The 112,095-nt window shown below is 61.3% G+C and carries 116 protein-coding genes, 2 tRNA genes and 1 pseudogene (2 of these 119 cut by a window edge); 53 read left to right on the plus strand and 66 right to left on the minus strand.

Annotation, left to right across the window (positions count from 1 at the left end; genetic code table 11):
• Positions 1–416, plus strand: partial view of a DNA translocase FtsK gene (locus CUJ84_RS23150; RefSeq protein ID WP_105007863.1) — the 3' portion only. 1,930 nt of this gene lie to the left of the window's left edge; only the last 416 of its 2,346 coding nucleotides appear in the window; its start codon lies beyond the left edge, outside the window; it ends in the stop codon at positions 414–416.
• 35 nt (positions 417–451) lie between these two features.
• On the opposite strand, the pseudogene CUJ84_RS23155 reads toward CUJ84_RS23150, so the two are convergent.
• The 15 genes and pseudogenes from CUJ84_RS23155 to phnG all read right to left on the minus strand — a co-directional run bounded on the left by CUJ84_RS23155 (position 452) and on the right by phnG (position 13,184).
• Positions 452–956 (minus strand): annotated as a pseudogene (locus CUJ84_RS23155) (GrpB family protein).
• A gap of 23 nt (positions 957–979) precedes the next feature.
• Positions 980–1,576: a phosphonate metabolism protein/1,5-bisphosphokinase (PRPP-forming) PhnN gene (gene phnN, locus CUJ84_RS23160; protein WP_105007864.1), complete on the minus strand. Its 597-nt coding sequence runs from the start codon at positions 1,574–1,576 to the stop codon at positions 980–982.
• A complete protein-coding gene (locus CUJ84_RS23165) occupies positions 1,573–2,712 on the minus strand; it encodes an alpha-D-ribose 1-methylphosphonate 5-triphosphate diphosphatase (RefSeq protein ID WP_105007865.1) in 1,140 nt (379 codons plus the stop codon). Before CUJ84_RS23165 ends, phnN begins: the two co-directional genes overlap by 4 nt.
• A 13-nt stretch (positions 2,713–2,725) precedes the next feature.
• Positions 2,726–3,421: a DUF1045 domain-containing protein gene (locus CUJ84_RS23170; RefSeq protein WP_105007866.1), complete on the minus strand. Its 696-nt coding sequence runs from the start codon at positions 3,419–3,421 to the stop codon at positions 2,726–2,728.
• Between the two features lie 140 nt (positions 3,422–3,561).
• Positions 3,562–4,905, minus strand: a complete 1,344-nt coding sequence (gene phnE, locus CUJ84_RS23175; protein WP_105007867.1) for a phosphonate ABC transporter, permease protein PhnE — start codon at positions 4,903–4,905, stop codon at positions 3,562–3,564.
• Positions 4,906–4,912: 7 nt separating this feature from the next.
• Positions 4,913–5,872 carry a phosphonate ABC transporter, permease protein PhnE gene (gene phnE / locus CUJ84_RS23180; protein ID WP_105007868.1) on the minus strand — a complete coding sequence of 320 codons (960 nt, stop codon included), beginning with the start codon at positions 5,870–5,872 and terminating at the stop codon, positions 4,913–4,915.
• Between the two features lie 171 nt (positions 5,873–6,043).
• The gene (gene phnD / locus CUJ84_RS23185; protein ID WP_105007869.1) at positions 6,044–6,949 is read right to left on the minus strand and encodes a phosphonate ABC transporter substrate-binding protein; all 906 of its coding nucleotides are present in this window, start codon (positions 6,947–6,949) and stop codon (positions 6,044–6,046) included.
• Positions 6,950–7,033: 84 nt separating this feature from the next.
• On the minus strand, positions 7,034–7,879 hold the full coding sequence (phnC, locus tag CUJ84_RS23190) for a phosphonate ABC transporter ATP-binding protein (protein ID WP_105007870.1): 846 nt from the start codon (positions 7,877–7,879) through the stop codon (positions 7,034–7,036).
• A 117-nt stretch (positions 7,880–7,996) separates the two neighbouring features.
• The gene (locus tag CUJ84_RS23195; protein WP_105007871.1) at positions 7,997–8,614 is read right to left on the minus strand and encodes a DapH/DapD/GlmU-related protein; all 618 of its coding nucleotides are present in this window, start codon (positions 8,612–8,614) and stop codon (positions 7,997–7,999) included.
• Entirely contained in the window at positions 8,611–9,318 is a 708-nt protein-coding gene (phnL, locus tag CUJ84_RS23200) for a phosphonate C-P lyase system protein PhnL (RefSeq protein WP_105007872.1), read from the minus strand. The genes CUJ84_RS23195 and phnL overlap by 4 nt, the downstream gene beginning before the upstream one ends.
• A 25-nt stretch (positions 9,319–9,343) precedes the next feature.
• The gene (phnK, locus tag CUJ84_RS23205; protein WP_003544413.1) at positions 9,344–10,120 is read right to left on the minus strand and encodes a phosphonate C-P lyase system protein PhnK; all 777 of its coding nucleotides are present in this window, start codon (positions 10,118–10,120) and stop codon (positions 9,344–9,346) included.
• Positions 10,117–10,992 (minus strand): alpha-D-ribose 1-methylphosphonate 5-phosphate C-P-lyase PhnJ, encoded by an 876-nt coding sequence (locus CUJ84_RS23210; RefSeq protein WP_003555834.1) that lies wholly within the window; start codon positions 10,990–10,992, stop codon positions 10,117–10,119. The genes phnK and CUJ84_RS23210 overlap by 4 nt, the downstream gene beginning before the upstream one ends.
• Positions 10,989–12,095: a carbon-phosphorus lyase complex subunit PhnI gene (locus CUJ84_RS23215; protein ID WP_105007873.1), complete on the minus strand. Its 1,107-nt coding sequence runs from the start codon at positions 12,093–12,095 to the stop codon at positions 10,989–10,991. The genes CUJ84_RS23210 and CUJ84_RS23215 overlap by 4 nt, the downstream gene beginning before the upstream one ends.
• 4 nt (positions 12,096–12,099) lie before the next feature.
• Positions 12,100–12,708 (minus strand): phosphonate C-P lyase system protein PhnH, encoded by a 609-nt coding sequence (gene phnH, locus CUJ84_RS23220; RefSeq protein WP_105007874.1) that lies wholly within the window; start codon positions 12,706–12,708, stop codon positions 12,100–12,102.
• Positions 12,708–13,184 (minus strand): phosphonate C-P lyase system protein PhnG, encoded by a 477-nt coding sequence (phnG, locus tag CUJ84_RS23225; RefSeq protein WP_105007875.1) that lies wholly within the window; start codon positions 13,182–13,184, stop codon positions 12,708–12,710. The genes phnH and phnG overlap by 1 nt, the downstream gene beginning before the upstream one ends.
• A gap of 164 nt (positions 13,185–13,348) precedes the next feature.
• Between phnG and phnF the strand changes: the two genes are divergently transcribed.
• Positions 13,349–14,086, plus strand: coding sequence for a phosphonate metabolism transcriptional regulator PhnF (phnF, locus tag CUJ84_RS23230; RefSeq protein ID WP_105007876.1), 738 nt, complete (start codon positions 13,349–13,351; stop codon positions 14,084–14,086).
• A 39-nt stretch (positions 14,087–14,125) separates the two neighbouring features.
• Here phnF and CUJ84_RS23235 read toward each other — a convergent pair whose 3' ends face one another.
• The 7 genes from CUJ84_RS23235 to CUJ84_RS23265 form a co-directional block, all read right to left on the minus strand.
• Entirely contained in the window at positions 14,126–14,761 is a 636-nt protein-coding gene (locus CUJ84_RS23235) for a 2,3-bisphosphoglycerate-dependent phosphoglycerate mutase (RefSeq protein ID WP_062943103.1), read from the minus strand.
• 21 nt (positions 14,762–14,782) lie between these two features.
• Complete coding sequence (gene dapB, locus CUJ84_RS23240; protein ID WP_105007877.1) at positions 14,783–15,607, minus strand: 4-hydroxy-tetrahydrodipicolinate reductase; 825 nt, start codon at positions 15,605–15,607, stop codon at positions 14,783–14,785.
• Between the two features lie 15 nt (positions 15,608–15,622).
• Positions 15,623–17,410, minus strand: a complete 1,788-nt coding sequence (locus CUJ84_RS23245; protein ID WP_105007878.1) for an ABC transporter ATP-binding protein — start codon at positions 17,408–17,410, stop codon at positions 15,623–15,625.
• 146 nt (positions 17,411–17,556) lie between these two features.
• Positions 17,557–18,582 (minus strand): glucokinase, encoded by a 1,026-nt coding sequence (locus CUJ84_RS23250; RefSeq protein ID WP_018482160.1) that lies wholly within the window; start codon positions 18,580–18,582, stop codon positions 17,557–17,559.
• A gap of 17 nt (positions 18,583–18,599) precedes the next feature.
• The gene (locus tag CUJ84_RS23255) at positions 18,600–18,980 is read right to left on the minus strand and encodes a methylglyoxal synthase (RefSeq protein ID WP_105007879.1); all 381 of its coding nucleotides are present in this window, start codon (positions 18,978–18,980) and stop codon (positions 18,600–18,602) included.
• Between the two features lie 88 nt (positions 18,981–19,068).
• A complete protein-coding gene (gene mepA / locus CUJ84_RS23260; protein WP_105007880.1) occupies positions 19,069–20,145 on the minus strand; it encodes a penicillin-insensitive murein endopeptidase in 1,077 nt (358 codons plus the stop codon).
• Positions 20,146–20,268: 123 nt separating this feature from the next.
• The gene (locus tag CUJ84_RS23265; RefSeq protein ID WP_105007881.1) at positions 20,269–20,841 is read right to left on the minus strand and encodes a hydrolase; all 573 of its coding nucleotides are present in this window, start codon (positions 20,839–20,841) and stop codon (positions 20,269–20,271) included.
• A gap of 35 nt (positions 20,842–20,876) precedes the next feature.
• On the opposite strand from CUJ84_RS23265, the gene CUJ84_RS23270 reads away from it, so the two are divergent.
• The 8 genes from CUJ84_RS23270 to pncB all read left to right on the plus strand — a co-directional run bounded on the left by CUJ84_RS23270 (position 20,877) and on the right by pncB (position 30,369).
• The gene (locus CUJ84_RS23270) at positions 20,877–21,506 is read left to right on the plus strand and encodes a TetR/AcrR family transcriptional regulator (RefSeq protein ID WP_105007882.1); all 630 of its coding nucleotides are present in this window, start codon (positions 20,877–20,879) and stop codon (positions 21,504–21,506) included.
• A 113-nt stretch (positions 21,507–21,619) separates the two neighbouring features.
• Positions 21,620–23,452, plus strand: coding sequence for an extracellular solute-binding protein (locus tag CUJ84_RS23275; RefSeq protein WP_105007883.1), 1,833 nt, complete (start codon positions 21,620–21,622; stop codon positions 23,450–23,452).
• Between the two features lie 150 nt (positions 23,453–23,602).
• Positions 23,603–24,691: a microcin C ABC transporter permease YejB gene (locus CUJ84_RS23280; protein WP_105007884.1), complete on the plus strand. Its 1,089-nt coding sequence runs from the start codon at positions 23,603–23,605 to the stop codon at positions 24,689–24,691.
• A complete protein-coding gene (locus CUJ84_RS23285; protein ID WP_105007885.1) occupies positions 24,691–25,839 on the plus strand; it encodes an ABC transporter permease in 1,149 nt (382 codons plus the stop codon). Before CUJ84_RS23280 ends, CUJ84_RS23285 begins: the two co-directional genes overlap by 1 nt.
• Positions 25,836–27,473, plus strand: a complete 1,638-nt coding sequence (locus tag CUJ84_RS23290) for an ABC transporter ATP-binding protein (protein WP_105007886.1) — start codon at positions 25,836–25,838, stop codon at positions 27,471–27,473. Before CUJ84_RS23285 ends, CUJ84_RS23290 begins: the two co-directional genes overlap by 4 nt.
• Before the next feature lie 8 nt (positions 27,474–27,481).
• Entirely contained in the window at positions 27,482–28,441 is a 960-nt protein-coding gene (locus CUJ84_RS23295) for a 2-hydroxyacid dehydrogenase (RefSeq protein WP_105007887.1), read from the plus strand.
• Between the two features lie 89 nt (positions 28,442–28,530).
• Positions 28,531–28,878 carry a hypothetical protein gene (locus CUJ84_RS23300; protein WP_197727777.1) on the plus strand — a complete coding sequence of 116 codons (348 nt, stop codon included), beginning with the start codon at positions 28,531–28,533 and terminating at the stop codon, positions 28,876–28,878.
• Between the two features lie 186 nt (positions 28,879–29,064).
• On the plus strand, positions 29,065–30,369 hold the full coding sequence (pncB, locus tag CUJ84_RS23305; RefSeq protein ID WP_105007889.1) for a nicotinate phosphoribosyltransferase: 1,305 nt from the start codon (positions 29,065–29,067) through the stop codon (positions 30,367–30,369).
• On the opposite strand, the gene CUJ84_RS23310 is transcribed toward pncB, so the two are convergent.
• Both CUJ84_RS23310 and CUJ84_RS23315 read right to left on the minus strand, forming a co-directional pair.
• Complete coding sequence (locus CUJ84_RS23310; protein ID WP_105008289.1) at positions 30,351–30,590, minus strand: CrpP-related protein; 240 nt, start codon at positions 30,588–30,590, stop codon at positions 30,351–30,353. The two genes, pncB and CUJ84_RS23310, sit on opposite strands and share 19 nt — an antisense overlap.
• Positions 30,591–31,004: 414 nt before the next feature.
• Entirely contained in the window at positions 31,005–31,214 is a 210-nt protein-coding gene (locus CUJ84_RS23315; RefSeq protein ID WP_105007890.1) for a KTSC domain-containing protein, read from the minus strand.
• A gap of 68 nt (positions 31,215–31,282) precedes the next feature.
• Between CUJ84_RS23315 and CUJ84_RS23320 the strand changes: the two genes are divergently transcribed.
• Positions 31,283–32,239, plus strand: a complete 957-nt coding sequence (locus CUJ84_RS23320) for a hypothetical protein (RefSeq protein WP_245457504.1) — start codon at positions 31,283–31,285, stop codon at positions 32,237–32,239.
• Between the two features lie 247 nt (positions 32,240–32,486).
• Here CUJ84_RS23320 and CUJ84_RS23325 read toward each other — a convergent pair.
• Positions 32,487–32,576 (minus strand) — tRNA-Ser (locus tag CUJ84_RS23325).
• Between the two features lie 228 nt (positions 32,577–32,804).
• Between CUJ84_RS23325 and CUJ84_RS23330 the strand changes: the two genes are divergently transcribed.
• The 9 genes from CUJ84_RS23330 to deoA all read left to right on the plus strand — a co-directional run bounded on the left by CUJ84_RS23330 (position 32,805) and on the right by deoA (position 41,491).
• Positions 32,805–33,122, plus strand: a complete 318-nt coding sequence (locus tag CUJ84_RS23330; protein ID WP_018070333.1) for a hypothetical protein — start codon at positions 32,805–32,807, stop codon at positions 33,120–33,122.
• Between the two features lie 295 nt (positions 33,123–33,417).
• Complete coding sequence (locus tag CUJ84_RS23335; RefSeq protein WP_105007892.1) at positions 33,418–34,410, plus strand: BMP family lipoprotein; 993 nt, start codon at positions 33,418–33,420, stop codon at positions 34,408–34,410.
• 88 nt (positions 34,411–34,498) lie between these two features.
• On the plus strand, positions 34,499–36,010 hold the full coding sequence (locus CUJ84_RS23340) for an ABC transporter ATP-binding protein (protein ID WP_105007893.1): 1,512 nt from the start codon (positions 34,499–34,501) through the stop codon (positions 36,008–36,010).
• A gap of 7 nt (positions 36,011–36,017) precedes the next feature.
• Positions 36,018–37,121, plus strand: a complete 1,104-nt coding sequence (locus CUJ84_RS23345) for an ABC transporter permease (protein WP_105007894.1) — start codon at positions 36,018–36,020, stop codon at positions 37,119–37,121.
• Positions 37,122–37,131: 10 nt separating this feature from the next.
• Complete coding sequence (locus CUJ84_RS23350) at positions 37,132–38,103, plus strand: ABC transporter permease (RefSeq protein ID WP_105007895.1); 972 nt, start codon at positions 37,132–37,134, stop codon at positions 38,101–38,103.
• 1 nt (position 38,104) lies between these two features.
• Positions 38,105–38,494 carry a cytidine deaminase gene (locus tag CUJ84_RS23355; protein WP_003555864.1) on the plus strand — a complete coding sequence of 130 codons (390 nt, stop codon included), beginning with the start codon at positions 38,105–38,107 and terminating at the stop codon, positions 38,492–38,494.
• Positions 38,491–39,291 carry a purine-nucleoside phosphorylase gene (locus CUJ84_RS23360; RefSeq protein ID WP_105007896.1) on the plus strand — a complete coding sequence of 267 codons (801 nt, stop codon included), beginning with the start codon at positions 38,491–38,493 and terminating at the stop codon, positions 39,289–39,291. Before CUJ84_RS23355 ends, CUJ84_RS23360 begins: the two co-directional genes overlap by 4 nt.
• Positions 39,292–39,405: 114 nt before the next feature.
• Positions 39,406–40,182, plus strand: coding sequence for a deoxyribose-phosphate aldolase (gene deoC / locus CUJ84_RS23365; protein ID WP_105007897.1), 777 nt, complete (start codon positions 39,406–39,408; stop codon positions 40,180–40,182).
• A 1-nt stretch (position 40,183) separates the two neighbouring features.
• Positions 40,184–41,491: a thymidine phosphorylase gene (deoA, locus tag CUJ84_RS23370; RefSeq protein WP_105007898.1), complete on the plus strand. Its 1,308-nt coding sequence runs from the start codon at positions 40,184–40,186 to the stop codon at positions 41,489–41,491.
• A gap of 6 nt (positions 41,492–41,497) precedes the next feature.
• On the opposite strand, the gene CUJ84_RS23375 is transcribed toward deoA, so the two are convergent.
• From CUJ84_RS23375 to CUJ84_RS23405, 7 genes are all read right to left on the minus strand, one after another.
• Positions 41,498–42,067 (minus strand): TIGR02281 family clan AA aspartic protease, encoded by a 570-nt coding sequence (locus CUJ84_RS23375; protein ID WP_105007899.1) that lies wholly within the window; start codon positions 42,065–42,067, stop codon positions 41,498–41,500.
• 125 nt (positions 42,068–42,192) lie between these two features.
• The gene (gene upp / locus CUJ84_RS23380; protein WP_012759721.1) at positions 42,193–42,822 is read right to left on the minus strand and encodes a uracil phosphoribosyltransferase; all 630 of its coding nucleotides are present in this window, start codon (positions 42,820–42,822) and stop codon (positions 42,193–42,195) included.
• A 106-nt stretch (positions 42,823–42,928) separates the two neighbouring features.
• Complete coding sequence (locus tag CUJ84_RS23385; RefSeq protein WP_105007900.1) at positions 42,929–43,897, minus strand: adenosine deaminase; 969 nt, start codon at positions 43,895–43,897, stop codon at positions 42,929–42,931.
• The gene (locus CUJ84_RS23390; RefSeq protein WP_105007901.1) at positions 43,894–45,114 is read right to left on the minus strand and encodes a phosphopentomutase; all 1,221 of its coding nucleotides are present in this window, start codon (positions 45,112–45,114) and stop codon (positions 43,894–43,896) included. The genes CUJ84_RS23385 and CUJ84_RS23390 overlap by 4 nt, the downstream gene beginning before the upstream one ends.
• Positions 45,115–45,321: 207 nt before the next feature.
• The gene (locus CUJ84_RS23395; protein WP_105007902.1) at positions 45,322–45,903 is read right to left on the minus strand and encodes a TadE/TadG family type IV pilus assembly protein; all 582 of its coding nucleotides are present in this window, start codon (positions 45,901–45,903) and stop codon (positions 45,322–45,324) included.
• Entirely contained in the window at positions 45,903–46,538 is a 636-nt protein-coding gene (locus CUJ84_RS23400; protein ID WP_105007903.1) for a TadE/TadG family type IV pilus assembly protein, read from the minus strand. The genes CUJ84_RS23395 and CUJ84_RS23400 overlap by 1 nt, the downstream gene beginning before the upstream one ends.
• Positions 46,539–46,653: 115 nt before the next feature.
• Complete coding sequence (locus CUJ84_RS23405; RefSeq protein WP_105007904.1) at positions 46,654–47,064, minus strand: pilus assembly protein N-terminal domain-containing protein; 411 nt, start codon at positions 47,062–47,064, stop codon at positions 46,654–46,656.
• A 380-nt stretch (positions 47,065–47,444) separates the two neighbouring features.
• Here CUJ84_RS23405 and CUJ84_RS23410 point away from each other — a divergent pair, with 380 nt between their 5' ends.
• The 10 genes from CUJ84_RS23410 to CUJ84_RS23455 all read left to right on the plus strand — a co-directional run bounded on the left by CUJ84_RS23410 (position 47,445) and on the right by CUJ84_RS23455 (position 57,210).
• Positions 47,445–47,633, plus strand: a complete 189-nt coding sequence (locus CUJ84_RS23410) for a Flp family type IVb pilin (protein ID WP_027682167.1) — start codon at positions 47,445–47,447, stop codon at positions 47,631–47,633.
• Positions 47,634–47,758: 125 nt separating this feature from the next.
• Positions 47,759–48,271 (plus strand): A24 family peptidase, encoded by a 513-nt coding sequence (locus tag CUJ84_RS23415; RefSeq protein ID WP_105007905.1) that lies wholly within the window; start codon positions 47,759–47,761, stop codon positions 48,269–48,271.
• A 110-nt stretch (positions 48,272–48,381) separates the two neighbouring features.
• Positions 48,382–49,197 (plus strand): Flp pilus assembly protein CpaB, encoded by an 816-nt coding sequence (gene cpaB, locus CUJ84_RS23420; protein WP_105007906.1) that lies wholly within the window; start codon positions 48,382–48,384, stop codon positions 49,195–49,197.
• 12 nt (positions 49,198–49,209) lie between these two features.
• Positions 49,210–50,709, plus strand: a complete 1,500-nt coding sequence (locus CUJ84_RS23425) for a type II and III secretion system protein family protein (RefSeq protein WP_105007907.1) — start codon at positions 49,210–49,212, stop codon at positions 50,707–50,709.
• Positions 50,706–51,464: a CpaD family pilus assembly protein gene (locus tag CUJ84_RS23430; RefSeq protein WP_105007908.1), complete on the plus strand. Its 759-nt coding sequence runs from the start codon at positions 50,706–50,708 to the stop codon at positions 51,462–51,464. Before CUJ84_RS23425 ends, CUJ84_RS23430 begins: the two co-directional genes overlap by 4 nt.
• Positions 51,465–51,478: 14 nt before the next feature.
• Positions 51,479–52,756 carry an AAA family ATPase gene (locus CUJ84_RS23435; protein ID WP_105007909.1) on the plus strand — a complete coding sequence of 426 codons (1,278 nt, stop codon included), beginning with the start codon at positions 51,479–51,481 and terminating at the stop codon, positions 52,754–52,756.
• 132 nt (positions 52,757–52,888) lie between these two features.
• Positions 52,889–54,364 carry a CpaF family protein gene (locus CUJ84_RS23440; protein ID WP_105007910.1) on the plus strand — a complete coding sequence of 492 codons (1,476 nt, stop codon included), beginning with the start codon at positions 52,889–52,891 and terminating at the stop codon, positions 54,362–54,364.
• 5 nt (positions 54,365–54,369) lie between these two features.
• Complete coding sequence (locus CUJ84_RS23445; protein ID WP_105007911.1) at positions 54,370–55,377, plus strand: type II secretion system F family protein; 1,008 nt, start codon at positions 54,370–54,372, stop codon at positions 55,375–55,377.
• Between the two features lie 15 nt (positions 55,378–55,392).
• Positions 55,393–56,379 carry a type II secretion system F family protein gene (locus CUJ84_RS23450; RefSeq protein WP_105007912.1) on the plus strand — a complete coding sequence of 329 codons (987 nt, stop codon included), beginning with the start codon at positions 55,393–55,395 and terminating at the stop codon, positions 56,377–56,379.
• Positions 56,380–56,577: 198 nt separating this feature from the next.
• Positions 56,578–57,210 carry a LysE family translocator gene (locus CUJ84_RS23455; RefSeq protein ID WP_105007913.1) on the plus strand — a complete coding sequence of 211 codons (633 nt, stop codon included), beginning with the start codon at positions 56,578–56,580 and terminating at the stop codon, positions 57,208–57,210.
• 49 nt (positions 57,211–57,259) lie between these two features.
• Here CUJ84_RS23455 and CUJ84_RS23460 read toward each other — a convergent pair whose 3' ends face one another.
• Positions 57,260–58,096, minus strand: coding sequence for a tetratricopeptide repeat protein (locus CUJ84_RS23460; protein ID WP_105007914.1), 837 nt, complete (start codon positions 58,094–58,096; stop codon positions 57,260–57,262).
• Between the two features lie 144 nt (positions 58,097–58,240).
• On the opposite strand from CUJ84_RS23460, the gene CUJ84_RS23465 reads away from it, so the two are divergent.
• The 3 genes from CUJ84_RS23465 to CUJ84_RS23475 all read left to right on the plus strand — a co-directional run bounded on the left by CUJ84_RS23465 (position 58,241) and on the right by CUJ84_RS23475 (position 61,133).
• The gene (locus CUJ84_RS23465) at positions 58,241–59,632 is read left to right on the plus strand and encodes a leucyl aminopeptidase family protein (protein ID WP_105007915.1); all 1,392 of its coding nucleotides are present in this window, start codon (positions 58,241–58,243) and stop codon (positions 59,630–59,632) included.
• 281 nt (positions 59,633–59,913) lie between these two features.
• Positions 59,914–60,264 carry a MarR family transcriptional regulator gene (locus CUJ84_RS23470; protein WP_003544522.1) on the plus strand — a complete coding sequence of 117 codons (351 nt, stop codon included), beginning with the start codon at positions 59,914–59,916 and terminating at the stop codon, positions 60,262–60,264.
• Positions 60,265–60,275: 11 nt separating this feature from the next.
• Positions 60,276–61,133, plus strand: coding sequence for an NlpC/P60 family protein (locus CUJ84_RS23475; protein ID WP_105007916.1), 858 nt, complete (start codon positions 60,276–60,278; stop codon positions 61,131–61,133).
• On the opposite strand, the gene CUJ84_RS23480 is transcribed toward CUJ84_RS23475, so the two are convergent.
• From CUJ84_RS23480 to CUJ84_RS23540, 12 genes are all read right to left on the minus strand, one after another.
• Entirely contained in the window at positions 61,134–62,525 is a 1,392-nt protein-coding gene (locus CUJ84_RS23480) for an amidase (RefSeq protein WP_105007917.1), read from the minus strand. It lies immediately after the preceding gene.
• A gap of 36 nt (positions 62,526–62,561) precedes the next feature.
• Positions 62,562–63,425 (minus strand): ABC transporter permease, encoded by an 864-nt coding sequence (locus CUJ84_RS23485; RefSeq protein ID WP_105007918.1) that lies wholly within the window; start codon positions 63,423–63,425, stop codon positions 62,562–62,564.
• 3 nt (positions 63,426–63,428) lie between these two features.
• On the minus strand, positions 63,429–64,376 hold the full coding sequence (locus CUJ84_RS23490; RefSeq protein WP_105007919.1) for an ABC transporter permease: 948 nt from the start codon (positions 64,374–64,376) through the stop codon (positions 63,429–63,431).
• Positions 64,377–64,722: 346 nt separating this feature from the next.
• Positions 64,723–66,252, minus strand: coding sequence for an ABC transporter substrate-binding protein (locus CUJ84_RS23500; RefSeq protein ID WP_199788750.1), 1,530 nt, complete (start codon positions 66,250–66,252; stop codon positions 64,723–64,725).
• Positions 66,253–66,402: 150 nt separating this feature from the next.
• Positions 66,403–67,323: a LysR substrate-binding domain-containing protein gene (locus CUJ84_RS23505; protein WP_105007922.1), complete on the minus strand. Its 921-nt coding sequence runs from the start codon at positions 67,321–67,323 to the stop codon at positions 66,403–66,405.
• Between the two features lie 115 nt (positions 67,324–67,438).
• On the minus strand, positions 67,439–68,434 hold the full coding sequence (locus CUJ84_RS23510; protein ID WP_105007923.1) for a P1 family peptidase: 996 nt from the start codon (positions 68,432–68,434) through the stop codon (positions 67,439–67,441).
• Positions 68,435–68,665: 231 nt separating this feature from the next.
• Complete coding sequence (locus CUJ84_RS23515; protein WP_003544544.1) at positions 68,666–68,860, minus strand: hypothetical protein; 195 nt, start codon at positions 68,858–68,860, stop codon at positions 68,666–68,668.
• A 522-nt stretch (positions 68,861–69,382) separates the two neighbouring features.
• A complete protein-coding gene (locus CUJ84_RS23520) occupies positions 69,383–72,310 on the minus strand; it encodes an aminotransferase (protein ID WP_105007924.1) in 2,928 nt (975 codons plus the stop codon).
• A gap of 121 nt (positions 72,311–72,431) precedes the next feature.
• Positions 72,432–73,316: a formyltetrahydrofolate deformylase gene (purU, locus tag CUJ84_RS23525; protein ID WP_018244360.1), complete on the minus strand. Its 885-nt coding sequence runs from the start codon at positions 73,314–73,316 to the stop codon at positions 72,432–72,434.
• 216 nt (positions 73,317–73,532) lie between these two features.
• Positions 73,533–74,549 (minus strand): acyltransferase family protein, encoded by a 1,017-nt coding sequence (locus CUJ84_RS23530; RefSeq protein ID WP_105007925.1) that lies wholly within the window; start codon positions 74,547–74,549, stop codon positions 73,533–73,535.
• A 158-nt stretch (positions 74,550–74,707) separates the two neighbouring features.
• The gene (locus tag CUJ84_RS23535) at positions 74,708–75,988 is read right to left on the minus strand and encodes a hypothetical protein (RefSeq protein ID WP_105007926.1); all 1,281 of its coding nucleotides are present in this window, start codon (positions 75,986–75,988) and stop codon (positions 74,708–74,710) included.
• A 2-nt stretch (positions 75,989–75,990) separates the two neighbouring features.
• Positions 75,991–77,040, minus strand: a complete 1,050-nt coding sequence (locus CUJ84_RS23540; RefSeq protein WP_105008290.1) for a glycoside hydrolase family 5 protein — start codon at positions 77,038–77,040, stop codon at positions 75,991–75,993.
• A gap of 134 nt (positions 77,041–77,174) precedes the next feature.
• On the opposite strand from CUJ84_RS23540, the gene CUJ84_RS23545 reads away from it, so the two are divergent.
• Positions 77,175–78,788: a GumC family protein gene (locus tag CUJ84_RS23545; RefSeq protein WP_105007927.1), complete on the plus strand. Its 1,614-nt coding sequence runs from the start codon at positions 77,175–77,177 to the stop codon at positions 78,786–78,788.
• Positions 78,789–78,847: 59 nt separating this feature from the next.
• Positions 78,848–79,180 carry a hypothetical protein gene (locus tag CUJ84_RS23550; RefSeq protein ID WP_105007928.1) on the plus strand — a complete coding sequence of 111 codons (333 nt, stop codon included), beginning with the start codon at positions 78,848–78,850 and terminating at the stop codon, positions 79,178–79,180.
• 5 nt (positions 79,181–79,185) lie between these two features.
• On the opposite strand, the gene CUJ84_RS23555 is transcribed toward CUJ84_RS23550, so the two are convergent.
• The 3 genes from CUJ84_RS23555 to CUJ84_RS23565 are packed head-to-tail and all read right to left on the minus strand — an operon-like array spanning position 79,186 to position 81,821.
• Positions 79,186–79,857, minus strand: a complete 672-nt coding sequence (locus tag CUJ84_RS23555) for an N-acetyltransferase (RefSeq protein ID WP_105007929.1) — start codon at positions 79,855–79,857, stop codon at positions 79,186–79,188.
• Between the two features lie 24 nt (positions 79,858–79,881).
• On the minus strand, positions 79,882–80,640 hold the full coding sequence (locus CUJ84_RS23560) for a cephalosporin hydroxylase family protein (RefSeq protein WP_105007930.1): 759 nt from the start codon (positions 80,638–80,640) through the stop codon (positions 79,882–79,884).
• 32 nt (positions 80,641–80,672) lie between these two features.
• Positions 80,673–81,821, minus strand: coding sequence for a DegT/DnrJ/EryC1/StrS family aminotransferase (locus tag CUJ84_RS23565; RefSeq protein WP_105007931.1), 1,149 nt, complete (start codon positions 81,819–81,821; stop codon positions 80,673–80,675).
• A gap of 300 nt (positions 81,822–82,121) precedes the next feature.
• Here CUJ84_RS23565 and CUJ84_RS23570 point away from each other — a divergent pair, with 300 nt between their 5' ends.
• Both CUJ84_RS23570 and CUJ84_RS23575 read left to right on the plus strand, forming a co-directional pair.
• Positions 82,122–82,874 (plus strand): cephalosporin hydroxylase family protein, encoded by a 753-nt coding sequence (locus CUJ84_RS23570; protein WP_105007932.1) that lies wholly within the window; start codon positions 82,122–82,124, stop codon positions 82,872–82,874.
• An 82-nt stretch (positions 82,875–82,956) separates the two neighbouring features.
• Positions 82,957–83,535 (plus strand): acyltransferase, encoded by a 579-nt coding sequence (locus CUJ84_RS23575; RefSeq protein ID WP_011650050.1) that lies wholly within the window; start codon positions 82,957–82,959, stop codon positions 83,533–83,535.
• Positions 83,536–83,543: 8 nt separating this feature from the next.
• Here the strand turns inward: CUJ84_RS23575 and rfbC are convergent, their stop codons facing one another.
• From rfbC to CUJ84_RS23620, 8 genes are all read right to left on the minus strand, one after another.
• The gene (rfbC, locus tag CUJ84_RS23580) at positions 83,544–84,089 is read right to left on the minus strand and encodes a dTDP-4-dehydrorhamnose 3,5-epimerase (protein ID WP_105007933.1); all 546 of its coding nucleotides are present in this window, start codon (positions 84,087–84,089) and stop codon (positions 83,544–83,546) included.
• Positions 84,086–85,321: a class I SAM-dependent methyltransferase gene (locus CUJ84_RS23585; protein WP_105007934.1), complete on the minus strand. Its 1,236-nt coding sequence runs from the start codon at positions 85,319–85,321 to the stop codon at positions 84,086–84,088. The genes rfbC and CUJ84_RS23585 overlap by 4 nt, the downstream gene beginning before the upstream one ends.
• A complete protein-coding gene (rfbG, locus tag CUJ84_RS23590) occupies positions 85,318–86,382 on the minus strand; it encodes a CDP-glucose 4,6-dehydratase (protein ID WP_105007935.1) in 1,065 nt (354 codons plus the stop codon). The genes CUJ84_RS23585 and rfbG overlap by 4 nt, the downstream gene beginning before the upstream one ends.
• Complete coding sequence (gene rfbF / locus CUJ84_RS23595; RefSeq protein ID WP_105008291.1) at positions 86,373–87,146, minus strand: glucose-1-phosphate cytidylyltransferase; 774 nt, start codon at positions 87,144–87,146, stop codon at positions 86,373–86,375. Before rfbF ends, rfbG begins: the two co-directional genes overlap by 10 nt.
• 522 nt (positions 87,147–87,668) lie before the next feature.
• Positions 87,669–87,953: a poly(hydroxyalkanoate) granule-associated protein gene (locus CUJ84_RS23600; RefSeq protein ID WP_105007936.1), complete on the minus strand. Its 285-nt coding sequence runs from the start codon at positions 87,951–87,953 to the stop codon at positions 87,669–87,671.
• A 302-nt stretch (positions 87,954–88,255) separates the two neighbouring features.
• Positions 88,256–89,395 (minus strand): acyltransferase family protein, encoded by a 1,140-nt coding sequence (locus CUJ84_RS23605; protein WP_105007937.1) that lies wholly within the window; start codon positions 89,393–89,395, stop codon positions 88,256–88,258.
• A gap of 798 nt (positions 89,396–90,193) precedes the next feature.
• Positions 90,194–92,122 (minus strand): TIR domain-containing protein, encoded by a 1,929-nt coding sequence (locus tag CUJ84_RS23615; protein WP_105007939.1) that lies wholly within the window; start codon positions 92,120–92,122, stop codon positions 90,194–90,196.
• A gap of 264 nt (positions 92,123–92,386) precedes the next feature.
• Positions 92,387–92,905: a hypothetical protein gene (locus CUJ84_RS23620; protein ID WP_158686955.1), complete on the minus strand. Its 519-nt coding sequence runs from the start codon at positions 92,903–92,905 to the stop codon at positions 92,387–92,389.
• A 53-nt stretch (positions 92,906–92,958) separates the two neighbouring features.
• Here CUJ84_RS23620 and CUJ84_RS23625 point away from each other — a divergent pair, with 53 nt between their 5' ends.
• Positions 92,959–93,330, plus strand: a complete 372-nt coding sequence (locus CUJ84_RS23625) for a recombinase family protein (protein WP_245457505.1) — start codon at positions 92,959–92,961, stop codon at positions 93,328–93,330.
• Positions 93,331–93,704: 374 nt separating this feature from the next.
• Here CUJ84_RS23625 and CUJ84_RS23630 read toward each other — a convergent pair.
• Positions 93,705–93,791, minus strand: a tRNA-Leu gene (locus CUJ84_RS23630).
• A 169-nt stretch (positions 93,792–93,960) separates the two neighbouring features.
• On the opposite strand from CUJ84_RS23630, the gene CUJ84_RS23635 reads away from it, so the two are divergent.
• Positions 93,961–94,380: a BA14K family protein gene (locus tag CUJ84_RS23635; RefSeq protein ID WP_105007941.1), complete on the plus strand. Its 420-nt coding sequence runs from the start codon at positions 93,961–93,963 to the stop codon at positions 94,378–94,380.
• Between the two features lie 9 nt (positions 94,381–94,389).
• On the opposite strand, the gene CUJ84_RS23640 is transcribed toward CUJ84_RS23635, so the two are convergent.
• Positions 94,390–94,683, minus strand: coding sequence for a SelT/SelW/SelH family protein (locus tag CUJ84_RS23640; RefSeq protein ID WP_003544579.1), 294 nt, complete (start codon positions 94,681–94,683; stop codon positions 94,390–94,392).
• A 204-nt stretch (positions 94,684–94,887) separates the two neighbouring features.
• Here CUJ84_RS23640 and CUJ84_RS23645 point away from each other — a divergent pair, with 204 nt between their 5' ends.
• From CUJ84_RS23645 to CUJ84_RS23655, 3 genes are all read left to right on the plus strand, one after another.
• Complete coding sequence (locus tag CUJ84_RS23645) at positions 94,888–95,664, plus strand: type 1 glutamine amidotransferase (protein WP_199788751.1); 777 nt, start codon at positions 94,888–94,890, stop codon at positions 95,662–95,664.
• A gap of 11 nt (positions 95,665–95,675) precedes the next feature.
• Complete coding sequence (locus CUJ84_RS23650) at positions 95,676–96,224, plus strand: sugar O-acetyltransferase (protein ID WP_105007943.1); 549 nt, start codon at positions 95,676–95,678, stop codon at positions 96,222–96,224.
• Positions 96,225–96,415: 191 nt separating this feature from the next.
• A complete protein-coding gene (locus tag CUJ84_RS23655; RefSeq protein WP_105007944.1) occupies positions 96,416–96,868 on the plus strand; it encodes a GFA family protein in 453 nt (150 codons plus the stop codon).
• Positions 96,869–96,872: 4 nt separating this feature from the next.
• Here CUJ84_RS23655 and CUJ84_RS23660 read toward each other — a convergent pair whose 3' ends face one another.
• From CUJ84_RS23660 to tenA, 4 genes are all read right to left on the minus strand, one after another.
• Complete coding sequence (locus CUJ84_RS23660) at positions 96,873–97,172, minus strand: CcdB family protein (protein WP_105007945.1); 300 nt, start codon at positions 97,170–97,172, stop codon at positions 96,873–96,875.
• A 12-nt stretch (positions 97,173–97,184) separates the two neighbouring features.
• A complete protein-coding gene (locus CUJ84_RS23665; protein WP_105007946.1) occupies positions 97,185–97,415 on the minus strand; it encodes a type II toxin-antitoxin system CcdA family antitoxin in 231 nt (76 codons plus the stop codon).
• 58 nt (positions 97,416–97,473) lie between these two features.
• Complete coding sequence (lepA, locus tag CUJ84_RS23670; RefSeq protein WP_012759770.1) at positions 97,474–99,306, minus strand: translation elongation factor 4; 1,833 nt, start codon at positions 99,304–99,306, stop codon at positions 97,474–97,476.
• 76 nt (positions 99,307–99,382) lie between these two features.
• Positions 99,383–100,081 carry a thiaminase II gene (gene tenA / locus CUJ84_RS23675; protein WP_105007947.1) on the minus strand — a complete coding sequence of 233 codons (699 nt, stop codon included), beginning with the start codon at positions 100,079–100,081 and terminating at the stop codon, positions 99,383–99,385.
• Between the two features lie 138 nt (positions 100,082–100,219).
• Here tenA and CUJ84_RS23680 point away from each other — a divergent pair, with 138 nt between their 5' ends.
• Entirely contained in the window at positions 100,220–100,786 is a 567-nt protein-coding gene (locus CUJ84_RS23680; RefSeq protein ID WP_105007948.1) for a helix-turn-helix domain-containing protein, read from the plus strand.
• A gap of 24 nt (positions 100,787–100,810) precedes the next feature.
• Positions 100,811–101,329 (plus strand): GNAT family N-acetyltransferase, encoded by a 519-nt coding sequence (locus CUJ84_RS23685; RefSeq protein WP_105007949.1) that lies wholly within the window; start codon positions 100,811–100,813, stop codon positions 101,327–101,329.
• A gap of 15 nt (positions 101,330–101,344) precedes the next feature.
• On the opposite strand, the gene CUJ84_RS23690 is transcribed toward CUJ84_RS23685, so the two are convergent.
• Positions 101,345–101,956, minus strand: coding sequence for an HAD-IA family hydrolase (locus tag CUJ84_RS23690; protein WP_105007950.1), 612 nt, complete (start codon positions 101,954–101,956; stop codon positions 101,345–101,347).
• Between the two features lie 133 nt (positions 101,957–102,089).
• Here CUJ84_RS23690 and CUJ84_RS23695 point away from each other — a divergent pair, with 133 nt between their 5' ends.
• The 3 genes from CUJ84_RS23695 (at position 102,090) to CUJ84_RS23705 (ending at position 104,883) form a co-directional block, all read left to right on the plus strand.
• Positions 102,090–103,115, plus strand: a complete 1,026-nt coding sequence (locus CUJ84_RS23695) for a histone deacetylase family protein (RefSeq protein ID WP_105007951.1) — start codon at positions 102,090–102,092, stop codon at positions 103,113–103,115.
• A gap of 9 nt (positions 103,116–103,124) precedes the next feature.
• Positions 103,125–103,676 carry a recombination regulator RecX gene (gene recX / locus CUJ84_RS23700; protein WP_105007952.1) on the plus strand — a complete coding sequence of 184 codons (552 nt, stop codon included), beginning with the start codon at positions 103,125–103,127 and terminating at the stop codon, positions 103,674–103,676.
• A 295-nt stretch (positions 103,677–103,971) separates the two neighbouring features.
• On the plus strand, positions 103,972–104,883 hold the full coding sequence (locus CUJ84_RS23705) for an EamA family transporter (RefSeq protein WP_105007953.1): 912 nt from the start codon (positions 103,972–103,974) through the stop codon (positions 104,881–104,883).
• Between the two features lie 158 nt (positions 104,884–105,041).
• Here the strand turns inward: CUJ84_RS23705 and CUJ84_RS23710 are convergent, their stop codons facing one another.
• Complete coding sequence (locus CUJ84_RS23710; protein ID WP_105007954.1) at positions 105,042–105,509, minus strand: group III truncated hemoglobin; 468 nt, start codon at positions 105,507–105,509, stop codon at positions 105,042–105,044.
• 183 nt (positions 105,510–105,692) lie between these two features.
• On the opposite strand from CUJ84_RS23710, the gene mbfA reads away from it, so the two are divergent.
• On the plus strand, positions 105,693–106,676 hold the full coding sequence (gene mbfA / locus CUJ84_RS23715) for an iron exporter MbfA (protein WP_105007955.1): 984 nt from the start codon (positions 105,693–105,695) through the stop codon (positions 106,674–106,676).
• A gap of 395 nt (positions 106,677–107,071) precedes the next feature.
• Here the strand turns inward: mbfA and CUJ84_RS23725 are convergent, their stop codons facing one another.
• Together CUJ84_RS23725 and CUJ84_RS23730 are read right to left on the minus strand one after the other, a co-directional pair.
• Positions 107,072–107,671, minus strand: a complete 600-nt coding sequence (locus CUJ84_RS23725) for a transglutaminase-like cysteine peptidase (protein ID WP_105007957.1) — start codon at positions 107,669–107,671, stop codon at positions 107,072–107,074.
• 165 nt (positions 107,672–107,836) lie between these two features.
• Positions 107,837–108,661, minus strand: coding sequence for an alpha/beta hydrolase (locus tag CUJ84_RS23730; protein WP_105007958.1), 825 nt, complete (start codon positions 108,659–108,661; stop codon positions 107,837–107,839).
• Positions 108,662–108,839: 178 nt separating this feature from the next.
• Between CUJ84_RS23730 and infC the strand changes: the two genes are divergently transcribed.
• The 5 genes from infC to pheT all read left to right on the plus strand — a co-directional run.
• Positions 108,840–109,376: a translation initiation factor IF-3 gene (gene infC, locus CUJ84_RS23735; protein WP_075225634.1), complete on the plus strand. Its 537-nt coding sequence runs from the start codon at positions 108,840–108,842 to the stop codon at positions 109,374–109,376.
• Between the two features lie 326 nt (positions 109,377–109,702).
• Positions 109,703–109,906 (plus strand): 50S ribosomal protein L35, encoded by a 204-nt coding sequence (gene rpmI / locus CUJ84_RS23740; protein WP_003570998.1) that lies wholly within the window; start codon positions 109,703–109,705, stop codon positions 109,904–109,906.
• A gap of 38 nt (positions 109,907–109,944) precedes the next feature.
• Positions 109,945–110,349 (plus strand): 50S ribosomal protein L20, encoded by a 405-nt coding sequence (gene rplT, locus CUJ84_RS23745; RefSeq protein WP_105007959.1) that lies wholly within the window; start codon positions 109,945–109,947, stop codon positions 110,347–110,349.
• Positions 110,350–110,499: 150 nt separating this feature from the next.
• Positions 110,500–111,582 (plus strand): phenylalanine--tRNA ligase subunit alpha, encoded by a 1,083-nt coding sequence (gene pheS, locus CUJ84_RS23750; RefSeq protein WP_018244384.1) that lies wholly within the window; start codon positions 110,500–110,502, stop codon positions 111,580–111,582.
• Positions 111,583–111,598: 16 nt separating this feature from the next.
• A protein-coding gene (gene pheT, locus CUJ84_RS23755) for a phenylalanine--tRNA ligase subunit beta (protein ID WP_105007960.1) crosses the window boundary here: on the plus strand, positions 111,599–112,095 show its start. It continues 1,927 nt past the right edge of the window; only the first 497 of its 2,424 coding nucleotides appear in the window; its start codon is at positions 111,599–111,601; its stop codon lies off the right edge, out of view.

A 112,095-nucleotide genomic window follows, 5' to 3' on the forward strand; every position in this document is an offset into this window, starting at 1 on the left:
GTCAGGGGGATATGCTGCACATGCAGGGCGGCGGGCGGATTTCCCGCGTCCACGGTCCTTTCGTTTCGGATGTCGAAGTGGAAAAGGTTGTCGCCCATCTGAAAACCCAGGGCCGCCCGGAATATCTCGACACCGTCACCGCCGACGAGGAGGAAGAGACGGAAGAGGAAGAAGCCGGCGCCGTCTTCGACAAGAGCGCCATGGCCTCGGAGGATGGCAACGAGCTTTACGAGCAGGCGGTCAAGGTCGTCATGCGCGACAAGAAGTGCTCGACATCCTACATCCAGCGCCGCCTCGGCATCGGCTACAACCGTGCCGCCTCATTGGTGGAACGCATGGAAAAGGAAGGTCTTGTCGGCCCGGCCAACCATGTCGGCAAGCGCGAGATCGTCTCGGGGCGGGGCGATAGCGATTAATCGGTAGTGGCATGGAGTGCGCTGCGCACTCCATTTCATGTCCTCAAGGCAGCCAGCCGAAACCGTCTCGCTGACAAAAGCGGTCTTTCCGCCGGTGTAAAAATCCCAATCGCCGCCTGCCTCCGCAGCCAGCCGGCGTTTCAGCTCGGCATAGGCCTTGGCTCTCTCGGGGTGAACCCTGAGATGATCGCGAAACAGAATGCGGTCTCGATGCGCGCGATTATTGGGTCCGCAAAGATAGAGCTTGAAGCCATAAGCGTGATGATCGCGGGTGAAAGCCCATCGTTGCTCTCCAGTATCGCCGTGGAAGACGAAATCGGCAGCGCGCACCACCTCGATCGCCGTCGGTAGGAACTCGTCGGATATCGTCACGGCATCAAGGTCGATCTTCGGCTTGGCCGCCAGGCCAGGCACTGATGTGCTGCCGATATGATCGATGGAAAGCAGGCGGTCACCGAGCAGGATCGAGATCTCGGCGCTGATTTCGGCAAACAGCCGGGGCCAGCAAGGATCGTAGTCGACCACTTTGATGGCCCGCATGGCCTTCCTTCCTGCCGATCTTGTCAATGCGCCTTGGTCAGCAATCCGTCGAGGATCTCGATCATCTTCTGCTCGGCCTCTTCGAGCGAGCCGCTATTGTCGAGCTCCACCACGTCATATTCGCCACGCACGGTCAGCGGTCCGCGGGCGAGCCGGGCCATGATATCCTCATGCGTCTCGCGTCCGCGCGCCTCCAGCCGGCCGGCGAGCACCTCGGGGCGGGCGGTGACGTTGATGACTTTCAGCCGCGGGAAGGCGGCCTGGAAGCGATGAAGTGCCGAGCGCGAGCCGTTGGCGACGACGACATGGCCTCTCGACAGCGCCACCGAGACCTCGGCCGGAATACCGTATCTCAGGCCGTGCGCCTCCCACCAGACGGCGAAGGAGCCTGATTGCTCCATGGCGGCAAACCCTTCGAGGGAGACGGAAAGATGATCTTCGCCGCCGGCGTCGCGGTGGCGGGTGATGACGCGGCGGACGAAATGCACGTTCTCTCGGCCGACAAAACGCCGGGCGGCGAGATTCATCAACGTATCCTTGCCAGCACCGCTCGGGCCGACGACAACCACCATGATGCCGCGCTCGGCTCCGGCTCCTGCGTGGGGTTCGTGCGGCATCATGCGACACGGCGTCCCTGGCGCCAGACGGAGCGTGTCACCGGCACGCCGTGCGAACGATGGACGCGGACAAGATCGGCGCGCAGCCCGGTTGCGATCCGGCCGCGATCGTCGAGGCTGACGGTGCGGGCGGGCGTCGACGTCACCATGGCGATCGCCTTCGGCAGGCTGATGCTCTCTACCTCATCGGCGAGGATGAAGGGCGCATGCAGCAGGCTGAGCGGCACGTAGTCGGAGGAAAGCACGTCGAGCACGCCCATTTCGGCAAGGTCGCGGGCGGCGATATTGCCTGAGTGGGATTTGCCGCGCACGATGTTCGGCGCGCCCATCAGCACGCTCATGCCATGTCCGTGCGACGCCCGGGCGGCGTCGAAGCTGGTTGGAAATTCGGCCAGGCGCACCCCGTTGTCGATCGCCTCGTCGACATGGGAGAGCGTCGCGTCGTCATGGCTTGCCACGGTGATGCCGCGCTCGGCGCAGACCTTGGCGATGGCGTTGCGATGCGGCGTCGAATTGCGCGCCGATTCTGCCTGTCGCTTGGCGACGAAACGGGCGAAGGCCTCGTCGCTCAGGCCCCGCTTCTTCTGGTAGTAGAAGATATATTGGTCCATCGTCTGGAACTGACGCTGGCCAGGCGCATGGTCCATCAGCGAGACGAGCCGCACATGCCGGTCGTTTTCGAAATCAGCGAAATGTTCGAGCACGTTGTCGGCCGAGACCTCGCAGCGTAGGTGGAGCAAGTGCTCGGCGCGCAGCCTGCCTTCCTTCTCCGCCGACTGGATGGCGTCCGCCATCTCGCGCATCTCGCCATGTTCGAAGCCGCCATCCTCGTCCGCACCCATGCGCAGGCAGTCGAACACCGTGGTGATGCCTGACGTGACGATCTGGGCGTCATGCGCCTGGACTGCGGCGGTCTTGTTCCAGCGAATGCCGGGACGCGGCTGATAATGCCCTTCGAGATGATCGGTGTGCAGCTCGACAAGGCCCGGGATGACGTAGTCGCCTTCGAAATCTTCGCCGGCTACCGAGTTACCCTCGGAGATGTCGGCAATCTTCCCGTCGCGGATGAGGATCGAGCCTGAGAGGATGTCATCCTCGAGAACGATGCGGGCGTTGGAAAACACGGTCTCTTTGCTCATGTCGTCAGGTCTTTCAGCTTTTGGCGCCGGCAAGCGGCAGCCAGGAATGAATTTTGAACGGGGCACCGCGCGTCTCCTCGATGAAGACGGCAAGGCCGGAAATCGAAAGCGGCCTGCCGGTGAAATCGGCAAAACGCTCGGTCAGGATCGCTTTCATCGCCTGAGCACGTGTCTCGGGCACTTGGCCGCTCAGCGTCATGTGAAAGCCGAAATCCTCCATGACGTAAGGATAACCCCAGCGCTGCAGATGGGCGCGCTGGCTGTCGCTGAGCTTCTCCGGATTGCGCCGCGCCATATCGGCCTCGGAAAGCGCTGCGCGGAACGGTTCGAAGGACCTTACCACCTTCGCGGCGAAATCCTGAAGAGGTTGATGAAGCGAACCGGGAACGAGGGCAAAAAAACGGCCGAGCTGGCCGAGCACGAGCTCAGGAATCTCGAAGGCTTGCGTGCGCTGGGCAAAATCCTCGGCAACGGTCATGAGATCCCTCTCGGTGACCGAGGAGGCGAGGGAAAAGGGCGCCTTGATCGTGGCGTGAAAGCCGTAGCGGCGCGGGTCGGCGGTCAGCTCGAACTGTTCTGCCGCACCAAGTTGCCCATATTCCGGCGCAGGGTAGGTCTCGCCGGTGAAAGCATTGCGGCCGAGCCAGAGCGAGGCCGCGCCGGTCAGGGGATCATCCTTCGGCGGCGAGAAATAGAGAGCGTAGCGCAAGGCTTTTATCCTGGAGATCGTCCAAACGGGGAGGGCACTGTGCAGTGATTTGGCGGCGAACCGCAAGCAGGATCCCGGCTAAAAGATTTCCGTGACAGAATGATGATGGCGGCAACGCCGCCACTGCGTTGACGGATGGATCAGTGGGCTTTCGTGCCCATCAGCCGGTGGCGCAGCGCGTTCGAGGCGGTGTCGAAAATGAAGACGACGATCAGGATCAGAATGACCATGTAGGCGACGTTTTCCCAGTTGGCATTGGTGCGCATGGCCTCCCACAGTTTGAGGCCGATGCCGCCGGCGCCGACGGCGCCGATAATGGTCGCGCCGCGCACGTTCGATTCCCATTGGTAGAGCGTCTGGCTGACGAAGACGGGAACGATCTGCGGCATAATGCCGTAACGATGAACGAGCACGGTCTGAGCGCCTGTTGATTTGATGCCTTCCCGCGGCTTGTTGTCGATATTCTCGAGACCTTCGGAATAGAGTTTGCCGAGCGTGCCGGTCTCGGTGAGGAAGATCGCGCCGCTGCCGGCAAGCGGGCCGGGTCCGAAGGCGCGCGTCAGGAACAGCGCCCAGATCAGCATATCGACGGAGCGCAGAAAATCGAAGAAGCGCTTCAGGACCTGGTTCAGCAGGCGGTTCGGCGTGATGTTGCGCGCTGCCAGGAAGGCGAGCGGAAAGGCGGTAAGCGCGCCGAGCAGCGTTCCGAGGAACGCCATGACGATCGTCTGGAAAAGCTTGGTCCAGACGTCGCCGTGCTGCCATTCGCTGTTGTTCCAGATATCGTCGAAGGCGAGCGACAGGTTGGATTGGTCGGGCTTGATGCGCGGACCGGAGACGATGAGGCTGACGACCTCGCCGACCGGCTTGTCGAAGAAGGATGATTGCGTGTCGAAGATGAAATTCGCCCAGCCGATGAAACGTTTGCGGATCTTCACCCGGTCGACGGATATGCTGACATTGCCGGCAAAGCCCAGATCCGCCAGCACGTTGTCGTCATAGACCGTCATCCAGCCGGGTACCGGTCCGACGACTTTCGGCGCACCGCTCGAAACTTCCACCGGGACGCTGACGTCATGCGCGGTCACGATCGTCTCGCTCTTCGAGACGGTGACGCTGCGGCTGGTGCCGCTGACCGAAACGGTGATGCTGCCGTCGGGATTGTTGACCAGCCAGTCCGGATGTGGATTGTCGCCGAGCGGCGAGAAGCGCGGATAGCGGATATCGATCGAGCCGTCATCCTCGATACGGAATTCCGGCTGAACGTCGTAGCTCACCCATTGGCTGAGATAGATGCCGACGCGCTCCCAATGGGCTTCGGCAAAAAGCTTGGGCAGGTCGAAGAACCAGACGGCATAGAGGCTGTAGAGCAGCGTCGCGACGAGGATCATCAACCCGCCGAAACGCTGGCGGAACGACCGGTGGAAATATTCCGGATAGCGCGTTTCTATCTCATGCATGCGGTTTGCGTCGATCACCGTCATGGCGGCCTCAATGTTGCAGGAGGAAGGCGTGCTCGCCGACCAGGCGGCGGCGCAGCCATGCGGAGAACTGGTCGACGGCGACGATCGTCACGAACAGCAGCAGAACGAGCGCTACCGTCTTGGCGCCGAAGCCGCGCGAAATCGAAAGCTTCAGCTCCTCGCCGATGCCGCCGCCGCCGACGGCGCCGATGATCGTCGAGGCGCGCACGTTGATCTCAAGGCGCAGCAGCGCATAGGAGGTGAAATTCGGCAGCACTTGCGGCAGGGCGGCAAAGCGCACGCGCTCCCACCAGTTGGCGCCGACGGCTTTCATGCCCTCGTGAGGCTTCATGTCGATATTTTCGGCCACCTCGTAGAAGAGTTTGCCGAGCGCGCCGATCGTGTGCAGGGTGATGGCGATGATGGCGGCGACCGGCCCGATCGACAGGATCGCCGAAAACAGCCCGGCAATGACGATTTCAGGGAAGGCGCGCAGGAACTCCATCAGCCGCTTGGTGAAGATGCGCAACGGCCATGAATTCGTCAGGTTGCGCGCGGCAAAGAAGCTCAAGGGGACGGCAAAGAGGAAGGCGATGATGGTCGAGATCAGCGCCACGTTGATCGTGACGATCATCAGCTCGAAATATTCGGGAATGTAGAAGGCACCCCAGACATAGACGCGGCCTTTGTCGAAATTGAATTCCTCGCCGCCCTTGTCGTTGACGCTCGCTATATCAAACAACGCGCGCCACACGTCGTGCCAATCCTTGGGGATGAGCCAGCTCAGAAAGTCGAAGAGATGCGGCAGCCGCTCGAAGAAATGGCCGGCATTGCTCTCGTCGGCGAAGCGGACGGAGCTGACGAAAGCCGCAATCAGGATAACCAGGCCGAGGATGGTATAGAAGCGGCGCTTGGCGACCATCCGCTCCCAGGCGGTGCCGATCTCCTTGGCGCTCTGCATGTGCGGCTGTGTATCGGCAATAGTCATCAACGCCTCGCCTACTTCATAATTCTATCCTCAAATCGGAATCGATTTGAGGATAGAATTATGCAGCAATTCAAAGTGCTGCAGCGTCCTTTGCGCGTCTAGGACGCGCGGCGCTGTAGTCAAAAGATAGAGGGCGGCCGTTGCCGGCCGCCCCCATTCGAAACGGCTCGATCAGCCGCCGATGGCAGCTTTACGGACGTCGACGACGGCATTGTAGAAGTCGTGCTTCACGGGGGCGTAACCCTTGTAGTCGCCGCCTTCGATAGCTGCGAAGCACTTGTGATCCTTTTCCGGCAGAGCCGTGAAGAAGGCTGCAAGCTTCGTCTGCCACTCTTCGCCGAGAGCGTTGCGAACGACGAGCGGGCCGTTCGGGATCAGCGGCGAACGCCATACTTCGACCAGCTTGTTCGGATCGACGGCGCCCTTGTCGACTTCCTTGCGGAAGGTGCCGGAGGTGTAACCGTCCTTGAAGTCGCCGATGCCCGAGCTGTCATCGACGGCAATATCGACCTTGCCGTCATAAGCAGCGAGAAGGTTGTTCTCGTGGCCGCCGTTGAACTGGGTCGAGGCGAAGAACTTGTCGTTCGGTGCGCCGGTGTCCTTCGGGATCTGCGTCAGCGGAACGAGGTAGCCCGAGGTGGAATCCGGATCGGCGTAGCCGAGCTTCTTGCCCTTGGCGTCCTTGATGGACTTGATGCCGGAGGACTTCAGAGCGAGGCCGATCGAGTAATAACCCGTCGAGCCGTCCTTCTGCTGCGTCGTCAGGATCGGCGTGACAGCCTTCGAATCCTTGATGTAGACGGCGGCATAGCCGGAGGCGCCGAGTTCGGCGAAGTCGAGCGTGCCACCGAGCAGGCCCTGGATCACGCCGTCATAGTCGGCGGCCGGGAAGAGCGAAACCTTCTCGAAGCCGAATTCCTGCTTCAGGTGGTCGGCAAGGCAGGCATAGTTGCGCAGGCGGTCGGTTTCGTTTTCGCCGCCGAGGATGCCGATGCGGAATTCCTTGAGATCTGTAGCATTGGCAGCGCCGGCGAGCGCGAAGAGCGCCGTTGCCGCAAAGAGTGCTTTCTTCAACATGTTCTCTCCTATTGACCGGTGTCCCCGGCCTTCCCGTTACGAAGAAGTGTGCCCTTGACGCGGGCGCTCGATCGCAGCCGCCTCTCAGAGGCCGGCCAGCGCCAGCGGCTGTGTGCCGGCGGATTGATTGTCTGCCCGTTCGGGGGCGATATTGATCGATGTCGAGGTCACCGTTTCGTCGATGCCGGCGCCGTCCTTGTCCGTCCCGTAGATTTCCTTCACCGCTTCGGTGGTCAGCTCCGAGGGCTTGCCGTCGAAGACGACGCGGCCGCCGGCCATGCCGACGATGCGCTCACAATAGTTGCGGGCGGTGTCGAGCGTGTGAAGGTTGGTGACGACGGTGATGCCCTCACGCTCGTTAATATCGCGCAGCGCATCCATGACGATCTTGGCGTTCAGCGGATCGAGCGAGGCGATCGGTTCGTCGGCGAGAACCATCTTCGGGTTCTGCATCAGCGCGCGGGCGATCGCCACGCGCTGCTGCTGGCCGCCGGAAAGCGTGCCGGCTGCCTGCAACGCCGTCTGCTCGATGCCGAGGCGTTCGAGTGCCGCGATGGCATGCACGCGTTCCTCGCGGGTGAAGATGTTGAGCAGGCTCATAAGCGTCGAGCGATGGTTGAGGCGGCCGAGCATGACATTGGTGAGAACGTCGAGGCGCGGCACCAGGTTGAACTGCTGGAAGATCATCGCGCAGTCGCGCTGCCAGTTGCGCAACGCCTTGCCGCGAAGCCCGGAAACCTCGACGCCGGCAAAATGGATGGAGCCGGAGCTCGGCTCCTGAAGGCGGTTGATCATGCGCAGCAACGTCGACTTGCCGGCGCCGGAGCGGCCGATGATGCCGACCATCTGGCCCTGAGGAATGGCGAGCGTGACGGAATCGACGGCGAGCTTTTTTCCGAAACGACGTGTGACATTCTTCAGCTCGAACATCATGCTCTTCCCTTGCGATCCAGGCCTTGGTCAGCATCGCATTAGTCCCGCTTGATGAACCCCGCATGTCATATTTGTGTAAGTCCTGTCACAATTCTCCGCCCCTATATCGGGGGTTTAACCGTCGTAACGGGACAGGAAATCTTCCGCGCTCAGGTTGCGGAAATCCTGGAGCGCCTGGCGCAGCCGGTCGTGCTCCCAGTCCCACCAGGAAAGCCTGTCCATCCGTTCGCCGACCTCTCTTGGAAAGCGCTCGCGGATGAGCTTGGCCGGCACGCCGCCGACGATCGTATAGGGCGCAACGTCCTTCGAGACGACGGCGCCAGCCCCGATCACCGCGCCGTTGCCGACGTTGACGCCGGGCAGGATCGTTGCCCCGTGGCCGATCCAGACATCGTTGCCGATCGTCACGCGGTTTGCGCGCCGCCAGGCGAAGAACTCCGTCTCCATGTCGCCGTCCGGCCAGTAGTCGGCGGCGCGATAGGTGAAATGATGCAGCGTCGCGCGCCAGGTCGGATGGTTGGTGGCGTTGATGCGCACGGCGGCGGCGATATTGACGAACTTGCCGATCGTCGCACACCAGACGGAGCCGTCCTGCATGATGTAGGAATAGTCGCCGAACGTGGCCTCGCTGATGCGGCAGCGTTCCGAGACCTCCGTATAGCGTCCGAAGGTGGAATCGCTGACGGATGTCGTCTCATGAAAATAGGGCTCGATACCCAGCTTGCGGCTCATGCAGCGATCTTTCTGGGTGAGAATTGCTGGACGTCGAGGATGCGGTCGGCGACGGCTTCGCGCACCTCTTCGTCGTGGAAGATGCCGAGAAGGGCCACCCCTGCCTTCTTCTTTTCCGCGATCATGCCGACGACGACGGCACGGTTCCTGGCATCGAGCGAGGCTGTGGGTTCGTCGAGAAGCAGGATCGTGTGCTCGGTGATGAAGCCGCGCGCGATGTTGACGCGTTGCTGCTCGCCGCCGGAGAAGGTGGCGGGCGGAAGCTGCCAGAGCGTTTCCGGCAGATTGAGCCTGGCAAGCAGGGCGCCCGCCTTTTCCCGTGCCGTGGCGGCGCCCTCGCCGCGTGCCACCAGCGGTTCGGCAACCACGTCGATCGCCGCGACGCGTGGCACGGTGCGCAGGAACTGGCTGACATAGCCAAGCGTATTGCGCCGCACGTTGAGCACCGTGCGCGGATCGGTGGAGGCGAGATCGACGATGCGTCCGTCGTGGCGGATGAGGATCTGGCCGGTGTCGACGGCATAGTTGCCGTAGATCATCTTGAGCAGCGAGCTCTTGCCGATGCCCGATGGGCCACCGAGCACGACGCATTCGCCCGATGCGACCGAGAAGGCGACATCGGAGACGACGGGTAGCTTGATGCCGTCGCGCAGATGCATGGTGAAGCTCTTCGAGACTTCGGAAACGACGAGAGGCGTTGCCATGATTTCTTCTTCCTTGTTTCGGACCTCAGACCTGCAGGATCGAGGAGACGAGCAGCTGCGTATAGGGTTCGCGCGGGTCGTCGAGCACGCGGTCGGTGAGCCCGTGTTCGATAACGTAGCCGTCCTTCATCACCATCATCCGGTGCGAGAGCAGGCGGGCGACGGCGAGATCGTGGGTGACGATGATGGCCGAGAGGCCGAGATCATTGACGAGACCGCGTACGAGATCGAGCAGGCGCGCCTGCACCGAGACGTCGAGGCCGCCGGTCGGCTCGTCCATGAAGACGAGGCGCGGTCCGGTGACGAGGTTGCGGGCGATCTGCAGTCGCTGGCGCATGCCGCCGGAAAAGGCGCGGGGCTGGTCGTCGATGCGGTCGGCGTCGATCTCGACACGTTCGAGCCAGTCGATCGCCGAAGCGCGGATCTTGCCGTAGTGCCGGTCGCCGATCGCCATCAGCCGTTCGCCGACATTGGCGCCAGCCGACACCGTCATGCGCAGGCCGTCGGCCGGGTTCTGGTGCACGAAGCCCCAGTCGGTGCGCATCAGGAAGCGCCGCTCGGCCTCGTTCATACGATAGAGGTCGCGGTAGCTGCCGTCTCGCATGTGATATTCGACGCTGCCGGTGCTCGGCAGCAGCCGGGTGGAGAGGCAGTTGAGCAGCGTCGTCTTGCCGGAGCCGGACTCGCCGACGATGGCGAGCACTTCGCCGGGCCAGAGCTCGAAGGAGACGTCGCGGCAGCCGATGCGGTTGCCGTAGAATTTCGAAACGTCATGGACTTTGAGAAGCGGGGTATCGCTCATTCTGCAGCCTCCCGGGCCAGCATCTCGCCGGCATGTCCGTGCGCGCGGCGGTCTTCGCAATGATCGGTGTCGGAGCAGACGAACATCCGCCCGCCCTTGTCGTCGAGAACCACCTCGTCGAGATAGACATCCTCGGCGCCGCAAAGGGCGCAGGGTTTATCGAAGCGCTGGATATCGAAGGGGTAATCCTCGAAATCCAGGCTGACGACGTCGGTATAGGGCGGAACCGCATAGATGCGCTTCTCGCGTCCGGCGCCGAAGAGCTGCAGCGCGTCCGACATATGCATCTTCGGATTGTCGAATTTCGGCGTCGGCGACGGGTCCATGACATAGCGGCCATGGACCTTCACCGGATAGGCGTAAGTCCGCGAGATGCGGCCGTTATGGGCGATGTCCTCGTAGAGCTTCACATGCATGAGGCCGTATTCTTCGAGCGCATGCATCTTGCGGGTCTCGGTCTCGCGCGGCTCGAGGAAGCGCAGCGGCTCGGGGATCGGCACCTGGTAGACGAGCACCTGCCCGACCCCGAGCTTTTCTTCGGGAATGCGGTGGCGCGTCTGGATGATCGTCGCATCCTGGGTATGCGTCGTCACTGCGACATTGGCGACCTTCTGGAAGAAGGCGCGGATGGAAACGGCGTTGGTCGTGTCGTCGGCACCCTGGTCGATGACCTTCAGCACGTCGTCCGGTCCGATGATCGAGGCCGTCACCTGCACACCGCCGGTGCCCCAGCCGTAGGGCATCGGCATTTCGCGCGAGGCGAAGGGCACCTGGTAACCCGGAATGGCGATTGCCTTCAGGATCGCGCGGCGGATCATCCGTTTGGTCTGTTCGTCGAGATAGGCGAAGTTGTAGCTGGCCAGATCGGTCATTCGGCGGCTTCCTTCATGTCTTCGCCACCGTTGCGGGCGGCTTCGAATTCGCGGCGCATGCGGCGGACGAGATCGAGTTCGGCCTGGAAGTCCACATAATGCGGAAGCTTCAGATGCTCGACGAAGCCCGTCGCCTGGACGTTGTCGGAGTGCGAGATGACGAATTCCTCGTCCTGTGCCGGCGCGGTGATATCCTCGCCGAGCTCTTCGGCGCGAAGCGCCCGGTCGACCAGCGACATCGCCATCGCCTTGCGCTCGCTCTGGCCGAAGACCAGGCCGTAGCCGCGGGTGAATTGCGGCGGCGCCTTGGCCGAACCCTTGAACTGGTTGACCATCTGGCATTCGGTGATCTGGATCGTGCCGAGCGAGACGGCGAAACCGAGTTCCGGCACGTCGAATTCCACCTCGACGTCGCCGATGCGGATTTCACCGGTGAAGGGGTGGTTGCGGCCATAGCCGCGCTGGGTGGAATAACCGAGCGCCAGCAGGAAGCCCTCGTCGCCACGGGCAAGCGCCTGCAGGCGGAGATCCCGGGTCATCGGGAATTCCATCGGCTCGCGGGTCAGGTCGCCGATTTCGTGATCTTCCGGCATGTCGCCGTCGGCCTCGATCAGGCCTTCCTCGCCGAGGATTTCGGAGACGCGCATGACGCGGCCGGTCTCGGCGGCGCGCTGGGCGGGCGTCTCGACCGCCTCGTCCGAAAGCAGCGAGGGGTCGAGCAGCCGGTGGGTATAGTCGAAGGTCGGGCCGAGAAGCTGGCCGCCCGGCAGATCCTTGTAGGTCGCCGAGATGCGGCGTTCGATCGTCATATCAGCCGTGTCGAGAGGCCTGGAATAGCCGAAACGCGGCAGCGTCGTGCGGTAGGCGCGCAGCAGGAAGATCGCCTCGATCATATCGCCGCGTGATTGGCGGATGGCGAGCGCTGCGAGCGTGCGGTCGAAAAGCGAGGCCTCGGCCATGACGCGGTCGACGGCGAGCGCCAGCTGCGCCACGATCTGTTCGATGCCGATCGCCGGCAGCGAACGGTCGCCGCGGCGGCGGTCGGCGAGCAGGCGGTGGGCATTGGCGATGGCGGCCTCGCCACCCTTGACGGCAACATACATGAGCTCAGATCTCCGTTGCTGTGATCTTGGTGGTGCGCGGCAGGCAGAGGAAACGCCTGCCCGCCGTCAGCACGATGTCGACGCCGCGCGGAAAGAGCGCACGGTTCTCGGTCCAGAGCCGCAGGAAGGTCTCCGGCAGGCCGATAGGCGCGATCTCCGTCACGCTCTGGATGCCCGGACCCATCAGCGCCAGCCTGCGGCCGCCCTCGAGTTCTGCGAGTTCGATGACAACAGTCGTCGAGCGGTCGGGATATTCCTGCGTGCCTGATGCAAAGAGGCCGAAGGAGGAAAGTGCGGTGCCGGCCTCGGCGAAGGCAAAACGCGCCTCGGCCTTCTCGCTGGTCAACGGCGCGCCGGTGTGGAAGCCGAGCCACTCCGGCACGGCCGATTTCACCAGTCCCTGGGAAAGCCAGACGGGCGTGTCGTGGTCGCAAAGCGTCAGCGCGATCGTGCCGGCGGCGATGCCGAGCGGTGCCGGCGGAGCGACATTGGGCTGAACGGTCTGGATCGTGCCGGGGCGGGCCATGCCGTCCATCAGCATCTTGAAGACGCTCTGGGCATGGAAGACCGGCTCGGCAAAGCCACCGGTCAGAGCTTCTGTGTTCAGGCCCATCAGTTGTCTCCCCGCACCATGGTGAAGAAATCGACACGGGTTGCCGCCGTCTCATCCGCCTTGCGGCGTCCGGCATCGGCGATCCGTTCGGCGATCGGTAAAAGCAGTGCCTGTTCGACGAAATCCTTGGTCGCGTCCTCTTGCCAGAGCGCGTCGAAGATCGCCGCAAGCCTGGCCTTCTCGCGGTCGGTGCCGAGCGCCTGTGCATGGCCGACCGAGCCGGTGTCGAGCCGGACCGTGGCCCGCGTCACGGTCACTTCGCCCAGATTGAACGGAGCGCCGCCGCCGCCGATGCGTCCGCGCACCATCACCAGCCCGGTCTCCGGTCCGCGCACCTGATGGGCCACAGGCTTTTGCGGCAGCGCATCGAAGACCGCTGAGAGTTCGCTGCGTTCCGCACGCGCCAGCAGATCGGCGGCGCGTTTGCGCCCGGATGCCGTCTGTGACGCAGCGTCTTTCCTGTCCGCTGATATCATCGCCGCTTCCCTTAAAATGTCTATTGATATAGACAACCATACAAGATACACTTAGCTCTAAATCGATGTCGTGACAAGCGTGTGACATCCTGCAGCGCCGCGCGCCTTTTAAGACGCGCAAAGGACGCTGTAGCAGAAGGCGTGAAATGGCGGGCAGGGGTGGAATGGCAGGATTGAAGCAGGTGCAAAGGCAAACCGGCGTGGCGCTCTGGCGCCAGATCGCCGATCGGATTCGCGAGGCGATCAGCACGGGAGCCTATGACGAAACGGGAATGGTGCCGCCGGAAACCATGTTGGCGCTGCAATTCGGCGTCAACCGGCATACGGTGCGCAGTGCGCTGGCGGCGCTGGCGCAGGAGGGTATCGTCCGTGCGGTACAAGGTCGCGGCACGCTGATCGAGCGCAAGGAGCGGCTGAATTTCCCGATCACCAGGCGCACGCGCTTCACCGCCGGCATCGGCGATCAGGCGCGTGAAATGCGCGGTCTGCTGCTCGATGAGGCGCAGGAGGAAGCGAGTGCCGAGATCGCCCGCTGGCTGGGCCTGAAGCCGGGAGAACAGGTGATCCGCCTGGAAACATTGCGCCAGGCAGACAAGCGGCCGGTTTCAAGGGCGACGAGCTGGTTTCCCGCCGAGCGCTTTGCCGGTATCGGTGCGGCTTACCGGACGGGGGAATCGATCACCAAGGCTTTCGCCGACCTCGGCCTGCCGGATTATGTCCGGGCGACGACCGAGGTAACGGCCGCCCATGCGAGTGCCGCCGATATGGCCGACCTCGAACTCACTCCTGGCGCGATCCTGCTGATCGCCAAGGCGATGAATACCGATCTTGAGGGTGTGCCAGTGCAATATTCGATCAGCCGCTTCGCGGCCGACCGGGTACAGTTCACCATCGAGAACTGAGTGCCTTTCCCCGCCGAAGCGGGGAAAGATCAACTGAGATCAATGTGCGCCCGACATGTCGCCGAGCACTTCCTTGGAAGCGACGGTGGAATCCGCTTTCAGCTTGTAGACCATCGGCACGCCGGTCGCGAGATTGAGGGCGAGCACGCCTTCGCGGCTCAGCTTGTCGAGCACCATCACCAGCGAGCGCAGCGAATTGCCGTGCGCGGCAACCAGCACCTTCTCGCCTCTGAGCACGCGCGGCAGGATTTCGGTGAGGTAGTAGGGCCAGACGCGGGCACCGGTGTCGCGCAGGCTTTCACCGCCGGGAGGCGGCACGTCATAGGAGCGGCGCCAGATATGCACCTGTTCCTCGCCCCATTTGGCGCGCGCATCATCCTTGTTGAGGCCGGAGAGATCGCCGTAGTCGCGCTCGTTCAGCGCCTGGTCGCGGATGGTCAGGAGATCAGGCTGGCCGACCTTGTCGAGGATCAGCTTCAGCGTGTGCTGCGCACGCACCAGCACCGAGGTATAGGCGACGTCGAATTTGATTCCGTATTCGGCGAGCGCCGCTCCGCCTGCATTGGCTTCCTGGACGCCGAGCTCGGTCAGATCGGGATCCTTCCAGCCGGTGAAGAGATTCTTCAGGTTCCAGTCACTCTGGCCGTGGCGAACGAGGACGAGGGTACCGCTCATGAATATGCCTCCGTAGTATCGTTATGAGGAAGAGAGCCCGAGCACGTCGAGCATGGAATAGAGACCCGGCTTCTTGTCGCGCGCCCAAAGGGCCGCCTTGATGGCGCCGCGCGCAAAGATCGAGCGGTCGGCCGCACTGTGCGATAGGGTGACGATTTCACCTTCTCCGGCAAAAAGCACCGAATGTTCGCCGATGACTGAGCCGCCGCGCAGGGTCGCAAAGCCGATGGTGCCCGCTTCGCGGGCGCCGGTATGGCCGTCGCGCACCCGGACCGACTTCGAAGCCAGATCGATGCTGCGCCCCTTTGCCGCGGCCTCGCCGAAGAGAAGGGCGGTGCCGGAAGGTGCATCTACCTTGTGCTTGTGGTGCATTTCCAGGATCTCGATATCCCAGTCATCAGGATCAAGCGCACGCGCTGCCTGCTCTGCGAGCACGCTGAGCAGATTGACCCCAAGGCTCATATTGCCCGACTTGACGATGCGGGCATGGCGGGCCGCCGCGGCGATCTTGGCATTGTCATCGGGCAAACAGCCCGTCGTGCCGATGACATGGACGATGCGGGCCTGCGCGGCGAGGCCTGAGAATTCCACTGTTGCAGCGGGCGAGGTGAAGTCGAGCACGCCTTCGGCATCGAGAAAGGCGTTGAGCGGATCGTCGCTGATGATGACGCCGGTCGGGCCGAGACCGGCGATCTCGCCGGCATCCTTGCCGACGAAGGGCGAGCCGGCACGCTCGACCGCGGCATGTAGCGTGACACCTTCGATGGAATGGATGAGCCGGATCAGCGTCTGCCCCATGCGTCCGGCTGCGCCAACCACCACCAGTTTCATCGCAGCATCGCTCATGTCAGTCTCACCAGATCAGTTTGAATCGGAGGCCGAAGGCCTCTGCAGGTTGTTGAGGCGAGCGTAAAGACCGTCGCTGACCTTCGCAAGCGTCTCGTGATTGCCTTCCTCGACGACGCGGCCCTGCTGCATGACGACGATCTTGTCGGCGCGCACCACGGTCGAAAGCCGGTGGGCGATGACGACGACGGTGCGTCCGCTCATCGCTCCGTCGAGCGCCTTCTGCACGGCGGCCTCGGATTCGGTGTCGAGGGCCGAGGTCGCCTCATCGAGAAGCAGGATCGGCGCATTGCGCACCAAAGCGCGGGCGATCGACAGCCGCTGGCGCTGGCCGCCCGAAAGCGTCACGCCGTTTTCGCCGACCGGCGTCTCGTAACCTTGCGGCTGTGCTGAGATGAAATCATGCGCATAGGCAAGCCGCGCCGCCTCTTCCACCTCGGCATCGGTCGCTTCCGGCCGTCCATAGCGGATATTGTCGCGGATCGTACCCTCGAACAGATAGGGCTGCTGCGAGACATAGGCGAGCTGCTGGCGCAGCGACTTCTTGGTGATGTGGGCGATGTCCTGCCCGTCGATCAGGATTTCGCCTTCGCGCGGATCATAGAAGCGCGGAATGAGGCTGATGACGGTGGATTTGCCGGCGCCGGAGGGCCCGACCAGCGCCGTGGTCGCGCCGCCCTCGGCGGTGAAACTGACGCCGCTGAGTACGCTCTCATTGCCGTAGGCGAAGGAAACATTGCGGAATTCGATCCTTGCCTGCGTCACCGTCAGCGGCCGGGCATCCGGCAGGTCGCGCTGGCGCGGTTCCATGTCGAGCAACTCGTAGATCATCCGCGCATTGACGACGGCGCGCTCCATCTGCACCTGCAGACGGGCAAGCCGGCGGGCCGGGTCATAGGCAAGCAGCAGCGCCGTGACGAAGGAGAAGAAGGCGCCGGGTGGCACATTGAAGTAGATCGAGCGGTAGGCGGCATAGGCAAGCACGCTGGCGACGGCAAAGCCCGCGAAACTCTCCGTCAAAGGAGATGTGCGTTCGGAAAGCCGGGCAATCCGGTTGGCCCGGCTTTCGGCCCCCTTGATGAGTTTGTTGACCTTGCCTTCCAGTTCTTCTTCCATCGTGAAGGCTTTCACGATGGCGATGCCCTGGATCGTCTCCTGCATGGCGCCGAGAACATGGCTGTTCAGATGCACGGCCTCGCGGGTCGCCGAGCGCAGCCGCTTCGAAACATAGCGCAGTGCATAAAGCAACGGCGGCGCCATGATGAACACGGCAAGGCTGAGCAGCGGATCCTGGATGATCATCACGGCGAGCAGCGAAACGAAAGTCAAAAGGTCGCGCACCGTCGAGGTGATCGTCAGGTTGAGCACGTCGCGGATGCCGCTGACGTTCTGGCTCACCTGCGCGGCGATATGGGCAGAGCGCGCCTCGCTGAAGAAGCCGACCGAAAGCGTCATCAGATGCGCATAGAGCCGGCGCTGGTAGCGGGCGACGATATCGTTGCCGACCCTGGAAAGCGCCACCGCCTGACCATAGCTCGCAAAACCGCGCAGCACGAAGGCGATGAAGATCGAAAGACAGATGATCCAGACGACGTCGGCGCGCCGATTGGCGAAGGCCTCGTCGATGATCGCCCGCATGATCCAGGCGGTGAACGCCGTCGAAAGCGCCACCACGATGAGGCAGGCGATCGCAAAGACATAGCCCCACAGATGATCGCGGCCGTTTTCAGCGATGATTCGCTTCAGGATGCCGGTTACGGTATCGCTGCTGACGCCCTGCGTTCTGCTTTCCGCCGCTTCCAAATAGGATTTCCTGTCTCGGACCAAGCGCCCCGCGATGACGACGCGCACTTTTGCCGGGGTCTATAAAGAGTTGGGACTGGTTTGGCTAGAGCGCCGCGCGTCCGCCAGGACGCGCCAAGAACGCTGTATTTCTTTGCGCGCCAGGCTTAACGCCGCCAGCGGCGGCCTTCCGTCGAGACGCCGAAATTCGCCGGCATGCGCGCATAGGAGGAAAGCCCGGCAAGCGCTGCCAGCGGATGTGTCACCACATAGGTCGGGATGGTCCGAAGCAGCGCCGTATGCGGCGCCTTGTCCTCGAAGGCGATGCGGAATTCCGGCTTCTTCAGCGCCGGGATGATCTTCTGCGAGATGCCGCCGGAGAGATACACGCCGCCGCGCGCCATGAACACCATCGCCATGTCGCCCGCCACGCGGCCGAGATAGGTGGCAAACAGCGAGACGGTCTCTATGGCTGCCTTGTCGCTGCCGGCAAGCGCGTGCGAAGTGATGTCGGCGGGATCCTTCATCGTCGGCTGGATGCCGTCGACAATGCAGATGGCATGGTAGAGATTGACGAGGCCGCGCCCGCAGAGGATCTGCTCGGCCGAAACGCGGCCTTCGATCGTCTCGATATGCGGGAAGATTTGATAGTCGCGCTTGCTGCGCGGTCCGAGATCGACATGGCCGCCTTCGCCGGGAACCGGGATCCAGCTGTGCTGGGCATGCACGAGCCCGCCGACGCCGAGGCCGGTGCCCGGTCCGAGCACGACGCGGGAGGCAATCATGTCGCCGGTGGCGTCGCCGATGCGTTCGCGGTTTTCATCCGAAAGGGCGGCGATTGCCAGCGCCTGTGCCTCGAAATCGTTGACGACGAGCACGTCCTCCATGCCGAGGCCCTCGATCATCGTCTTTGGCCGCACCACCCAGTCGCAATTGGTCAGCGGGATCTCGTCGTCATTGATCGGGCCGGCGACGGCGAGGATCGCCGAGCGCGGCTGTACGGCGGTCTTGTCGAGCACGCCATGCTGGATCGCTTCGTCGATCGTGGCGAAATCCGCCGTGCGCACGTTCGGGAACTGTTTCGGCTCGGCATAGGCATCGGTGAGGATGGAGAAACGGGCATTCGTGCCGCCGATATCGCCGATCAGGATCGGGAAAGGCAGCGGAGCGGTGCTGTTGTTCAGTTTTGGCATGGCCGGTTCCGTGCTGATCAGGCTTCGAGTGTGGGAAGAAGTTTTATAGCGGTCGCGTGGTTGAGCGCCATCGGAATATCATAGACGATCGCCAGCCGCATCAATGCCTTCACGTCGACATCGTGCGGCATCGGCGTCAAGGGGTCGACGAAGAAGATCAGGGCGTCGACCTCGCCGGTCGAAATCAGCGCGCCGATCTGCTGGTCGCCGCCGAGTGGCCCGCTTTTCAGCCTCGTGACGTCGAGATCGGGGGCGGCGTCGAGCACGCGCCCACCGGTCGTGCCGGTGGCGACGATCTTCCATCGGGAGAGAATATCCCGGTTGGCGCGGGCGAAATCCGCCATGTCGTCCTTCTTCTGGTCATGCGCAATCAATGCAAGGCATCTGCCGCCGGCCATCAACCCCTCCGCCCGAGCAATTCAATCGATTTGATGGCTTCTATACCAAGAGTTTGCGATTTGAAAGACAACGCACCCCGGGCCTTGCTCATTGTATCGCCGGCTTGTCGTTCGGAACCGGGCCGACATCGGGCAAAGCGCCGTCGGCGTCGGCGGCAGGCGCTGCTGCCGGCGCGGCGGTGAGCGCGCTTGCAGCGGAAGGTCCGCCATAGGTGGCGGCCTGCATCGAGGCGACGGAAGCAGCATCGAGCACGGCGGCACAGGCCTTGGGCAAGTCGGAAACCATCATCTCGCGCGGCGGCTTCGGCGGCTTGGCGCCGGGCTTCGGCGGCTTCGGCGGTGCCCAGGGCGCCGGTGTGAACCACCAGGCGAGCGACTTGTCGCAGCCGTCGCCGGCGACGACGGGGGCCTGCGGCGTGCATCCCGCAGCACCTGGCGGGCATTTGATGCGGATGTGGAAATGCGAGTCATGGCCGTATTCCGGCCGGAGCTTGCCGAGATTGGTGCGGTCGCCCGTCCAGGTGTCGCACATCTTCTTCTTGATTGCCGGATTGACGAAGATGCGCTCCACCTCGGGATAGCTTGCCGCCAGCATCAGCAGCCGCGCGCGCGATTGCGTCCAAACCTTCGGGTCGACGGTCAGGAACTTGTCCTTCTGCAACATGGTGGTGAAGGGCAGGTTCTCGCGCTCCTCGGCGGTCATGCGGCGTGCGGGCATCGGCGTGAACCAGACGTCGGCATCGAGACCGATCTGATGCGAGGCATGGCCGTTCAGCATCGGCCCGCCGCGCGGCTGCGCAATGTCGCCGACGAGAATGCCCGGCCAGCCGGCATATTTGACCCCGTCCTCAGAAAGACGTTCGAGCAGCGAGATCATCGCCGGATTGCCCCAGCGGCGATTGCGCGAAAGCCGCATCGCCTCCCAGGTCGGCCCGTCGGTCGGCAGCGCCACCGCACCCGTCATGCAGCCCTTCGCGTAAAAGCCGATCGGCTGCGCCGGTCCCTGCGTCGGCAGGCTGACGGCGCCGAACTGCCCCTTGGCGCTGCCCGGGCTCGGCGTCTTCTGTTCCGCGCCGACGTCGCCGGCGGCAAGGCTTGCGCCGATTGCGCCGGCAAGCGTCAGTTTACCGAATGTCCTGAAAGCCTGAGCGAAGCCGAAAGCCATACTGTTCCCTTGAACCGCTGCCGAAGTGATTTGCGATCGAATCTATCGTGAAAAGCGATTTTGGTGAATCGATGTTTTGGCTGGCGGTGGGAGAGGAAGGCGGTGACGGATCGCCGCAGCGGCTCAGGCATTGGCGACGATCTCCGCGGTTTTCCGGATCCGCGCCAGCCGCGGCAGGATGTACCGGCAGGAAAAATCATGCATTTCAGGCGAAAAGCTGGTCATCGCATCCTCGGCGGCGATGACGGCGTAGTTATGCGCGAAGGCATCGCGTATGGTCGATTCGACGCCGAAATTGGTGGCGATGCCGGCAAGGATCACCGTCCTGACGCCGCGGCGGCGCAACTGCAGATCCATCTCGGTGCCAAAAAAGGCGCTCCAGTGATGCTTGACGATATGGACGTCGGCGGCAAGGGCCGCAATCTCCGGCGGCACCGCAAGGGCTGCGGCCGGCAGCCCGCCTTCCGGAAAGTGCAGCGCCTCGTCGGCCGGCTGGTTGACAGCATCGGCATAGTCCGGGGAGAATCCGACGGTGACGAGGATGACCGTTCCGCCGGCTGCCTTCAGGCTGGTGGCGATGGCGGCGGTGTTTTCGATGACCTGCTGGCCGGAATGGGGCGCCAGCGCCCGGCCAAGGACGAGGCCTTGCAGATCGATGGAAATGAGCGCGGTGGTTTTGGGATCGTAAAGCGGCATGAAAGGGCTCCATAAAATATGAGGATATCCTCACAATGAAAAATATGAGGGAGGCCTCACAAAAATCAAGCCCCGAGCCGCAGACCCGTATCCCGAAACGCCAGCGCGGCCATGAGCGCGTCGCCACACTGCTCGAAGCTGCCGCCGCGGTCTTTCTTGAAAAAGGCTACGAAGCCGCAACGATGACCGAAATCGCCGCCGCCGCCAGCTCCTCGATCGGCTCGCTTTATCAATTCTTTCCGACGAAGCTGCTTCTCGCCGAGGCGCTGCATGTCGATCGGCTGCAACATTTCAACGCGGCACTGGCGGTGCTCGAAGACGAATCCGCGGGAATGACTGCCGCCGAGATCGGCGATGCGGTCTTTACGAGGCTCGCGCGTTTCATCGAAGAGTTCCCGGAATTTCCTGTTCTGGCGGCCAGGCGCGACATTCCCAAGGAGCGCAAGACACGCTCACGCGCCGAAATGCGGGCCAGCATTGTCGCCCTGCTGAGGAGGGCCGATCCTCCGGTGGAGCCCGATGTGGATCTCCTTGCGGCCCTCATATTGGAGCTTCTGCGCATCGTCGTTGCCGCCGCCTACGATCCCGATAGCGCCGGCGACCCGCGCCTCGTAGCAGAGTTGCGCCGCATGTTGCGAAGGCGGCTCGAAGAGGGGACGCCCTGACACAGGCCCGATGGCTCAAAATTTCGCGAGCCCGGCAAAAACCAAACTCTCTCCTGTTTTTCGCCCGTATTTTTCGTATTGTCGGACCCATCAATAATCAGGGGAAAGCGTGAATGGCGTCTCTGTGGTCGAAAATCGGTTTGTTTCTATCGCTTGCGGGTGCTCTGGCACCAATGACGGCAACGGGTCAGGACCAGCCCTTTCAGATCGGAAGCTCGGTCATCAGCGAGATGAAGTACAAGCCGGGCTTTGCGCATTTCGACTACGTCAATCCCGATGCACCAAAAGGCGGAGACCTGCGCCTCTCCGCAAGCGGCGCCTTCGACACCTTCAACCCGCTGCTCGCCAAAGGCCAGGCGGCAGTGGGCTTGACGCTCGTTTACGACACGCTGATGAAGCCCGCCGACGACGAGCTCCTCGTCTCCTACGGTCTGCTTGCCGAGGGATTGTCTTTTCCCACCGACGTCTCGAGCGCGACCTTTCGCCTGCGCAAGGAAGCGAAATGGGCGGATGGTCAGCCGGTAACGCCGGAAGACGTCATCTTCAGTCTGGATAAGACGAAGGAATTAAATCCCCTCACGGCGAACTATTACCGCCACGTCGCCAAGGCCGAAAAGACCGGCGATCGCGACGTCACCTTCACCTTCGACGAGAAGAACAACCGGGAGCTCCCGAATATTCTTGGCCAGTTGGTGGTCGTGCCGAAACATTGGTGGGAGGGGCAGGGACCGGACGGCAAGCCACGCGATATCTCAAAGACGACCCTCGAGCCCGTGATGGGTTCGGGACCTTACAAGATTGCTGCCTTCTCGCCCGGCGCGACAATCCGCTATGAGCTACGTGACGACTATTGGGGCAAGGACCTCAATGTGAATGTCGGCCAAAACAATTTCCGCAACGTCAACTACACCTATTTCGGCGATCGGGATGTCGAGTTCGAGGCCTTTCGCGCCGGCAACAGCGACTACTGGCAGGAAACCACGGCTGCCCGTTGGGCGACGGGATATGATTTTCCCGCGGTGAAGGAAGGACGTGTCAAAAAAGAGGAGGTTGCAAACCCGCTGCGCGCCACCGGCATCATGCAGGCTCTCGTGCCCAACATGCGACGTGACCTCTTCAAGGACATCAGGGTCCGCGAGGCGCTGAACTATGGTCTGGATTTCGAAGAGTTGAACCGCACCGTTGCCTTTAACAGTTACAAACGCATCGACAGCTATTTCTGGAATACCGAACTCGCCTCCTCCGGCCTGCCGCAGGGTAGAGAACTGGAAATTCTGCAGGGCATGAAGGATAAGGTGCCGGCAGAAATCTTCACCACGCCCTATACCAATCCCGTCGGCGGCGATCCGCAGAAGAGCCGCGATAACCTCCGCAAGGCGATTGCGCTTTTCAAAGAAGCCGGCTGGGAGTTGAAGGGCAATCGGATGGTCAACACCAAGACCGGCCAGCCGATGAGTTTCGAGATCCTGTTGTCGAGCCCCATGTTGGAGCGCTGGGCGGTGCCTTATGCCAACAATCTCAGGAAAATCGGCATCGATGCGCGGATCCGGACAGTCGATGCGTCGCAATCTGTCAATCGTGAACGCAGCTTCGACTACGATATGATCTGGAATGTCTGGGCGGAGACCATGAATCCGGGCAACGAACAAGCCGACTATTGGGGATCTGGTTCGGTCAATCAGCAGGGTTCCCGCAATTATGCCGGCATAGCCAACCAAGCCGTTGATGAGCTCATTCGCATGATTATCTTCGCGCCGAACCGCGACGAGCAGATCGCAGCAATCAAGGCCATGGATCGGGTCTTGCTTGCAAATCACTACGTCATCCCGCTGTTCTACCGCGATACTTATAACATCGCCTATTGGAACACGGTCACGCATCCGGCCGAGTTTCCGGCCTACAGCCTTGGCTTCCCCGATGCCTGGTGGTCGACCTCGGTAAAATGAGCGGGCTTGCAATGCAGGGGCCCTCGGCTCCAAATGGCACGAGCGAATCACGACAAGCCGGCAGGGCCGGCAAGGGAAGGCTGGCGGATTGAGCGGCATGAGACTGGACGGCAGGCAGGCAGGAAAAACATTCCCGGAGGCTGAAGGCTGATGGGCGCCTATATTCTTCGCCGCCTGCTTTTGATGATCCCGACCATCGTCGGCATCATGGCGATTTCCTTCATCGTCATTCAGTTCGCGCCTGGCGGTCCCGTCGAGCAGGTGATCGCCCAATTGACCGGTCAGGCCGATAGTGCCGACCAGCGCCTGTCCGGCGGTGGTGATCTTCTCGGCGGCGGCGGCAGCGACGAGGGCTCGAAATATCGCGGTGCCCAGGGGCTCGATCCGGAACTGATCGCCAAGCTCGAAAAGCAGTTCGGCTTCGACAAGCCGCCGCTGACCCGTTTTGGCGAGATGATGTGGAATTACATCCGCTTCGATTTCGGCGAAAGCTTCTTCCGCAACACCTCGGTGCTCGAACTCATCAAGGAGAAGCTGCCGGTGTCGATCTCGCTCGGCATCTGGATCCTGATCTTCTCCTATGCCATCTCCATCCCGCTCGGCATCCGCAAAGCGGTCAAGGATGGATCGACCTTCGATGTCTGGACGTCGGGCGTCATCGTCGTCGGCTACGCCGTCCCGAGCTTCCTGTTCGGCATTCTTCTGATCGTGCTTTTCGCCGGCGGTTCCTTCTACGACTGGTTTCCGTTGCGCGGCCTGGTCTCCGACAATTTCGACCAGCTTGCCTGGTGGCAGAAGCCGCTCGACTATTTCTGGCACCTGACCTTGCCGCTGATCTCGCTTTCCCTATCCGCCTTCGCGACGACGACGCTTTTGACCAAGAACTCCTTCATCGAGGAGATCAAGAAGCAATATGTCGTCACCGCCCGCGCCAAGGGCCTGAACCAGCGGCAGGTGCTCTATGGCCATGTCTTCCGCAACGCCATGCTAATCATCATTGCCGGTTTTCCCGGCGCCTTCATTTCGGCTTTCTTCACCGGCTCGCTGCTGATCGAAAACATCTTCTCGCTGGATGGCCTCGGCCGTCTCGGCTATCTCTCGGTCATCAACCGGGATTACCCGATCGTCTTCGCCACGCTCTACATCTTCTCGCTGCTCGGCCTCGTCGTCAGCCTGGTTTCCGACCTGATCTACACCTGGATCGATCCGCGCATCGATTTCGAGCGGAGGGATGTCTGATGGACGCCGCCGCAAATCCTGCTGTCACGACGCCCGTCAAGCCGCCGCGCAAGGGCCTGCTCTCGCCGACCAATATCCGCCGCTGGCAGAATTTCCGGGCGAACGGCCGCGGTTACTGGTCGCTGTGGCTGTTCATGCTGCTGTTTATCCTCAGCCTGTTTGCCGAGTTCATCGCCAACGACCGGCCGATCATCGCCTCCTACAAGGGCGAGGTCCTGCTTCCGGTTCTCATCGACTATCCCGAGGAGAAGTTCGGCGGCTTCCTGGCCGAAACCGACTATCGTTCCTCGGTCATTGCCGACGAGATCAATGCCAATGGCTGGATGATCTGGCCGCCGATCCGCTATTCCTACCGCTCGGTCAATTCCAACATTCCGCATTCGGCGCCCACCGCGCCCTTCTGGCTGATGACGAAGGAGGAGCGCTGTGCCGGTTATCCGCAAGGGGTGAACGATCCGGACTGCACCCTCGGCAATCTCAACTGGCTCGGCACCGATGACCAGGCCCGCGACGTCTTGGCACGTGTCATCTACGGCTTCCGCATATCGGTGCTCTTCGGCCTGGTGCTGACCATCTGCTCAGCGATCATCGGCGTAACGGCGGGTGCGGTGCAGGGTTATTTCGGCGGCTGGACCGATCTGCTGTTGCAGCGCTTCATCGAGATCTGGTCGTCGATGCCGGTGCTCTACATTCTGCTGATCATCGCCGCACTCCTGCCGCCCGGCTTCTTCGTGCTGCTGGGCATCATGCTGCTCTTCTCCTGGGTCGGTTTTGTCGGCATCGTGCGCGCCGAATTCCTGCGCGCCCGCAATTTCGAATATGTCCGCGCCGCCCGCGCGCTCGGCGTCAACAATCGCACCATCATGTGGCGCCATCTGTTGCCGAACGCCATGGTCGCGACACTGACCTTCCTGCCTTTCATCCTCTCCGGTTCGATCACCACGCTGACCTCGCTCGATTTCCTCGGCTTCGGCATGCCGCCGGGCTCCCCCTCGCTCGGCGAGATGATCGCGCAGGGCAAGACCAATCTGCAGGCGCCATGGCTCGGGCTGACGGCCTTCTTTGCCATGTCGATCATGCTTTCCCTGCTGATCTTCGTCGGCGAAGCCGTGCGCGATGCCTTCGATCCGAGGAAGACGTTTCAATGAGTGACATGACAGAACCGCTGCTTTCCGTCCGCGATCTCTCGGTTGCCTTTCATCAGGGCGGCGAAACCTCGCTCGCCGTCGATCACATCTCCTTCGATATCGCCAAAGGCGAGGTCGTGGCCCTCGTCGGCGAATCCGGCTCCGGCAAATCGGTTTCGGCCAACTCGATCCTGCGGCTTTTGCCTTATCCCTCGGCAAGCCATCCCTCCGGCGAAATCCTCTTCAAGGGCAAGGACCTCCTGAAGGCGTCGGAGCGGGAACTGCGTGAAGTGCGCGGCAACGACATCACCATGATCTTCCAGGAGCCGATGACCTCGCTCAATCCGCTTCATACGATCGAGAAGCAGATCGCCGAGATCCTCGCCCTCCACCAAGGCCTCACCGGCCAGCCGGCGCGCCTGCGCGTGCTGGAATTGCTGAACCAGGTGGGTATCCGCGAGCCGGAGAAGCGGTTGAAGGCCTATCCGCACGAACTGTCAGGCGGCCAGCGCCAGCGCGTCATGATCGCCATGGCGCTCGCCAACCGGCCGGAATTGCTGATCGCTGACGAGCCGACCACCGCCCTCGACGTTACCGTGCAGGCGCAGATCCTCGAATTGCTGCGGCAGTTGAAGGCCGTCCACGGCATGTCGATGCTGTTCATCACTCATGATCTCGGCATTGTGCGCAAATTCGCCGATCGCGTCTGCGTCATGACCAAGGGCAGGATCGTCGAAACCGGCACCGTCGAGGACGTCTTCGCCAATCCGAAGCATGAATATACCCGGCACCTTCTCGCCTCCGAACCGCGCGGCGAACCGCCATTGGCCGATCCGTCGAAACCCATGGTGATGGAAGGTTCGGATATCCGTGTCTGGTTCCCGATCAAGGCTGGGCTGATGCGCCGTGTCGTCGATCACGTCAAGGCGGTCGACGGCATCGATCTTTCGCTGCGCGCCGGCCAGACGCTCGGCGTCGTCGGCGAGTCCGGCTCGGGCAAGACCACGCTCGGCCTGGCGCTCACCCGGCTGATTTCCTCGCAAGGGCGGATCGCGTTCGTCGGCAAGGACATAGCTGGCTATTCATTCAATGAGATGCGGCCGCTGCGCAACCAGCTGCAGGTCGTCTTCCAGGATCCCTATGGATCGCTCAGCCCGCGCATGTCGGTCGGCGATATTGTCGCCGAGGGGCTGAAGGTGCATGAGCGGTCGCTGACATCAGAAGAACGCGACCAGCGCGTCTGCTGGGCGCTGGAGGAGGTGGGTCTCGATCCCCTGACCCGCTGGCGTTATCCGCACGAATTCTCCGGCGGTCAGCGCCAGCGCATCGCCATCGCCCGGGCCATGGTGCTGAAGCCGCGCTTCGTCATGCTCGACGAGCCGACCTCCGCGCTCGACATGAGCGTCCAGGCGCAGGTGGTTGATCTCCTGCGCGATCTGCAGAAGAAGCACGATCTCGCCTATCTCTTTATCAGCCACGACCTGAAGGTGGTGAAGGCGCTCGCCAACGACGTCATCGTCATGCGGTTCGGCAAGGTGGTGGAGCAGGGACCGTCCTCGGAAATCTTCCGCGCGCCGAAGAACGATTACACCAGGGCGCTGATGGCCGCCGCTTTCAACATCGAGGCGGTGCCGACGCTCGCCGTGCAGCAGTAAAGAAGATCATGCCCGCCCGTCCTCCCGTTCTCGTCGATATCAAGTTCAATCCCGAAGGCGTCGCCCGCGTGCTGAAGACGGCGTTTGCCGACCGCGGCAGCATCAATCTCGCCGATCCGGCCAATCGAGCCAGCGATCTCCGCGAGGTCGAATACGCGCTTCTCTGGAAACCGGATGCCGACCTTTTCGCGCGGGCGCCGAACCTCAAGGCGATCTTCTCGGGCGGCGCCGGCGTCGACCACATCATCGGCATGGCTGGCCTGCCCGAGATCCCGATCGTCCGCTTCGTCGACCGCAGCCTGACGACCCGCATGAGCGAATGGGTGGTCATGCAATGCCTGATGCATCTGCGCGGGCAATACGCCCATGACAACCACCAGCGGCAACGGGAATGGGCCAAGCTGATCGCGCCGGAGGCGGCTGAGGTGACGGTCGGCGTCATGGGTCTCGGCATTCTCGGGCAGGACGCCGCCGCCAAGCTGAGGGTGATGGGTTTTAACGTCATCGGCTGGTCGCGCAGCCGCAAACAGATCGACGGCGTCGAAACTTTCGATGCCAGCGAGTTGGACAGCTTTCTCGCAAGCACCGACATCCTCGTCGGCCTGCTGCCGCTGACGCCTGAAACATCAGGTTTCTATAACGCCGGGCTGTTTGCGAAGCTGCGCCGCAACGGCGCGCTGGGGCAACCGGTCTTCATCAATGCCGGCCGCGGCAAGAGCCAGGTCGAGGCCGATATCGTTTCCGCCATCCGTAACGGTACCCTCGGCGGCGCTTCGCTCGATGTCTTCGAGGCGGAGCCGCTTGCATCAGACAACCCATTGTGGGACTTGCAGAACGTCTTCCTCACGCCGCACGATGCGGCCGTTTCCGAAGAAAACGCGCTGTTCCGTCATGTCGAGACGCAGATCGCCCGTTTCGAGCGTGGCGAGCCGCTGCAATTCATGGTCGACCGCGCCGCCGGCTATTGAGCTTTCGGAACCTTCCAGACAGCCACCCGTTTCTTTTGCGGAAATTCTTCGCGGCCGGATTGGCCCGTTAAGAACAGCGGAAGGAGACGATGATGGCGCATCAGACGGAAACACGCTGGGAAAAGTCCGATGGCAAGCTTCACAAGGAAGAGCTGATCCCGCCGGTGAAGGCAAAGCAGGGACGCACGGGTTATCGCATCCTGACCGTGCTGATCGTCGCGCTGGTGCTTGCCTTCGTGGTTTGGATACCGGTCGAGATTTGGGGCAAGCGCGAAGCGAACGAGGTGGCGCCGCAGCAGCCAGGCCAGCAGCTTCAGTCGCAGCAACCTGCTCCGGCCCCCGCGCCAGCGCTACAGAACGGTACTGCCGTTCCAACCGAAACGCCGAACACCACACCGGCCGCCCCGAATGTGGCGCCTGCAACGCCGGCCCAATAATCGTGAGTAAAACCATGTTCACGTCCCGCAGCCGTGCTGCTGCGGGACGTTTATTGTTTTGTCTGGACTTTAGCCGCCGATTTTTCGATAAGAAGGCGCACGAGCCGGTTCGTGCGCCGGCCCGGAACTTGGCAGTACCCGGGAATTTGGTAGCACCTGACCGGAGTGGACAGGGGCAGGAATTTCATGGCCAGGACTGATATCGCAAGACGCGTCTACAATCATGCCTGGAAGCTCGATCCGATCATCCGCAGCCTGATCGATACCGACTTCTACAAGCTTTTGATGCTGCAGATGATCTGGAAGCTCTATCCAGACGTCAACGCGTCCTTCACCCTCATTAACCGCACCAAGCGGGTGCGTCTGGCCGAGGAGCTCGACGAAGGCGAATTGCGCGAGCAGCTCGATCATGCCCGCACGCTGAGGCTCTCCAAGAAGGAGATGATCTGGCTTGCGGGTAACAGTTTCTATGGTCGCGCCCAGATCTTCGAACCGGAATTCCTCGCCTGGCTTTCCAATTTCCAGCTGCCCGAATACGAGCTGTCGAAGAAGGACGGGCAATATGTGCTGGATTTCCACGGATCGTGGAAGGAAACCACCATGTGGGAAATCCCGGCGCTTGCCATCGTCAACGAGCTGCGGTCGCGCTCGGCGATGAAGGCGCTCGGTCCCTTCACCCTCGATGTGCTCTATGCCCGCGCCAAGGCGAGGATGTGGTCGAAGGTCGAACGGCTGAAGGAACTGCCGGGCTTACGCATCTCCGATTTCGGTACCCGCCGCCGTCACAGTTTCCTCTGGCAGCGCTGGTGCGTCGAGGCGCTGAAGGAAGGTATCGGACCGGCCTTTGCCGGTACCAGTAACGTATTGCTGGCTATGGATTCCGATCTCGAGGCCGTCGGCACCAATGCCCACGAGCTGCCGATGGTGGCCGCCGCCCTTGCCGAAACCGACGAGCAGTTGCGCAACGCGCCCTACAAGATCTTGCGCGACTGGAACAAGCTCTATGGCGGCAACCTTCTGATCGTGCTTCCGGATGCCTTCGGCACCGCCGCCTTCCTGCGCGATGCGCCGGAATGGGTCGCCGACTGGACCGGCTTCCGCCCGGACAGTGCCCCGCCGATCGAAGGCGGCGAGAAGATTATCGACTGGTGGAAGAAGATGGGTCGCGATCCGCGCCAGAAGCTGCTGATCTTCTCCGACGGCCTCGATGTCGACGCCATCATCGATACCTACCGGCATTTCGAAGGCCGCGTGCGCATGAGCTTCGGCTGGGGCACGAACCTGACGAATGATTTTTCCGGCTGCGCGCCGATCGAGATCTCCGGCCTCAACCCGATCTCCGTCGTCTGCAAGGTCAGCGACGCCAACGGCCGTCCGGCGGTGAAGCTCTCCGACAACCCGCAGAAGGCGACCGGCGAACCCGCCGAGGTCGAACGCTACCTGAAATTCTTCGGCGCCGAGGACAGGATCGATCAGACCGTTCTGGTGTAGATCTGGGCCAATGTGCCGCCATCCCGGGGCATATTGATGTGTCCCGCCATCGCATCCTCGATCGACCAACCGAAGCGCCAGGCGTCGAACATCGAGTACCATTCCTGAAAATCGGTGATCGGCAGGATATCCGGCTTCGACATCGGATTGTCGGCCAGACTGCGGCCACGCGCACGGTCCCGTGCGCCACGCTCCTGCATCTCAAGCAGATTCTCGAACATCATTACCCCCGTCTTTATCCCGGCTTATGCAATCATGCTAATAAAGCATTGTCGAGTCCGGATGCGACAATTCGGGTTTTTCACAGGATTAGCCCCAATTCGCTAGTTCAGGGGGATGATTAGTTCGCAACCGGCCGGGTCATCTCAATCAGACTAGCAGAGCATAGCGGCGTCCGAGAACCGCTCATGCGCTTCGCCATCACGCACAAGGAGCACCCGTGACGGGGAGGCTCGACTTCCTGGCTGGGGTCCGCCGCCGAGCCTCCCGGCTGGCCGACCTTGAACAGGCCGGCAGCGCCGACAAGTTGCCGCTTTCCGGCAGGGGCGATCCAACCCAGATGATATCGAGGGCTAACAGCCGGTTAATATCCACCGGTCGCGTCCCGATCTCGCACAAGCTATCCTTCGGGTTTTTCAGGCTGCCAATCTGCGAAACCGGGTTCTGATCCGGTCGAGATAATAATGGCCGGGAGACGGCGCCACCGTCATCGCGTGCACTTCCGACGAGGGAACACCTGCAAATAGACGTTCCTCGCCATTCTTGAAACAAATCCTGAGCCGTCCGTCTTCCTGGCTGAAATAGACGGATTTGATGATCTTCGACGTTACCGAAAGTTCTTCCACCTGTTTTACCTCTGTTTTTTAGTTTGGCAGACGGTAAACCCAAACGTGCAAAGACGCGGTGAAGCCGCATGGTAAAAATTCAGGAATCTTGCTTAGGTCGTCGGGACGTCAATCGGTACCGTCGCCACACCTCGACACGGCCGATTGATGGCTTCTGCAGGGTTTCGCTACGGGAACTTGCTGAAAAGAAAGTTCAACGTTTGACAGCACCATGTTTTAATGACGATATCTTCCATCCAGAGGCGAGGGATGGCAGGGGTGCAATGTTAGGTGAAGCGATTTCTTTTGTAAGACGTAATCTGTCTTTTGTATGTGTTGTTGTTGCAGCCAATTGCGCACTGGTCGCTCTTGATGATTACAGCGGCGGAAACAAAAGTAATTCAGCGCAATTTTTCGTTTCTTTGTCTTTTGGATTCTTCATTCAGAGTGCAATATTAAATGGAGACGGGAAAGTTTCAAACCTGACCAGCGGCATGCGTGGGTTTGGTGGCTACATCTGGAAGAACTTGCTTATCATTCTCGTCGTCATTGGAATCGGGATTGGCGCCCCTGTCGCCTTCGGCGCCGCTTCTCTATCAAAGAACACATTTCTACTCATATGTCTTGCGGTGATTGCAATGATCCTTCCGCTGCTCCTTGCCCTTGTCGGAACCTGGCCTATTGCCGGAATTACGGGCTCTAAAAGCGGGCTTTCAGCTGCCTTCAGCCGGGGGAAACACGGCTTGGTTCCGACCTTTTTACGGCTGTTTGCCGGACTGTTTCTTCCCTTCATCGGTGCTTTGATGTTGATGACGGCAGCAACATCGATGTCATTCGCAGCCGATAGCATCTTCTCGGACGGAAAACTGAACCTCATCGCTTTGGCAATACTGGTGATTTGCCAATGGGCGTCGACATTCGGCCTGTGCTACGTTTCGATCGTCCTGGCTCGCAAACTGCTGAGTTCCGAGGCTCCGCGGCCTCCAATCGGAGGACGTCAAGGGAATGCGGTCGCAGCGACGAGCGTCTCGGAAATTTTCGAATAGGGCCTACAGCGCCGCAGGTCTTTTCAGACACGCAAAGGACGCTGCAACACTCTGAATCTACGCGTCGGCGATTCCGATTTTCGGGCCGACGCGCTAGTCGTGATCATGCTGAGCCGCCGCCGGGCATTCCAATATCTGCAAGTCCGGGAATCTCGGCAGGGGCGTTGAGGCTGCTGCCACACACAATAGATCGTCACGAAGGCTGGCACGGCCGTGCAAAGGAAGGATCGGGGGGTTTAAAGAGAAATGGCGGACAGGGTGGGATTCGAACCCACGGTACGCTTTCACGTACACACGCGTTCCAGGCGTGCGCCTTAAACCACTCGGCCACCTGTCCTTTTTTGGCGTTCGCGCCCGGATAGGAGCAAATCGTCGGAACGGCGCGATATATACCGATGAATTTTTGTCGATCAACCGAAATCTAACAGTTTTTTGACTTCTTGCGATAAAACTCGCCTCGGCCACTCCATTGTGCTTCACCTCATCGACGACTATGTAATTCTCTAAGGTGGAGAATGGCGCGGCCGGCCGGAATTGTCCGGCATATCGAGCGTCGGAGGAATTGATGCGTTTCCTGTTGCGTCTGGCGAGTCTTGTCGCGCTTGCGGCGGCCGTTATTGCCGGGACCATCGATTCGATCCAATCGGTTGCGGCGTCCTCCGTGGTGATGACGCCGATCTCCGATGCCTGGCAGGATGTCAGCCCGACAACCCTCACGTCGCTGCAATCCTCCCTTTCCTATTATATCCACCCGCGTTTCTACACCTTCATCTTCCAGTGGCTGATGCTCCAGCCGGCCTTTGCCGTTTTCCTGGTGATCGCGCTGCTTCTGTGGATGATCGGCTACAAGAAGCCGCCGGTGGCCGGTCGCTTCACCGCATAAAAAACGCAGTTAATCCGGTTGGCTGTCACCCCTCTGCTGCGTCGGTATTTGCCGCCGGATTGGCTAGAAAATCCGCACCCTGACGCAAATAATGTCCAAAAATCAGCCCCGAAGAGCTGATTTTCGGCAATCGCTGCAAATCTTTACCAGCTGAAAAATTTCTGGTGAATTTTTCCCTGAGCCATGCAAGGATGCGCGCAGCCAGGCCTCCGGGGGGAGGTCGGTGGTTCCGCAGACATGCCCGAAAAGGGCTTGCGGGAGGACCCCTAACGAATAGCAACAACAGGGCTGCACAATGAAAAAATCCCTTCTCACTCTCTTTGCCGTGGCTGCCATGTCGACGACGGCGCTTGCCGCCGATGTCAAGCCGGCGCTGGTTTACGGCACCGGCGGGAAGTTCGATAAGTCCTTCAACGAGGCGGCCTATAACGGCGCCGAGAAGTTCAAGGCCGAGACCGGCATTGCCTATCGCGACTTCGAGCCGACGGGCGACACCCAGGGCGAACAGGCCATCCGCAACTTCGCCAGCCGCGGTTTCAATCCGGTGGTTGCCGTTTCCTTCGCCTGGACTTCGGCCATCGAGAAGGTTGCAGCCGAATTCCCGGATACCAAGTTCATCATCGTTGACTCCGTCGTCGACAAGCCGAACGTCCGCTCGGTTGTCTACAAGGAAGAAGAAGGCTCCTACCTCGTCGGCGTTCTCGCCGGCATGGCGTCGAAGTCAGGCAAGGTCGGCTTCGTCGGCGGCATGGACATTCCGCTGATCCGCAAGTTCGAATGCGGCTACGAGCAGGGCGCACGCTCCGTCAAGGCCGATATCGAAGTCTTCCAGAACATGACCGGCACCACGGGCGCTGCCTGGAACGACCCGGTCCGCGGTGGCGAGCTCACCAAGAACCAGATCGACCAGGGCGCTGACGTCGTTTATGCGGCGGCCGGTGCCACCGGTCTCGGCGTTCTGCAGACGGCCGCCGATAACAAGAAGCTGTCGATCGGCGTCGACTCCAACCAGAACTACCTGCATCCGGGCTCGGTCCTGACCTCGATGGTCAAGCGCGTCGACCTCGCCGTCTACAATGCCTATAACGACACCAAGAACGACAAGTTCACCGGTGGCGTCCAGGCGCTTGGCGTCAAGGAAGAGGGTGTCGGCGCTGCGATCGACGAGCATAACAAGTCGCTGATCACGCCGGAAATGCAGGCCGCCGTCGACAAAGCCAAGGCCGACATCATCGCGGGAACCGTCAAGGTTCACGATTACACCTCGGACAACGCTTGCCCGAAGTGATCCGTGCCCGAATGTGATCGACGATTGAGATCGGGCGTATGGCGGAGGGGATTTTCGCCATACGCCCTTTTCTTATTTGGAGCCTGCAGTGACAGATAAGCCCGCTATCGAGCTTGTCGGTATCGACAAGAAGTTCGGTGCCGTCCACGCCAACAAGGACATCAACCTCACCGTTGCCAAGGGGACGATCCACGGCATCATCGGCGAAAACGGCGCCGGTAAATCGACCTTGATGTCGATCATCTACGGTTTCTACCATGCCGACAGCGGCGAGATCCGCGTCAACGGCAATCCCGTCACCATCCGCGACAGCCAGGCGGCGATCGCCACCGGCATCGGCATGGTGCACCAGCATTTCATGCTGGTCGACAATTTTACGGTTCTCGAGAACATCATGCTTGGCGCCGAAGGCGGCATGCTGCTGGCCAGGGGTGTTGCCTCGGCTCGCGCCGAGCTCAAGCGGCTGGAAACGGAATATGGCCTGGAGGTCGATCCCGACGCGCTGATCGAGGAGCTCCCGGTCGGCCTGCAGCAGCGTGTCGAGATCCTGAAAGCCATGTATCGCGGCGCCGAGATCCTGATCCTCGACGAGCCCACCGGCGTGTTGACCCCGGCGGAGGCCGATCACCTTTTCCGCATCCTTAAGGTGCTGCGTGATCAGGGCAAGACGATCATCCTCATCACCCACAAGCTGCGCGAGATCATGGCAATCACCGACACGGTCTCGGTCATGCGCCGCGGCGAAATGGTCGCGACCCGCAAGACGTCGGAGACGACGGTGGAGGAGCTAGCCGAGCTGATGGTCGGCCGCCGCGTGCTGCTGCGCGTGCAGAAGGGCGAGGCGAACCCGCAAGCCGCCGTGCTGTCCGTCCGCAACCTCACGGTCAAGGATAATCGCGGCGTCACCATGGTCGACAACGTCTCCTTCGACGTGCGCGCCGGTGAGATCGTCGGCATCGCCGGTGTCGCCGGCAATGGCCAGTCCGAATTGCTGGAGGCGATTGCCGGCATCCGCAAGCCGACTTCCGGTGAAATTCTTCTCGACGGCCAGACGATCGACAAGGCTGATCCCGCCCGCCTGCGTGATCTCGGCCTCGCTCATATTCCCGAGGATCGTCACCATATGGGCCTGGTGCTGAAATTCGAGGAATATGAAAATTCCGTGCTCGGCTACCATCGCCACCCGGCCTACAGCAAAGGCCCGTTGCTCGATCTCGAAGCGATCCGCAAGGATGCGATGGAGAAGATCGAGAAATACGACATCCGTCCGCCGAACCCGCGGCTGAAGACGGCGAATTTCTCCGGCGGCAACCAGCAGAAGATCGTCGTTGCCCGTGAGATCGAACGCGATCCGAAGATGCTGATCATCGGCCAGCCGACACGCGGCGTCGATATCGGCGCCATCGAATTCATCCACCGCCGGATCATCGAAATGCGTGACGCGGGCAAGGCGATCCTGCTCGTCTCCGTCGAACTCGATGAAATCCGCTCCCTTTCAGACCGTATCCTTGTCATGTTTGCCGGCCATATCGTCGGCGAGAAGACGCCCGATGCCGGTGAACAGACCCTCGGCCTGATGATGGCCGGCATTGCCGCGTGAGGCCTTTATGAGCACTGCTTCCGTTCCGCTACCAAACTGGATCAACTACGGCCTCATCCCGCTTTTGAACCTCGTCGTCGCCTTCCTGATCTCCGGCTTCGTCGTCTGGCTGATCGGCGAGAGCCCGCTCGATGCGCTGTCGCTGCTGATCCAGGGCGCGCTCGGCAATGGCGAAGGCATCGGCTTCACGCTATATTACGCGACGAGCTTCATCTTCACCGGCCTCTCCGTCGCGGTGGCGATCCATGCCGGCCTCTTCAACATCGGTTCCGAAGGCCAGGCCTATGTCGGCGGCCTCGGCTGCGCGCTGGTGGCGCTGGCGCTCGATCGTTACGTGCCGTGGTATGTGACGATGCCGATCGCCGTCGCCGGCGCTGGCCTGTTCGGTGCAGCCTGGGCCTTCATTCCGGCCTTCCTACAGGCAAAACGCGGCAGCCACATCGTCATCACGACGATCATGTTCAACTATATCGGCGCAGCACTGATGGTGTACCTCCTGGTGCATGTGCTGATCGTACCTGGCAAAATGGCGCCGGAAACCCGCACCTTCCTCGAAGGCGGCCAATTGCCGAAGCTCGGTTGGGTCATGCAGCTGTTCGGCGCCAAGCTGGGGGCCGCCCCGTTCAACGTCTCCTTCATCATTGCGCTCGTCGTCAGCTACCTCGTCTGGTTGCTCGTCTGGCGCACCAAGCTCGGTTTCGAGATGCGCACGCTGGGCGTCAGCCCGACGGCGGCCGCCTATGCCGGCATCCCCTATGCCCGCACCGTGATCATCGCCATGCTGCTCTCCGGCGCGCTCGCCGGCATGATGGCGCTGAACCCCGTCATGGGCTCGTCGGCGCGTCTGCAGGTGGAATTCGTCGGTGGTGCCGGCTTCGTCGGCATCGCCGTCTCGCTGATGGGCCGCAACCATCCGCTCGGCATCATCATGGCAGCGATCCTCTTCGGTATTCTCTACCAGGGCGGCGACTGGGTATCCTTCGAAATGCCGAACATCACCCGCGAGATGATCCTCGTCATCCAGGGTCTGGTGATCCTCTTTGCCGGCGCGCTGGAATATATGTTCCGGCCGGCGATGGTGCGTCTCTACCAACAGTTCAAGCGCGGTTAAGGAGCGGGCGATGGATTATTACGACATCTTCATCAGCGTTCTGAGCTCGACCATCCGCCTGTCGATCCCGCTGATCTTCACCGCCCTTGCCGGTCTGTTTTCGGAACGCGCCGGTATCTTCGATATCGGCCTCGAGGGCAAGATGCTGGGCTCGGCCTTTGCCGCAGCCTGCGTTGCCTATCTCACCGATTCGGCCTGGCTCGGGCTCGGTGCCGGCATCGTCTGTTCGGTGGCGCTGAGCCTGGTGCATGGCTTTGCCTCGATCACCAACCGCGGCAACCAGATCGTCTCCGGTGTCGCGATCAACTTCTTCATCGCCGGCATCACCATCGTGCTTGGGCAGGCCTGGTTCGGCCAGGGCGGACGCACGCCGCAGCTGTCGCCGGAATCGCGCTTCGCGCCGATCATCCTGCCGGGCGCCGATGCCGCCCGCGACATACCGATCATCGGCCCGATCTATGCCAATGTCATATCGGGCAACAATGTCCTCACCTACCTCGCCTTTCTCGCCGTGCCGTTTTCCTGGTGGGTGCTTTACCGCACACGTTTCGGGCTGCGGCTGCGCGCCGTCGGCGAAAACCCGGGTGCGGTCGATACGGCCGGCATCTCGGTCGCCTGGCTGCGTTACCGTGCCGTCATGTGTGCCGGCATTCTCTGCGGCTTTGCCGGCACCTATCTGGCAATCGCCCAGTCCGCCGCCTTCATCAAGGACATGTCGGCCGGCAAGGGCTACATTGCACTCGCAGCTCTGGTTTTCGCCAAGTGGAAGCCGGTACCCGTCATGTTTGCCTGCCTGCTCTTCGGCTTCCTCGATGCGCTGGCAAATTTCATGCAGGGAAAGCAGGTGCCGCTGATTGGCGAAGTGCCGGTTCAGGTTTTCCAGGCGCTGCCCTATGTCCTGACCTGCGTCCTGCTTGCCGGCTTCATCGGCGTCGCGACCCCGCCAAAAGCCGGTGGCGTGCCCTATACGAAGGAGCGTTGATATGTCTCACGATCTGTTCGAAGCCGCCCGCGGCGCCATGGCCTTTGCCCATGCGCCCTATTCGAAATTTCCGGTCGGCGCGGCGATCCGCGCCGAGGACGGCAAGGTCTATACCGGCGCCAACATCGAAAACCTCTCCTTTCCGCAAGGATGGTGCGCCGAGCCGACGGCGATCAGCGCCATGATCATGGGTGGCGCGAAGAAGATCGTCGAAATGGCCGTCATTGCCGAGAAGCTGCCGCTCTGCCCGCCCTGCGGCGGCTGCCGTCAGAAGATCTCGGAATTCGCCTCCAAGGAGACGAAGATCTACCTCTGCGATGAGGCGGGCGTGAAGAAGACCATGACCATGGAAGAGCTTCTTCCCTTCAGCTTCGAGACTGAACTCGGATGAAGGCGACGGTCAGCCTGCTCGCCGCACTGCTCGGCGGCATCAAGCCGCGCCACGGCATCGTGCTCGGCTCCGGCCTCGGCTCCCTCGTCGGTGAGCTGGACGGCGCCGTCCGTGTCCCCTATCGCGACCTGCCGGGCTTTCCCGTCAGCGCCGTATCCGGCCATGCAGGCGAAGTCGTCGCCGGCCGCCTCGGCGGCGTGCCTGTCGTCATGCTCTCCGGCCGTGGGCATTATTACGAAAAGGGCGATGCCAACGCCATGCGCCTGCCGATCGAGGTGCTGAAGGCGCTTGGCGTCGAAGCGCTGATCCTGACCAATTCGGCCGGATCGTTGCGCGACGACATGCCGCCCGGTTCGGTGATGCAGATCACCGACCATATCAACTATTCCGGCATGAATCCGCTGATCGGCGAGGAAAGCGATCATCGTTTCGTCGGCATGACCAACGCCTATGACGCCGGACTTGCCGCAGCGATGCAGAGGGCAGCGGCAAAGCTTAAAATCGAGATGGCGCAGGGTGTCTATATGTGGTTCTCCGGTCCGAGCTTTGAAACGCCGGCGGAAATCCGCATGGCGCGCATCCTTGGCGCCGATGCCGTAGGCATGTCGACGGTGCCCGAGGTTATCATCGCAAGAATGCTGGGCCTGAGGGTTGCCGCCGCCTCCGTTATCACCAACTATGGGGCAGGCATGACCGGCAATGAGCTCAGCCATGAAGAAACCAAGGACATGGCGCCCATCGGCGGCGCCCGTCTCGCCGCCATCCTGAAAGACATGATTGCGGCTGGAACAGGATGATTTTAGGCCGGGTCGGCCTAAAATCTGAATTCTGTTCTACATTTTATAGTTAGAGCATGATGTCGCCCGAAAACCGCTCACACTTTTCGGCGTCATGCTCTAGAGGAAGCAAAGATGAATAGCCATTCCAACCGGGAAACGGCGGCTGTCGCCCTTTCTCTTCTCGATCTCACCAATTTGAAGGATGATTGCACCGAGGCGCAGATCGACGCGCTCTGTGCCCGCGCGCAGACGCCCTACGGCAACAGTGCTGCGATCTGCATCTGGCCGCGGTTCGTCGCTCAGGCCCGCAATATCCTTGGCACCGGGCATGCCGTGCGTATCGCGACTGTCGTCAACCTCCCCTCTGGCGATATGGAAGTGGCCGATGTCGCTGCCGAAGCACGCGAGGCGATTGCCGATGGAGCCGATGAGATCGATCTGGTCGTCCCCTACCGCAAGCTGCTCGCAGGCAACGAGAAGGCGGTGACCGACATGGTCAAGGCCGTACGCGCCGAATGCGCCGGTCCCGTTCTTCTGAAGGTCATCATCGAGACTGGCGAGCTGAAGGATGCGGCATCGATCCGCCGTGCCTCCGAACTCGCCATCGAAGCCGGCGCCGATTTCATCAAGACCTCCACCGGCAAGGTCGCCGTCAACGCGACGCTCGAAGCCGCCGACATCATGATCCGCGCTATCCGCGAAAGCGGCCGCAAGGTCGGCTTCAAGCCGGCGGGCGGTATCGGCTCGGTGGCCGATGCCGCACTCTATCTGAGCCTTGCCGAAACCATCATGACACCGGACTGGCCGATGCCGTCGACCTTCCGCTTCGGCGCTTCCGACCTGCTCGACGATATCCTGGCGGTTCTAAGTGGAACACAGTCGGCACCGGTTGCGGCGTCGAGCTACTGAAATGATTCCGCAGGAGATCATTCGGCGTAAGCGCGATGGCGACGAACTCGATGCCGCCGATATCAGGTCCTTCATCGCGGCACTCGCCGCCGGTCAATTGTCGGAAGGCCAGATCGGCGCATTCGCCATGGCCGTCTGGTTCAAGGGCATGTCGCGGGCCGAAATCGTGGCCTTGACGCTGGCGATGGCCGATTCCGGCGACAGGCTGCAGTGGGTCGATATCGACCGCCCGATCGCCGACAAACATTCGACCGGCGGCGTCGGCGACAATGTTTCGCTGATGCTGGCGCCGATCGCCGCCGCCTGCGGCCTCGCCGTTCCGATGATCTCCGGGCGCGGTCTCGGCCATACCGGCGGCACGCTGGATAAGCTTGAATCCATTCCCGGCTATAGGATCACCCCGGACGCGGACCTGTTCCACAAGGTCGTGAAGGAGGCGGGATGCGCCATCATCGGCCAGACCGGCACCTTGGCGCCCGCCGACGGCAGGCTCTATGCCGTGCGCGATGTGACCGCCACCGTCGATTCCATTCCCCTCATCACCGCCTCTATCCTCTCGAAGAAACTTGCCGCCGGGCTCGAGACGCTGGTGCTCGACGTCAAGGTCGGCAACGGCGCTTTCATGGCTGACCGCGGCCAGGCGGAGATCCTCGCGCAGTCGCTGGTCGAGGTGGCCAATGGCGCCGGCGTGAAGACCTCGGCCCTGATCACCGACATGAACCAGCCGCTCGCCGATAGTGCCGGCAATGCCGTCGAGATGCGCAACTGCCTGGATTTTCTGGCAGGCAGGAAAAGGGACACGCGGCTTGATATCGTCGTTTTCGCCTTCGCCGCCGAGATGCTGGTGAAATCGGGCGTCGCCGCTTCGCCTGATGAAGCTGAGGGGATGGCGCGTCAGGCCCTATCGTCGGGAAAGGCGGCAGAAGTCTTCGCGCGTATGGTATCGATGCTCGGTGGCCCGGCCGATCTCATCGAAAATCCCGACCGATATCTGGCCAGGGCACCTGTGGAAAAGCCTGTCCCGGCCGCCCGGTCCGGCTGGCTCTCCGCTTGTGATGCGCGCGGTGTCGGCGTCAGCGTCATCGATCTCGGCGGCGGAAGACGCCATCCGGCGGACCGGATCGACCATCGCGTCGGCTTTTCCGAACTCCTGCCGCTTGGCACCCGCGTAAACGCGGGTGAACCAATCGCTCTCGTTCATGCCGCTGACGAAGCCGCGGCGGAGCGGGCGGCTGCGGCACTTGCCATGCATTACCGCATCACCGAGGACAGGCCGGAGCTGACACCGGTGATTGCGGGCCTGATCTGACGCAGTTTACTGCTTGAGGCTGAGCGAACCGTCGGCGACGGAATAGGAGGCGAGCTTCTGCAGGAAACTCATGCCGACCAGCGTCGTCGTCAGCGCATTGTCCCTGAGGACGAAGGCTTCGACATCGCGCACGCGAATGCCGCCGATTTCGACCCGGTCGAGTGTCACATGCGCGGCCTTCGTCTGGCCGTTCGCGGTGTTCACCCCGTAACGGAAATCGAGTTGGTTGGCGGTGAAGCCCAGCCGGCGGGCGAGCGTCTCGTTGAGCGCCACATAGGTGGCGCCGGTATCGATCAGGCCCTGCACCGGCTTGCCGTTGATCTTGAAGCTGCCGGTATAGTGGCCCTGCGCATCGGCCCGCAGGCGGATCGCATTGCTGCCGTAGACGGGCTCCGGTGCGGCCGGTTGGTCGGTTTCGGTCGATACGTAATTGGCGGAGAGGGCGTCAGCAGACTGCTGGCTGGTGCTTCCGAAGAAGGAAGGCACCTGTGTGGCGAGCACCGCGGCGATGCTGGCGAATAGGACGGTACGCACGAGCATGAAACAGAAATCCTTCCTGTATAAACCCCGCTTCATGCGGGGCCTCATGCTTCAGACTTCCTAAACCTCAAGTGCTGATAAGTTGCTAATATCGACGCCAAAAGGCCCGGAGCGAACCACCGGGCCTTAAAGTCTTTCGATTTGGTAAAGGAAGGCTGAAATTACTTGGTGCCGTACATGCGATCGCCGGCATCGCCGAGGCCAGGCACGATGTAGCCCTTCTCGTTGAGATGACTGTCGATCGATGCGGTGAAAACCGGAACATCGGGATGCGCGGCGCGGAAGTTGCGGATGCCTTCCGGGGCGGCAAGCAGGCAGAGGAAGCGGATATTGTGGGCGCCGCGTTCCTTGAGCTTGTCGATCGCCGCGATCGAGGAATTGCCGGTCGCAAGCATCGGATCGACGACGATGATCAGCCGCTCCGCCACGTCCTCCGGCGCCTTGAAGTAATATTCGACCGGCTGCAGCGTCTCGTGGTCGCGATAGACGCCGATATGCGAGACGCGGGCGGAAGGCACGAGATCAAGCATGCCTTCGAGCAGCCCGTTGCCGGCACGCAGGATCGAGGCGAAGACCAGCTTCTTGCCCTCGAGGATCGGCGACTCCATCGTTTGCAGCGGTGTCTCGATCGTTTCCATCGTCAGTTCGAGATCGCGGGTCACTTCGTAGCAGAGCAGGGTCGAGATTTCGCGCAGCAAGCGCCGGAAACTTCCCGTCGATGTCTCCTTGCGCCGCATGATGGTGAGCTTGTGCTGCACAAGCGGATGATCGATGACTGTGACGCCGTCCATGGGGAAGCCTTTCATTCTTTCTATTGAATGTTTCTTTCACGGAAATCGGCCTGACTGCAAGAGTGGCGGCCAATTTGCGTCGATCTTCCCCAGTCTCTGGAGACTTTTAAAGCCTGGCGAGCAAAGTCTTTCGTGTCTCATCGTCGACGAAGGCGGCCTCGATCGCAGTGCGTGTCATCGCGTCGATCTCCGCGTCGCCGAAGCCGAAGGCCCCGGCGGCAAGCTCGTATTCTCGCTTGAGCGAGGTATGGAAGAAGGGCGGATCGTCTGAGCTGATCGTCACCCGCACGCCTGCTTCCTTCAGATGGCGCAGCGGATGGGAAGCAAAATCGGGAAACACCCCGAGCGCGATATTGGAGCCCGGGCAGATCTCGAGCACGGTGCCGAGATCGGCAAGCCGCTTCACCAGATCGAGATCCTCGACGGCGCGCACCCCATGGCCGATGCGCGAGGGGCGCACCGCATCGAGCGCGTCAGCGACGCTGAAGGCGCCGCAGACCTCGCCGGCATGGATGGTCAACCCGAGGCCGGCATCGCGGGCGATATCGAAGGCGCGGGCATAATCGGCGACGCGCCCCATGCGCTCCTCGCCGGCAAGGTTGAAGCCGGTAATCAGAGGATTGCCGGCCTTTGCCGCATATTCGGCAGCACCAATCACGCTCTCCGGACCGAAATGCCGCTCGCCGGTGACGATCAGCCGGGCCTCGATGCCGCTCTTTTCCCTGGCCCGCCGGATGCCTTCGCAGATACCTGATATATAAGCATCGGCGCCTAGCCCGATGCGCTTGCCGTGGTCGGGCGAAACGATGAGCTCGCTGTAAATCGTATTGATGCCGGCGAGTTCGTCGAGATAGGTTTCGGTCAGAAGCGCATAGTCCTCCTCGGTCTTGTAGACCTCGGAAACCTTGTCGTAACATTCGAGGAAGCTTGCGAAATCATGCCAGACATAGGCTCCGTCACGAAGCTGTGCGCTGATGTCGACGCCATATTTCCGCGCTTGCGCCGCAGTCAGAGCTGGAGGTGCCGCACCCTCCAGATGGCAGTGCAGTTCGACCTTCTTCAAACGCGATGTCACAGAAAACTCCTTCCGTGTGGTCCGGTCGGGATGCCGAGATGCCGGGCGATGCTCTCGCCGATATCGGCATAGCTGCGGCGCACCCCGATCGAACGCGACCGGATGCCGGGGCCATAGGCGATAACAGGCACGCGCTCGCGCGTATGGTCCGTGCCGCGCCAGGTCGGATCGCAGCCGTGATCGGCGGTGAGTACGACGAGATCGCCGGGCTTCAGTTTCTTGTGGACTTCGGGCAAGCGCGCATCGAAGGCCTCGAGTGCCGCGGCATAACCCGGCACGTCGCGGCGATGGCCGTAGATCATGTCGAAATCGACGAAATTGGTGAAGACGAGATCGCCGTCCTCAGCCTCGTCAATCGCCGAAAGCGACGCATCCATAAGCGCCTCGTTGCCGTTCGCCTTGATGACCCTGGAAATGCCCTGATGTGCGAAGATATCGCCGATCTTTCCCACCGCGTGCACGTGTCGTCCGTGCTCGATAAGCCGGTCCAGCAGCGTCGGCTCTGGCGGCAGCACGGAGAAGTCGCGCCGGTTTCCTGTGCGCTGGAAGCTAGAGGCAGACTGGCCGTTGAAGGGCCGGGCGATGACGCGGCCGATATTGTAAGGATCGAGAAGCCCCCGGGCCAAATGGCAGAAGGCGAGCAGACGATCGAGGCCGAAATGCACCTCGTGCGCCGCGACCTGGAAGACCGAATCCGAAGAGGTGTAGCAGATCGGCCTGCCGGTGCGGATATGGTCCTCGCCGAGCCGGGCGATGATCTCGGTTCCCGAGGCATGGCAGTTGCCGAGAATGCCGGGCACATCAGCCTCCCTGCACAATGCGTCGATGAATTCCTGAGGAAAGGCGTCTCCCTCCGTCGGGAAATAACCCCAATCGAAACTGACAGGTGTTCCCGCGATCTCCCAATGACCTGATGGTGTATCCTTGCCGCGAGAGATTTCGGTGGCGGCGCCATAAATGCCGTAGACCTTCTCCGGGACGGGCATGCCGGCCGGAAACCGACCCGACGCCGACCGCGCAATGTGCATCAGCCCGAGTTCCGACATGTTCGGCAGGGAAAGCGGCCCTTCGCGCAATCCGGCGCGATCTCCGGCGCCGGCTGCGCAGAACTCGGCGATATGGCCAAGCGTATCGGCACCCTCGTCGCCATAGGCCGCCGCATCCGGCGCTCCACCGACACCGAAGGAATCCAGAACGAAAAGAAAGGTACGCGCCATTTTACACCCGAGAGAGCCGATCGCCGGCCTCTGGAATGTCGGAGGCGGCTGAGATCCAGCCATATAATGCTGCGCTCGGCTTGGCAAATTACAGCGCCGCGCGCCTTTTCAAGACACGAAAAGGACGCTGTAACACTTTGACTTGCTGCATGACTCCCTAAATCGATTTAGAAAGTTATGCAGCCGAGAAGGGCGGGAAGGGGGTCGTCAGCAGTCGCCGCAGGGGATCGAGTCGCCTTGCCGCTGGCGGTAGAAATAACTGCGGCTGATGGTGATCGTGCGCATGCCATCCGGCATGAAGTTCGGGGCGAACAGGAACATCGTATAGGGGATGCTCAGCTCAGTCCGGACCAGGAAACTGTTCGCCGTCTTCATATCAGACGGCACGTTGGTCACCGTGGCGTTCTTGGCATAGGGCACCGTCCCGTCCTGTGCCCAGGACCAGAGCACTTTCGCATTGGCGCTGGCATCGATGGTAATGCCGGTGATCTTCAGCGTCAGCGACGTCGAGTTGTAGGGCACGAAGATCGCCGTTGCGACCGACGGCATCTGCGCGAGCGCGCTCTTCGTGACGGATTGCTGCTGGGTGACGAGATCGGCCACCGTTCCTGCGGCGCGTGTCACGCGCTTGCTGACGCTGAGGCCGATCGTGATCTCGAAAGCGCCGATATAGAGCATGATCAGCACGGGAAAGAGGATCGCGAATTCGATCGCTCCGGCGCCCCTGCGGTCTCGGGCCAGTCGCCGCGCCCTCAGGACCAGTCTGGTGAACGGGTTGCGCAACGCCATTATGGATACTGCTCGTTCTGGAAGGCCGCGGTTGCGACAATCAGATATTGGCTCGGCATCGAACCGTCGGAGGGGCGTATCGTGGTGATATAGGGCCGGACCAGATCCGTGATGATTTCCCAGCGGTAATAGGCGCGGACCATATTGATCGTGCCGGCGCCGCCCGGAGCATATTTGAAGGCCGCCGTGTTGATATCGGCATATTTGTCGGTGGAAAGCTTGGGGATCGTCGTCGGAATGGCCGAGAAGGTGCTGAACGTCCGTACATCCAGGTAGAGCTTGCTCGGTGTGGCGACTTCGCTCGCCGAGCAGCGGACCAGGATCGAGATCTCGTCGCAGAAAGCCTGGCGGAATTGCGCCTGGTTCATATCGGTCGTGCGGCCGAGATTATAGGTGATCTGCCCGGTTCGCATCCGGCGGCTCATCGTATCAACGCCGTTGGAGACGAGCTCTTCGGCGGCGAAGGCGACGAAAGTTTCGAGGATTGCGAAAATCACCAGGAAATAGGGAATGGCGAGCAGGGCGAATTCGATCGCCGCAGCACCCTCGCGCGAACGGGCGAGAGCGCGAAACCGTGAGAAACGGAACGGGGCGAAGGCGCGCCCCTTATCCGTCTGCTGATCAATTGCCGTCATTGCCTGGACCCGAGCGATATTTTCCACGCGTCAGACTACGGTCTGTTCGTTGATTTTCCGTTTCACCCTGACACGACGATTTTAACGAATGGTCGAGGAAGCTCCCAGATAGTACTCAGGGTGAGGCCGTCGCGGTGGCCGCTTGCTGCGCATGCTGCTCGCAGTTCGGCGTGCAGGACAGAACGGAGCGCTCGGTCTGCCGGTAGACGCGCACCGTATTGCCCTCGTCGATCGACACCAGGATGCGCTCGTCGAGGATCGCATTGCCGTCGGCATCGAGAAGGACCAGATTTGTGGTGCCGAAGCTGCGTCCTGTCAGAACGATGGTCTTGGCGTCGGCGACGGTCGCATCGGCGACCTTGGCATTGCCGACAATCACCTTGCTGACGGGGCGGTCAAGCTTCAATACGCGCGCGTGATCCATATAGACGCGCAGCATGTCATCGTCTGCGGCCGCGGAAACTCCCGAAATACCGAAAACGGCGATCATGCCGGCAAAGAAAATGATTTTGCCGCTCGATGACATTTGGTCCTCTTTCACGATCACAGCGCAATATGCACATAGAATGGAAAAAAATGGTGAACGAAGCCTTAAGCCTGCCGCCCTGTTCCAGGATGAAGCGTAATGCTCCGATCTGGCACGGTCTCCGGGCGACGCACGCTTCGGTTGGAGATGGAATTTGTGCTATTTCCGGATGAATGCAGCGATTATTCCCGGAATATTGTTAAATATTGAGGTAAGTGCGTAAGAAAATACTGACTCTACAAAGGCCTGTTGTCTCGTTCACATCTCGTTAACTCTTTTCCTTAAGCCGATGGAAACGGCCATTCGCTAGGTTGCTGTCATCCGATCAACGGCAAACAGTTGGCGGACGTGCTGAACATCAACTGGAGTTAGGAGTTACCATGACCAAGCTTTTTAGCCGTTTTCTGAAGGACGAATCCGGCGCGACCGCAATCGAATACGGCCTGATCGCCGCCCTCATTTCCGTAGCGCTCGTGACTGGCGCAACTACGCTTGGTGGCAAGCTCAACAGCACGTTCAGCGCGCTGGGCACCAAGCTGGACACAGCTGTCACCCCCCCGGCCCCCTGATATAGGCCGCCGTCAAGCGGCGTCTGCATGATCCCGTCCGGATTTGATCTGGCCGATATATCGAGCGGGCTCACAGGCTTAACAGCCGTGAGCCTTTTCGTATCACGTTACGATCGGGTATACGCATGATCGCAGCTGCAGTCTTCGTGATATTGCCACTTTGCCTCGCCATGGCGGCGTTCTCGGATCTGTTCACCATGACGATCCCGAACCGCATTTCCGTGATCCTGATCGCCTCTTTCCTCGTTCTCGCGCCGTTCTCCGGCTTGGCACTGGAAATGATCGGCATGCATCTTGCCGGCGCCGCCGTCGTCTTCAGCGCCTGCTTTGCTCTTTTTGCATTCAATGTGATGGGCGGTGGAGATGCCAAGCTGTTGACAGCCACCGCGCTCTGGTTCGGTCTGAACCAATCCCTTGCGTTCCTCATGACCGACGTTGCCATGATCGGCGGTCTCATCACCCTGTTGATCCTCCTCGTGAGAGGGCAATCGGACACCATCCTCGCCATCGGTCTGCCGGTGCCGAACTCGGTCCTGCTCGCCAAGAAGATCCCCTATGGCATCGCGATCGCGATCGGCGGTTTCATGGCCTTCCCCTCCTCGCCGCTGTTCCTCGCCGCGCTGGAAAGCCTGAAATAACGGCATTTTAAATGCCCGTTAACTTAAAATGTAAGCGTTCCATTAACCATAATTATACCAATTGCTGAGCATTCTACAGGGCGAACATATCGTGCCCTGAGGAATGATCGATGAAACCGGCCCGCCTTATAATCCTAGCTGTCGCCGTGGTGGCAGCCGGCCTCGCCGGCCTCCTGGCAATGCAAATGGCGGGCAGCGGCGGTGTCGTCACCCAGGTTCAGTCGGTTATCGAGAAGGAACCGACCGTCAACATCCTTGTCTCGAGCGCCAATCTGCCGGTCGGCGCAAGGCTGGACGACAAGTTGGTGCACTGGATGGCCTGGCCGCAGGGCGGCGTCGTCCCGGGCCTCATCACCGAAGCCGATAAGCCGGATGCGATCAAGGATCTGCAGGGCGCAGTCGTGCGTCTGCCGATCTTCGAAGGCGAACCGATCCGGCCGGAAAAGGTCGCCGATTCCAGCAGTCGCATCCTTTCCTCGCTATTGCCGGCCGGCAAGCGCGCCGTCGCGACCGAGATATCGGTGGCAACCGGCGCCGGTGGTTTCATCCTGCCGAACGACCGCGTCGACGTCATCATGGTCCGCAAGGGTACCGAAGCCGACAAGCTCATTACCGAAACCGTGCTGAGCAATGTCCGCGTTCTCGCCATCGACCAGCAGATCCAGGAAAAGGACGATGGCTCGAAATCGGTGGTCGGCACGACCGCAACGCTCGAGCTCACCCCTGATCAAACGAAGGTTCTGGCTGTCGCCCAGCAGATGGCGGACCGGCTGTCGCTCGCGCTGCGCTCGGTCGCCGATGCACAGGAGCAAGATACCAGTGCCGCCGACTATCTCCTGAGCGGCGACAACGGCAGTGCGATCATCCAGGTCATCAAGTCGGGCGCCATCGTCACGGATGCCAGCGCAGCGCCGAAGGCGGAGTAAAAGGACGTGCAAATGGGCAATTCAACGCGGCGCGCCGGACCTCTCCTGACAGGCTGCCTTTCGCTGGCAATCGGTGTCTCCGGAATAGTGCCGACCTCTTTCGCCCCGGTTCTCGGTGCAGGCGAGGCGCGCGCCGATTCCGATAGCCTGGTCCGAATCTCTCAGACCGGCCCCAATGCCCATCGCCGGCTGAAGCTCGGGCTCAACAAGGCCGTCGTCGTCGATCTGCCGGACGATGCGCATGATATTCTCGTCTCCGATCCGACCATGGCCGATGCCGTGACCCGCACCTCGCGGCGCATCTACCTATTCGGCAAGAAGGTCGGCCAGACGAACATCTTCGTCTTCGGCGCCGGTGGACAGGAGATCGTCAATCTCGATATCGAGATCGAGCGCGACGTCTCCGGCCTCGAAGTCAATCTTCGCCGCTTCATTCCCGACTCCAACATCAACGTCGAAATCGTCTCCGACAACATCGTGCTGACCGGCACCGTGCGCACGCCGCAGGCTGCCACGCAGGCGGCCGATCTGGCGCAGGTCTTCCTGAAGGGTGGCGAGGCGACGACCAGAACAGAGACGGCATCCGGCACCGGCGGCGACAGTTCCGTGGCGCTCTTTGCGGAAGGCCGCCAGACTTCGCAGGTCGTCAACCTCTTGCAGATCGAGGGCGAGGATCAGGTCACCCTCAAGGTGACGATCGCCGAGGTCCGCCGCGAGGTGCTGAAGCAGCTCGGCTTCGACAATCTGGTTTCCAATTCCTCCGGCATGACCGTCGCCCAGCTCGGCAGTCCCGGCACCGACAGTGCCACCTCGACGGTTGGCGGCGGTCTGGCGGCGCTCTTCAAGAGCTCGATCGGCAAATACGACATTTCGACCTACCTCAACGCGCTGGAGCAGGCCAAGGTCGTCAAGACGCTCGCCGAGCCGACGCTGACGGCGATATCGGGCCAGGCCGCGACCTTCAATTCCGGCGGCCAGCAGCTTTATTCGACGACCGACAGCAACGGCAACGTCACCGTCACGCCGTTTAACTACGGTATCAACCTCGCCTTCAAACCGGTCGTGCTGTCATCGGGACGCATCAGCCTGCAGATCAAGACCAATGTCTCCGAACCGGTGGCCGGCAGCGGCAACGCCACCTATCAGCGCCGTTCGGCAGAGACTTCGGTGGAGCTGCCCTCGGGCGGTTCGATTGCGCTGGCCGGCCTTATCCGCGACAACGTTTCTCAGACGATGGGCGGCACACCAGGCGTCTCGAAAATCCCGCTGCTCGGCACGCTCTTCCGCCAGAAAGGTTTCGAGCGTCAGGAAACCGAGCTCGTCATCATCGCAACGCCCTATCTGGTGCGTCCGGTGGCGCGCAATCAGCTCAACCGGCCGGACGACAATTTCAGCCCTGAGAACGACGGTGCAACCTTCTTCCTCAACCGTGTCAACAAGGTCTATGGCCGCCGCGAGGCGCCCGTCGCCGATGCGCAGTTCCACGGCTCGATCGGGTTCATCTACAAATGACCGGGGCACGATCGGCAGCAATGGCACAGAACAGAGATCAGGCGATGGCCCATATGAATTCGACGACACCCCACCTCGGAATCTCGAAGGCGCTTCTGGCCGCAGCCGTCATTTCGGTGGCCGTCCTTTCCGGATGCGCCGGCCCGCACGACCAACTGACGACCGGCGGCATTCCGGATGACTACCGCGCCCGCCACCCGATCATCGTGACGGAGGCGGAGCAGACGGTTGATATACCTGTCGCCTCGACCGATCGACGCCTGACCATCGCCCAGCGCGATCTCATCCGCGGCTTTGCCGCAAACTACATCTCGCGCGCCTCAGGCCCGGTTTATGTGCTGTCGCCGCAAGGCTCGCCGAATTCGGCGGCAGCCTATCAGCTGCGCAATCAGGTCCGCGCCGAGCTGGCGTCGCGGGGGATTGCAAGCTCGAAGATCGTCAACACTTCCTATGCCGCCGCCAGTGCCGGCGATGCGGCGCCGATCCGGCTGAGTTTTACCGGCACCACCGCGATCACCACGCAATGCGGTCAGTGGCCGAAGGACATCTCGAACGATTTGACCAACCAGAATTACTATAATTTCGGCTGCGCCTCACAGAACAACCTGGCCGCCCAGATCGCCAATCCGGAGGATCTGGTGGCACCCCGCGGCATGACTCCGATCGACGCGCAGCGGCGCAACAATGCGATCCAGGAATACCGGACGACGACATCGACGATCGAAGATGTTGCCGACAGCAACAGCGGCTTCTGAGGCGGAACGGAACGATGAGCGCGATTGAATACGAAATCCGGAATCCCAGCGAGCTTCGCAACGCCGAGGAGGCCGTGCGCATGGCGGATCTGGAAAACATGCGGCCGCTGCCGCGCATCTCCGTGCATGCCTTCTGCGAGAGCGAGGCCCTGCAGCATGTCATGGAACGCTGCGCCAATGATCGGCGCGTCGCAAAGGTCAGCATGCGCATCACCAGCGGCGGCATCGCCGCTGCCGCCAATATGTTTTCGGGCGCCCCGACGCCGAACCTCATCATCCTCGAGACCAAGGCGAATGCCGCGAACCTGCTCGCCGAACTCGCGCCGCTTGCCGCCGTCTGCGATCCGACGACGAAGGTCGTCATTATCGGTTATTACAACGATATCGGGCTTTATCGCGAGCTCATCCGCAACGGTATTTCCGAATATATGGTCCAGCCCGTCGCCATGCCCGATATCCTTGCGGCGATGGCCTCGATTTTCGTCGATCCGGACTCCGAGCCGCTCGGCCGCAGCATCGCCTTCATCGGCTCGAAGGGCGGCACCGGCGCTTCGACCATCGCGCATAATTGCGCCTTCGGCATTTCCAATCTCTTCTCCACCGAGACGATTCTCGCCGATCTCGACCTGCCCTACGGTACGGCGAACATCGATTTCGACCAGGATCCGGCCCAGGGTATCGCCGAAGCGGTCTTTGCGCCCGATCGTCTCGACGAGGTCTTCCTCGACCGCCTGCTGACGAAATGCTCCGAGCATCTGTCCCTGCTTGCCGCACCCTCGCTGCTCGACCGCGCCTATGATTTCGACGGCCAGGCTTTCCAGCCGGTGCTCGATGTCCTGCAGCGCAGCGCGCCCATCACCGTGCTCGATGTTCCGCATGCATGGTCGGAATGGACGCGCTCGGTGCTGTCGAGCGTCGACGAGGTGGTCATCGCAGCGGTTCCCGATCTCGCCAACTTGCGCAACGCCAAGAACATGCTGGACGCGCTGCGCAAGATGCGGCCGAACGACAGGCCGCCGCATCTCATCCTCAATCAGGTCGGCATGCCGAAACGTCCGGAGATTTCACCGTCGGATTTCTGTGAACCGCTGGAGATCGATCCGATCGCGATCATCCCCTTCGACATCAATCTTTTCGGCAACGCCGCCAATAGCGGCCGGATGATCTCGGAAGTCGACCCGAAATCGCCGACGGCGGAAACCTTTTCGCAGATATCGCACATCGTCACCGGCCGGGTTGCGATCAAGAAGGCGAAGAAAGGCGGCCTGCTGGGCCTCCTGAAGCGCAAGTAGACGATGAGCAATTCCAGCAAAAGTGTGCAGCGGTTTTGCGTCCCGAATTGCGTGAAAACAAAAAGATAGAGCATTTCCTTGACTCGAAGAGATCGGGAAATGCTCTAGAACGAGCAGATTGGATCGAGTGGCATGTTTGGAAAACGCGGAAACGAAGGTTCCGGAAAGGTCGGAGGGGCGATTGCTCCGCCGCCGCCGGTTCCGGCCGCCACCCCTGCGGCCTCATCCCCCTCCATTCTGGTCGAACCCTCGCGCGAGCCCGTGCGCCAGCAGGTGACGCCACCGCCGATGCAGACGCCGCAGCGCAAGCGCCCGGCCCGCACCGATGAATATTACGACACCAAGGCGCAGGTCTTTTCCGCGCTGATCGATACGATTGATCTCTCGCAGCTCTCCAAGCTTGATGGTGAAAGTGCGCGTGAGGAAATCCGCGACATCGTCAACGACATCATCACCATCAAGAACTTTGCGATGTCGATATCCGAGCAGGAGGAACTGCTCGAGGACATCTGCAACGACGTCCTCGGTTATGGCCCGCTGGAGCCGTTGCTCGCGCGCGACGATATCGCCGACATCATGGTCAACGGCGCCGGCCAGACTTTTATCGAAGTCGGCGGCAAGACGATCGAATCGGAGATCCGCTTCCGCGACAACGCGCAGCTTCTCTCGATCTGCCAACGCATCGTCAGCCAGGTCGGCCGCCGTGTCGACGAATCGAGCCCGATCTGCGACGCCCGCCTGCCCGATGGTTCGCGCGTCAACGTCATCGCGCCGCCGCTGTCGATCGACGGGCCGGCTCTCACCATCCGCAAGTTCAAGAAGGACAAGCTGACGCTCGATCAGCTCGTCCGTTTCGGCGCCATCACGCCGGAAGGCGCAACCGTGCTGCAGATCATCGGACGCGTGCGCTGCAATGTCGTCATTTCAGGCGGCACCGGCTCGGGCAAAACGACGCTTCTGAACTGCCTCACCAACTATATCGACAGGGACGAGCGCGTCATCACCTGCGAGGATACCGCCGAACTGCAGCTGCAGCAGCCGCATGTCGTCCGTCTCGAAACGCGCCCGCCGAATATCGAAGGCGAGGGCGAGATCACCATGCGCGATCTCGTCAAGAACTGCCTGCGTATGCGTCCCGAGCGCATCATCGTCGGCGAAGTCCGCGGACCGGAAGTTTTCGACCTGCTGCAGGCGATGAACACCGGTCACGACGGTTCGATGGGCACCATCCACGCCAACACGCCGCGGGAATGCCTGAGTCGTATCGAATCGATGATCGCCATGGGCGGCTTTACCCTGCCGGCAAAGACGGTGCGCGAGATCATTTCGAGCTCGGTCGACGTTGTCATTCAGGCGGCACGCCTTCGTGACGGTTCGCGCCGCATCACCCAGATCACCGAGGTGATCGGCATGGAAGGCGATGTCATCATCACCCAGGATCTGATGCGCTACGAGATCGAAGGCGAGGATGCGAACGGCCGCCTGATCGGCCGGCACATGTCGACCGGCGTCGGCAAGCCGCATTTCTGGGATCGCGCCCGCTACTTCAACGAGGAAAAACGTCTTGCCGCTGCCCTCGACGCGATGGAAGCCAAAACCAAGGAATAGGTGAGATGTTCGGGTTCGATCCGATAGTGCTGGCAATCGTCGTCCTCGCCGCCGTCTCCGCGGGCGCGGTCGCCTATGCCTTGTTGTTTTCACGGATCGAGACTGACAAGAAATCGGCAAGCCGCATCAACCGCGTCAAGTCGGCCGAAAGTGACCGTGTCAAGGTCAAGGCTGCCCGTGACCGGGTGCAGGAGCTGTCGAAGCGCCGCAAATCGGTGCAGGACAACCTGAAGGACCTGGAAAAGCGCCAGCACGAAAAGACCAAGAAGACCGTATCGATGAAGGCCCGGCTGGTGCAGGCCGGCCTGACGATCACGGTGGCGAAATTCTATCTCATCAGCGCCATCTTCGCCTCTGTGCTCCTGTTTGTCGCCGTCGTCGTTGGTGTATCGTGGATGGTCATGGTCGGTACCGCCGTCGTCGCTGGTCTCGGTCTGCCGCGCTGGGTTCTCGGCTTCCTGATCAAGCGCCGCCAGAACAAGTTTCTCAACGAGCTCCCCAATGCACTTGACGTCATCATCCGCTCGATCAAATCGGGTCTGCCACTCAACGATGCGATCCGTCTAATCGCCACCGAGGGCACGGAGCCGGTCAAGAGCGAGTTCCGGCGCGTCATTGAAGCGCAGCAGGTGGGTCTCAGCATTCCCGATGCTTGCGCCCGCATGACCATCCACATGCCGCTCCAGGAAGTCAACTTCTTCGCCATCGTCATCGCCATCCAGTCGCAGGCCGGCGGCAATTTGTCGGAAGCGATCGGCAATCTCTCCAAGGTGCTGCGCGAGCGCAGGAAGATGAAGGCCAAGGTTACGGCGCTCTCGATGGAAGCCAAGGCGTCGGCCTACATCATCGGCGCTCTGCCCTTCATCGTCGCGACCCTCGTCTATCTCACCTCGCCGAGCTACATGATGATCCTTTTCACCGATCCGCGTGGCCATTTCATCATGGGTTTCTCGGCGATCTGGATGTCGATCGGCATTTTCGTCATGCGCAAAATGATCAGTTTTGATATCTAGCCGGAAGGAAGCACCATGTCGCAGGACCTTGCCGCAACGCTCACCAATCCGAGCATGCTGATCGCACTTTTCGTGGCGATTGCCGTCTTCGCTACTTTTTATACGATCGCTGTTCCCTTCTTCGAGCGCGGCGATCTCACTAAGCGCATGAAGGCCGTTTCGACCGAGCGCGAACAGATCCGTGCCCGCGAACGCGCCCGCATGAACGCGGAAACCGGCGCCGGCAAGGCTTCGCTCAGGAGCCAGAACAACCGCTCGGTCCGCCAGATCGTCGAGCGTTTCAACCTGCGTAAGGCGCTCGTCGACGACAATACGGTCAACAAACTGCGCGCCGCCGGTTTCCGCTCGGAGAATGCGCTGAATACCTTCCTCGTGGCGCGTTTCCTGCTGCCTTTCCTTTTCCTGGCGCTTGCTGCCTTTTGGGTCTTCGGCCTCGGCAATCTCGCCGAAAGGGGCATGGCCATCCGCCTCTTCGCCGTCATCGGCGTCGGTTATCTCGGCTTCTACGCGCCGAACATCTATATCTCCAACCGCATGGGCAAGCGCCAGCACTCGATCAAGCGCGCCTGGCCGGATGCGCTAGACCTGATGCTGATCTGCGTCGAATCCGGCATCTCGATCGAGGCCGCGATGCGTCGTGTGTCCGAAGAGCTCGGCGAGCAGTCGCCGGCGCTCGCCGAGGAGATGGTGCTGACTACAGCCGAGCTCTCCTTCCTGCCGGATCGCCGCGTGGCGCTCGAAAATCTTGCCATACGTACCCAGATCGAACTGGTACGCTCGGTGACGCAGGCGCTGGTCCAGGCCGACCGCTATGGCACGCCGATTGCGCAGGCGCTGCGCGTTCTCGCCCAGGAAGGGCGCGACGAGCGCATGAACGAGGCGGAAAAGAAGGCCGCCGCCCTGCCGCCGAAACTGACGGTGCCGATGATCCTGTTCTTCCTGCCGGTGCTGATCGCCGTCATTCTCGGTCCAGCCGGCATTCAGGTGGCAGACAAGTTCTGACGGCTGCGCCGGCGTCGTAAAGCGGATGCCGCTTCCGACAGAGGACGACGTGCATCAAGGACTGTCGGTCCGATCCGCCGCCGGCAAACACGCGTGACCGGCACCGGCATAGCTGGTAAACGGGATGGGCGACCATCGCGGGCGCGCATGCAACCGCAGTGCCCCTGGCGCGCGTTCAATCCAAAAGAGAGGTTTCCGATGTCTTCTGCGGGCATTTTCATTAGCATCATGGCAGCCTTGGCCGTCGGCGCGATGAGCCCCGGCCCGAGCTTCGTGGTCGTCTCCAGGATCGCCATCTCGCGTTCGAGGCTGGATGGCCTTGCTGCCGCACTCGGCATGGGCGCTGGCGGGGTCGTTTTTGCCGTGCTGGCGCTTGCAGGGCTGACGGCGCTGCTGTCGCAGTTCGAATGGCTCTATATCCTGCTGAAGGTCGCAGGCGGCGCCTATCTCGTCTATATCGCTGTCAATATCTGGAGGAGCGCCGGTCAGCCGATCGAGGTCTCCGACGCCGTCAACGGCAATCGCGCGCCGAGATTGAGCTTCATGACCGCGCTGCTGACCCAGCTCAGCAACCCGAAGACCATCATCGTCTATGCCAGCATCTTTGCCGCACTTTTACCGAGGACGGTGCCGCTCAGTCTCGTCGTCGCGCTGCCGCTCGGCGTCTTCGTCGTGGAGGCCGGGTGGTATTCGATCGTCGCCTTCGCCTTTTCGGCCCGCCACCCGCGGCGGCTCTATCTTGCCGCCAAGAGCTGGATCGACCGCACCGCGGGTGCCGTCATGGCCGGCCTCGGCCTCCGGCTCATTCTCGCCGGCGTAAGTGATCGATAGGCTGGCGCACGAGCAACTTCGGACAGTCTCAGGCTCAGAGGAGATCCGGTCAGTTGGTATTGCTGCCGTCCACTGCACCAGGGGTCTTGTCCTTGGCGGCGAGTTTCTGCCAGGAATTCTGCTGCGAGAGCATGCCTCTGAGATAGGCGACATTGGCGTCGGCCTGCTGCGGCGAAAGTTCGCGCCGCGCGATCTGCTCGGCTTCAGGGAAGCGTCCCTGAAGGCCGACGACGAGGGCAAGGTTCTGCCTGACGCGGCTGTCGGCTGTGGGTTGGCCGGCGGCGGAGCGCAGGTAGGTTTCGGCCGTGCGCAGATCGCCGGTCAGCACGTAGGACATGCCGAGGTTGGAAAGGATGGAGGGCTCGTTCGGCTGGATGTCGAGCGCGTCGCGGTAGCGCTGCCTGGCATCGCTTGCCCGGCCCATCTGGTCGAGGATCGCGCCTTGGGCCGAGATCAGCTTCCAGTCCGGACGGTCCGGCGTCTGGGCGCGGCCGATCGTGTCGAGCGCCTGCTGGAACTGGCCGGCCGCCGCCTGCGCCTTGCCGTAGGCGGCCAGCACGTTGCGGTCGCCGGGATTGGCGATCGCCACCTGCTGCATAACGGCGAGCGCCTGTGTGTCGCGGCCGTTCATGCGCAGCAGATTGGCATAGTTGACGCCGGTGACGGGATCGCGCGGGTTCTTTGCGTAGGCCTGGCCGAGCCGGTCCGTCGCCGAGCGCAGCTCCGTCGCGTCCATCTCTTCAACCGGCTTGGTGAGTTTCGGCACCGAACCCGTTGTCATCCGGTCCTTGGTCGTCGAGCAACCGGCAAGTGCCAAGACGATCAGCGATGCCGCAGCGCTCTGCAGGATACGATTGGTCAATGTACTGGTGAGCGAGGCAGGCATGGCGCGTTCCTGGATTCCGAAATCGGCGCCTGACCTCGAAGCGGAACAGGGAAAGGTTTGACGCGTAATCTTCGCTCCAGCAATAGTCTGTTAACCCTAACAGACCGTTAAGGAACGATTCCTTACGACCGCCGAAGGACAATCATGGCCCCCTATCAGTTCATCGAGAGACCGACCCCTTTCAACACGAAGGGCGGTTTGACGCTGCCGATCTTTGCCGTCACGCCTGCCCATATCGAGACCGGCACGATCGATCCGATCGCGCTCGATTGGGCGCGCAAGGCAGGCTACAAGGCCGAAAGCGGGTCGCTGCTGCTGATCCCGACGGCTGAAGGCCATCTCGGCGGCGCGCTTTACGGCCTCGGCACCAACCCATCCGAGCAGCCTTACATCACCGGCCGGCTCGCCCGTGCGCTGCCGGCCGGCGACTGGCACATCGAGACCGCGCCGCTGACGGCAAATCGCCTGGCCCTCGGCTTTGGGCTCGGCAGCTACCGTTTCGACCGTTACAAATCCGAAAAATCGCCGGCAGCGACGCTGATGATCCCCCGCGATGCCGACGCCGCCGACATCAAGCGCCAGCTCGCCGGCGTCTTTCTTGCCCGCGACCTGATCAATACGCCGACGAATGACATGGGGCCGAACCAGCTCGAGGCCGTTTTCCGTGGCCTGGCCGAACATTACAAGGCGGAGATATCGGTTATTACGGGCGACGACCTGCTCAAGCAAAACTTTCCGCTGGTCCATACCGTCGGCCGCGCCAGCGCCGATGCGCCGCGCCTTCTCGAGCTGCGCTGGGGCAAGAAGGGCCATCGCAAGGTGACACTCGTCGGCAAGGGCGTCTGCTTCGATACCGGCGGTCTCGACATCAAGCCTGCCGCTTCCATGCTGCTGATGAAGAAGGACATGGGCGGTGCGGCGAATGTCATGGGGCTTGCCTTGATGATCATGGACGCCAAGCTGAAGGTCGACCTGCGCGTTATCGTTCCGGTCGTCGAAAACGCGATCTCGTCCAATGCCTTCCGGCCCGGCGACATCTATCGGAGCCGCAAGGGCCTGACCGTCCAGATCGACAATACCGACGCCGAAGGCCGTTTGATCCTTGCCGATGCGCTGGCCTATGCCGATGAGGAAGAGCCCGATCTGCTGATCGACATGGCGACGCTGACCGGCGCTGCCCGCGTAGCCCTTGGCCCGGATCTCCCGCCCTTCTTCACCGACGACGCCAATCTGGCGCATGACCTGACCGAAGCGAGCCTGGAAACCGACGATCCGATCTGGCGCCTTCCGCTCTATTCCGGTTACGAAAAGGATATCCGCACCAAGTTCGCTGACCTCACCAACGCGCCGGCCGGCGGCATGGCCGGGGCGATCACCGCCGCCCTCTTCCTCAAGCGTTTCGTCAGCAAGGCGAAGAGCTGGGCGCATTTCGACATTTACGGCTGGGCCCAGTCCGAACGGCCGCATTCGCCGGGCGGTGGCGAGGCACAGGCGATCCGGGCGCTCTTTCACCATATCCGCGAGAGCTTGCGCTGATGCCATGCTAAAGCGCGTCGCGATCTTTCAGATCTGCTCCTTGCGCTTTAAGTCTTTGTTTTTACGCATGTCGTATCGCAAAACCGCTGCACAGTTTTGCGCGACATGCTTTAGAAATAAGCGCTGAGGCGCATCGCGTGATCCCTGTTCACGCGATGCGCCTCGCTGCCGATCGTTAAAATTTTATTCACCCTGACGGGCGGCAATTTCCAGCGCCCCTTGCATGTGCATGGCAACTACCGGAAAATGGAACGCTAGCGTAACGATCTTCCGGAGGGGCCGTGCCGATCGAACTGACCGCCTCGCAGGCGCTGGGGCTCTGGCATGGCGCGGCGCTCGATCAGGTTCGCCACGACGACCGCGATTTGACGTTGCGCCAGATGGCGATCCTGCTGCATATTTATCTGGTGCCGCCGCCGCACACGGTGCGGGGGCTTGCCGCCACGCTTGATGTCACCAAGCCGGTCATTACCCGCGCCTTGGATACGATGGGCGAGATGGGCCTCGTCGATCGTGTGCGTGACGATGCCGACCGGCGCAACGTGATCATCAAGCGCACTGTCGGCGGCGCGCTCTACCTGGAAAAGCTCGGCGATCTCATACGAGATCAGGCCCGCCGGCTGCCGATCTGAAAGGAATGCGAATGACGATGCTCGACCGCCGCCTGCATGCCTACCGGCCCGATCTCGCGGAAGCCGGCCTCGAAGGCAAGGTCGAGGCGTCGCGCTTTGTGAGAGGCGCGCCGGCGCGTGTCGCCGTTCCTGTCCTGGCCGTGCGCCCTGAACCGGACCTTGCCCGCGGCATCGATACGGAACTGCTTCTCGGCGAGGATGTGACGGTTTTCGATCGCGCCGACGGCTGGTGCTGGGTGAAAGCCGCCGCGGACGGTTATGTCGGTTATGTCGCGGCGGACGCGCTCTTGGAAGGCAGGCCGGCGCCGACCCATATCGTCACCGTGCAGCGCACCTTCGTCTATCCCGAACCGGAACTGCGCAAGCCCCACCAGGCCATCGTGTCGATGGGAAGCCGCGTCTACGTCGCCGGCGAGGCGGAAGCGCGGGGCAATCGCTACGTCGTGCTCGAGGACGGAACCGCGATCTTTGCCAAGCACGTTCAGCCGATCGGCGCTCTAGATGGCGCCGATTACGTGGAGATCGTCACCCGTTTCCTGGAAACGCCCTACCTCTGGGGCGGACGTTCCGGCCTCGGCATCGATTGCTCCGGCCTCGTCCAGCTGGCGATGCTGATGACGGGCAGAGCTGCGCCGCGCGATGCCGACCTGCAGGCGGCAGGCCTCGGCCAGCCGATCGATCGCTCCGAAATCCGCCGCGGCGACCTGGTATTCTGGAAGGGCCATGTTGCCGTCTTCGAGGATCCGGAAACCATCCTCCATGCCAACGGCCACAGCATGACGGTGGCGCGCGAGAATTTCGCGGCCGCGGTCGAGCGCATCGGCTGGCTCTACCAGCAACCGACCGGCTATCGCCGCCCGATCAGCTGATCAGCCGATCGGAGGCTGCGGCCAGGATCTCACTCCGCCGGTCCAATCCTCGAAGGCTTTCGACAGCCTCAGCACCCGCATGTCGTCGAAACGCGGCCCGACGATCTGCAGGCCGATCGGCATCCCTGACCGGGAGAAACCGCAATTGATCGAAGCGGCCGGCTGCTCCGACATGTTCCACGGCACCGTGAAACCGATGTGCTCGAACGGCAGGGCCGGATCGTTGGTCGGCGAGGCCCATTCGGCCGGATAGGAGATGATCGGATTGGTCGGCGAAAGCAGGGCGTCGATCTCGGTAAACAGCCGTCCGCAGCTCTTGCGCATCTCGATCGTCTGGTTGAAGCCCTTGACCGCATCGACACCGCTGATGTCGGCGCCGCCCATCGCCCAATCCCTGATATAGGGCAGAATGCTGTCGCGCCTGTTATCGTCGAGGTCGGCGATATCGCCCCAGAACCGGGACCGCCAGAAATTGTCGAGGCCATCCAGCATCGCGCGTGTCAGCACCGGCTGGACTGATATAATGGTCGCGCCGGCCTTCTCGAACTGTTGCGCCGCCGCTTCGACTGCGACCCTGATCTCGTCCTCCACCGCAAGCCCGCAGCCGGCATCGAGCATCAGCCCGATCTTCATGCCCGACACGTCGATGTCGAGATCCATCCAGTTGAAATCGTTCGGCGGCAGGCTGGTGCCGTCGCGCCAGTCCGGCCGTGACAGCGTCGCCATCGAAAAGGCGGCATCCTCGACCGTGCGCGCCATCGGCCCGACGCAGCGCCCGACATAATAGGGATCGGCCGGAATGCGCCCATGGCTCGGCTTGAAGCCGAAGATGCCGGTCCAGCCCGCCGGAAGGCGTACCGAGCCGCCGATGTCAGTGCCGATATGCAGCGGCCCGTAGCCGGCGGCCGCCGCTGCGGAAGCCCCGGCGCTCGATCCGCCGGGATTCTGCGCGGTGTTCCAGGGATTGCGGCTGAGAGGATGAAAGCTCGAAAGCCCGGAGGAAAGCATGCCGTAATCAGGGCAGGTGGTCTTGGCGAAGATCACCGCGCCGTCTTCGCGCAACCGGGCGGCAGCCGGTGCGTCGGCCTCCGCCGGCTTCAGTTCCACTGCCCTCGTGCCGAGCGGCACCGGCTGGCCCTTCGTGGCGATCAGCTCTTTCAGCGTCACCGGGATGCCGTCGAGGGGGCCTAGCGTTTCTCCCTTTGCCCAGCGCTCCGTCGACGCTTTCGCCTGCGCGCGCGCCGATTCCGGATTGTAGAGGTAGAGTGCCGAAATCGAAGGCTCCCAGGCCGCAATATGCTCTTCGAGCGAAAGCCAGTATTCGAGAGGGGAGAGGCTCTTATCGGCGAAGCGCCGCCTGAGTTCGCGAATGGTAAGGCCGGTTTCTGTCATGGCATGGTCTTTCGGGCTTTTCGTCTTGGGAGGACATCAGCGGCTCGCCTCGCGTGGGTCGAGCAGATCGCGCAAACCGTCGCCGAGCATGTTGAAGCCGAAGACGGTGAGCGCGATGGCAAGACCGGGCAGGATCGCCAGCCAGGGGGCGAGCGCCAGATAGGTTTGCGCATCGGCAAGCATCCGGCCCCAGGTCGGCGCCGGCGGCGCCATGCCGAGCCCGAGGAAGCTGAGCCCCGCTTCGGTGAGGATCGCCAGCCCCAGCTGGATTGCGCCATGCACGATGATCTGGCTCATGATATTCGGCAACACATGGCGCAGCGAGATGGTCAGGCGCGTATTGCCGATCGCGCGCGCCGCCGTCACATAGTCGCGGCTCCAGGCCTGCAGTGAGGTCGCAAGTGCGACGCGGGCAAAGACCGGGATCATGAAGACGGCAATGGCGGTGATTGCGGTGAACCGCCCTGGCCCGAGAAAGGCGCCGAGCACCATGGCGGACAGGATCGGCGGCAAGGCGAAGATGACGTCGCAGATGCGCATCAGCAACGCCTCGCAAGGACCGCGGATCGCCGCCGCCGAAATGCCGGCGATTGAGCCGAGCGTCCCGCCGATCGCAACCGCGGTAATGGCGATCGACAGTGAATTCCAGCAGCCTGCCATCAGCATCGAAAGCACGTCGCGGCCGAACTGGTCCGTGCCGAGCAGGCCGAAGGCAAGCGGTGGCTGTAATTTGTGGATGATCTGCATTTTCGCCGGTGGCAGCGGCGTCCAGACGAGCGACAGAAGCGCAACCGCGACCAGCAGGCCGATAATGACGGCCCCTGAAATCAGGTTCATTCGCCGGCTAAGTCTAAAGACACGGCGGCGGCTGACGATTGCGGTGGATACGATCGGTGCCATGCGTCAGGCCGCCTTTCTCATCCTGGGATCAATCGCCAGATAGGAGAGATCGACGATGAAATTCATCACGATGACAAGGCCTGCGAAGAACAGCACGACATCCTGCATCACGATGATGTCGCGCTGGGAGAGCGCCTGCAGCGCGAGCCGTCCGAGGCCGGGCAGGTTGAAGACGTTTTCCACCAGCACCGCGCCGGCGACGAGAAAGGTGAATTGCAGCCCGATCATGGTGAGGATCGGGATCAGCGCATTCGGCACGATATGGCGCCACAACACCGCACCGCGTGACAGTCCCTTGGCAACGGCGGTGCGGGCAAAATCCTCATGCATCGTATCGAGTACTGCTGAGCGCGCCACGCGCGTCAACACGCCCGCTTGCGGCATCGCCAGCGCGACAGCGGGCATAACCAGCGCCTGCAATGCCGGCAGAAGACCGGCGCCCCAGCCGGGGAAGCCGCCGGCCGGCATCAGCCCGAGCATCGTCGAAAAAAGGATGATCAACAGCAGCGCCACCCAGAAGGCGGGCACGGCGATGCTGATCTGCGAAAACAGCGTTGCGATGATGTCGAAGACACCGCCGCGGCGCGAGGCGGCCAGCACACCGAGCGGCAAGGCAATCGCCACCGAGAGCATGATCGCCATCAGCGCCAACGGCAGCGTCACCGCCAGCCGCTCGACGATCAATCCTGCGACCGGCACGCCATAGGTTAGGGAATTGCCGAGATTGCCGGAGAGCACGCCGGTCAACCATTGCCCGTAGCGAAAGAGCAGTGGTTGATCGAGCCCGAGATCGTGGCGCAGCGCCGCCAGCGTTTCCGGTGTTGCCGAGGTGCCGAGCATAATCGAGGCGGGATCGCCGGGCAGAAGGTCCATGACGGCGAAGATCAGCAGCGAGACGACGACGAGGGTGACGATGAGACCGGCGAAGCGGCGGGCGAGGAGTGGGATCATATGATACGTCCGCTCGCCGTTCTGGCGGCGAGTTTAGCTAGAACGCCAACTCCACTCTCCGTCATCCCAGGCCTTGAGCCTGGGATCCATGCCACTGCTGCTGATGGATGCGGTGTGGATGCTCGGCTCAAGGCCGAGCATGACGGAGGGTGGGGCGGGCGGAAGGAGCTATTCATGATGCAGGCGCCCGCACCAGGAATGCCATCCGCCAGCGAAACCAAACAATGTCGGCCCGAGCTGAACTGACTTGTGAGGAAGGGAGAGGGCTGTGCGTCATATCGGACAAATGCATGTCGGATTTCTCCAAGGCCATCACCTCATCGCGTCCTTCCCCGGTCCGCCACCCTCACTCGTCCCAGGAAACACCGGACAGCACATTCGAAGGGATCGGCTCGTTCTCCCACAGCCCTTTCAGCTTTTTGTCCCAGACGCCGAGTTTCGGCATGACGAAAAGGTAGAGCGCCGGCACGTCCTCGGCGAGGATCTTCTGCGCTTCGCCATAGATCGCATTCTGCGCGGCGGGATCGGTTGTCTCCTGAACCTTTTTCATCAGCGCGTTGAAAGCGGGGTTCTTATAATTGAAATAATAGGGATCGCGCGCATAGATGTCGATGTCGAGCGGTTCGGCATGGGCGACGATCGTCATGTCGAAGTTGCGGTCCTTCATGATGTCCTGGACCCATTTCGCCGGAAATTCCGTCGGCTCGATATTCATCGTCACGCCGATCTCGGCAAACATCGCCTGCATCACCTGAGCGCTGCGCGGCGCATAAGCCATCTGCGGCGATTTGATCGTGAAGGTGAAACCGTTGGGGTAGCCAGCTTCGGCGAGCAGCGCCTTCGCCTTCTCGATGTCGTAAGGCAGCACGCCTGTCATGTCCTGATAGCCCGGATCGTTCGGCGTGTAGTGGCTGCCGATCGGTGTGCCGAGGCCGGACCATGCGCCGTCGATTACCGTCTTGCGGTCGATCGCCATCATCAGCGCCTGGCGGACGCGTTTGTCGTCGAAAGGCTTCTTGGCATTGTTCATGCCGGCAACGACCTTGAGCTCGGTATTGCCGATCCTGGTGACGAGCCTCGCATCGCCGTCGAAAGAACTCATCAGCTCAGGCGCGGCAAATTCCGGAAAGGCATCGAGATCGCCGGATTTCAGCGCTGCCGCCTGCGCCTGCGGATCGGCGATAAAGCGGAAGGTCACCTTGTCGAGTTTGGCGGCCGCATCCTTGTTCCAATAATCGGCATTCCTGGCGAGTTCGACCTTGTCGCCCTTCGCCCAGCTGGCGAATTTGAACGGACCGGTGCCCACTGGCGTCGTCTTGTCGTCGGCAGCCGTCTTCGGTGCGACCATCACCGAGGCTGGCCAGCCGAGCCAGTAGATCAGGCTGCCGGTCGGTGCCGAGAGATGCAGCACCAGCGTTTCGGCATCGCGCGTATCGATCGAGGCGATCGAAGCGAAGAAGCGCTTCTGCGGATTGACCGAATCGGCGCCGCGGGCGCGGTCGAGCGAAAACTTGGCGGCAGTGGCATCGAAGGCCTCGCCGTCATGGAATTTGACGCCGGTCTGCAGCTTGAACGTATAGGTCAGGCCATCGGGAGAGATCTCCCAGCTTTTTGCCAGCTGCGGCTGGATCTTGCCGGCTTGGTCGATCGTCACCAGCCCTTCGAACACGTTCTGCCAGGTCACCTGGCCGATTGCGACCGGTGCCGCGATCGTCGGGTCGAGACCGGTCGGCTCGACGCTCATGCCGAGATTGAGCGTGGTTTTCGCCGCCTCGGCCGGCGTCATCGCCGTCATCACCAGGCCGGCCGAGAGCGCGGCACCGAGCGAAAGCCGCCGGGCGAAACGCGCTGAAGGCGCAAACGAAAGCTTGATCATCATGTTCCCTTGTCTGGCCGCGCGTCGATGACGAAGACCTTTTGCGAGGAGAGTGACACTATGCCGGTGCACACACAATGACGATTTTGTGTGCTCAGTGTAGCCGAAAAAGCTACACCGCAAATCTGCGGGCAATGCAAGCTCGAAGCGTCAGTCTTTCGTCTCGGCCCGGCGGTTCGTGCGCTCGCGCATGAACCTCTCGATGAAGTCGAGCAGTTTCGTCGCGGCAAAAGACAGCTGCCGGTCCGGCGCGACGCAGAGATCGACATGGGTGCGGATGCCGGTCTTGCCGGCCAGCGGAATGGCAAGGAGCTGACCCGCTTCGATCTCGCGGCGGACAGTCAGCGCCGGCAGCAGCGTGGCGGCAGCCCCGCTGAGCACAAGTTCCTTCAGCATTTCGAGCGAGCTGGTGACGAAGACGGGATCGAGGCTCAACCCCTCTTTCTCGAACAGCGCGTCGAAGGCCTGGCGGAAGCCGAAGGATTGATCCGGCAGCGCCAATGCGTAGTCTGCAAGCTTCCTCAGCGGGATCTCGGCATGTGCGGCCGCCGGATGCTGCGGCGTAGCGATGAGATCATAGGCGATCTCGGAGCGCAGCCGCACCTTGGTGCCGGACATCGGAGGCGCAAACAGCGTCACCGCAATATCCGCCTCGGCGCTGTTGACCGCGTCGACCGCCTGCCGCGCGCTGGTGATCGTCACGGTAAAACGCAGCTTCGGATATTTCAGACTGAATTCGGCAAGCGCTGGCGCCAGCAGATTGGCGACGGTCGCCCCATTGGCATAGATGCTGACACGGCCGCGCTGCAGGCCTTTAAGATCTTCGATCAGCTGCTGGACGTGATCGAGTTCGCGCAGCGTCCGGCCGGCGCGGGCGGCGAGCAGTTCGCCGGCGGCCGTCAGCTTGACGCCGCGAGCGCTGCGTTCGACGAGCGGCGCGCCGAAATGATATTCGAGGTTTTCGATCTGCCGGCTGATCGCCGTCGGCGCGACATTGAGGTTCTCGGCTGCCTGGCGCATCGAATTGGTCCTGACCAGTTCGTCGAAATACATCAGCGCCCGGATCTGCATTCACGTCTCTCCGCCATTCGGCACGTTGTGGGTTCCGGTTCCGACCCTAATGCATGTCGCCCAAAAGTGCGCAGCGGTTTTGGGACAACGACATGCATAAAAACAAAGATCCAAATCAACGACCATTCGGGTAGCAGTCGCGCCAGGCTTTTTGCGCGCCCTCGACCGGAAGGGCGGTCGCGGCATAGACGCCACGGGCGATCGCCCGCGCCATGACGATGGTCGCGAGGTGGCACAGCTCCATCAGGCTCGCCATGTCGTCTCTTCGATGCTTGCCCGTCGAAGCGGCAAAGACGGTGTCGCCGTCGAGCGGCAGGTGCGCCGGCAGCAGTGCTCGGGCAAGGCCGTCATGGCCGGCGAGCGAAAGCCGGTGCGCCTCGGCCTTCGTCAGTTGCGCATCGGTCACGACAGCGCCGATCGTCGTTGCCGGCGTGTTCATGCCCTTGAGCCGCATCCGGTGGTCGGCCACATCAGGCATGCCGAGCCCACCGAATTCCGCATCCTTTTCAAAAGGCGCCGCCCAGAAATGCGGCCCGTCGCCGATCGTTGCGGAGCCCAGCGCATTGACGGCGACGATCGCCGCGACGCGATGCCCGGTGCTGCTGACGGCGCTGGCCGAGCCGAGCCCGCCCTTGGCGGTGGCCGTCGTCGCCCCCGTCCCGGCACCTGTCGTGCCGAGCGCGAATGAGCCCGTCGCAGCCGCCTTCAACGCCGCATAGCCCATGTCCCGATAGGGAGAATGAAGGCCCCAATCCTTGTCGCCGCCATTCAGCAGGTCCATCAGGATCGCCTGCGGCACGATCGGAATGCGCACCGGCCCGACGGCAAAACCGCGGCCGAGTTCGCGCAGGCCCGCCTGCACGCCACCAGCGGCATCCAGACCGAAAGCCGAGCCGCCGGAGAGCACGAAGGCATCCACGGCATTGACGGTCATCGACGGATCGAGCAGGCCGGTGTCGCGCCCGCCGGGCGCACCGCCGAGCACAGTGCCGGATGCGACGGCCGGTTCGTCGAAGACGATGACCGTGACGCCGGAACCGAGCGCAAGGTCGGTTGCATGGCCGACGGAAACGCCTTCGATGTCGGTGATGAGGTTCAGAAGATCGGGCAAGGGCGGATCCTTATGCGGAAAGGCGGCCGATAGGACTGTACTGCATAATTCCTTAAATCGGAATCGATTTAAGGATAAAATTATGCAGCAATTCAAAGTGTTACAGCGTCCCTTGCGCGTCTGATAAAGACGCGCGGCGCTGTAATGCCCTCAAAAACAAGACCGGCCCCATTTGGCGGGACCGGTCGGACATCGGGAAAAGCCGCGAATGCTAATCGCGGCCTCATGCCCTCAGGCATGAAGCGGCTTCGGATGACGGCGGGTCATCAGGTCATGGATGGCCAGCCGCACCTCGTCGGGCGAGCCGAAACGCTGCTCGTCGAGGTCGTGGACATGAAATTTCACGGCGATGAACTTCAGCCGGTCTTCATCGGGAATGACGATCCCAACGGGAACGCCTGCATATTCGATAACTTGCTTCTTCATAGATAGAACTCCTGCCGCGCGACATGCGCAGCCATGGCGAATTGACTTGTCTGGTACCGTTGAAAGGAGGACGAACGTCACATTCGACAGTTCGGGCGGGAGAGGGCGCCCGGACGGTCATTGCCAAGCACAGATCGCCCAAGGAGATCGGCGAGAATATCGATGTCTATCATGCTCGTTCCCTGTGTTGGCGTTGCACTTGAGAGGTCCCGGTAGAGCCCGGGGCCGGTGATGGCTGTCTTCAATAATCTACTATCTTGGTAGAGATTACCCGATAGCCTGTCGGAAACATATTCCGAAACATGTCAAAATATCGACGATCCGAAAAAATTCATTCCGTCGTGGCCCGAACTTGCAGAAAGAAACATATCAGTCCTTCGTTAAATTCGCATGACAGAATCGGAAGTTCGATCGATCACAGCGGCAGACATAGGAAGCCTTGCTGTATCAGGCAATGGCCCGTTTCATTAAAAATCGACATGCCTCGAAATGACCGATTTGGTTAATGCTGGAAGCCCCGTGTCACCAGCCTTCTTCGAGCACCTTCTCCAGCATGTCCGCGAAAAAATCGGCGCTGTCGATGCTGAGGCAGAGCGGCGGTTTGATCTTCAGCACATTTTGGTGATCGCCGGTCGGCTGCATGATGACGCCGAGTTCGAGAAGCCGGTCGCAGATTGCAGCCGTCTCTTCCGTCGCCGGCTCCAGCGTCGTTCTGTCGCGGACGAATTCGAGGCCGAGATAGAGGCCTATGCCGTGCACGGCGCCCGCAATCGGATGGCGGTCGATCAGCGCGGCGAGCCGCGCCTTCAAATGATCGCCGACCGTCCGGGCATTTTCCTGCAGCTTTTCCTCGGCCATGATGTCGAGCACCGTCATGCCGGCGATGCAACTGACGGGGCTGCCGCCGGTGGAGGAAAAGAAAGTGCCCTCCTTCTCCAGCGATTGCGCAATCTCCCGCGTGGTGATGACGGCGCCGAGCGGATGGCCGTTGCCCATGCCCTTGGCAACGGTGATGATATCAGGCACGACGCCCTGCTGCTCGAAGCCCCAGAAATAATGCCCGAGCCTGGCATAGCCGACCTGCACTTCGTCGGCGATGCAGAGGCCGCCGCGAGCGCGTACCTGCGCATAGAGCTCTTTGAGATAGCCTTCCGGCAATGGTATGCCGCCGGCATTGCCGTAGACCGATTCGGCGATGAAGCCCGCAAGGCCTTCGCCCGCGGCATCAATTGCCTCCAGCACCGGCGTCGCCATGCCGAGATAATCCGCTGCCGTATCAGGACCACGGAAATCGCCGCGATAGGTGTTCGGCGAAACGACGGTATGCACCCAGTCCGGCCGGGTGGTCGGTGCCTGCGGATTGTCGGCGATCGAGGTGGAGACGGCGTCGCTCGCCGCTGACCAGCCATGATAGGCTTCGAGCAGGCAGAGCATGTTGCGCGCGCCGCTATGGGCTTGCGCCAGCCGAAGCGCCAGATCGTTCGCCTCCGAGCCGCTGTTGACCAGGAAGACAGCGTCGAGCCCGTCCGGCGACAGGGCGGCGAGGCGTTCGGAAAATTCCGTGATCGCCGCATAGTGGAAGCGCGAATTCGTGTTGAGCCGCAGCCATTGGGCGTGGATAGCCGCCGCGAACCTGGGATGGCCATGGCCGAGAATGGTGACGTTGTTGACCATGTCGAGATAGGCGCGGCCCTCGACATCGAACAGATGCTCTCGCCAGCCGCGCTCGATCTGCGGCGCCGCCGCGTAATAGTTCTTCTGCGGCCTTGCGAGATGCGCCCGCCGCCTGGCAAGCAGTTCGGCGGTATCAGATTTCGGTGCATCGGCTTCCGGGCTGAGAAGGAGCGAGGGTGAGGGGCAGAGCGCCGACCAGGCCGCGGCCGCGCGCGGCGTGGCAAAAAGCGGCGGTTCGAGACCTGCGACGCTGCAAAGCTGGACGCGCAGCCCGCCAAGCGACGCAGCCTCTCCGAAAACCGTGCCGAGCGGATCGCCGGCGGCCACCTCGGCTCCATCCTCGACCGAGAGATCGAGCCCATCGAGATGCAGGGTCATGCTGTCGCTGGCAAGCGTCAGATGTTGGTCCTTCCAGCCGATGCGGCCTCCAAAGGGTGCAGCAATCGTGTTGCCTGCCGCGAGACATATGTCGATATGCAGGGCGCAGGTCGCCTGTCCCGTCGCATTTCCCAAGCTCGCGCGGGAAAGCCGATATTCGCCATAGCGCGTCGCTGCGATGCCGTTTTCGGTTGCCACGCGGGCAAGCAGCCGCCAGTCCATGTCGGTATTCAGCCAGTTGCCGGCAGAAAAATGCGGGCTCCGCACCCCAAGGTCGACATAGGCGATCCCGGCGGGTTCGATGTCGGGCAGCAACGGCAGCCATCCCGATGCTTCCGGGGCGGCGACATTTGCGCCGGCCGCCTTGAGGATCGCGGCTTCCATGAGTTCGAAGGGAACGGACATGGCCGTATCGAAGATCGCCCGCTCGTGCTCGAGATTGCCGCGGACATAGTCATTATCGGGATCGACCGAAATCTGCTGCTCGCTGCTGGCAACGAGAATGACCGCGCGCGCGACGGTCAACGGCCAGAGCGCCTTCAGCTCCTCCCCGGTCAGTGGATAGATCGCCTGATAGGCGGTGACGGCTGGCAGGATATGAAAAGGGTCGCCATCCGCCTGATGCAGCAGCGAAGCGCATGTGACGGCGAGGTCGCCGACCAGCCAGCCGCGGATGATGTCGCCGAAATCGATCACCCCGTCGGGGATCGTATGGCCACGGGCGTCGCGGTGGCCGACGACATTGTCGCCGGTGACGTCATGATGCACGGCCTGCAGCCGAAGCGATGGCGCCAACGGCTGGATGCGGCGAATGGCCATGACCATGGTCTTGGCGATCCGGTCTCGCGCCGCACTGTCGGTGATCGCAGACAGCAGCTGCACCGCGACCGGCCCGGCGCGCCTGAGATCCCATTGCAGGCTGCGGTCGAGACCGGGATGGTTGAAATCGGCAAGCGCCAGCGCCAGCCTGGCGCAGAGCGCGCCCAGCGCCGCCACGGAAGCCGGCGCCAGATAGGTCAGCTCCGTCAGTCCCTGGCCTTCCAGATATTCCAGCAGCCGGACCTGATAGCCCCGCCCGCGCACGGTCAGGACGACGATCTCCCGCCCTTCATTGGTGGGGATCACCTTCGGAACGCGCGGCGCATCCTGCCGGCTTTTGAGGTGACGGATCGCCGCATTCTGCGCTTCGAGCTCGCGGATCTCGTAGGCGGCATGGCAGATCTTCAGGACGTAGCGGCCACGATCGTTATCGACGCGATAGTTTCGATCCTGCTGGCTGCCGAGTTCGGTAAGCGTGCCGGAGAGGCTGTAATGAGCAAGGAGGATCTCTTCCGCGTCGCTAGCGGTGACGTCGGGACGCGGCAGCGCCATGCGATCAACAAGCGCCTCGTCGGTCATGACACCCCTCCCCGCAGCATGATTCGATTACCTATTGAACGAGATAATCAAGTACTTGCCGCCGGCAGGCAACGGGAGATTGTCATTCACCAGCAAAAGAGATGCAGGGTCTGGGCGGCGCTCAACCCATGCGTTCGGAGGCGTAGCCGCCGGGGCTTGCCGGAAAGACCACGGTGCGGTTGCCGTTCAGGAAGGTGCGGTGGTGGATATGGGCATGGATGGCACGCGCCAGCACCTGGCTTTCGACGTCGCGGCCGATCGAGACGTAGTCGTCGGGCGACTGCGCATGGGTGATCCGCGCCGTGTCCTGCTCGATGATCGGGCCTTCGTCGAGATCGGCGGTGACGTAATGCGCCGTCGCCCCGATCAGCTTCACGCCTCGGCCGTAGGCCTGCTTGTAAGGATTGGCGCCCTTGAAGCTCGGCAGGAAGGAATGATGGATGTTGATGATCCGGCCGGACATTTTCTGGCACATCGCATCCGAAAGCACCTGCATGTAACGGGCGAGCACAATCAGCTCAGTGCCGGTCTGTTCGACGATATCCATGATCTGGCCTTCGGCCTGAAGCTTGTTCTCCTTCGTCACCTTGATGTGGTGGAAGGGGATGTCGTGGTTGACCACGACCTTCTGGTAGTCGAAATGGTTGGAGACGACGCCGACGATATCGATCGGCAGCGCGCCGATCTTCCAGCGATAAAGCAGGTCGTTGAGGCAATGGCCGAAGCGCGACACCATCAGCAGCACCTTCATGCGGGCGTTGCCGTCATGGATTTCGGCATCCATGGCGAACCGCTTGGAGATCGGCTCGAAGCCTTCCTTGAGTTCGGCAAGCGGCACGCCTTCCTCGGAGATGAAGCTCACCCGCGTGAAGAACTTGCCGGTATCCAGATCGTCGAACTGCGAGCTGTCGACGATGTTGCAGCCCTTGTCGGCCAGATAGCTCGAAATCGCCGCGACGATGCCGCGCGTCGATTTGCAGGATACCGTCAATACGTAACTTGTCATGTCTTACCCTCTTCCCTCTCCAAGGCCGCCGCCGTGCTTAAAACAAAGCCCGGGCCGCGAATAGGCCGTCGTGCTTTCATTCATGCGACAAATTGCAAGAGAAACCATCACACTTCTGCAAGTTCTCTCATTGCCAAGTCTGAAGCTTAGGAGAAGTTGCGCGAAAAACTGTACCGTCAGCGCCGCTTGGATGCGTATTCTCGCCTTCGACGCGCTTTAGGCCGGCGGGCGGCTCGCCACTGCGACCTTCCGGCGCGGCGAGGTGATCTCATGGATGATCGCACCGCCGATCGACGAGAGCACCAGCGAGAGGATGACGAAGAGCACCGGTTGCTGCAGGATGCCGATCGGCAGGCGATCGGCGGCGACCCTGAGAAAAGCCAGGGTGAAGGCGTGGGTGATATAGATGCTGTAGGAGCAGTCGCCGAGATAATTCAGCCATCCCACAACCGGCAGTCTGGAAAAGTCGATGGAGATCGCGCCGTAGACGATGAAGATCGCCGGGATTCCCCAGGCATAGAACCGGCTTTCCGGCGGCATCAGCGCCTCGTTGATGAAGAGAAAGGCGAAGCCCATGGCAAGGGCCGCCCAAGCCCAGCGGTTCGGCAGCAGGACCTTCTGTCCGTAGAGCCAGCCGAGCACGACACCGGCGAGAAACTCCAGCATGATCGGCTCGCGGTAGAACCGGGTCACAGTCGTTTCCGGCAGCAGCCGGCAGGCGATTAGGATGACGGCAAAGACGGCAAACATCGCCGGGATGCGGCGAACTTCCTGTAGCGGCAGCAGGAGCGCGAAGACGAAGTAGAAAAACATTTCGTAATTCAGCGTCCAGCCCGGAACGACCACCGGTGTGATCGTGCTGGGATCGGCGGGATTGGCCCATGGCAGGAAGAACAGCGAGGCGATGAGATGCGGCAGGTCGAACACCGTCGATTTCAGCAATGACGGGGCCACCAGCGCCACAGTCGCCGAAAACAGCGTCGCCAGCCAGTAGAGCGGCACGATCCTTTTGATGCGCCGGCGGGCGAAATCGACCGGGCTCATCGCGCGTCCGCTCGTCGTCAGCCACATCACGAAACCGCTGAGGACGAAGAAGATGTCGACGCCGGTTTCGCCATAGATGAAGGCGGTGGCGTCGACTGCGGGATTGACCTTGGCGAGCTGCAATATTGCGTGGAAATAGACGACCATCAGCGCCGCGATGGCGCGCAGATATTGAAGCTGGACAAGCATCGAGCGTCTTGCTCCCTAGAGCATGATGCCGAAAAGTGTGGGCGGTTTTCGGACGACATCATGCTCTTTTCTTTGATTTAGAACAGGATTCAGATTTTAGGCCGATCCGGCCTAAAATCATCCTGTTCTAGGGCTCGCGCGGACAGGCGCCGCTGCGGTCAATTCAATAGATCTGCCGGACGACCCTGCCGGATGCGCGGGCTGTCGTGGAAGCGCATATATCCGACGACGAACCATAGGAGACCGGCGATCTTCATCGAGAAGACCGCGGTTCCCCCGATCATCATATTCAGAAAAATGAAAAGAGAAAGTGAATGGGCGCAGCGCCGCTGTGCCGCCGTGCGCCCGGCGGGAAAGAGGCAGACGAACAGCCATAAGGCGATGACGCCGAAGATCGTCGCCGCGTAGATCAGGTAGACATAGCCGCTGTCGGCGAATTCGGCGACCCGGTCGACCGAAAGTCCAAGGATGGCAAGCGGATCGAGCTCCATGATCTTCTTCATCGTCAAGTTGATGCGGCCGGTGAAATTGTCGCCCGTCGCATTGGGTTTCATCACGTAGACGAGGAAGCCGGCAGCGACGATCAGCGGCATCAGCGCCAGATTGAAATTCTTCGGGATCTTCGGAAAGACGAAATAGCCGACGATGCAGGCAAAGCAGAAGATCAGCATCGTGCGCGTGTCGTTCGTCACCAGGATCAGCACGGCCGTGCCGATCATCAGCAGCCGGTCCCAGCGGCCGAGCCTCTCCCACATCGAAATCAGGTAGACCGCGATCACGCCGCAGAAATTGGCCAGCGACACCTGTTCGAGGAAGATCGACGAAGAACGATGGTCGATGATGCCGAAGGAGAAGCGCTCGGGAAAGCCGAGCGCGTTCTGAAAGAGGCCGGTTGTGTTGTAGCTCAGCGGCAGCAGCCCGCGCGTATTGGCGAAATAATCGGACGGGTGGACGATGCTGACATAGAACGGCACGCTGATGATCTCGAAGATCAGGAAGATCATGACGGCAAGACTTGCCCAGCGAAAGGCGAGTTTCATCGTTTTCTCGTTGCTCCAGCCGCCGAGCCCGGTAAAGCAGAAGATGATCAGCACATTGCGGAAATGATCGATGAACAGCATGCGGTTGAGCACGCTGACATAGATGGTCACGATGAGCGTGAACAGCAGGAACAGAAAGGCCGGCAGGTCAGTCTCGTAGATCCCCTTGTGCAGGATGTAGATGATGGCGCTCGCCATGATCAGGCCTTCGCTGGCGGCGACATGCGTCATCGAAAGCGGCACGATGTTGTGGTTGATGAAGGCCAGAATGCCGTTATAGAGCACGGAGAGCAGGCCGAGCCAGAGCACCGTATGATCGGTGCGTGATGTCTCGCGGGCAGCATCGAGCCGGTTGCCCGCTGCCGTGAATGTTGCTGTCCTGTGATCGACGACTGCCATGCTCATTTCCTCGCAGGCTTGACGGCGGAGCAAGTGCCGGCATCGGCTTTTGCCGCCTCGGCAAGAAGCCGCATCTGCGGCCGCTCGGGGCCTTTGCGCGGCTGGACGTTGAAGGGCTCGTCCGCCGGCCACCATTCGCCGGCCGCCCAGTAGGACCAGCCGAGCCAGACGTCGCTATTACCAGACATGGTGGCGTAGATTTCGGTCAACCCGCTCATGCAGTCCTTGTCGGCGGAGGCGCCGAATTCGCCGAGAAAGCCGCGTTTGTGGTTCCGCTTCAGCCAGGCAGTGACCCCGGCGATCGCCTCGACCGCAGCAGTCGAGCCTTCGCAGGTCGGATGGGTGCCGGAGGAATCGGCGTCGAGATACTGGTGAACCTCATAAGCGTAGAAATCGAGCGGATCTCGCACACCGAGCATCACCGTGCCGTTGGCGCCGCCGATCACATCCTTTTCCCAGCTGGCCGCGCCGCTCCACGCGGTGCCCGGCACGAGGATGAGGTTGCGCGCGCCGACGGCGCGGATGCTGCGGATCGCTGCATTGGCGGCATCCAGCCAGTCGGTCGCCTTGATGTCGTGCGGTTCGTTCATCAGGCCGAAGAGAACGCCGTCCTGATTGGCGAATTCGACGGCCAGCCTTGCCCAGAAATCACCGAAGGCGGCATCTGTTGCCGGCGCCGTGCCGACCTGGGTCTTGTCGTAGTAGCCGAAATTATGCGGGTCGAGCAGAACCGCCATGCCGTGTTTGCGGATCAGGCCAATGGTATCCTTGAGCCGCTTGAGCTCATCCTCGTCGAGCCGCCCGCCGAGTGCGGGCTGCAGCCGCTCCCAGCGGAAGGGCAGCCGGACGATCGTCATGCCCTTTTCGGCGAAATAGCTGATCGTGTCTTCGCCGGGATAGGTGTAGTTGGTGCCATAGGTGCCGCCGCGCTCGCCATATTCGCCGCCGGACAAATTGACGCCGCGATAGCAAGGGGCCTCAGCCGCAAGGGCCGGCGACGGGATCAGAGCGGCCGCAAGCAGCAGCGCTGTCAGATGTCGTGTCGTCCTCATGGCCATCCTCGCTATCGCGGCAATCGCAACATCGGCGTCGCTGAAGTTATTTTAACGGTCCGTTAGCTAAGAATTTCTAAAGTATCAGCACCTCGGCTTCAGTCTTTCACGCTGGGCGGGACACGAGTGCGCGTATGAACCAGTATGACAGGAACAGGGTAAGCCGGCTCCCTGGCTGGCGCAGTTTTGAGCCATCTCAGACTGCGCCGGAAGGCGTGCGCATGCGCAGTCCCGTCATCCGCCCGGATGATTTCGTCCAGCCGTCGCCCGAACCCGCTTCGCCCCCTTTCGTGCCGCCGGCAAGTATTGCGGAAACCCGCCAATATGAGCGTCCGGCACCTTCGCCTCCGCTTCCAAAACAACCTGTCGTCGAGGCGCCGCCGAACACAGCGTCCGCGCCTGCCGCACCGCTTCTCGACCTCCGCTCGAGTATCGCCGCGATCTGGAGCCGACGGCTGATTGTGCTGGGCCTGGCGCTTCTCGGCGCCCTCGCTGGCGGGGCGGTGGCGCCGCGCATCGCCCAGAAATTCACCGCCGTCAGCAGCCTCTATTTCGACCCGCGCCAGATCGGCCTTGCCGATGCCGGCGCGCAATCTTCGGGTCCTTCGCCGGAAATGATCTCGGCGCTGATCGATAGCCAGGTGCAGATCCTGACCTCGGGCAATGTGCTGCGGCGCGTCGCCGAAGCCATGAAGCTCGACCAGGATCCCGAATTCACCGGCGGCCGCACGGATGGCGCCGCCGTGATCGGCACTCTGCAGAAGGCGCTGGTCATCACCCGTGAGGCCAGCACCTATGTCGTCTCGCTTGCCGCCACGACCAACGATCCCGAAAAATCCGCAAGGCTTGCCAACCAGGTCGTTACCTCCTTCACCGAGGAGGAGAACAGCGCTTCGAGCGGCATCTACGAAAATACCTCCTCAACGCTCGACGGACGCCTCAACGACCTGCGCCAGAAGGTGCTGGAGGCCGAGCAGGCTGTCGAAACCTTCCGCGCCGACAACGACATGGCCGCGACCGAGGGCAACCTGATTTCCGACCAGCGACTCGTGTCGCTGAACACGATGCTGGTGACGGCACAGGAAAAGACCATCCAGGCGAAGGCGCGCGCCGATGCCGTCGCCAATCTCCGCGTCGAGGACATCGTCGCCGGCAACCAGGCGGAAGGCGGCGTCACCTCGCCGCTCGTCAGTCTGCGTCAGCAATATGCCACCCAGGCCGCCGCCGTCGGCAGCCTCGAAAGCCAGATGGGCACGCGTCATCCGCGCCTGCAGGCAGCCCGCTCCTCGCTGCAGAGCATTGGCGGCGAAATCAGGGGCGAATTGCAGCGTCTCGCCACCTCGGCAAGGGGCGAATACGAGCAGGCAAAGGCCGCCGAGGACAGCATCGCCAAGGAACTTGCCGTGCAGAAGGCGTTGCAGGCGAGTACCTCGGACAAGCAGGTGGAATTGAACGAATTGCAGCGCAAGGCGACGGCGGCGCGCGATATTTACGAGACGGTGCTGAAACGCTCCAGCCAGACGAGCGAGGAGCAGAACTTCAACCAGAGTAACATTCGCGTCATTTCGCCGGCCGAGCCGCCGGTCAAGGGAGACGGTCCCGGAAAGACGATTCTATTGGTTGCCGGCGTCATCGGCGGTTTTCTCGCCGGTTTCGTCGTCGGCGCCGGTTTCGCGATCCTTGCCGGTCTCTTCGGCCATCCCGTCATCAGAAGTTATTTCAGGAAGTCCCCCGCTGCGGCGGCTTGATGACGGTCGTCGGTTTTCCTACGTCGGAAGAGCGGCCTATCGCCGGCAGGAGAGTTCCCATGCGGCTGTTGATGATGCTTCTGATATCGATCGTTGCCGTCTCGAGCCTCGCACCGGCGTCCGCCTTTGCCGTCGACTGGACGAAATCGGTCGATTCGGGCGTTCAACCCCTCTATCCCTATAAGGGTCTTCCCGGCGTCAAGGCGCAGCCGGACAAGAAAGAGGAGGAATCCTACAATTGCCGCACCGAAACCGTGCAGATCCGCCGCCGTTATGACGAGATCTTCCGCTCCGGCGGCATGCCGACGCTGATGTATGTCTGCGAACGCGACGGCTTCATCTCGATGGACGACAAGGTTCCGCTGCGCGGCCATTATCAGCCGGTACGTTAGGCGCTTCAGCCGGCCGGCAAAGCCGCCGGATACGCCTGCCGGAAACGTTCGACCGGATGCTCCGTCCTCAGATAGTCGAAGCCGGCATTTGCCTCCGGTCGATCGACGACCGAATGTTCGACCATGCCTCTTCCTCGGCGCGCCGCAGCGGCAGGCTTTCGGCCGCCGCAAAGCCCAGCCGCTTGTATGGCCGATCGCCTTTTCATCGTGAGAGAAGACGTGCATCGCGGCCGGTTGATCCCAAGCCCGGAAAACATCCACTCCAGCATTGTCATGCCGCAATGGAACATGAGGTTGCCGATACCGCTCGCCCGGCCGCGGATGACGTTGTCGAATTCGGCCGAGCCGGGCCGGATGTTGCAGACGCCGAAATTGCCGAACCGGTTTCCGCCGGGATCGCAAATGACGAATTGGATGCGGTCGGCGGCGGGCAGCGAGATGGTTTCGAGCCACCGTCGCGTGCGGTCCTCGGTGCCGCTGAACTGGGTGAGGAAAAACGGCATCGACTGGTTGCGCCACGTCGTCAGGTCGTCGATCAGGCCGGGATCGGCAAGCATCGACCTGTCGATGCATTGCAGATCGTCCACATGCTTGCCGCTATCGTCCCTGGTCGGAAGTCGGAGCCGTCTGGCCGGATCCGCATTGTCCCTGAGACTGACGATATCGACCTGCGCCATGAACGACGATCCCTGATTGTCCGCTCACGCCTTGCGGCAGACACAGTAGCCGCCCGGCGAAGAGGACAGCACGAGCTTGCCGTTCAGAACCGGATCGACTTCGAAGCGGTCGGTTTCCGCCAGATAATCGGTGACGGCCTTCAGCGGCTCATTGCCGCGCAGCCAGACCTTGGAGCGTTTTGTGAAGGCCTGTTCCTCGGACAGGTGGCCGATGAACGTGTCGGCGACGACGAGGTAGCAGCCTTCCGTTACCAGCGGGCCGTAGGCGCGGCATTCCGCCAGAACATGCTCGTAGGAATGGTCGCTGTCGAGCACTACCATCACCCGGGCGCCCGGCGGGATCTCGGCCTTCACGGCGGCAATCACGTCGTCGTCGACGGAACCGCCCTGGATCATCTTGATCCGGCTCGACATCGGATGGGATTCGATCGACTCGCGATTATGGGCGCGGATGTCGATGTCGACGCCGACAACCTTGGCCGCGTCGTTGCCCATGGCGGCGAGGATCGACGCCATGAAGATCAGCGAGCCGCCGCGCGCGATGCCGGTTTCGATGATGACATCGGGCTTGGTCGCCCAGATGACTTCCTGGGTCGCCAGGATATCGACCGGAAGCTGGATGATCGGCACGCCCATCCATGACCAGAGATAGGAATAGTCGAACTTGTCGAGCCCGATCAACGTATTCAGCGATTGTTGGAAACTTGCCTCATCCTTGCCGAGCGCAAGCGACATTTCCCGCTTGTGGGCTTCGAATTCGAGACGATCGTCCTTCGTGGTCATGACTGTTCTTTGTCCTTCGCTGTAGGGCTGTCTTAGACCGACTGCCGCAATGCTGTGCTGTTGTGATAGATCCGCCCGGCCGCCACATCGAGCAGCGTTGCCGCTACCCGGTCGATATCGGCTTCGCTCATGTCGTGATAGCTGGGTAGGTTGATCGCGCGGCCCGGAATGCTCCAGGCGTTCACGTTCTCGGGCCGATCCTCGAACATGGAGAGGCTGGAGAGGGGATAGAAGAAGACGCGCGCGTCGATATTGGCGGCCTCGAAGGCCTGCTGCATCATCTCGCGGGTGGTACCCGTCGACGGATGGAAGACTGCGGTCGGCATCCACGCACCGTTGATCGTGCCGCTATATTCCGGGTTCATCGAGATGCCGGGCAGGGCGGAAAGCCGGACCATATAGGCCGCGAGGATCTCCCGCTTGCGGGCGACGAGCTCTTCGATGCGTTCGAGCTGTGCGCAGCCGATGGCCGCCTGGATGTTGGACATCTTGTACTTGAAGCCGATCTCGTCGGGCCAGAACTGCTTGGTTTGGCCGCGAGCCCGGCCGTGGTTGCTGAGCGTCAGCACCCGTTCGTAAAGCGCGGCGTCGTTGGTGACGAACATGCCGCCTTCGCCCGTCGTCAATGTCTTTGTGCCGTGGAATGAGAAGGTGCCGAAGGCGCCCATCGAGCCGGCGCGGCGGCCATTCCAGACGGAGCCGACCGCTTCGGCCGCATCTTCGATCACCGGAATGCCCGTCCGCTTGCCGATCTCCAGCAGTGCGTCCATGTCGCAGAGATTACCGTAGAGATGCGTGGCGATGATGGCCTTCGTCTTCGGCGTGATATGGCGCTCGACCTCGCCCGGATCGATGCACCAGGAATCCGGCAGCACGTCGACGAAAACCGGCTTGGCGCCGAGATGGACGATCGGCGAGACGGTGGCGACCCAGTTGGTGTCAGCGAGGATCACTTCGTCGCCTTCGCCGACGCCGAGCGCGGCCAGGCCCATCTGCATGGCGCCGGTGCAGCTCGATGTAGCGATGGCGAAGCCGCTGCCGAGATAAGTCTTGAAGTCGCGTTCGAAGCGGTTGATGTAGTCGTAGCAGTGTGCGCCCCAGCCGGTCGCTGCCGCATCCGTGGCATAATCGGTTTCAAGCTGGGTGATGGAAGGCTTGGTGTAGAAGATCCTGTTTGTCATGCCGCTAATTTCTGTTGAATTGAAATCAAGACGCAGGCGCCCGCCACGACGCTAGTTTTTGAAACTGGCGCGAGGCTCACATGATGATGTGCCGGACGAGATCGTGCTCGTGGAACACGAGATTGGGCAGGTAGCCCGAGTGCTACGAAATATTCCCGGTCGCTGTTGAGCGTGATCGCTCCAGCCTCACATAAGGTTCCGATGAAAGATGGAAAATGAGACATTTGTGCCAGCTTGCGCTTCGCAAGGACGTGCGCCGCAAATGCGCCACATGTTCAGGTAGGAAGGTTTGTAAGGTTCATGACCATCAAAGATGATAGGCAGGAGTTCGAGGCCAACAAGCGCGAAATGAGCCTCGCGCTAGGTCGTGACACGGATGTCTTCCGTCAGACGCTCGACACTCTGGTGAGCCTGGACAAATACGACTATTCCTATCTGTGGTCTTGGATGGGCATGCCAATCATTCAAATGCCCGCCGATGTGATGGCCACCCAGGAAGTTATCTGGGCCACCAAGCCAGACGTGATCGTTGAGACGGGCGTGGCGCGTGGCGGATCGATGATCTTCCAGGCTGCCATGCTACAACTGATTGGCAAGGGCAAGGTGGTAGGCGTAGATATCGACATTCGCGCCCATAACCGTCAGGCGATCGAATCCCATCCAATGGCGCATCGCGTCGAACTGATCGAAGGGCCATCCACCTCCGCCGAAACCATGGCGAAGGTCAAGGCGTCTATCCCCGAAGGGGCCTCGGTCATGGTCATTCTCGACAGCGATCATAGCAAGGCGCATGTACTGGATGAATTACGCAATTACGCGCCGCTGGTGACGGACGGCCAGTATCTCGTCGTTGCCGATACGATCCTTGGCCATTACGAACCTTCCCAGGTTCCGACCAAACGCTCCAAGGTTCTCTTGCCTGGTGATGAGCCCTTGGTTGCCCTCAATGATTACTTGCAGGAAACGGATCGTTTCGAGTTGGATACCATCATCAATGGAAAGCTCGTTCTCTCCAGTTCTCCGGGCGGCTATCTTCGATGTGTGCGGTCCTAAGCATGCCATTGATGCGATCAAATCAAAAATTCTCGTCGATTAGTCGATGTTCTTTGGGGCCGACGGAGTATCGAGGTATCGGATGCATTTAGGCTCGACATTTTACGACGAGACTGAACTGAGATCCCTGCCGTTCCGGCATCTTGGGGCGAACGTAAAGATTAAAAGAACCGCCGGACTTTTTTTCGTGGAGAATATCTCCATCATGGATGACGCGCGGATCGATGATTTCACCATCATTGTGGCAAGTAGGGAACACGTTGAGATTGGATGTAATGTGCACATCGCGTCACAGTGTTATATATCTGGGAGTGACGGCTTCGTCATGGAGGACTTTTCGGGTTTGGCACCAGGTGTCAAAATCTACACCTCAAGCGATGACTACACGGGTGAAAAGATGACCAACCCTACTCTGCCGCGCCATCTTATTGGCGGCCCTGCTGGGAAAGTCGTCCTCCGCAAACATGTGATTATCGGCTCCAACTCGGTCGTTTTGCCTAAGGTAACAATTGAGGAGGGAAGTTCTGTAGGTAGCCTATCCCTCGTAAATAAGTCTCTCCCTGCATGGGGAGTATACGCTGGTATCCCCGTCAGACGTTTACGCGATAGATCTCAAAATATTCTGATCCTTGAGAAAGAACTGGGAGCATCACGGGCCTGATAGGCAAGCTATCGCTCCCTTGTCCCCTGGCCGTAGCTGTCAAGCGCGGCGTCGCGCTCGCTGATGATGCTCGGCGTGAACGGCCAGGCGATGGAAAAGGCGGGATCGTCCCAGCGGACGCCACGGGCAAGTTCCGGTACGTAGGTTTCCGACATCTGGTAAAAGAGTTCGCAATCATCCTCGAGCGTCAGGAAGCCGTGTGCGCATCCGGCCGGTATGTAGAAGGCGTTGTGACTGGTAGCATCGAGCTCGACGGAGGCCCATTTGAGATGGCTTGGCGAATCCGGCCTCAGATCGAGCGCCACGTCGAAGACCCTGCCGCGCGTGGCGCGCACCAGCTTGATCTCCGGCCGCGGCTCGGCTTGGTAATGCATGCCGCGCAGCGTCCCGCGCCTGTGGTTCTGCGAGACATTGCACTGCGGGTAGACGGGCACGAGACCTTGCGCCGCAAAGGTCTGCGCGTCGAAGGTTCGTGCGAACATTCCCCGGTCGTCGGAGCGCGCGTCGACTTCCACGACAAAGGCACCCGAAACCGCGGTCGGAAGGAATTTCATCCGAGCACCGTCAGTTCCGGCACGGCAACGGCGAAGCGTCCGCCCCAGGCGCCGACCCTGCTGTTGGCCGCAACGACCTCGTTCTTGATGTTCCAGGGCAGGATGAGCACGTAATCCGGCTGCGTCTCGTCCATCTTCTCCGGCGCATAGATCGGTAGCTTGCTGCCCGGCAAGTAGTGGCCCTGCTTGTGCGGGTTGCGATCGACGACATAGTCGATGAGGTCGGTGCCGACGCCACAGAAGTTCAAGAGCGTATTGCCCTTGGCGGCGGCGCCGTAGGCGGCGACACTCTTGCCGTTCCGCTTGGCCTCGTTGAGGAAGGCGAGCAGCCCTTCCTTGATCGGCGCCACGCGGCTTTGGAAGGCCTCGTAGGTGTCAGTCCTGTCGAAGCCGGCAGCCTTTTCGTCGGCGCGCACCTTGGCAAGGCCCGGACCCGTGCCATGGGCGGTCGATGCCGCGCGGCAGGCGAGGATACGCAGGCTGCCGCCATGGGTCGGCAGTTCCTCAATATCGAAGACCTTCAAGCCGTGGGCGGCGAAGACCTTTTCGACGGCAAGCAGCGAGAGATAATAGAAATGCTCGTGATAGACCGTGTCGAACTGGATGTTTTCCATCAGCCGCAGCAGATGCGGAAATTCGACGCTGACGACGCCGTCCGGCTTCAGCACGGCCGAAAGCCCGCCGACGAAATCGTTGATGTCAGGCACATGCGCCAGCACGTTGTTGCCGATGACAATGTCGGCGGCGAGGCCGCGGGAGACGAGATCGGCAGCGGTTTCCTTGCCGAAGAAGCGCGCTTCCGTGGGAACGCCGATCTGCCGCGCCACTTCCGCAACGTTCTCAGCCGGCTCGATGCCGAGCACGGGCACGCCCGACTCGACGAAATGCTTGAGGAGGTAGCCGTCATTGCTCGCCACCTCGATCACTTGTGATGCCTCACCGAGGCCGAAGCGCTTGCGCGCCATGATCGTAAACTGGCGGGCATGCTCCACCCAGCCGTCGCTGTAGGAGGAGAAATAGGCATAGTGACTGAAGATATCCTCCGGTGGGACAAAGGCATCGGCCTGCACCAGCCAGCATTCAGAGCAGACGAAGGCGCGCAACGGATAGGAGGGCTCCGGCTTGTTGATCTGCTCTTCGGTCAAATAGGCGTTGGCCAGCGGCGTCGAGCCGAGGTCGACGAAACGATGCTTCAGCGGGGCATCGCAAAACCGGCAATTGTGCGCTGTCATGATACTGCTTCCTCATATGCCGCGATCTGGCCGAGCGAGAAGGCGCGCATGTCTGCGCCCTCGCGGTTGGCCTTGTACCAGGCGGCAGTCCAGTCGATGGTCTGTTGCAGGCTGAGGCGCGGGCGCCAGCCGATGGTGTCGAGCGCAAGTGCCGAGCTCAGCGTCAGCGCCGGCGCTTCCGGCAGATGTTCGCCGGGTGCAAGCCGCCATACGTTGTCGACGCAATGCGCGCGGCCGAGCGCTTCGGCGAGTTCGGAAACAGTGGCGAAGCTTTCGGGATGCGGACCGAAATTCAGTGCATCCGGCAGATCTCTGCCGCGCTGCTGCGTCAGCACCTCAGCGAAGCTGAGATAACCGCCAAGCGGCTCCAGCACGTGCTGCCAGGGACGGATCGCCGCGGGATAGCGCAGCATGATCGGCTCGCCGCCTTCGAAGGCGCGGATGAAATCCGGGATCAGCCTGTCCTTGGACCAGTCGCCGCCGCCGATGACATTGCCGGCACGGACCGTGGCGAGCCGGATATCGCGTCCCTTGAAGAAGCTGTCGCGATAGCTCTGGCAGACGAGTTCCGTGCAGGCCTTGGAATTGCTGTAGGGATCCTTGCCGCCGAGCGTATCGGTCTCAACGAAGGGTATGCCGCTGCCATTGTTGGCGTAGACCTTGTCTGAGGTGATGACCAGGATGGTCTTGACGGAAGGCGTCTGCCTGACCGCATCGAGAACATTCGCCGTTCCCATGACGTTGGTCGAGAAGGTCTCAGCGGGATTCTCATAGGAGCGCCGGACCAGCGCCTGCGCCGCCATATGGATGACGATCTCCGGCTCGAAGCTTCTGAAGCGGCCAAGAAACGCTTCGGCTTCGCGGATATCGGCGATGTGATGGCCACGATCGTTCCAGGGAGCGAGCGTCTCATAGAGCGACGGTTGGGTCTCGGGTGCCAGCGACACCGCGGTGACGTCTGCGCCGAGCCGCTCCAGCCAGAGGGAAAGCCAGGAACCCTTGAAGCCGGTATGTCCGGTCAGGAAAACCCGCCGCCCGTTCCAGAAGTCCGTCAGGCCCATAGTTTCCACGGTGCCTTTCCGGAATTCCAGAGCTCTTCCAGGTGGTTGCGCTCGCGAAGCGTATCCATCGGCTGCCAGAAACCGTCATGCTTGAAAGCGGCGAGCTGGTTGTTGGCGGCAAGCCACTCCAGCGGACCACCTTCCCAGATCGTGTCGTCGCCCGGGATGAGATCCACCACCGACGGATCGAGCACGAAGAAGCCGCCATTGATGCGCTGGCCGTCGCCCCTCGGCTTCTCGATGAAGGAGGTGATGTACTGTCCCTCGATATTCGTGGCGCCGTAACGTCCGGGCGGAGTGACCGCGCACATCGTCGCCTTCAGGCCATGGCTGCGATGGAAGGCGACTTCGGCGGCAATGTCGATATCGCCGACGCCGTCGCCATAGGTCAAGCAGAAGGGTTCGCCCGGGGTAAGATGGTCGCGAATGCGCCCGAGACGGCCGCCGGTCATCGAATGCATGCCGGTATCGACCACGGTCACGCGCCAGTTCGGTCGTTTGCCGCCGTGATAGTTGATGCTGTTGGAGCCGAGGTCGACCGTGATGTCGTTGTGGTGCAGAACAAGGTTTACGAAATATTCCTTGATCATATAGCCCTTGTAGCCGGCGCAGATGATGAAATCATTGAGCCCGTGATGAGCATAGATGCTCATGATGTGCCAGAGGATCGGCATGCCGCCTATTTCGACCAGAGGCTTGGGTCGGATACTGGTTTCCTCGGCAAGGCGCGAGCCAAGGCCACCGGCAAGAATTACGACTTTCATCCCAAGCGAACTCCAGAGTGTCTCGTCAAGCTCCGGCAGACCACCCTCAGAGCCGTCCGGGCTCTCGGCAGGCGGAACGGCCGTATGTTCATCCTTGCACTGGTATCCGATTTCGTTCTTGTGCGAGGCTTGCGGGGGTGTCTGAACCGACAGTCGCGCGTTTCGCAGGCCGTGCGTTGAGCAAGGGAACAGCTTGCCGTTCGGGACATCCCGTTTGGCCGAAGGCACGTCCTTCCAGTTTTACGCGGAGCGCCAAGCGGGCGCAATTGATCCGACCAGACGCGGCCGATCCTGATAGGAAAGCGTCAGATACGCCGGCCGATTGCCGCCGGGCAAAGGCGGGCGCGTCGGCCCGAAGAAAAAAACTTCGGAATCCCGAAATTCGCCGCCTTTCGCGGGCTGTCGCCGTGGAGAAACATCCAACGATTTCAATCCCGCAACCAATTTCGGGATTCCGAAGTGCTATATAGATTATGGTGGCAGTCCCTCCGCGCCGCCAAACCCTGGCTCGATCGCTTGCGGTTAAGCCTCCAGACTAAGCTGGAGGGAAGTGTCGTCTGCCTCGACGACCTTGGGCTTACGCTTTGTTGCCGTACGGCGTGCTGGCTTGGTGGTTTTCAGTCGAGTGTCGGAGCCGAGCTCGTCTGTCTCGGTGCTGGGCAGCAGCAGGCCGGCCGCAGGCACCGCAGCGGCTACCTCAATGACCAGCTTCGGGGGCGGCATTTCAATGGCTGGCTTGGCAGCTGACACCTCGCGGGCCTTTATAGGCTCGGGGTTGCTGGCTGCGGACGTGGCGTATCGGATCATCGCAAGACTCCATTATGTTCGCTATATGTTCCCATTTTGAAGTGAGGAAGTCAATGCAGGCCAGCAATCTCCGGCGGGGGGACGATCTTGGATATACAATCCAGTTAGCGCGGTTGATTCGGCCCATGCGCCCACCCCGAGGAGATAACTGTTTCGTGAGGGGATCACGATTGGAGTTGCGGGGCCGAGCATCTATGGCAGCCTTCGACAAGGGCGCGCTGTGACGCCGTTGGCCAACTGGAATTGAGTTCGCTCGGCCGATCTAGTCCCAACTGCTCGATGGCGGCATTGGATAAGAAATCTTACGCGCTTATCGTCCTCGGTCGCGAAAGAGCCTTGCCTGCCTTTTGCCCCTGCAGCTCGATGAAGTTGTAGCCGACCCATGCCAAGGCATAGACGATCGGAACCGTAATAATCAGCGTCACCGCCCAGCGGGAGGGGTCGGTCATCGGATAATTCTGGATCAATGTGGCTATGACTGGCAGCATGACCAGAAGGTGAATCAGATAGGCGCCAAACGAAAGCTCCCCCAAGTGATGGCAGAATCTGTTGCCCAGGAACGCGCCGACTGGGCGCGCAACGCCCGCCACCACTCTGGGAAGCCTATCAACATGCACCAGTCCAAAGAACAAGGCGACGAGACAAACACGAACGGCTTGGTGGAGTACGGTCATAGCGCCACCAATCGGAATCAGGACCAATAGCGTTGCAACAACAAATGCCAGATAAGCCCGCCTGTTCGGCTTCATCCATAAGGCGCCTGCAAGCAACATTCCTGCAGCGAAAACGTGCATTTTCATCGGCAGGAATGTTGGCATCGGAAACCGCACACCAAGTCGATGAACGGCTAGTGCGGTTACGACACTCAAGATTACGATGCCGACGATGCCCTTCAGCCACCCAACCCGACCAATGATGATCATCAGGAACGGGAGAGCCACGTAAAATTGCATCTCCAACCCGATGCTCCAATCCGGCAAGGCAGTGCGATACGCGTAGTGGGGGATGAGGCCGAATATAAATGTCAGGTGCGTTAGGTAGTTGGCGATGCTGCCGTCCACATAGCGCGTTGCTGCTTGCGGTGGTTTGCCGTTGAAGGCATCAATAATCATCCGGACATCGTAGAGGTAGGGACCTAGAGCGAGGGCGACCACCAGCAGGACATAGTACAAGGGAGCGATGCGGCAGAATCGCCTCGTCCAAAAAAATCGCCAGGTATCGGGCGATTCCCACGGCTCTCTATCTCTGCGCAACTGATAGTGAAACACCATCAGGAAGCCTGATAGCATGATGAAAAGGTCTACGCCGAGATCTGGGTCGCCAATGACCGGCACCTCGAAACCTGTCAAAAGGTGTGCATGACCGATCAAGACCCAAAGGGCCGCAATGCCGCGCATTCCATCCAAGCAGCCAATTCGGCCACCGCCTACGACGTTACCCATGTATTCTCCCGCTAAACATGTAGTCTTTGTGCATACCAAGGGCTGGATATGCAAGCGCAGGCGACGCCTTCAAAAAATTTTAGTCAATCCGGTTTTGCCTTGAGGCAGCGTAATATTATTATTGCTGAGCCAAATCTTTTGCCGGGAACGGCCGAGCGGGATGCGTCGTCATTTCATCGGCGCGGCTGTTGCGGCATCCAGCTCGAACCTCATCCGGTCGTAACAAACTAGTTTGCGCGAACCATCCGCCTGGGTGGCATTGAAGAACACACTGCAAAATCGGCGACCATCGAACTCGGTCACTTCGTCGTCGCTATTCGGAAGCCGAACCCTTTGCAGTTTCGATGTCGTGCCGTCCCCACATACCATCACTTGCCGCGCGGCATCCGGCCGACACTTTGTCTCGGGTCTGTCGTGCCTACGGTAGGTGATCTGCGAGCGTTCAAAAATTATATATGAGTGATCTTCTGAGAAGACGATAGGTAGGTAACAGCCTGAAAGAAGGCTTGCGCCTAGCATGACGGCAGGAAGCGTCATGGCCGAACCCAATTGCCTTCGCATATTGCTTACTTCGTCCCAAATTAGCCATGGCCCGTGAAATCGTAGCACTATAGTGTGGGCCGGTGTAGCAGTCGAGAACGGCCACCCCTTTGAAAGGGTGAATATTCAACAATTTAAAAGGGAATAAAATGGAACGGTGCCCAAAAGAGGACTGCGCATTCTTGCCCCTTCCAGATTGATTTCTTTGCATTGTTCAAACGTAGCACAGGGGTTGTTACAGGATTTCGTTACAAGCCCCTACTTTGGGGGCTCAAGCTCTTTGGGCAGCCGGATTCTCTCCCAACTGATTGGGGTCTCGTCGAGATCGAGTTGAAAGCCACGTAGCGCTTGCCCATCCTGCGAAATGCTCAACAGCACCCGCCGCTCGGACCCGATTGATGCGAGCAAAGAATTTGGGCTGTCGCCCCCCTCACGCTTAATGACGCCCTCGAGCGCCGATCCAAACCTGTTTAAGCTTACGGTTATCTTCACCGTCTCCTTGACCGTGGTGTCACCGAGGAGGCCTCTCCGAACCACATCCTTTGCGAGCTCGATTGTGCCCAAATAGCTGCCATTGCGGCTATCTACCAGCCGGAGAGGACCATCGGATGTTAGCCAATCGCCGGCAAGATCGGGTCCCTCAAACGAAATAGCTGAATTCCCAATAGCTTTCCTGAGTTTTTGACGAGCTTGTCCGATCTTCATTGCGTTCGACAGGCTTGAAGCTTCTTCTGCCTTTGCAGCCTGAAGCGCACTTAAAGCCGTGACTACACTTTGGTCGTGATCTTCTTTGGCTATCGCTACCTCGGCCTGCTGTTTCGCTTCGGCAAAGAATCCAGCACCAATCATCACATGCGCCAGATTCCCATCGGATAGCGTCTCGCCTTTTGCGGACCCTTCTTGATAAGCCGCAACCGACATACCCTTCATCAGAAGGCGCGAATACGCTACTCCTAAGTTATTCCATGCGACTCCGCTTCGCTCAGACTGCGGGATCGCGTCATAATGCAGCATTGAGAGCTGGTTTTGATTTGCCTCGGTGTATTCATAGGCCAACCTGAACCGGGCATTTGTATCCTCCGGCTGCTTTGCGACGGCAACCTCCAAGATAGATTTGGCAATCTCACGAAAGCCAGCATACTGCGCTATGCTTTCTAATGCTCGTAGGTACGCGAGTTCGGCCTCATGGCCGCTCCTTGGGACAGCATTTAGTCCGTGTAGTAGGCTCCGCGCTCTTTCCAGCGGGTCCCCAGCACTATCGATCTTCACGGCCCGTGTGACTATCACGCTCGCTAGTGCCATTTCTTTGGCGTGGGACAGGGCCTCTAAGAGCAGGTTGCCGGCCTCCTCGCTCGGTCCATAGCGCAACAGTGCTCGCGCCAATATTTCTTTCAGGGCGGCGTTCTTCGGAAACTTTTCGCTGTTGGCCCGGATGGTTGAGATGTCTCTCGACGTGCCGTAGGCAACCTCCGCGTACTGCTTGCTCGACTCCCAGAGAGCAACGTCTTCAACCGATGTGGCGAACTTCGATTGAAAAAACTGCTCACTGACATGTGCGGCCAAAGCGTTGTTTTTAGATATCGTCGCGAACAAGTAGTTCCATCGGAAATCGTCAGCGCCCCAATCCGTTGTTGGCGGAGAATTCTCCAATTCATCGGCTGTTGATGGTTCTGCTTCTGCCGTGGCCTCTTCCCCCGTGGCTTCGGCGATCTCGACACGGGAAAGTACCCCAAGCTTCGCCATTGCCCTCTTTATTCTGCTGCACGCTGGCCCCAATGCCGCCTCTGGGCTGGTGGGTAGTAGCGAAGCATCGTAGGTTTCGGGGTAGATCCCGGCGAGGTCAGAAGGGAGGTGGAGGTCCACCCCTCGCGGAGCAATCAAAAATGTCCGCTCACGGCCAAGGCGACCTATAGCCAAGCCGAGCTCAAAGATGATGTTATCACGCACCGCTTTTAGTTCTTTGCCCCGGATCACTGTATGGTCGTCCGCTTCGGGGGCGCATACGAGCACTGCAAAATCGGACTGCTTCAACCGGCCTTCGAGTGCTATGAGCGGATATTGAGTGGGCTCGAAGGTGTCCTGTGTCCACGGAATTGGATTAACGTCGTAGTCCAAGAGTGTTTGCACCAATTCGGCGACCTGCTTCTGTTCCACAGACGAGCCAATAAAGACGTTAGGTTTCGCCATGTTATGGGTGTGCTCCGTACAGTTAGGTGCCTACAAATACGAATAGAACGAAACCATTGGCTCAACTGCAAGTGAATAAGCGCCTGATCCACAACGAGTGGGCCGCGCGGGTCCATGCTCGAAGTTGGCTCGGGAACCCCCATTTTAAACAGGGGTCACATATCGCAGAGGTAATCACGTAGGAGCGGCGGCGCGGTTTGCCCCCGTGCCCCTGCAAGGGGTTCCATATGCCAGCATGATGCGGTCCCATTGGTCGTGGCTCGGCTACGGCAGAACAAGGGCATCGTATGTATCCATCAGCAGCGCGGTAGCGTGATGGAAGTTGTCATGTTGATCGTGCAGATCGTACAGCCACTTGTTTCCGTGGAAGAGATTGTTGCGGTATCGATAAACAATGATCAAGCTGGCCTTGAGTGTGTCGGCATCGCTCGGTAGAGGCGCAGCCAAGGTGTGCGCCACAAAGTCTGCGTCAGGCCCTGGTTGAAACCTTAGCATCGGAAAGTGGGCGCTTGGCTGACCATCTGGATAGTAGCGGGCTTGAAAGTACTGAAAGCGACCCCTGAGGTTGTGCACGCTTTCAATCCCGACGTGGCCGTTATCTACCAAGTGCCTGATGCAGGAGATGTTAAATGTACCCTCGCGCCCCATGCTCTCCATCGCACGCAACTCAAATAGACCCCATACAAGGCTGAAATCTGCAGCAGCACGACGCTCGGCTGGCGAGAGCTCGCCGTAACCGGGTTGTCTGATCGCAAGCCACTTTCTTGGACGAATTTGCCCCACCTCCGTGCTCTCTACAGCCTAAAGAGGTTGTTGCCAAAAGAGAAGCGGATGGCGTGGCTAGTGACCTCCTCAACATCGTCAACGAACTGAAGGCCAAGGACGTGGAGCTCCTTGTACTTGATCAGAGCATAGACACCAGCTCACCCGCAGGCCGCGCCATGTTGCAGATGCTTGCTGTGTTCGCTGAGTTTGAGACGGCCATCCGGGCAGAGCGCCAGGTGGATGGCATAGCGAAGGCCAAGGAGAACGGCACCAAGTTTGGCAGGAAGCCGCAAGCTACGGACGATGTGGTCTCCGATATCTGCCGCATGCGAGCAGAGGGGCTTCTCATCAAGGACATCATGAAGGCCACCGGGCTCAGTAAAGCCACCGCCTACAGGGCATTGGGCGGGGTGGAAGGTGAGCAGCAGGGCGCGCTTGCGTAGCCCACCGGCCGCTCAAAAGCATTACGCAGGGCCTCAACGTACTGCTCTACGCAAGACAACGCCTCAGCCTGTCGGACCTTCACCTCAGCCGGGTTGGCCGTGTGGAGCGAAAATCGTATGCTTTGCGTGCTGGGCGTGACCTTGAAGTCTACCGTGCCATTGGCAAGGGGAATGACCAAGCTGTGGCTTACCAAGCGTTTCCATAGATCGGCGGGAATACGCTTCACGAAGTGAGGATTTGGAGAGCCCTTAGGAGCCATTGGGCGGACAAGCGCTCAAGCGCATCGTGGCTGGCCCTTGCTACAAGGCCCCAAATGCACAACTCTAGTTGAAAAGGCTTAACTCCTTGATCTTGGTAGCGATCAAGAATGGAATGGTGCCCAGAAGAGGACTCGAACCTCCACACCCTTTCGGGTACCAGCACCTGAAGCTGGCGCGTCTACCAATTCCGCCATCTGGGCGACGGAGAGCGATGTAAGGGGGTGGCTCCTGACTGTCAACTGGGTTTTTGAAGTTTTTCTGACAGTTAGTGAAAAAGCAGCCGATCACATGGGCGGGAGCGCCGGAGGGCGGGCATAGCGCTCCGGCTGGTGCGCCCTATATAAGGGAAATACCCGAAAGGAATGCCTCATGCTTGCTCCCCGCACGCTTCTGCTCGCCGGCCTTCTCGCCATTCTCGCGCCCGCAATCGCCGGGGCTGATTCGCTGAAGCTGGGCAAGCCGGGGGTCGGGCCGCTCAATACGGGATCGACGCTCTGCGATTTTCGCGGCTGCTTCGGGTTCGGGCCGCAGCAATGGCATCGTCCCGCCTATGTCCAGCCGAACTACCGTCCGCGCGGCGCGGGGCCGACCTATTACCGGCCGGGCGCTGCCGGGCCGCCGCAGCTGACCTATGATCCGCCGCCGGTGCAAAGGGTGCAGCCGAAGGCGCGCGACATGAACAGCCATGCCGCCTGGTGCAGCAACGAGTACCGATCCTACAATCCGAGGACGGATCGTTTCCTCACCTATGAGGGCATCTACAAGACCTGCCGCTCGCCCTACCGCTGACTGTCGTGATCAGCTTTCGAGCGAGGCGCGGTCGACGTGGCCGAGATCGCGGCCGGGCTCGACGATGTCGCGGACCCGCTGCTTCAGCTCCTTCGGCCCGGGAAAGCCGCCGTCGCGCTTGCGCTCCCAGATGAGGTCGCCATTGACGCGGATCTCGAAATTGCCGCCGGTGGCGGGGATCAGCGCCACTTCGCCGAGACTGTCGGAAAAGGTATGCAGTAGTTCCTGCGCCATCCAGCTGGCGCGCAGCAGCCAGTTGCACTGGGTGCAGTAGAGGATCGTGACGCGGGCTTTTTCGGTCATGGCGATGTCCTTTCGTTTGTTGAGATTTAAGCCCTGTAGCGCGTGCGCGCAATCGCCCTCGCTAGAGCATGATGCCGAAAAGTGTGAGCGGTTTTCGGGCGACATCATGCTCTAACTATTTAAATAAGAACAGGATTCAGATTTTGGGCCGAACCGGCCTAAAGCCTGAATCCTGTTCTGGCGTCTTGCGCGCCGCTCTCCGCCATGGTCTCTTCCGCTGGTCGGCCATACCAGGAAGAGCCCATGCGCGTCGCAGTCATCGAAAATATGCGGAATACCGGCCTCGGTGCGCTTGCCGCAGCCCTCGGCGAAGCGGGCGCGGAGATTGAGTGGTTCCGGGTGTGGCAGGATGGCGTCCTGCCGAAAGATATATCCGGCCATGACGCGCTGGTCGTTCTCGGCGGCGAGCAGAGCGCGCTGGATGACGAAACCCACCCCTACCTGCCGGAGCTCGCCCGGCTCACGCGCCGCTTTGGCGATGCCGGCAAGGCGGTGCTCGGCATCTGCCTCGGCAGCCAGATCCTCGCCCGCGCTTATGGCGCCGACAATCACTTGGGAATCGCCCGCGAATTCGGCTGGCACGGGATCGGCGTCACCGCCGAGGGCCGGGCCGATCCGCTGCTGTCGGCGCTTGGCGGCGAATTCACCATCTTCGAATGGCATGCTGACACGTTTTCCCTGCCTGAGGGCGCGGTGCATCTCGCCTCGAGCCCCGTTGCCGAGAACCAGGCCTTCCGCATCGGCCGCGCCGTCTATGGCACCCAGTTCCATTTTGAGGCCAATTCGGACGTCGTCGCGCAATGGAAGGCCGAATTCCCCGATACGATTGCGCGCATCGCGCCGGGCTGGCTGGAAAACCATGCCGAACTGGCGGCAAGACATGGCGGAGCCGCCGATGCCGCGGGCCTTGCCATCGCGCGCGCCTGGGTTAGCCTGATCGAACGGGAAGGGGTCGAAATGCTGTCGCAGGCCTCGGCGTAAGGGGCGATGCGATGCCGGCGAGCGAACGCGACAAGATGGCGGCAGGCGAATGGTATTGCTGCCTCGATGACGAGCTCGATCTCTTGCGCCGGCAGGCGCGCTTAGCCGTCCATGCGCACAATACGCTGTCGCCGGATGAGCGCGGGGCGATGGCGCCTGCCCTGAGGGCACTCTTTGCGCAGGCAGCACCCACTGTCTTCATCGAAGCGCCGTTTCACTGCTCTTACGGCATCAACATCACTCTCGGCGAACGCGTCTATTTCAATGCCGGCTGCACCATTCTCGATTCCGGCCGGGTAACCATTGGTGATCGCACTATGTTCGGCCCCGGCGTGCAGATCTATTGCGCCGAGCATCACAAGGAGCCGGCACTTCGCAGCACGGGCATGGAGATCGCCCGGCCGGTCACCATCGGCAATGACGTCTGGATCGGCGGCAGCGCCGTCATCCTCGGCGGCGTCACCATCGGCGACGGTGCGATCGTCGGCGCCGGTGCGGTGGTGACCAGGGATGTGCCGGCCGGCGCAACCGTGGTCGGCAACCCGGCCCGCATGCGCTAGAGCAATTCCAGCAAAAGTTCGTAGCGGTTTTGCGTCCGGAATTGCGTGAAAACAAAGAGATAGAGCATTTCCGGGATTCGGAGAAAAACGGAAATGCTCTAACGCCAGCAAGGCCGCCTTTCCGCGATGATCGTGCCATCTCGACAGCAGCGATCATTCCGCTAGATGAGAGGGCAAAACGGGAGGGAAGCATGAGCGAACTGAATTTACCCATGGAAGGCGGCTGCCGTTGCGGCCGGGTGCGATTGAAGATCAGCGCCCCGCCGCTGCTCACCATGGCCTGCCATTGCACGGGGTGCCAGAAGATGACATCAAGCGCCTATTCGCTGAGTGCGGCCATCCCCAGCGAAGGCTTCAAGGTGACGCAAGGCGAGCCGGTGATCGGCGGCCTGCATGGCGTCACGAGGCATTATTTCTGTCCGCATTGCATGAGCTGGATGTTCACCCGGCCGGAAGGCATGGACTGGTTCGTCAATCTGCGCGCGACCATGCTCGACGATCCGAGCTGGTTCACGCCCTTCATCGAGACATGGACGAGCGAGAAACTGTCATTTGCCGAGACCGGGGCGGTATACAGCTACGCGGCGCTGCCTGAGATGGACGCCTATGAAGGGCTGGTGAAGGAGTATATGGGCAGGGGATGAGGGCTCAGAAGCCCTGGAAGAGAAAATCCATGGCGCCGATGATGGCATCGCTTTTGCCCGATAGATCTCCGACCGCTTTTCCTATTTCCGTGGTCGGGACCGATGCCATGCGCTGGGTGGCCATGACATAGGTTTCACCCTCGATGGTAAAGCGTGGATTCAATCGCGAGATTGACCAACTCAGTTCTTGCAGCGGATGCAGCGGAACCATGACGCGCGTAGGCAGATCGTCAAGCAGATTGGCTTGAAGATCGATGGCCAGAAGATTTCCGCTTTTAAGGCGATAAACGTGAAAGCGTGCCACTAGCTGACCGCTCTAAAACTGACGGTATTTCGCGAACGGCAAGCCGTGCTTTTCGACATATTCGTTTTCCAGCCGGATAGCCTCGGCATTCTCGATACGCCATAGCCGCTCGCGCTCGGCCTTTATGGCCTGCGCTATACCATCTTCCGCCGCTCGGGATATGTTGATCTTGAGCTCGCGCGCCTGGGAAACGAGACCTTCATCAAGAGACAGGTTCGCTGCTTTTCGTGGCCGCTGAGCCATAACGATCTCCCCAATCTTATGCGCAGATGATATGCGCATAAGATGTGCTTGAGAAGCGTTATTCGTCGCCCATCTTCAGCGCTGCGATGAAGGCTTCCTGCGGGATCTCCACCTTGCCGAACTGGCGCATGCGCTTCTTGCCGGCCTTCTGCTTGTCGAGCAGCTTGCGCTTGCGGGTGGCGTCGCCGCCGTAGCATTTCGCGGTCACGTCCTTGCGCAGCGCCGAGATCGTCTCGCGGGCAATGACGTTGCCGCCGATCGCCGCCTGGATCGGGATCTTGAACATGTGCTTCGGGATCAGCTCCTTGAGCTTTTCGCACATGTCGCGGCCGCGCTTTTCGGCGGCCGTCCGGTGCACCATCATCGACAGCGCGTCGACCGGCTCGCCGTTGACGAGGATCGACATCTTCACGAGGTTGCCCTCGCGGTGGTCGGTGAGCGTATAGTCGAAGGAGGCGTAGCCCTTCGAGATCGACTTCAGCCGGTCGTAGAAATCGAACACGACTTCGTTGAGCGGTAGGTCGTAGGTCAGCATCGCGCGCGTGCCGACATAGGTGAGTTCGATCTGGATGCCGCGCCGGTCCTGGCAGAGCTTCAGGATACTGCCGAGATAATCGTCGGGCGTCAGGATCGTCGCGCGGATCCACGGTTCGTGGATTTCCGAGATCTTGACGACATCTGGCATGTCGGCCGGGTTGTGCAGCTCGCGCTCCGTGCCGTCGGTCATAAACATCTTGTAGACGACCGAGGGTGCGGTAGCGATCAGGTCGAGGTCGAACTCGCGCTCCAGCCGTTCCTGGATGATTTCGAGATGCAGCAGGCCGAGGAAGCCGCAACGGAAGCCGAAGCCGAGTGCCGCCGACGATTCCATTTCGAAGGAGAAGGAGGCGTCGTTGAGGCGAAGCTTGCCCATGGCGGCGCGCAGATCCTCGAAATCGGCGGCATCGACCGGGAAGAGACCGCAGAACACCACCGGCTGCGCCGGCTTGAAGCCCGGCAGCGCCTGGGCCGTCGGCCGCTTGTCCTCGGTGATCGTGTCGCCGACGCGGGTATCGGCCACTTCCTTGATCGAGGCGGTGATGAAGCCGATCTCGCCCGGGCCGAGGCGGTCGATATTGACCATCTTCGGCGTCAGCACGCCGACGCGCTCCACCTGGTATTTCGCATCGGTGCCCATCATCCGCACCGTCTGGCCCTTGGTCAGCACGCCGTCGATGACGCGGACCAGAACCATGACGCCGAGATAGGCGTCGTACCAGCTGTCGACGAGCAGCGCCTTCAGCGGCGCCTTTTCGCCGCCGGGGCTCTTCGGCGCCGGTAGCCTGTGGACGATCGCTTCCAGCACATCGGGAATGCCGAGGCCGGTCTTTGCCGAAATCAGCACCGCCTCCGAAGCGTCGATGCCGATCACTTCCTCGATCTGTTCCTTGATGCGGTCGGGTTCGGCGGCCGGCAGGTCGATCTTGTTGAGGACGGTGACGATCTCGTGGTTGTTGTCGATCGCCTGGTAGACGTTGGCGAGCGTCTGCGCCTCGACGCCCTGGCTGGCGTCGACGACAAGCAGCGAACCCTCGCAGGCCGACAGCGACCGCGAGACTTCATAGGCGAAGTCGACGTGGCCGGGCGTGTCGATCAGGTTGAGAATGTATTTCTCGCCGTTGTTCGCCTGGTAATGCAGGCGCACGGTCTGCGCCTTGATGGTGATGCCGCGCTCGCGCTCGATATCCATATTGTCGAGCACCTGCTCGGACATTTCGCGCTCGGCAAGGCCGCCCGTCGTCTGGATCAGGCGGTCGGCCAGCGTCGATTTGCCGTGGTCGATATGGGCCACGATCGAAAAGTTGCGGATATGGGACAGCGGAGTGGTGGAATTGGTGCTCATGCGCGCCATATAGCAGCGCCGCCCCCTGCCGCAAAGCGGTAATTATCCCGCTGTTTACGCTATTTCGTCCTGTGTCGGGCGCGTATCAGACCGGCCACGTCTCCAGCCGCCAGGCCGAATCCCAGAACATCCATTCATATTGCGAGGCGCGCACGAAGACATCGGTCATCTGCGCCCGCTCCACCGGCGATGCGGCGCGGGCGGCGATGTCGGTCAGCGCGATCACTTCGCGGGCACCGGCGGCAAATTGCGGATCGCCATAGGTGTTGATCCAGGCCTGGAAGGCATTGCCCTCGATAACAGGCCGGTTCTTGATCGCTTCGCCGACGTGCCAGTAGATCCAGAAGCAGGGGAGGATGGAGGACAGCGCCACCGCGTAGGAGCTGTGATAGGCGGTGGCAAGCAGGAAGTTGGTATAGGCAAAGCCGGCGGGCGAGGGCTCGGCTGACGTGACGTCCGCAGACGTGATGCCGAACTGGGTGAGGAAGCCGGCATGCAGGCCCTGCTCGACGGTGATTGCCTTCTGCGCCGAACCGAGGAAACGCAGGACCTTCGCATTGTCGGGCGCCTTGGCCGCGACGATCGCAAGGCATCGCGCATAATGCTTGAGGTAGAGCGCATCCTGCAGGATGTAGTGCCGGAAAACCTCCGGCGGCAGCGTGCCGTCCGAAAGCCGCTGCAGCAGCGGCAACGCCTCGATTTCAGCCATGATCGGAGCGATCCTGTCCCAGGCGGCAGCCGTGAAGCTTCCCGTCGTTTCCGTGCTCTGCGTGCTGGCGTCCATCACTCTCTCCTCGGATTACGCCGCCATATATGGACGGCGCAGCGGCGAAAGCAAGGCACGTTTGGCCGCTTTTCGTCGGCACTTGATTCCAACATCAGATAATGTATTTCTCTTATAGTGGAATCACGGAACTGGAAAATGGAACCGGAACTCGAACAGGCGATCGGTATCCGCATCCGCAGGCTGCGGCAGGAAAAGGCTCTGACGCTCGATGATCTTGCTGCGGCCTCCGGCGTCAGCCGGGCGATGATCTCGCGCATCGAGCGGGCGGAGGCGAGCCCGACCGCCTCGCTGCTGGCAAGGATCTGCGCAGCACTCGGCCTGTCGCTGTCGGCCTTCTTTGCGGAAGAGGGGCAGGCCTCGCCGCTCGCCCGTCGGCAGGAACAGCAGGTCTGGCGCGATCCGGAGACCGGTTATATCAGACGGTCTGTTTCACCCCCGGGCACGGCTTCCGATGTCGATATCGTCGAGGTCGAATTCCCGGCCGGCGCCCGCGTCAGCTTTCCCCCGCATGCGAGCGCCCATGGCATGACGCAGCATATCTGGCTGTTCGACGGCGAGCTGGAGATGACGGCGGCTGAGATCGTCTACCGGCTGCGCCCGGGCGATTGCCTCTTCATGCCGGTCGGCGAGGGTCACGTCTTCCACAATCCGGGCAACGCGCCGGCGCGCTATTGCGTCGTGCTCGATCGCGGCGGCCGATAACAGCTTTCATTTCAGGAGAACAGCATGCCCGCTATTCGCACCCTTTCCGCCGAGGAGGCCCGCGCCGCCATTCCGGCCCTTTCGCAAGTGCTTGTCGATTGCGTCGCGGGCGGCGCCTCCGTCGGTTTCATGCAGCCCTATGGGCCTGAGGATGCCGAGCCCTATTGGCGTGATGTCGCCGATGCCGTTGCCACCGCCGGCAATCTGCTGCTGGTTGCCGAACTCGACGGCAGGATCGTCGGCACCGTCCAGGTGGGTGCCGCGCAGATGCCGAACCAGCCGCATCGCGGCGACCTGAAGAAGCTGCTGGTGCATCGCTCCGCCCGCGGCAAGGGGCTCGCCCGGCTGCTGATGGATGCCGCCGAGCGTGAGGCGGCAAGCCGCGGCAAGACCCTGCTCGTGCTCGACACCGCAACCGGCAGCGATGCCGAGGCGATCTATCCGCGCCTGGGCTGGCAGCGCGTCGGCGTCATTCCGGATTATGCGCTGTGGCCGGAAGGCGGCTTCTGCGCCACCACCCTGTTCTACAAGCGGCTCGCCTGATTGCGCCCGGCTCGCTCAGGCCGGCCTGGCGAAGACCGGAAGCGCGCCGCCAAGCGTCGCGCCCTCCGTCCATTGCGCCGCATTCCAGCCGAACTGCCGCGCCGCTTCGATATTTTCGGCCATATCGTCGATGAAGGCGATCTCGCCGGGCAGCACGCCGGCCCGCTCGGTCGCCAGCCGGAAGAAATCGGGAGAAGGCTTCCTGTACCCGAGTGCTGCGGAATAGATGATGTCGTCGAAATGCGCGGTAAGGCCGATCTGCTCCATCAGGTAGCGTGCCCGCCTATGCTCCTGGTTGGTCGCCAACAAGAGAGTGATGCCGCTTTGCCTGAGAGCGGCGAGCTCTTCCAGCAGATTGCGGTCGAGGCGGGAATCGTTTTCGAACCAGTAGTCGATCAGTGTTTCGGCGCTGAGGTGGGGCGCGATCTTTGCGAGAACGTCGCCGAGCCTCGGCTCCAACGCCTCGCGGCCGATGATGATATCGCGCCAGTGGGTCTGAAAGAATTCCTGCTGCAGCAGGTCGACACGCAGCCCGAGATCGCGCTCCAGATAGGTGAAGTGAGGCAGGCCGTCCACCGGACGACCATGAATGAGCACGCCGTCGACATCGACCATCAGCACTTTCATGCGGAAAATTTCCTCGTTCTCAAAACACCGGCGAAGGTGGCGTCATCCGCCTGGGCGTTCAAGACGTCGCGCCACTTTTTTGTCGCGGCCGAGCCGTGTAAATCTCCATTGTCAACCAAGGGCAGGATCTGAAATGCGCGTCATCTATTCCGAGGATCACAAGCTGCGCGATGCCAAGACGGAGCTGCACGCCGGCCAGCTGGTGACGCCTTTCGAGGCGCCGTTTCGCGCCGAATGGATCCTGGCGGCGGTCAAGGAGGCGGGCTTTACCGACGTGGTGGCGCCCGATGCGCACGGGTTGGAAACGGCTCGAAAAGTCCATGATCCCGCCTATCTGGATTTTCTTGCCACCGTCTGGGACCGCTGGGTGGCGGCCGGTTTCACCGGTGAGGCGATCGCCAATTCCTTCGCCGTTCGCCGCACCAGCCAGCGTGTACCGGACAATATCGTCGGCGCAATCGGCCACTACGCCAATGCCGCCGACACCTCGATCACCAAGGGCTCCTACGAGGCGGCGATCGCCTCCATGCGCTGCGCGATCACAGGCGCCGACTGGCTGAATGCCGCCAATCGTTTCGCCTTCGCGCTCTGCCGCCCGCCCGGCCACCATGCCGGCATCGATCTCTTCGGCGGCTATTGCTTCATCAACAATTCCGGTGTCGCCGCGCAGCGGCTGCTCGATCATGGTGCGAGGAAAATCGCGGTCCTGGATGTCGATTTCCACCATGGCAACGGCACGCAGGATCTCTTCTATCACAGAGGCGATGTCTTCACCGCCTCGCTGCATGGCGATCCCATGCATGCCTTTCCCTATTTCCTCGGCCATGCCGACGAGGAAGGCGAGGGGGAGGGCACGGGTGCCAACCGCAACTATCCGATGCTCCCGGGCACGCCTTGGGATGTCTGGTCTTCGGCCCTTGCCGATGCGCTCACCCGCATCAAGGCCTTCGGCGCCGAGGCGATCGTCGTGGCACTCGGCGTCGATACCTTCGAGCGCGATCCGATCTCCTTCTTCAGCCTCACCTCCGACGATTTCACCCGCATGGGCGCGATGATATCAGCCGCCGGCCTGCCGGTGCTCGCCTGCATGGAGGGCGGCTACGGCGTGCCGGAGATCGGCCTCAACGTCGCCAATGTCCTCAAGGGTCTGGAAGCCTGATCACTGCCGATGACCGACGAGACAGTTCCATCCGACATTCCGACGCCCCGTATGCTGAGCTGGGCGCGCAACTCCACCGTCTATCGCCTCGAGCGGCGGATGATGACGGAAAAGCAGCTGTTTGACGCCATCACCCGCAAGGCGAAGGAGAAATTCGAGGATATCAGCGCGGCACAACTCAAGGCCGTCGCCGATTTCGCGGTCAAATTTGCCTATGACAACAAGGTGCTCGACGATCACGCCTATGCGGAGGTCAGCACGCGCTCTGCCGTGCGCGGCGGTAAATCGAAGCGGGCGATCGCCCGGAGGCTTGCTGCCAAGGGCGTCTCCAGCGACAAGGTTGAGGCGGCACTTGAGGAGGCTGACGATCTCTATGCCGCGGCGATTTTTGCCCGCAAACGCGCCTTCGGCCCCTTCCGCCGGGTCGAGCTCGACGAAAAGCGAAAGGCGAAAGAGCTTTCGGCTTTCGCCCGCAACGGCTTCAGCTTCGACATCGGCAGGAAGGTCTTCGACATGAGCATCGAAGACGCCGAAGAGGTCATCCTCGCCGGCCGTCGCTGATATTGCATACGAGCTTTTTCTTGGCCGGTTCGCGCCGATGGCTGCCCCTCACCCTAACCCTCTCCCCGTAAAAACGGGGAGAGGGGACGTGCCCTGCGACAGGCGGGAGAGGAACGGAGAGGTTGCGGCTATCCCCTTCGCCCCGCCTGCGGGGAGAAGGTGCCGGCAGGCGGATGAGGGGCTCGCCGGCCGATCTTTGGCGCCTCAGCATCAGCGCTCTTGATCCCGGCATGAAAAGTTTGAATTTGGCTCTCACCCGTCTTCGGCCTAGAACCGCGCCAGGATCGGGGGCCACATGGACATCAAGAATATCGAGACCGGGACAGACGGCGCAGCCTTGATTGGGCAGCCGGGCGTATTGCCGACTTCGGGCGGCTTGGCGGCCGGTGTCGCGATGTGCCTGATGTCGATGTCTTCGATCCAGTTCGGTGCGGCGCTGTCTTCGTCAGCCATTGCGACCTATGGCGTTGCCGGTGCCACCTGGCTGCGGCTTGCTTTCGCGGCGATCATCCTTGCCGTCGTCGTCAGGCCTTCGGTGCTGCGTTATAGCGGCGCCCAATGGCGGGCGACATTGCTGCTCGGCACGACGACGGCTGCCATGACACTCTGCTTCTTCGCGGCGATCCAGCGGCTGCCGCTCGGCCTGGCGATCGCCATCGATTTCCTCGGACCGCTCTCGGTCGCCGTCTTCGGCTATGGCCTGACCTGGCGGCTCACCTGGCCGTTGATCGCTGCGGCCGGCATTCTGTTCCTCGCCCATGACGGCGAAGGCTGGGTCGGCAATCTCCCGGGCGTCCTCTTTGCCCTCGGCTCGGCTGTGGGATGGGCGGTCTATATCCTGCTGACGAAGAAGGTCGGCGCTGCCTTCAAGGGGCTGGAAGGTCTCTCGATGTCGCTGATCGTTGCCGGCCTCGTCGCAACCCCCTTCGGCCTTGCCGAGACAGGGGGCGCCTTCACGCTGAAGGGACTGGTCGAGGTTCTCGGCCTTGCCATCCTTGTGCCGCTCTTGCCCTATGCGCTGGAGATGGTGGCGCTGCGCCGCATGCCGTCGGCATCCTTCGGCATCCTGATGAGCCTCGAACCGGCGCTCGGCGCGCTCGCCGGCTTTCTGATCCTCGCCCAGCCGATGACCGCGTTGCAGATGCTGGGTACGGCGCTCGTGGTGGCGGCCAGCGCCGGCGCCACCGCCTCGGCGGCGAAGACCTAGAGCATGATGCCGAAAAGCGTGAGCGGTTTTCGGACGACATCATGCTCTAGGTCTTTAATTTAGAACAGGATTCAGATTTTAGGCCGAGCCGGCCTAAAATCATCCTGTTCTAGAAAAGTGTCAGCGTTTTTCGGGGAACACCGTCTCCACAAGATGGATCAGGCGGGTTTGCGCGCGGGATCGTCGAGTGCCGGATTGTAGAACAGCGACAGCACCAGGCTCTTGGCGATACGCTCCGCCGTTGCCATGAACCAGGCCTTGGCCTCCGGTGACGGGGCGATGTCGTCGAGCGTTGCGGCAAACAGCGACAGCCACTTCGGAAAGAGATCCGGCGTCAGGTTCCCAACATGAGTATGCGCCTGCACCGGCTTGCCGCCATAGGCGCCGCTGCGAAAGGCAACGGCCGACCAGAAGCTCTTCATCTTCGCCATATGCTCCGGCCAGCGGCCCGATAGCCTGGCGTCGAACACCGGGCCGAGATCGGGATGCGCAAGCACGCGCCCGTAGAAGGTCTCGACCAGCCTGTCGATGAAGGCCGCGTCGACGCCCATGTCCCGCATCTCGGCCTCCGCCCTTTCGCGGATCGCCGCGACATGAGCAGGGCGGCCCTGAATGTCATTGTCCATTCCAAACCCCGGCGCCGCGTGATGCGGCGCCCTCTCATATAGGTGTTTATGCCAGCGCGCCAAACTCGTCCGTGCCGCTTGCGGCAATCTGTCAGCGCTGTAGCACTTTGAATTGCCTCACGCACTTGACCGCAATCGCCGCGTTCTTTAGATTTAGAATAATTCTAAAAATTGGAGAAGATCATGCTGGCGCGGTTTTTCAGATCCTCGAAACGATCTTTCGACTCGCTGTCCGAGCAGGAGATCCTTGCCCTCGGGATCGCCTCCGAGGAAGACGATGCCCGCATCTATCTTGCCTATGCCGACAGGCTGCGCCGCGAATTTCCGGCCTCGGCCAAGATCTTCGAGGACATGGCCGAGGTCGAGGATACGCATCGCAAGTCGTTGATCGAGATCCATCGTCAGCGTTTCGGTGAGCGCATTCCGTTGATCCGGCGCGAGCATGTGGAGGGCTTCTACGAGCGCAAGCCGGACTGGCTCAGGGCAAACCTTTCGCTGGATGCGATGCGCCGGGAAACCGAGGCGATGGAGGAGCAGGCCTATCGCTTCTATGTCGAGGCGGCAAAGCGGACCTCGGACGCCTCGACGCGCCAGCTTCTCGGTGATCTCGCCCTCGCCGAACAGGGGCATGAGGATATCGCCCGCATGCTGGGCGACAAACATACGCCGGAAGACGTCAAGCACGACGAGGACGAGACGGTGCGCCGGCAGTTCGTGCTGACCTATGTGCAGCCGGGCCTTGCCGGGCTGATGGATGGCTCGGTCTCGACGCTGGCACCGATCTTCGCCGCCGCCTTCGCCACGCAGGATACCTGGCAGACCTTCCTCGTCGGCCTTTCAGCCTCCGTCGGAGCCGGCATTTCGATGGGCTTCACCGAAGCCGCCCATGACGACGGCAAGATCTCTGGCAGAGGCTCGCCGGTCAAACGCGGCCTTGCCTGCGGCATCATGACGGCGCTCGGCGGTCTCGGCCACGCACTGCCCTATCTGATCCCGCATTTCTGGACGGCGACGATCACCGCCGCCGTCGTCGTCTTCTTCGAGCTCTGGGCAATCGCTTTCATCCAGAACCGCTACATGGAAACCCCCTTCCTGCGTGCCGCCTTCCAGGTGGTGCTCGGTGGCGGCCTGGTGCTCGGCGCCGGTATCCTGATTGGGAATGGGTGAGTTGCGGTCGGGCGCAGCCCGAGCAATCGATCCAGTGTCGATTGCAGCAACGAACGCCCTGAGCCCAAAGCGAAGGGCCGGGAGATCGTCGACGCCAGCCCCTCATCCGGCTGCCGCCACCTCTCCCCGCAGGCGGGGAGAAGCGGATATGCCGCGACCTCTCCGTTCCCGCTCATCTCTCGCAGGGCACGTCCCCTCTCCCCGTCTTTACGGGGGTCCGAAGGACGGGTCGAGACGAGTGGCTCGACCCCGGTAGGTTAGGGTGAGGGGCAGCCATCGCGCAAACCGGACAGCAGCGGCACCAGGCCGAGGATGACGCCGAGTGAGAGCGAGGTTTGTTAACAAACAAAAAGGCCGGCAAATTGCCGGCCTTTCCACATTCTCTATTGGAACCCTTACCGCAGAGCGCCGACCAGGACGTCGCGGCCGTTCTCGATGGTGACCCAGCGGCCGGCATTGTAGCTCGACTGGCGCTTGACGAAGGAATAGGGCGTCGCAAACCACGGCTTGACGTCGGAGGCGAGGTTGTCGAGCACAAAATCGCCCTCGGCGGTGCGCAGCGTCAGCACTGCATGGCCTTCGCCATCCGGCTTGCGCACGACGGTCATCAGCAGATCGGCGGCCGAAAAGCCGCGCTGGATCAGCATGCGGCGCTTCAGCAGCGCGAAATCCTCGCAGTCGCCGGCAGTGGTCGGATAGGCCCAGACCTCATCCTTGCCGTAGATTTCCTTGTCGGTCATCGGCGTGATCGTGCGGTTGACCGTGGCGTTGACCAAACGGACGAGCGACCACTTCCCCGGGTTCATGGCGACCGGGCCTGCGTTGCGGTTTGCACCGCATTCACTGCGGTGGATTTGACAGAAATCGTAGTGGCCGATCGGCTGTGAGGTGGCATTGCCTGTCACCATGGAAGCATTTCTGCTGGGGGCCGGTATGGCGGCCGTCGCCATCGCAAACACGGCCATCATGGCCACAAAGATACCCTTGATCCGCACGCCCGCTCTTTCCTTGCATCGCCCCTTATTTATTAACAAAGTGTTAATGGAGAGGGCCGGAAAGAGTCAATCGTTACTTCTTGGGAGCACCTTGCGACTCGCGGACATGGTTAAAATGCAACGGGTTGGGGACCTGTATCATGCGAATTTATCCGCCGATGCCATTCAAGCGGGCATCTGCCTATTTGTTGATGAACGGATGATGCCTTTGACGGCGCTCACGAGCAGCGCGATATCGCCGGGGCGGGAAAGGCGATGGTCGCCGTCGCGAATGAAGGTCAACACCACGTCGTCGGCGGGAAGATGTTCGACCAGTTTCATCGCATGCGCATGCGGCACATCAGCATCTTTCATGCCCTGGAGGATATGCACTGGGCAGCCCGTTTCGATGATGCCGTCGAGCACCCGGTTCTCGCGGCCGTCCTCGATCAGCGCCCGTGTATAGATGTTCGGTTCCGGGCTGTATTGCGAACGCTCTTCGAAATAGCCGCGCTCGGCCAGCGATTTGCGCTCCTTGGCCTTCAGGTTCGGCTCGATCAGCTCGGAGGTGAAATCGGGTGCCGGCGCGATCAGCACCATCCCTGCGAGCTTTGGGCCGCCTTGCCGCGCAAGTTCTTGTGCCAGCCTGAGCGCGATCCAGCCGCCCATCGAAGAGCCGACGAGGATCACGCGTTCGGGCGCGACATGGCGGATGACGGCAAGCGCCTCCTCCAACCAGCGCGAGATCGTGCCGTCGCCGAAGCTGCCGCCGGAAAGTCCGTGGCCGGAATAATCGAGGCGGATGCAGGCGAGCCCAAGTTCCGCCGCCAGCCCGTCGAGTTCCACCGCCTTGGTGCCGCTCATGTCGGAGCGGTAGCCGGACAGCCAGACGAGTGCCGGTGCGCCATTGCCGGCCTGCGCCGGGCGGACCAGCATGGCGATCTCACGCGCCGCCTCACCCTCGCCGACCGTCAGGAACTGCGGCTGGGCATTGGACAGCTGATCGGACATCGGCGAAACTCCTGTTGTTTTGGCCTATAAAACAGATTCTTGGCAGGCTGACAGCGGGTGATTTTTCCGCTAAAGGATGATATTGACTCCGTTGCAGCGATGACGCGACACGTTTGTGCACCCCTGATTGGGAGCGCGATGCTGCAACGTTCCGAAACAACGCGAGGAGAATACGACCATTCGCAGACCTTTTAAAACCGACGCGCCCGTGAAGGACGGACCGCGCTCGAACCGTGAAATCCGCATTCCCAAAGTTCAGCTGATCGGGGCTGACGGCGAGAATATGGGCGTCGTGCCTACCGACCAGGCCTTGAGAATGGCGGAAGAAGCCGGCCTCGATCTCGTCGAAATTTCCCCCAATGTCGAACCGCCGGTGTGCAAGATCCTCGATCTGGGCAAGCTGAAATATGCTAACCAGAAGAAGGCTGCCGAGGCGCGCAAGAAGCAGAAGATCGTCGAAGTCAAAGAAATCAAGATGCGCCCGAACATCGACACCCATGATTATGAGGTGAAGATGAAGGCGATGGGTCGCTTCTTCGACGAAGGCGACAAGGTCAAGGTGACGCTGAAGTTCCGCGGCCGTGAAATGGCCCACCAGGAACTCGGCATGAAGCTTCTGCAGCAGGTCAAGGCCGATACGATCGAGTTCGCCAAGGTCGAAGCCGAACCCAAGCTCGAAGGCCGCCAGATGATGATGGTGCTGGCGCCGAAGTAAGCGTCAGGCAGTTTTTCGCCCAAGGCCGTCCGCAAGGGCGGCTTTTGTGCTTTCTGCCATTCTGCTTTGCGCCATTGTGTTTTCGGGTGAGCGAAGATTCCTCCGCGGCCCCGTTGCACTTTCATGACGCTGCGGTTATAAGCGCGCGTCCGAACTGACCGGCAGGGCATGCCGTGGCAGTTTCGAATGCTTGCGGAACGGTTCGTCGCCGATGCCGCAGATCAACAACAAACGCTCCCGCACCTTGTTGCGACGGCCGGAGAACCGGACTTCGCGAGAAGGGCTTTTTTGATAAAGCGCGCAGGGAGGACAGAAGGAGTAGCAAAATGCCCAAGATGAAGACGAAGTCCTCTGCCAAGAAGCGGTTCAAGATCACCGCAACCGGCAAGGTCAAGGCTGCCGCTGCTGGCAAGCGCCATGGCATGATCAAGCGTACCAACAAGTTCATTCGCGATGCACGTGGCACCATGGTTCTCGCAGAACCGGATGGCCGCAAGGTTATCAAGAATTACCTGCCGAACGGTCTCTGAGACTCGTCCGCGAACGCTAGATTTAAGGAGATCATGATATGGCACGTGTAAAAAGAGGCGTCACCTCTCATGCCAAGCACAAGAAGGTTCTGAAGGCAGCAAAGGGCTTTTACGGCCGCCGCAAGAACACCATCCGTACCGCCAAGGCTGCTGTCGATCGTTCGAAGCAGTACGCCTACCGCGACCGCAAGGTCAACAAGCGCAACTTCCGTGCGCTTTGGATCCAGCGCATCAACGCCGCTGTGCGTGAATTCGGCCTGACCTACGGCCGCTTCATCGACGGCCTGAACAAGGCTGGCATCGAAGTCGACCGCAAGGTTCTCTCCGACATGGCGATCCACGAGCCGGAAGCATTCGGCGCGCTGGTCAGCGCTGCCAAGAAGGCCCTTGAATACCTCAGGGAAGCCGGCACGGCGAACGAGTTTGAAGGCGCGGTCAAGTAACCAGCGCTTCCCAAGCTTTTGAATTTATGATTTTGGGAAACCCGCGCTGGTTTGGGCTAGCGCGGGTTTTTCTTTCTTTATATTCCTGGCGCCGGCCGGCGCCGCCAGCCTCCCGATCGCCCGCCTGATACTGGACGGAAAGAAGTGACAATGTCAGATATCGACCAGCTCAACACATCGCTGCTCGCCGAAATCGCCGCCGCCGATGACGAGACGGCGCTCGAAGCCGTGCGCGTTTCCGCCCTCGGCAAGAAGGGTTCCGTCTCCGAACTGTTGAAGACGCTCGGCGCCATGACGCCGGAAGAGCGCCAGAGCAAGGGCGCGGCGATCAACGTTCTGAAGAACGCGGTGACCGAGGCGCTTGGCGCCCGCAAGGCGACGCTGCGGCAAGCGGCGATCGATGCGCGGCTGAAGGCCGAGACGGTCGACGTCAGCCTGCCGGTGCGCTCTTCGCCGGCCGAGCGCGGCCGTATCCATCCGATCAGCCAGATCGTCGACGAGATCACCGCGATCTTCGCCGACATGGGCTTCTCGATCGCCGAAGGTCCCGACATCGAGACCGATTATTACAATTTCACCGCGCTGAATTTCCCCGAAGGCCATCCGGCCCGCGAGATGCACGACACCTTCTTCTTCAACCCGGATGAGAATGGCGAGCGCAAGGTCCTGCGCACCCATACCTCACCGGTGCAGGTGCGCACCATGGAAGCGCAGACACCGCCGATCCGCATCATCATTCCCGGCAAGACCTACCGCCAGGACAGCGACGCCACGCATTCGCCGATGTTCCATCAGGTCGAAGGCCTGGTCGTCGACAAGAAGGCCAATGTCGCCAACCTCCGTTGGGTGCTGGAAGAATTCTGCAAGACCTTCTTTGAGGTCGACAGCGTGACGATGCGTTTTCGCCCGTCCTTCTTCCCCTTCACCGAGCCCTCTTTCGAGGTCGATATCCAGTGCGACCGCTCCGGCCCGATCGTCAAGTTCGGCGAGGGTACCGACTGGATGGAAATCCTCGGCTGCGGCATGGTCCACCCGAACGTGCTGCGTTACGGCGGACTCGATCCGGACGAATATCAGGGTTTTGCCTGGGGCATGGGCCTCGACCGCATCGCCATGCTGAAATACGGCATGCCCGACCTGCGCGACTTCTTCAACGCCGACGTCCGCTGGATGACGCATTACGGCTTCCGCCCGCTCGACATGCCGACGCTGTTCGGCGGCCTCAGCGCTTGAACGGAGAATTGGGACGATGAAATTCACGCTCTCCTGGCTGAAAGAGCATCTGGAAACGGATGCCGCCCTCGATGAAATTTGCACGCGCCTCACCGAGATCGGACTGGAGGTCGAGGACGTCGACGACAAGGCGGCATTCAAGCCCTTCGTTATCGCGCGAGTCGTCTCGGCCGAAAAGCATCCCCAGGCCGATCGGCTGAAGGTGCTGATGGTCGATACCGGTTCCGGCGCCCCGGTCCAGGTTGTCTGCGGCGCCCCGAATGCGCGCGCCGGTCTTGTCGGCGCCTTCGCAGCGCCCGGAACCTATGTTCCCGGTATCGATGTGACGCTCGCCGTCGGCAATATCCGCGGCGTCGAAAGCCATGGCATGATGTGCTCCGAAAGGGAGCTTGAGATTTCCGACAGTCACGACGGCATCATCGATCTGCCCGAGGATGCGCCGGTCGGCCAGAGTTATGCCGCCTATGCGCATCTCGACGATCCCCTCATCGAGATCAACCTGACGCCCAACCG

Origin of the sequence: Rhizobium leguminosarum (assembly GCF_002953715.1) — a bacterium.
Taxonomy (GTDB): domain Bacteria; phylum Pseudomonadota; class Alphaproteobacteria; order Rhizobiales; family Rhizobiaceae; genus Rhizobium; species Rhizobium leguminosarum_V.

Coding starts and splice junctions, on each gene's coding strand:
- phnN (WP_105007864.1), bottom strand. CDS start 1,576: ATGATGCCGCACGAACCCCACGCAGGAGCCGGAGCCGAGCGCGGCATC.
- CUJ84_RS23165 (WP_105007865.1), bottom strand. CDS start 2,712: ATGAGCAAAGAGACCGTGTTTTCCAACGCCCGCATCGTTCTCGAGGAT.
- phnE (WP_105007867.1), bottom strand. CDS start 4,905: ATGACGGTGATCGACGCAAACCGCATGCATGAGATAGAAACGCGCTAT.
- phnE (WP_105007868.1), bottom strand. CDS start 5,872: ATGACTATTGCCGATACACAGCCGCACATGCAGAGCGCCAAGGAGATC.
- phnD (WP_105007869.1), bottom strand. CDS start 6,949: ATGTTGAAGAAAGCACTCTTTGCGGCAACGGCGCTCTTCGCGCTCGCC.
- phnC (WP_105007870.1), bottom strand. CDS start 7,879: ATGTTCGAGCTGAAGAATGTCACACGTCGTTTCGGAAAAAAGCTCGCC.
- CUJ84_RS23195 (WP_105007871.1), bottom strand. CDS start 8,614: ATGAGCCGCAAGCTGGGTATCGAGCCCTATTTTCATGAGACGACATCC.
- phnL (WP_105007872.1), bottom strand. CDS start 9,318: ATGGCAACGCCTCTCGTCGTTTCCGAAGTCTCGAAGAGCTTCACCATG.
- phnK (WP_003544413.1), bottom strand. CDS start 10,120: ATGAGCGATACCCCGCTTCTCAAAGTCCATGACGTTTCGAAATTCTAC.
- CUJ84_RS23210 (WP_003555834.1), bottom strand. CDS start 10,992: ATGACCGATCTGGCCAGCTACAACTTCGCCTATCTCGACGAACAGACC.
- CUJ84_RS23215 (WP_105007873.1), bottom strand. CDS start 12,095: ATGTATGTTGCCGTCAAGGGTGGCGAGGCCGCCATCGCCAATGCCCAC.
- phnH (WP_105007874.1), bottom strand. CDS start 12,708: ATGGGCCTGAACACAGAAGCTCTGACCGGTGGCTTTGCCGAGCCGGTC.
- phnG (WP_105007875.1), bottom strand. CDS start 13,184: ATGATATCAGCGGACAGGAAAGACGCTGCGTCACAGACGGCATCCGGG.
- phnF (WP_105007876.1), top strand. CDS start 13,349: ATGGCAGGATTGAAGCAGGTGCAAAGGCAAACCGGCGTGGCGCTCTGG.
- CUJ84_RS23235 (WP_062943103.1), bottom strand. CDS start 14,761: ATGAGCGGTACCCTCGTCCTCGTTCGCCACGGCCAGAGTGACTGGAAC.
- dapB (WP_105007877.1), bottom strand. CDS start 15,607: ATGAGCGATGCTGCGATGAAACTGGTGGTGGTTGGCGCAGCCGGACGC.
- CUJ84_RS23250 (WP_018482160.1), bottom strand. CDS start 18,582: ATGCCAAAACTGAACAACAGCACCGCTCCGCTGCCTTTCCCGATCCTG.
- CUJ84_RS23255 (WP_105007879.1), bottom strand. CDS start 18,980: ATGGCCGGCGGCAGATGCCTTGCATTGATTGCGCATGACCAGAAGAAG.
- mepA (WP_105007880.1), bottom strand. CDS start 20,145: ATGGCTTTCGGCTTCGCTCAGGCTTTCAGGACATTCGGTAAACTGACG.
- CUJ84_RS23265 (WP_105007881.1), bottom strand. CDS start 20,841: ATGCCGCTTTACGATCCCAAAACCACCGCGCTCATTTCCATCGATCTG.
- CUJ84_RS23270 (WP_105007882.1), top strand. CDS start 20,877: ATGAAAAATATGAGGGAGGCCTCACAAAAATCAAGCCCCGAGCCGCAG.
- CUJ84_RS23275 (WP_105007883.1), top strand. CDS start 21,620: ATGGCGTCTCTGTGGTCGAAAATCGGTTTGTTTCTATCGCTTGCGGGT.
- CUJ84_RS23280 (WP_105007884.1), top strand. CDS start 23,603: ATGGGCGCCTATATTCTTCGCCGCCTGCTTTTGATGATCCCGACCATC.
- CUJ84_RS23285 (WP_105007885.1), top strand. CDS start 24,691: ATGGACGCCGCCGCAAATCCTGCTGTCACGACGCCCGTCAAGCCGCCG.
- CUJ84_RS23290 (WP_105007886.1), top strand. CDS start 25,836: ATGAGTGACATGACAGAACCGCTGCTTTCCGTCCGCGATCTCTCGGTT.
- CUJ84_RS23295 (WP_105007887.1), top strand. CDS start 27,482: ATGCCCGCCCGTCCTCCCGTTCTCGTCGATATCAAGTTCAATCCCGAA.
- CUJ84_RS23300 (WP_197727777.1), top strand. CDS start 28,531: ATGATGGCGCATCAGACGGAAACACGCTGGGAAAAGTCCGATGGCAAG.
- pncB (WP_105007889.1), top strand. CDS start 29,065: ATGGCCAGGACTGATATCGCAAGACGCGTCTACAATCATGCCTGGAAG.
- CUJ84_RS23310 (WP_105008289.1), bottom strand. CDS start 30,590: ATGTTCGAGAATCTGCTTGAGATGCAGGAGCGTGGCGCACGGGACCGT.
- CUJ84_RS23320 (WP_245457504.1), top strand. CDS start 31,283: ATGGTAAAAATTCAGGAATCTTGCTTAGGTCGTCGGGACGTCAATCGG.
- CUJ84_RS23330 (WP_018070333.1), top strand. CDS start 32,805: ATGCGTTTCCTGTTGCGTCTGGCGAGTCTTGTCGCGCTTGCGGCGGCC.
- CUJ84_RS23335 (WP_105007892.1), top strand. CDS start 33,418: ATGAAAAAATCCCTTCTCACTCTCTTTGCCGTGGCTGCCATGTCGACG.
- CUJ84_RS23345 (WP_105007894.1), top strand. CDS start 36,018: ATGAGCACTGCTTCCGTTCCGCTACCAAACTGGATCAACTACGGCCTC.
- CUJ84_RS23350 (WP_105007895.1), top strand. CDS start 37,132: ATGGATTATTACGACATCTTCATCAGCGTTCTGAGCTCGACCATCCGC.
- CUJ84_RS23355 (WP_003555864.1), top strand. CDS start 38,105: ATGTCTCACGATCTGTTCGAAGCCGCCCGCGGCGCCATGGCCTTTGCC.
- CUJ84_RS23360 (WP_105007896.1), top strand. CDS start 38,491: ATGAAGGCGACGGTCAGCCTGCTCGCCGCACTGCTCGGCGGCATCAAG.
- deoC (WP_105007897.1), top strand. CDS start 39,406: ATGAATAGCCATTCCAACCGGGAAACGGCGGCTGTCGCCCTTTCTCTT.
- deoA (WP_105007898.1), top strand. CDS start 40,184: ATGATTCCGCAGGAGATCATTCGGCGTAAGCGCGATGGCGACGAACTC.
- CUJ84_RS23375 (WP_105007899.1), bottom strand. CDS start 42,067: ATGAAGCGGGGTTTATACAGGAAGGATTTCTGTTTCATGCTCGTGCGT.
- upp (WP_012759721.1), bottom strand. CDS start 42,822: ATGGACGGCGTCACAGTCATCGATCATCCGCTTGTGCAGCACAAGCTC.
- CUJ84_RS23390 (WP_105007901.1), bottom strand. CDS start 45,114: ATGGCGCGTACCTTTCTTTTCGTTCTGGATTCCTTCGGTGTCGGTGGA.
- CUJ84_RS23395 (WP_105007902.1), bottom strand. CDS start 45,903: ATGGCGTTGCGCAACCCGTTCACCAGACTGGTCCTGAGGGCGCGGCGA.
- CUJ84_RS23400 (WP_105007903.1), bottom strand. CDS start 46,538: ATGACGGCAATTGATCAGCAGACGGATAAGGGGCGCGCCTTCGCCCCG.
- CUJ84_RS23405 (WP_105007904.1), bottom strand. CDS start 47,064: ATGTCATCGAGCGGCAAAATCATTTTCTTTGCCGGCATGATCGCCGTT.
- CUJ84_RS23410 (WP_027682167.1), top strand. CDS start 47,445: ATGACCAAGCTTTTTAGCCGTTTTCTGAAGGACGAATCCGGCGCGACC.
- CUJ84_RS23415 (WP_105007905.1), top strand. CDS start 47,759: ATGATCGCAGCTGCAGTCTTCGTGATATTGCCACTTTGCCTCGCCATG.
- cpaB (WP_105007906.1), top strand. CDS start 48,382: ATGAAACCGGCCCGCCTTATAATCCTAGCTGTCGCCGTGGTGGCAGCC.
- CUJ84_RS23425 (WP_105007907.1), top strand. CDS start 49,210: ATGGGCAATTCAACGCGGCGCGCCGGACCTCTCCTGACAGGCTGCCTT.
- CUJ84_RS23430 (WP_105007908.1), top strand. CDS start 50,706: ATGACCGGGGCACGATCGGCAGCAATGGCACAGAACAGAGATCAGGCG.
- CUJ84_RS23435 (WP_105007909.1), top strand. CDS start 51,479: ATGAGCGCGATTGAATACGAAATCCGGAATCCCAGCGAGCTTCGCAAC.
- CUJ84_RS23440 (WP_105007910.1), top strand. CDS start 52,889: ATGTTTGGAAAACGCGGAAACGAAGGTTCCGGAAAGGTCGGAGGGGCG.
- CUJ84_RS23445 (WP_105007911.1), top strand. CDS start 54,370: ATGTTCGGGTTCGATCCGATAGTGCTGGCAATCGTCGTCCTCGCCGCC.
- CUJ84_RS23450 (WP_105007912.1), top strand. CDS start 55,393: ATGTCGCAGGACCTTGCCGCAACGCTCACCAATCCGAGCATGCTGATC.
- CUJ84_RS23455 (WP_105007913.1), top strand. CDS start 56,578: ATGTCTTCTGCGGGCATTTTCATTAGCATCATGGCAGCCTTGGCCGTC.
- CUJ84_RS23460 (WP_105007914.1), bottom strand. CDS start 58,096: ATGCCTGCCTCGCTCACCAGTACATTGACCAATCGTATCCTGCAGAGC.
- CUJ84_RS23465 (WP_105007915.1), top strand. CDS start 58,241: ATGGCCCCCTATCAGTTCATCGAGAGACCGACCCCTTTCAACACGAAG.
- CUJ84_RS23475 (WP_105007916.1), top strand. CDS start 60,276: ATGACGATGCTCGACCGCCGCCTGCATGCCTACCGGCCCGATCTCGCG.
- CUJ84_RS23480 (WP_105007917.1), bottom strand. CDS start 62,525: ATGACAGAAACCGGCCTTACCATTCGCGAACTCAGGCGGCGCTTCGCC.
- CUJ84_RS23485 (WP_105007918.1), bottom strand. CDS start 63,425: ATGGCACCGATCGTATCCACCGCAATCGTCAGCCGCCGCCGTGTCTTT.
- CUJ84_RS23490 (WP_105007919.1), bottom strand. CDS start 64,376: ATGATCCCACTCCTCGCCCGCCGCTTCGCCGGTCTCATCGTCACCCTC.
- CUJ84_RS23500 (WP_199788750.1), bottom strand. CDS start 66,252: ATGATCAAGCTTTCGTTTGCGCCTTCAGCGCGTTTCGCCCGGCGGCTT.
- CUJ84_RS23505 (WP_105007922.1), bottom strand. CDS start 67,323: ATGCAGATCCGGGCGCTGATGTATTTCGACGAACTGGTCAGGACCAAT.
- CUJ84_RS23515 (WP_003544544.1), bottom strand. CDS start 68,860: ATGAAGAAGCAAGTTATCGAATATGCAGGCGTTCCCGTTGGGATCGTC.
- CUJ84_RS23520 (WP_105007924.1), bottom strand. CDS start 72,310: ATGACCGACGAGGCGCTTGTTGATCGCATGGCGCTGCCGCGTCCCGAC.
- purU (WP_018244360.1), bottom strand. CDS start 73,316: ATGACAAGTTACGTATTGACGGTATCCTGCAAATCGACGCGCGGCATC.
- CUJ84_RS23530 (WP_105007925.1), bottom strand. CDS start 74,549: ATGCTTGTCCAGCTTCAATATCTGCGCGCCATCGCGGCGCTGATGGTC.
- CUJ84_RS23535 (WP_105007926.1), bottom strand. CDS start 75,988: ATGGCAGTCGTCGATCACAGGACAGCAACATTCACGGCAGCGGGCAAC.
- CUJ84_RS23540 (WP_105008290.1), bottom strand. CDS start 77,040: ATGAGGACGACACGACATCTGACAGCGCTGCTGCTTGCGGCCGCTCTG.
- CUJ84_RS23545 (WP_105007927.1), top strand. CDS start 77,175: ATGAACCAGTATGACAGGAACAGGGTAAGCCGGCTCCCTGGCTGGCGC.
- CUJ84_RS23550 (WP_105007928.1), top strand. CDS start 78,848: ATGCGGCTGTTGATGATGCTTCTGATATCGATCGTTGCCGTCTCGAGC.
- CUJ84_RS23555 (WP_105007929.1), bottom strand. CDS start 79,857: ATGGCGCAGGTCGATATCGTCAGTCTCAGGGACAATGCGGATCCGGCC.
- CUJ84_RS23560 (WP_105007930.1), bottom strand. CDS start 80,640: ATGACCACGAAGGACGATCGTCTCGAATTCGAAGCCCACAAGCGGGAA.
- CUJ84_RS23565 (WP_105007931.1), bottom strand. CDS start 81,821: ATGACAAACAGGATCTTCTACACCAAGCCTTCCATCACCCAGCTTGAA.
- CUJ84_RS23570 (WP_105007932.1), top strand. CDS start 82,122: ATGACCATCAAAGATGATAGGCAGGAGTTCGAGGCCAACAAGCGCGAA.
- CUJ84_RS23575 (WP_011650050.1), top strand. CDS start 82,957: ATGCATTTAGGCTCGACATTTTACGACGAGACTGAACTGAGATCCCTG.
- rfbC (WP_105007933.1), bottom strand. CDS start 84,089: ATGAAATTCCTTCCGACCGCGGTTTCGGGTGCCTTTGTCGTGGAAGTC.
- CUJ84_RS23585 (WP_105007934.1), bottom strand. CDS start 85,321: ATGACAGCGCACAATTGCCGGTTTTGCGATGCCCCGCTGAAGCATCGT.
- rfbG (WP_105007935.1), bottom strand. CDS start 86,382: ATGGGCCTGACGGACTTCTGGAACGGGCGGCGGGTTTTCCTGACCGGA.
- rfbF (WP_105008291.1), bottom strand. CDS start 87,146: ATGAAAGTCGTAATTCTTGCCGGTGGCCTTGGCTCGCGCCTTGCCGAG.
- CUJ84_RS23600 (WP_105007936.1), bottom strand. CDS start 87,953: ATGATCCGATACGCCACGTCCGCAGCCAGCAACCCCGAGCCTATAAAG.
- CUJ84_RS23605 (WP_105007937.1), bottom strand. CDS start 89,395: ATGGGTAACGTCGTAGGCGGTGGCCGAATTGGCTGCTTGGATGGAATG.
- CUJ84_RS23615 (WP_105007939.1), bottom strand. CDS start 92,122: ATGGCGAAACCTAACGTCTTTATTGGCTCGTCTGTGGAACAGAAGCAG.
- CUJ84_RS23635 (WP_105007941.1), top strand. CDS start 93,961: ATGCTTGCTCCCCGCACGCTTCTGCTCGCCGGCCTTCTCGCCATTCTC.
- CUJ84_RS23640 (WP_003544579.1), bottom strand. CDS start 94,683: ATGACCGAAAAAGCCCGCGTCACGATCCTCTACTGCACCCAGTGCAAC.
- CUJ84_RS23645 (WP_199788751.1), top strand. CDS start 94,888: ATGGTCTCTTCCGCTGGTCGGCCATACCAGGAAGAGCCCATGCGCGTC.
- CUJ84_RS23650 (WP_105007943.1), top strand. CDS start 95,676: ATGCCGGCGAGCGAACGCGACAAGATGGCGGCAGGCGAATGGTATTGC.
- CUJ84_RS23655 (WP_105007944.1), top strand. CDS start 96,416: ATGAGCGAACTGAATTTACCCATGGAAGGCGGCTGCCGTTGCGGCCGG.
- CUJ84_RS23665 (WP_105007946.1), bottom strand. CDS start 97,415: ATGGCTCAGCGGCCACGAAAAGCAGCGAACCTGTCTCTTGATGAAGGT.
- lepA (WP_012759770.1), bottom strand. CDS start 99,306: ATGGCGCGCATGAGCACCAATTCCACCACTCCGCTGTCCCATATCCGC.
- tenA (WP_105007947.1), bottom strand. CDS start 100,081: ATGGACGCCAGCACGCAGAGCACGGAAACGACGGGAAGCTTCACGGCT.
- CUJ84_RS23680 (WP_105007948.1), top strand. CDS start 100,220: ATGGAACCGGAACTCGAACAGGCGATCGGTATCCGCATCCGCAGGCTG.
- CUJ84_RS23685 (WP_105007949.1), top strand. CDS start 100,811: ATGCCCGCTATTCGCACCCTTTCCGCCGAGGAGGCCCGCGCCGCCATT.
- CUJ84_RS23690 (WP_105007950.1), bottom strand. CDS start 101,956: ATGAAAGTGCTGATGGTCGATGTCGACGGCGTGCTCATTCATGGTCGT.
- CUJ84_RS23695 (WP_105007951.1), top strand. CDS start 102,090: ATGCGCGTCATCTATTCCGAGGATCACAAGCTGCGCGATGCCAAGACG.
- recX (WP_105007952.1), top strand. CDS start 103,125: ATGACCGACGAGACAGTTCCATCCGACATTCCGACGCCCCGTATGCTG.
- CUJ84_RS23705 (WP_105007953.1), top strand. CDS start 103,972: ATGGACATCAAGAATATCGAGACCGGGACAGACGGCGCAGCCTTGATT.
- CUJ84_RS23710 (WP_105007954.1), bottom strand. CDS start 105,509: ATGGACAATGACATTCAGGGCCGCCCTGCTCATGTCGCGGCGATCCGC.
- mbfA (WP_105007955.1), top strand. CDS start 105,693: ATGCTGGCGCGGTTTTTCAGATCCTCGAAACGATCTTTCGACTCGCTG.
- CUJ84_RS23730 (WP_105007958.1), bottom strand. CDS start 108,661: ATGTCCGATCAGCTGTCCAATGCCCAGCCGCAGTTCCTGACGGTCGGC.
- rpmI (WP_003570998.1), top strand. CDS start 109,703: ATGCCCAAGATGAAGACGAAGTCCTCTGCCAAGAAGCGGTTCAAGATC.
- rplT (WP_105007959.1), top strand. CDS start 109,945: ATGGCACGTGTAAAAAGAGGCGTCACCTCTCATGCCAAGCACAAGAAG.
- pheS (WP_018244384.1), top strand. CDS start 110,500: ATGTCAGATATCGACCAGCTCAACACATCGCTGCTCGCCGAAATCGCC.